Below are 113,856 nucleotides of genomic sequence, written 5' to 3' on the forward strand. Positions count from 1 at the left end.
CGGCTTCGCGAGCTGGAGGGCCACGTTGGTGGCGTAGTCGCCGTGGTCCCTGTTCTTGGGCCGCTCGACCGTCACGTGCGCGGGCACGTCGACGGTCAGCTCGCCGGCCTGGATGGCGGCGCTGACGGCGGCCTGGACTGCCTGGGAGAGTTCTGCGGGTGTCACGGGCCCAAGCCTAGGCGAGAGGGGGCGGTCGACCGCCACTCGGTTTGCCGAGCGGGACGCGCGTCGTGCCCCGCGGCGTGCTTCGTCTCGTCGGACAGCGCCGCAGACCGGCACATCTCACGGGCGTGACTCGTCCGGCGGAACAAGTTCCTGCGCGTGTTCGCCCAGGGCGAAATCTCGCAGGGTTTGAACGACCGGATGGGGCGCGCTGCCGAAGTCGTACGCGAAACGGCGCCCGGCCGCCGCTGCGGCCGGGCGGTCCATCGCCCGCAGTCGGCACACCAGCTCGATCAGGTCCGCCGGATCGAACGGCTTCGCGAGGTAGCCGTCCACCCCCACCGACTCGCCGCGCTCCAGGTCCGCCGGCGTACAGGCGCTCACGATCGCGATCGGCAGGTGCGCGGTCTCCCAGGCGGCGCGCAACCGGGCCGCCGTCCGCAGCCCGTCCAACCGGGGCATCACCACGTCCAGCGTCACCACGTCCGGCGCGACCCGGTGGACCACCTCCAGGCACTCGGCACCGTCGGCGGCGGTCACCACCTCGAAGCCCTCCAGCTCCAGGTTGACCCTGATCAGTCGACGGATCGCCTCGCTGTCGTCCACCACGAGAACCCGCCCCGACGTCGCCGCCACCTCACCGAGGGTAGCCGCGCGCCGCCCCGCCCGTCCGGTCTTTCGGGCACTTGCCGCCCGCCGCTGACGGCCCGTCCGAACCCGCCGCCGGAAACCCGTGCACGGACCACGGAGTTTCCCTGGTAGTGTTTTCCCCGCAAGGCCGGGTGATCGCAGATCGCCCAGGGCCCCCGTAGCTCAGGGGATAGAGCACCGCCCTCCGGAGGCGGGTGCGTAGGTTCGAATCCTACCGGGGGCACTTCGCAGCAAGTGCGTGAACGAGGCTCAAGTCCAAGCGGCTTGGGCCTTTTTCGTTTCCCCCTGACAGCCGCCGCCGGGCACTGCCCGAGCAAGCGGGACCGCGGCGCGGTGTGCTCGGCCGGCCGACCGCGCTGCTCGGCTCCCGGGACGGCTGGGAGGGCAACCACTGGGCGGAGGAGGCCGCGGACCTGCGGCGCGGGACGGCCTCGGGGGAGCTCCATGCGTACGCCCTCGCCGTGGACACCGCCGCCGAGGCCCTCACCGCCGCCGAGCGCGCCCACCTGCGGGCCACCGGCGAAGTCCCGGCCCGCTTCCCGGCCGAGGTCGAGCGGCGGGTGGCCGAGCGCCGCAGGTGGCGCTGACGGACCGTCAGTGCGGCGGGCGGCGGCGGTGGGCGCCGCGCAGGACGAGGGACGGGGTGGCGGGGTCGTAGGCGCCGCAGGCGGTGGTGGACCAGGGGGACCACTGGCGGGGGACGGCGAAGTACGGGACCAGGACGGGGCCCTTGCGGCCGGGGGCGGCCTTGGCGGGGAGCAGCGCGGGCAGCACGTCGGGGGTCTGGCCGGCCAGGATCGCGGCGCGGCAGGAGCGGCAGGCGGGTCGGCGGTCGGCGGCCGCCTCCCGGGTGGTGGTGCGGGCCCGCTGGCGGGTCTTGCGGTTCTTGGGCGGTTCGGCGGCGTTCTCGACCGGGCCGTGCAGCGGGTTGTAGTAGCAGCGGACGGCGAGCGGGCCGGGCCGCTGTCCGGCGTGCAACAGGTGTGCGGCGGCGAGGCGTTCGACCGCCTGTTCGGCGAGCACCACGGCGGCGGCCAGGTCGGGCAGGTCGGTGTCGGGGTGGTCGGCGCGGTCGAGCAGCCGGCCGGCCGCCTCGTACGCCTCCAGCGCCCACTGGTAGGCCCGGCGGGCGGCGGACTCCTCGGTGGGGAGCCGGAGTTCGGCGGCCTGGAAGACCGCGCCGGCGGCGGTGACGCGTTCGGCGGCGAGCTCGCGCAGGCGGTCCCGGAGCGCTTCCCACTCCCCCAGCACCAGCGCCTTGTGCTCGCGGACCTCCCGGCGACTCGGGTGGTGCTCGGTTGTCGGGGCGGGCCTCGCGGCCTTCAGGAACCACCAGCGGCGGAACACCGCGCCTCCCCCTCGTGTGCGTCGTCGCCCCATTGTGGGTGACGCGGGAGGGGAGATTCCAGGGCCGGTCAGCTCGCGCGGGCGACCAGGTCGGCGACGGTGTGGTCGAAGTAGGCGCTGTAGGAGGTGTCCTCGGTGTCGCCGCCCTGCTGGTAGCCGCCGATGACGCCGATCACCTCGCCGGTGGCGGAGTCGATGAACGGGCCCCCGCTGGTGCCGTTGGAGAACGACGGGCAGTCGATGCGCCGCTGGAAGGTGTCCTCGCGGCTGGTGACGTTGGTGCACAGGACGGGCTTCTCGGCGCTGTCGGAGTAGCCGTACAGCCGGGTCTGGACGGTCAGCGCGGCGTTGACGCCGATCGGGTTGCCGCCGACCGCGTCCTCGATCCGCAGGTTGTTGGTGGGCGCGACGGCGAGCACGGCGAAGTCCTCGTCGGGGTCGTCGCCGTTCTGCCAGCCGTCCGCGGTGTACACCTTGGTGACCTGCCAACTGCCGAACGGGGCCGTGCCGTCGTGGTAGCCGGGGACGAAGACGATGCTGCTCACGCCGGACACGCAGTGCGCGGCGGTGAGGATCAGGTTGCGGCCGGGGCTGTCGATGACGCTGGCGGTGCAGAAGTGGTTGCCCGGCGCGACGTCGCCGGTGAACAGCGCGCCGACCCGGACCGACTCGGAGTTGAGCGGGGCGGCGCCGGTGACGCCGAGCTTCACGTCCGGCGGCGCGAAGGGCGGGACCTGCCGGGTGAGGCCGTCGGTGGAGCTGCCGGCCTGCGCGACGTTCTGGGGACCGGGCGGCTCGGCCCCCGTGCTCGCGCTCGGGCTTGCGCTCGGCGTCGCGCTCGGGCTCGGGGCAGCGCTGGTGACGGGGGCGGGCACGGGGGCCGAGCCGACCGCCGCGACGGTGTCCGCGCTGGTCCGCTGCCGCGGGTCGCGCAGGTGGACGGAGAGCACCCCGGCGGCCGTTATCGCGCCGACCACGCCGACGGCGAGCACCGAACTGAGGACGACCGGCCGCAGCGAGCGGCGCTTGCGCTGCTTGGAGTGGCGTCCCATGCTGCCCCGTTCCTCCCGACCGGAGGCCGCGCCGGCGTCCACGTCGTCGCCGACCTGGACACCGGGTGACCCGAGCTGTCTCGAATATGCGTCGCCGAGCTGGAAATGCCGTGATTCCTGGCTGGGAGACTCGTGAGATTTCCGGTGGCGGACAGCAGGGTCTCATGCCGGGGGGCGGACGCGGGGACGGCGGCACCGCGCCGATCGGGTCATGCCACCGCTCTGGCCTCGCTCCGGTCGGCCCGGCCCCTGGCCTCGCCCGGGGCGGGGCGGTGGGTGATCATCACGAACGCGACCACGGCGGCCAGCAGCAGGATGCCCATCGCGACGGCGGTGGCGACCGCGTAGCCGTGCACCGCGCCCTGGGCCTGGACCAGTGGGTCGGTCGGGTTGCGGGTGGCCAGATACGTGGCGGTGACGCTGGCGGCGATGGTGTTGAGCAGCGCGGTGCCGATCGAACCGCCGACCTGCTGGGCGCTGTTGATGATGGCGGAGGCGGCGCCGGTCTCCTCCGGGGCGACGCCGAGGGTGGACAGGTTGATGGCGGGCATGAAGACCAGCCCGAGGCCGATGCCGAGCAGCAGTTCGGCGGGCAGCACCAGGCCGAGGTACGGGCTGTCCACCCGGAGCTGGGTGAGCCAGGCCATGCCGCCCGCGCCGATCAGCAGTCCGGGGACGATCAGGGCGCGGGTGGGGATGCGGGTCATCAGGCGGGAGCCGATGCCGGCCGAGCTGAGGATGATCGCACCGGTCATCGGCAGGAACGAGACGCCGGCCCGGATCGGCGAGTAGCCCTTGACGACCTGCATGTAGTACGTCAGGAACAGGAACAGCCCGTACATGGCGATCACGGCGAGGCCGACCGAGAGCGCGCTGCCGGCCCGGTTGCGGTCGCGGATCAGGTGCATCGGCAGCAGCGCGTGCGGGGTGCGCCGCTCGACCAGGGCGAACACGGCGAGCAGGGCGGCGCCGACGCAGAGCGAGGTGAGCACCAGCCAGTCGCCCCAGCCGCGGTCGACGGCCTCGGAGGTGCCGTAGACGATCAGCAGCAGGCCGCCGCAGCCGAGCACCGCGCCGGGCAGGTCCAGCCGGACCCGGTGGGAGCGGTCGATGTGGTCGCGGCGCAGCAGGTAGTAGGCGGCGAGCGCGGTGGCCGCGGCGATCGGGCCGTTGACGTACAGGCACCAGCGCCAGCTGAGGTACTCGGTGAGCAGGCCGCCGGTGATCAGGCCGATCGCCGCGCCGCCGCCGGCCAGGGCGCCGAAGACGCCGAACGCGGTGGCCCGTTCGCGCACGTCGCGGAAGGTGATCGACAGCAGCGACAGCGCGGACGGGGCGAGCAGCGCACCGAAGCTGCCCTGCAGGGCGCGGGCCGCGAACAGCATGCCGCCGCTGACGGCGAAGCCGCCGAGGCAGGACGCCGCGGCGAAGCCGAGCAGGCCGATGATGAAGGTGCGTTTGCGTCCGAAGAGGTCGCCGATCCGGCCGCCGAGCAGCAGCAGGCCGCCGAAGGCCAGCGTGTAGGCGGTGATCACCCACTGCCGGTTGGCGTTGGAGATGCCCAGGTCGTGCTGCGCGGACGGGAGGGCGATGTTCACGATCGTCGCGTCCAGGACGATCATCAGCTGGGCGATGGCGATGACCGCCAGGGCCCACCAGCGGCGCGGATCGGCCTGCTGGGTGTCGGGGGCGTGCTGGGAGGTCACCGGAGGACCGCCTTCCGCCGAATCGGGAATGGGCCTGGGGCGCGCGCACGGCGCTCTCTCCAGCCAAACGCTCGATCCGATCATCGGCAAGGCGGTCTGTGTTCTTTTGTCACGATTTGGGACGAGGACCCGGGTGCCCGGCCGCATCGGCCACCCGGGACACTCCCTCGGTTACAGCGCGCTCAGCTCCGTCACCAGGTCGTCCAGGCCCAGCGAGCCCTGCGACAGCGCCGCCATGTGCCACGCCTTCAGGTCGAACTCCTCGCCGCGCGCCGCGGCCGCCGCCCGGGCCGCGGACCGGCCGCTCAGCCAGGCCCGCTCGCCGAGCTTGTAGCCGATCGCCTGGCCGGGCAGGCCCAGGTAGCGGACCAGCTCGCTGTCCAGGAACTCGGCGGACAGGCCGCAGTACGCGCCGAAGAACTCGCGGGCGCGCTCCGGCAGCATCGGCTCGCCGGCGGCGAACGGCGAGTCGGCCGGGAACTCCAGCTCGGCGTGCATGCCGATGTCCACGATCACCCGCAGCGCCCGCATCATCTGCGCGTTCAGGTAGCCCAGGCGGTGGCCCGGGTCGGTGAGGTGGCCCAGCTCGTCCATCAGGCGCTCGGCGTACAGCGCCCAGCCCTCCATGTTGGCGCTGACGCCGCCCAGGGTGACCTGGTAGGTGGACAGCCGGTCCGCCATGTACGTCCACTGCGCGAGCTGCAGGTGGTGGCCGGGAACGCCCTCGTGGTACCAGGTGGAGACCAGGTCCCACTCCGGGAACGCCTCCCGGCCCAGGGTGGGCAGCCAGGTCCGGCCGGGACGGGAGAAGTCCAGCGACGGCTGGGTGTAGTACGGGGCGGCGGCGCTGCCGGGCGGGGCGATCCGCGACTCCACCTTCAGCAGCGGGTCGGCCAGGTCGAAGTGCACGCCCTGCAGGTCGTTGATCGCCCGGTCCATCAGGCCCTGCAGGTACTCCTGCACCTCCTGCTCGCCGCGGATCGCCGGACCGTCGGTCTCCAGCCACTTCATCGCCTGCATCGGGGTGGCCCCGGGGCGCACCTTCTCCGCCTCGACCCGCATCTGCGCGTCCAGGTCGTGGAACTGCTCCCACGCCCAGCGGTACGCCTCGTCCAGGTCCAGGTCGGCGCCGGTCCAGTACCGCACCCAGCGGGTGTAGCGCTCGCGGCCCACCGCGTCGGGGGTGCCCTGGGTTGCCGGGCCGTACACGTCGCGCATCCAGTCGCGCAGCTCGGTGAGCGACGCGGTGGCCGCGACCGCGGTGGCGGTCAGCTGCTCCCGCAGGTGCTCGGGCGCGGGGGCGACCAGGTCGCCGAACCAGCCGCCGGGCCGCTCGGACTCGATCCACTCGCCGAACTGGCCGACCACGGTGTCCACCTGGCGCGGCGCCGAGAACAGGCCGCGCCGCAGCCCCTCCTCCAGGGTCTGCCGGTACTGGGCCATCGCCTCCGGGAAGCGGGCCAGCCGGCGCTCCAGCCGCTGCCAGTCCTGGTCGGTGTCGGTGGGCAGCAGGGTGAACATCTCGCGGGTGTTGTGCACCGGCGAGCCCAGGTTGCGGACCGTCCGGAACTCCTCGCCCGCGTCGTGCACCGCGAGCTCCGCGGTCAGCCGCTCGCGCAGCAGTCGGGCGCAGCGGCGCTCCGCCTCGTCCTCGACCGGGCCGGACGCCTCCAGCGCGTCCAGTTCGGCGAGGGTGCGGCGGGCCAGGTCGGCGAGGGCGCCGGTGCCCACCGGGGACAGGTCGGTCAGCCGGTCGTCCTCCGGGTTGAGGCCGAGGTAGACCGCGGTCAGCGGGTCGAGGTCGGCGAGGGCGTGGACATAGGAGTCGGCGATGCGGCGCGGGGTGGGGCCGCCGATGTGACGATCGTTCAGTTCATGAGCCATCCGGCCATCCTGTCGCAGCGCCGGGCGAATTCAACCCCAATCTGGAAGTGACCCCGTCAACTGTGTCCAGCTCGCAACCGGCGCAGCGTGCGCCCCGGGTCCCAGACCGGCCGGCCGCGGGTGATCGGACGGAACGCCAGGCCGATCAGCACCGCGCAGAAGTGCCCCAGATCGGTGAACGTGCGCGAGGTGAACAGCGGCACCAGGTAGAACACCACCAGCCCGCACCCGTACACCCACCGCCAGACGCCCGCCAGGCCCCACGTCAGCACGCCCTCCACACCGGCCAGCGCGTACGACACCCCGACGTCCACGGTGCGCGCCATCCTCATCGGCAGCACCTGGTGGTGCACGCCCCAGGCCACCACCCCCTGGCTGATGTACGTCGCCAGCACGTGCGCGGTCAGCGCCACCGTCAGCCAGCGCCCGGTGCCGAGCCAGCGCTCGGCCGGGACGTGGAAGAGGTGGAACATCACGAAGTAGAACAGGAAGTTCGCCTGTTCGGTCCAGATCAGGCTGGCCAGCAGCGCGTGCACCGGATGCGCGTTCAGCTGGTCGATGTTGGTGGAGCGCTTCTGCAGGAAGAAGTGCAGCGCGGCCGGGTCCTTCCGGGCCACCACGAAGCTGGTGACCGCGAGCAGCAGCAACCACACGTACGTCCCCGGCGACTTCCCGATCCACCGCCCGACCGCCCGTACCCACCGCACCGGCCGCTCCTCGTCGCACTCCGCCGACACCTGGTCACAGTCTGCGGTCGACGACGGCCGTCGCCCGGCAAGGACCCGCCGGACCTGCCCGCAGAGCGCGGACCCGCCCGGCGATTACCCTGACACCCATGGCAGCGACCCCCTCCCCCGCCGCGGCGGAGCGCCCCCGGCGCACCGGCTACCGCCGCCTGCCCGTCCAGCAGCGGCGCGAACAACTGATCGCCGTCGCCCTCGAACTGTTCGCCGCCCGACCGCCCGAGGACGTCTCGCTCGACGACGTCGCGGAGGCCGCCGGCGCGTCCCGTCCGCTCGTCTACCGCTACTTCGCCGGCGGCAAGCAGCAGCTGTACGAGGCCGCCCTGCGCAGCGCCGCCTCCGAGCTCACCACCCGTTTCACGGTCGCCGCCTTCACCGGCACCCCCACCGAACAGCTCGGCGCGGTCCTCCACCGCTACTTCGACTTCGTCGACGAACACGCCGCCGGCTACGGCGCGCTGCTGCGCGGCGGCTCCGTCGTGGAGACCGCCCGCACCTCGGCGATCGTCGACGACGTCCGCCGCGCCGCGATTCGGCGCACCCTGCGCCACCTGGGCGTCCGCGAGGCCGGCCCCCGGCTCACCCTGCTGGTCCGCTCCTGGATCTCCGTGGTGGAGGCCTCCGCGATCAGTTGGCTCGACGAGGGCCGCCAGATCCCGGTCGACTCCCTCTGCGAGTGGCTGGTCGACCAGTTCGTGGTGATGGCCGCGGCGACGGCCGTCCGCGACGACCAGACGGCGGAGGTCCTCCACCGCTGGCTCCAGTTGGAGACGGACGAGAGCCCTGCGGGGGTGCTGGTGTCCCGCCTTCGGGACATAGGCATGTGAGGACGCGCCCCCGGTGGTGCAACTCCTGCGGGTGCTCAGGTCTCCCGCTGGGGGCGGTACTCGTCCTCCTCGACCCCGAACGTCCAGGCCACGCCCGCCCTCGCGGTGCGGATGTGCGGCGGGACGCGCAGGTAGTAGGTGCGGAAGGTGCCGTCCGGTTCGGCGGTGGAGTTGACCACCTCGACCATCACCACCGATTCGTCGTCCGGGAGTTGGATCCGCCACAGGACGCCGGTCGCGTCGCGGTGCAGCGGTTCCGCGCCGCTCTCCGCCAGGTACCTCTCGTAGCCGAAGTGCTCCAGCATGACGCGCCGCAGTTCGGCGTTCTCCTCGGTGCGGATGCGTTCCACGGTGAGGTCGGTCAGCCGGTCGAGGAAGTTCGCGGGGACGGGCATGCCGCGCCAGGCGTACAACGCGAAACCGTCGGCGTAGGCGAGCGCGGGGCCGTCGGCGCGGTCGAGGCGGCCCGCCTCGTCGCGGTGCAGGGCGACGGGGCGTTCGCTGAGCAGCACGGTGTTCTCGAACGGCCACCACCAGCCGGTCTGTCGGGCCACGCCGGCCAGCGCAGCGAGCGTCTCGTCGCCGGTGCCGGCGGTGTCGAAGGCCGCGAACCAGGCGGCGTCGTGCTGGCCGGCGACCGCGTCCAGCACGGTGAGGCGGACCTTGGCGCGGGTCTCGCCGGCGACCCGGCGGAGTTCCTTGTTCGCGGGGAGGCGGGACTCCTCCCAGCCGAGCGGCTCGGGTTCGGGCGCGAAGTGGTCGAGCAGCGCGGCGCGGACGCGTTCGGCGGGCAGTGCGGCGGTGGCGGCGAGTTCGGCGCCGGTCGCGCCCCACAGCTCGGCCCAGCCGATCGGGCCGAGCGCGGTGAACGCGGCGGTGCGGGCCCGCTCCCAGGCGGCGGTGCGCACCTGCTCGCGCACGGACCGGCCGAACTCCTCGCGGTGGTCGAGCAGTTCGGTGACGGCGGCGAGCGGCGAGGGGTACCAGCGGAAGTCGGTGGGCTCGGCCAGCCCGGCGGCCCGGTAGGCGGTTCGGACGGCCTGTTCGGCGGTGGCCCGGTCGGCGGGGCCGGTGGCGGCGGCGACCGCCCGCCAGTGCGCCACCGAGGCGTCGGCCGGACGGCCGGTCAGCTGCGTGCTCATCAGTTCTGTCCTCTGTCTCTTACGGGGCGGCCGGGCTCAGTCCGCGACGATCCGGACCGCGCCGGGCACGTACTCGCGCTGGCGGACCACCCGGAACCAGCCGGTGGGCAGGGCGATCGCCGCGTGCTCCTCGTGCACGACCTTGCCGCCCTCCGGCAGGTGCAGCCAGGCGCGGCCGAACGGGCCGGACTCGCGCAGCAGTTCGCCGGGGCCGACCACCGCGTGGGCGTGGCCGGTGACTTCGCCGAGGGCCAGCACCAGCCGGCCGCGGCCGTCCCGCGGCTGGCGCGGCAGGTGGGCCACCGCGGCCGGGACCGCGCCCTGCTCGACCGGCACGATCAGTACGTCTCCCTGGCGGTACACGGAGTCCTCCCGCGGTCGGGTCCGGCCGGGCGCCGGACGTCCCGACCGGAAACCTAGGCGGCCCCACCGACAACACCACGCCCGAACAATTCCCCGTGCGGGTGAACGTCGGGGGCGGCTGGTAGACAGGGTCCGGCCCCACGACGAGCAGCGAGGAGCGGCGCATGACCATCAATCAGCACATCGAGGAGTTCCACGGCCTTCCGGTCACCGACTTCCTCAAGGCCTCCGAGGAGGGGAAGTTGCCCGCGGCGGCGGCCACCGCCTGGAAGATCTGGGTGGACTGGGACGACGACACCGCCTTCGCCGAGTACTGGGCGAAGTTCCTGGAGACCGTCGCGGTGGAGGAGGTCACCGCGGTGGTGATCGGCCGCTGGTTCTCCGAGGAGCCGGAGTCGCTGTCCGAGGCGCTGCCGGTGGTGCTCGCGTCCGCCGCCCGGTTCCCGGCACTGCGGGCGCTGTTCATCGGCGACATCGTCATGGAGGAGTGCGAGATCTCCTGGATCCAGACCTGCGACATCACGCCGGTCCTGGAGACCTTCCCGCTGCTGGAGGAGCTGGTGATGCGCGGCGCCGGCGAGGACTACGACGGCAACGACCGGCTCTCCCTGAAGCCGCTGCGGCACGAGAAGCTGAAGTCGCTGCGGTTCGAGGCCGGCGGCCTGCCGGGCGTGGTGGTCCGCTCGGTCGCCGCCTGCGACTTCCCCGCGCTGGAGAAGCTGGAGCTGTGGCTCGGCGTCGACAACTACGGCGGCGACTGGACGATGGCGGACCTCGGCCCGTTCCTGTCCGGCGCCAACCTGCCCTCGCTGAAGTACCTGGGCCTGCAGAACGCCGAGCAGCAGGACCGGATCGCCGCCGAGGTCGCCCACGCCCCGGTGGTTCCCCGGCTGACCGGACTGTCGCTGTCCATGGGCGCGCTCACCGACGAGGGCGCGGCGGCGCTGCTGGAGGGCCAGCCGCTCACCCACCTGAAGACGCTGGACCTGCACCACCACTACCTCACCGAGGGCATGCAGAAGCGCCTGCGGGACGCCCTGCCCGGCGTCGAGATCGACCTCTCCGACGCCGAGGACCCGAACGACAACTGGCGCTACGTCGCCGTCTCCGAGTAGCCGGAGGTCCTGCGTTGACGCCGCCACAGCTGGTCGTTCTGGGTTGCCCGGGCCACCGGAGAGTCACCCTGTTCGCCGCCGCGGCCCGCGCCGCGGGGCTGCCGGAGCCCGCCGTGCTGCCCTGGTCCGCGGTGCTGCGCGGGCGGTACGAGCTGCCGCCCGGCGCGGTGGTCCGGGTCGACTCGCCCGGTGAGGACCCGGAGGCCGACCGGCTGCTGCGCGGCGCCGCCCTGGGCGCGGGCTACGCCGCCACCCGGGTCGAGGGCGGCCCGGCCTGGTACGCGGGCGTCACCGCCGCCCTGCGCGAGCTGGCCGCCCGGCCCGGGGTGCGGCTGCTCGGCGACCCGGAGGAGATAGCGGTGATGTTCGACAAGCGCCGCACCCACGCGGCGCTGTCCGCCGCAGGGGTGCCGGTGCCCCGCGCGCTGCCCGGCGAACTCCCGCACTCCTTCGAGGAGTTGCGTGAACGGATGGCCTCCGCCGGGATGCGCCGGGCCTTCCTCAAGCCGGTGCACGGCTCCTCCGCCTCGGGCGTGGTGGCCCTGGAGTTCGGCCCGCGCGGCCGGGTCCAGGCCACCACCTCCGTGGAGGTCACCCCGGACGGCCTGCACAACTCGCTGACCGTCCGGCGCTACCGCGGCGCGACCGAGGTCGCCGCCCTGGTCGACCGGCTCACCCCGGAGGGCCTCCACGTCGAGCAGTGGGTCCCCAAGTCCGGCCAGCACGGCCGCGCCGCGGACCTGCGCGTCCTGGTGGTCGGCGGCCGCGCCACCCACGTGGTGGTCCGCACCAGCCGCCACCCGATGACCAACCTCCACCTCGGCGGCGCCCGCGGCGAGCTCTCCGCCGCCCGCGCCGCCGCCGGCGACACCTGGCCCGCCCTGCTCGCCACCGCGGAAGCCGCCGCCGCCCGCTTCCCGCAGGCCCCCATGGTCGGCGTCGACCTCCTCCCCTCCTCCCACTGGCGCCGCACCCTGGTCGGCGAGGTCAACGCCTTCGGCGACCTGCTCCCCAACCTCCCGGGCCTGCCGGACGGCCCGGCCCCGGGCCTGGACACCTATGCGGCCCAACTGGCTTCACCGAAATACCTGAACGCCCTCCACCGGAGCACAGCGGCAGCCCCCGCCCCGCACCCGCGCGCGGCGCAAGGGCAGCCCCGGCCAGTCGACGCCCCGGCGGCGTAACCCCGAAGGAACCCCCGTGCACCACGACATACCGAACATGAACGAGATCGTCGGCACCCACGATCTCCTCCTCCTCACCCTCGACACCCTCCGCTTCGACGTCGCCGAGGAGCTCCTCGCCGCCGGCCGCCTCCCCCACCTCGCCCGGGTGATCCCGAACGGCGGGTGGGAGCGCCGCCACTCCCCGGGCAGCTTCACGTACGCCGCCCACCAGGCGATCCTGGCCGGGTTCCTGCCCACGCCGGCCTCGCCCGACGGCCCGCACCCGCGCCTGTTCGCGGCGCGTTTCGCCGGCTCCGAGTCGACCGAGTCCCGGACCTGGGTGTTCGACGCGCCGGATCTGCCGACGGCGCTCGCCGCGGCCGGGTACCGCACGGTCTGCATCGGCGGCGTCGGCTTCTTCAACAAGCAGGGCCCGCTGGGCTCCGTCCTGCCCGGACTGTTCCAGGAGAGCCACTGGGCACCGGAGTTGGGCGTCCCGTCCCCGACCTCCTTCGAGTCGCAGGTGGCGGTGGCCGAGCGGGTCGCCGCCGAGCAGCCGTCCGATCAGCCGCTGTTCCTGTTCGTCAACGTCTCGGCGCTGCACCAGCCGAACTGGTTCCACCTGCCGGGCGCGACCCGCGAGGACGGCGACTCCCGGGCCAGCCACGCCGCCGCGCTGGAGTACGTGGACGCGCATCTCGGGCGGCTGTTCGCGGTGATGTCCGCGCGTCGGCCGTGTTTCGCGATCGTCTGCTCGGACCACGGCACGGCGTACGGCGAGGACGGCTACACCGGTCACCGGATCGGCCACGAGGTGGTCTGGACGGTGCCCTACGCGCACTTCACCCTCCCGGCCACCTCCCAGGAACCCCGATGACGACCACCCCCGAGTCCCCGTACCAGTCGTACGTCTACGCGTACCCGCACAAGACGGCGTACCGCCCGCTGCCGGACCGCCCGTCGCTGGCCGAGCTGTGGCGCGACGAGAAGCAGGACGCCCTCTCGCTGTACCTGCACATCCCGTTCTGCGAGGTGCGCTGCGGCTTCTGCAACCTGTTCACCCGGATCGGCAGCCCGGAGGGCCTGACCACGGCGTACCTGGACGCGTTGGAGCGCCAGGCCGGCCAGGTCCGGGACGCGCTCTCCGGCACCGCCGGGTTCGCGCTCGCGGCGTTCGGCGGCGGCACGCCGACCTATCTGACGGCGGCCGAGCTGGAGCGCCTCTGCGACATCGCCGAGCACCGGATGGGCGCGGATCTGCGCGGCATCCCGCTCTCCGTCGAGGCCTCCCCCGACACCGCCACCGCGGACCGCCTCCAGGTCCTGGCCGAGCGCGGCACCACCCGGCTGAGCCTGGGCGTGCAGTCGTTCCTGGACGAGGAGGCGAGGTCGGCGGTCCGGCCGCAGAAGCGGGCCGCGGTGGAGGCGGCGCTGGGCCGGGTCCGGGACGCCGGTTTCCCGGTGCTGAACATCGACCTGATCTACGGGATCGACGGCCAGACGCCCGCCAGCTGGATCACGTCCCTGGACGCGGCGCTGGGTTGGCAGCCCGAGGAGCTGTACCTGTACCCGCTGTACGTCCGCCCGCTGACCGGTCTCGGCCGCCACGCCGACAACGCGGCCTCCCCCGAATGGGACGCGCAGCGCCTCACGCTGTACCGGGCCGGCCGGGACCACCTGCTGGCGCACGGGTACGAGCAGGTGTCGATGCGGATGTTCCGCCGGGCCGGCGCGGCGAGCGCGAGCGCCGGCGAGTACGCCTGCCAGACCGACGGCATGGTGGGCCTGGGCTGCGGGGCCCGCTCGTACACCTCGAAGCTGCACTACTCGTTCGACTACGCGGTGGACGCCCGCGAGGTGCGCCGGATCATCGACGACTACGTCGCCGCCCCGGACTTCTCCCGGGCCGAGCTGGGCTGGGAGATGACGGACGAGGAGACCCGCCGCCGCCACCTGGTGCAGTCGCTGCTGCAGGGCGAGGGCGTCGACCTGGCGGCCTACCGGGGGCGTTTCGGCAGCACGCCCGGGCAGGACTTCCCGGCCGAGCTGGCCGGGTTCGCCGCCAACGGCTGGCTGGCCGAGGACGGGGACCGCCTGCTGCTCACCCCGGAGGGCCTGGCCTGGTCGGACGCGATCGGCCCGCGGCTGTTCTCCGCCGGGGTGCGCGAGCGGATGGCGGGGTACGCGCCGAAATGAGCACCCTGACCGTCCTGTACCGGGGCCCGCTGTCCTCCTGCGACTACGACTGCCCGTACTGCCCGTTCGCCAAGCGGCGGGACACCCCGGAGCTGCTGCGCACCGACCGGGCCGCGCTGGAGCGGTTCACCGCCTGGGCCTCCGGATACGAACACGGCCGCCTGTCCGTGCTGTTCACGCCGTGGGGCGAGGGCCTGGTGCGGTCCTGGTACCGGCGGGCGATGGTGGAGCTGAGCCGGCTGCCGCACCTGGAGCGGGTGGCGATCCAGACCAACGCGAGCTGCCGGACCGGCTGGCTGGCCGAGGCGGACCTGTCGAAGCTGGCGCTCTGGGTGACGTACCACCCGGGCCAGGTGACGGAGCAGCGGTTCCTCGCCAAGTGCGCCGAGCTGACGGCGCTGGGCGTGCGGTTCAGCGTCGGCGTGGTCGGGCAGCCGGAGCACCTGGCGGACGCCCGCCGGCTGCGGGCGGCCCTGCCGCCGTCCGTCTACCTGTGGGTGAACGCGGCGGACGGGCACAGCTACGACGACGCGGAGGCGGCCGACTGGACGGAGCTGGACCCGCTGTTCGGCTACAGCCGCCGCCCGCACCGCAGCGCGGGCCTGCCGTGCCGCACCGGGGAGAGCGTGGTGTCGGTGGACGGGGACGGCACGGTGCGCCGCTGCCACTTCGTCCGGCCGCCGCTGGGCAACCTGTACGACGACTCCTACCGGAGCCAACTGCGGCCCCGGGGCTGCCCGTTGGGCGAGTGCGACTGCCACATCGGCTATGTGCACCTGGAGTCGCTGCCGCTGTACGACGTGTTCGCGGGCGGGGTGCTGGAACGCGTTCCGCACCGGTGGTGACCGCACCCCGCCCGGGCGGTCAGTTCTTCGGCAGGCCGGGCGGGTTGATCTCGGAGCTCTGCACGGCCTCGTTGTCCAGTCCCCAGCGCTTCAGCACCTCGGTGTAGGAGCCGTTCCTGATCAGCTCGTCGATGGCTCCGCCGAGCGCCCTGATCAGGCCGTTGTCCTTCCTGGTGGTGGCGGCGATCTTGCCGAGAACCTGGTCGCCGGCGCCCGAGTAGGTGCCGATGATCTCGGTCTCGCCGCTCTGCGCGGCGTGGAAGGCGCCGGACGGGTTGGGGCCGAGCCAGGCGTCGATCCGGCCGGAGGCGAGGGCCAGGTAGTAGTCGGAGGAGTTCTGGTAGTACTTCACGTCCACCGGCTTGAGCCCGGCCTTGACGTTCTGCTCGTTCCAGTCGAGCAGCAGCTTCTCCTGGTTGGTGCCGGAGGCGACGCCGATGGTGTGCCCGGCGACGTCGGCCGGGCCCTTGACCTTCCAGCCGCCGCCCTTCCTGGCCTCGAAGCCGAGGATGTCGAGCCGGTAGGTGGCGAAGTCGTACTTCTCCTTGCGGGCCTCGGTGACGGTGATGTTGGTGATGCCGACGTCGAACTTGCCGCTGTCCAGGCCGACGAAGACGTTCTCCCAGGAGACCGGCGTGAGTTCGACCTTCAGGCCGAGGACGTTGCCGATCAGGTACGCCAGATCGGGTTCGGCGCCGATGATGGTGCGGTCGTCGGTGGCGTGGAAGTCCAGCGGCGGGACGGTGCCGAGGTTGTCCACCACTTGCAGGGTGCCTCTTCGGCGGATCTCCTCGGGCACCAGTGCGGCGACGGCGTCGACCTTGGGCGTGGTGACGCGGTGCTGCTCCGGCGTCAGGTTGACCTTGACGCCGTTGGGCGCGGTGCCCGCACCGGTCCCGCCCAGGTCGGCGGCGGCGGTGCCGCCGGAGCCGCAGGCGGTGAGCAGCAGGACGGCGGCGAGCGCCAGGGCGGCCGGGGCGGCGGTGCGGCGGATCACGGCGGACATGGGGACGACTCCTTACGAGTGGGCGGTGTTGTTCAGAGGACCTTGGCGAGGAAGGCGCGGGTGCGCTCGTGCTGCGGGGCGTCCAGCACCTGGGCGGGCGGGCCCTGTTCGACGACCACTCCGCCGTCCATGAACACCACCGTGTCGGCCACCTCGCGGGCGAAGCCGATCTCGTGGGTGACCACGATCATGGTGGTGCCGGTGCGGGCCAGGTCCTTGATGACGTCGAGGACCTCGCCGACGAGTTCCGGGTCGAGCGCCGAGGTCGGCTCGTCGAACAGCAGCACCTTGGGTTCCAGGGCGAGCGCCCGGGCGATCGCGACCCGCTGCTGCTGGCCGCCGGAGAGCCGGCGCGGGTACTCGTCCGCCTTGTCGGCGAGGCCGACCCGGGTCAGCAGTTCGCGGGCCCGGGCGCGGGCCTGCTCGCGAGGGACGCCGAGCGCGCCGACGGGTGCCTCGACCAGGTTCTCCAGCACCGTCAGGTGCGGGAACAGGTGGAAGTTCTGGAACACGAAGCCGAGCCGGGTGCGCTGCTTGAGCACCTCGCGTTCGGGCAGTTCGCGCAGCTTGTCGCCGACCCGCCGGTAGCCGATCAGTTCGCCGTCCACCCGGACGTACCCCCGGTCCAGCTTCTCCAGGTGGTTGACCGCCCGCAGCAGGGTGGACTTCCCGGAGCCGGACGGGCCGAGCACCACCGTGACGGTGCCGGGCCGGACGTCGAGGTCGATGCCGCGCAGCACCTCCAGCCGCCCGAACCGCTTGTGGACGCCGCGCACTTCCACCATCGCCGTGCCGCTGCTCATGTCTGCTTCTCCCGGATCTCGGTGACGGCGGCGCGCAGGCGCTGCCAGGGGGTGGGCGGCGGGGTGCGTTCGCTGCCGCGGGCGAAGTACCGCTCGACCCGGTACTGGACGAGGGACAGCACGGTGGTCAGCAGCACGTACCAGGCGGTAGCGACCATCAGCAGCGGCACCACCCGGCCGGTCCGGCCGTAGATCACCTGCGCCTGGTAGAAGAGTTCGCCGATCGCCATCACGTAGACGATCGAGGTGCCCTTGAACAGCGAGATCACCTCGTTGGCGGCGTTCGGCAGGATGCCGCGCATGGCCTGCGGCAGCACGATCCGCCAGGCCTGCCGGAAGCGCGGGATGCCGAGCGCGGCCGCCGCTTCGAGCTGCCCGGCGTCCACTGCGAGCACCCCGCCGCGGATGATCTCGGCGGCGTACGCGGCCTGGTGCAGGGCGAGGCCGAGGACGGCCGCGCCGAGCGCGCCGAGCAGGTCCATGGTGCCGAAGGAGACGAAGCTCGGGCCGAACGGGATGCCGAAGCCGATCCGCTTGTACAGGTAGGCGAGGTTGAACCAGAACACCAGCTGGACGATCAGCGGGATGGAGCGGAACGCCCACACGTACGTCCAGGCGATGGTGCGCAGGATCGGGCTGCCGGACAGCCGCAGCGCGGCGATCACCGCGCCCAGGGCGAAGCCCAGCACCGTGCCGTAGGCGGTGAGTTGGAGGGTGACGCCGACGGCTCGCAGGATGCTGTCGGAGAACACGAAGGCGCGGAAGGTCGGCCAGTCCCAGCCCGGGTTGACGGCCAGCCCGTGCAGGAACTGGGCGACCAGCACCAGCGCGGCCAGGCCGGCCACCAGGCGCCAGGGGCGGCGGTGCGGGACGATCGGCAGCTCGGCCGTCGTGTCGGCGGGTGGTCGGAGGGGCAGTTGGGCGGTGGTGGTGGTCATCGCGGGGCTCCGGGGTCAGGGGTGCTCGGGCGGGTTGATCCGGGATTCGGTGATCGCCGAGTCGGCGGTGCCCCACTTGGCCAGGATCTTCCGGTAACTGCCGTCCTGGATCAGCCGGTTGACGGCGGCCTGGAACGCGGGGGTGAGCGGCGAGCCCTTCTTGAACGCGAAGCCCACGTCGAGGCGGTGGTACTCGCCGAGGAAGCGGACGTGCGAGCCGGGCTGGGCGGCCTGGTAGCGCAGGCCGTTGATGGTGGACATCACCACGTCGAGCCGGCCCTGCTGGAGGCCGGTGGTGACGGCGCCGCTCTCGGAGAACGCCTTCACCTCGTAGGGCTTGCGGCCGGCCTGCGCGCAGACGTCCTTCTTGGCGTTCAGCGTGGCCTCGAAGGTGGTGCCGGCCCCGGTGCCGACGGTCAGTCCGCACAGCTGCGTCAGCTCGGTGACGCCGGTCAGCGCGGTGTTGTCCTCACGCACCGCGAAGCCCTGGCCGTCGTCGATGTAGGTGACGAAGTCGACGGTCTTCAGCCGGGCCTCGGTGACGCCGAAGTTGCCGGTGCCGACGTCGTACTTGCCGCTGCCGAGCGCGGGCAGGATGGTCTCGAACGCGGCGTCCTCGCGCTGCACCGTCAGCCCGAGCACCTTGGCGACGCCGTCGACGATGTCCACGTCCAGCCCGACCGGCCGGTGCTGGGCCGGGTCCGGGTAGTACGCGCCGGGCGGGGTGCCGATCGACCCGCCGAGCTTGATGGCGCCGGCGGCCCGCACCTCGGCGGGCAGCAGGGCGGCCGCCGCGTCGTCCTTCCGCACCTGCCCGAGCACGTCCTGGTCGGGCTGCACGCCGACCGGCGCGGCCGCCGGACCCGTCGTCGGGTCGGAACCGCAGCCGGACAGCACCAGGACGGCGGCGACGGCCGGCCCGAGCAGGAGTCGGCGCTTCGGACGGTTCGGGTGCTGCGGGTGCTTCATCGGAGCTGGGCCTTTCCGGCCGTCGGGGCGGCCAGGTCTTTCTCGAACGGCAGCAGGTGGAACTCCGCCGACTGCTCGGTGACGTCGAACAGGGGCGTGTAGCCGGTCGCCAGGTAGAGGCCCTTGGCCTCCGGCTGGAACGACCCGGTGGTGAGGAAGATCCGCCGGTAGCCCGCCGCCCGGGCGGCGGACTCCAGTTCGGCCACCACCCGGCGGGCGAGGCCCTGGCGGCGGTGCGCGGCAGCCGTCCACATCCGCTTCAGCTCGGCGGTGTGCGCGTCGTAGCGGCGGAAGGCGCCGCCCGCGACGGGCTCGCCGTCGCGCAGCAGCAGCAGGAGCAGGCCGTCCGGCGGGGTGAACTCCTCGGCGGGGTGGCCGGCCATCTCCTCCTGGCCGCCCGCGCCGTAGCGGGCGACGTACTCGTGGGTGAGCTCGCGGATCAGCGGTTCGGTGAGCGGGTCGCCGAGGACGGCCCGCTCGACGGTCAGTGTGCTCACGCGGCCCCGGCCCCCGCGTTCGCGGCCTCCACGGCCTTGGCGGCGTCGCGCTTGGCGACCTCCTCGCGGACCAGCGGGATGACGTACCGGCCGAAGTCGACGGCGTCGTCGACGTGGTCGTAGCCGCGGGCCGAGAGGATCTCCACGCCGAGGTCGTAGTAGTCGAGCAGCGCCTGGGCGACCGTCTCGGGGGTGCCGACCAGCGCGTTGGAGTTGCCCGCGCCGCCGGTGGCGGCCGCGGTCGGGGTCCACAGCGCCCGGTCGTAGCGCTCGCCGGCCTCGGCGATCTCCAGCAGCCGCTGCGAGCCGGTGTTCTCCGGCTGGTGGGCGCCCGTCAGCCGGCGGCGCACCAGGTCGTTGTTCTGCCGCCGGGCCTTGATCGCGCCGACCGTGCGGTGCGCCTTCTCCCAGGCGAGTTCCTCGGTGGGCGCGATGATCGGCCGGAACGCCGCCTGGATGCGCGGGACGTCGGTGCGTCCGGCGGCCCTCGCGGCGGCCCGGACCAGCTCGATCTGCTCGGCGGTGCGGGCCAGCGGCTCGCCCCACAGGCAGTAGATGTCGGCCTCGGCGCCGCCGGCGGCGTAGGCGGCGGGCGAGGAGCCGCCGAAGGAGACCTTCGGGCGGGGCTGCTGGACCGGGAAGACGTCCGAGACGAAGTCGTTGAAGCGGTAGAACTCGCCGTCGTGGTCGAAGGGCTCGTGGCTGGTCCAGGCCCGCTTGACGATCCGGATGTACTCCCGGGTGCGGTCGTAGCGGCGGTCCTTGGGCAGGAAGTCGCCCTCGCGCTGCTGCTCGTGGTCGTTGCCGCCGGTGATGAAGTGCACGGTGATCCGGCCGTCGCTGATCCGGTCCAGGGTGGCGAAGGTCTTGGCGGCGAAGGTCGGGTAGGAGACGTTCGGGCGGTGCGCCAGCAGGATCTGCAGGGTGTCGAGCTTGGCGGCGAGGTACGCGGCGGAGGCGGCGGGCTCCGGGGAGCCGGCGCCGTAGGCGAACAGCACCCGGTCCCAGCCGTGGTCCTCGTGGGCGCGGGCGAGGCGCAGGGTGTAGTCGCGGTCGAAGGCGTGGGTGGTGCGGGCGGTGGTCTCCGAACCGTCGCCGGTGGCGGCGATTCCGAGGAACTCGACGGGCATGGCAGGCCTCTTCGGGTCGGCGCGGTTCCGCGTCCGGGCATGCCGGGGGGACGCCTCGGCGGGCGGGACGGGAACGACGGGTGGGTCGGCGGGTGGGTCGGCGGGGAGTCAGCAGGAAGCCGACCGGAGTCCGGGCGGGCGGGCAGGCGGGTGGGCGGCGCGTGACGGGGCGCCGGTGGGCTCTCGGAGCGAGCGGGGATGCAGGAGAAGGGCGGCAGCGTACGCCTGTCGATCCGTCCGGACGGACGGCTTCCCGGCCCGCGACGGGGCGACCGAGGGAGGACTCCCGGAGGGAGAAGGGCCGGTCAGGCGGCCCGCTGCCGGGTCAGCCGCGACACGCGGCGGACCACACCCGACCGAAGTCGATGTGGCCTCGCGTCACCAGGGCGGGCTGTCCGGCAGTCATGTCGAACAGTTGAGCAGTGCCCCCGATGGTCCGTCAACCATCGTTCACGGGGCGAAACCTGGCCGCTCTTGACAGTGCCGCGCCGCCCGCCCGTACCATCGGGGCGGAGCGAGTACCGCCCGGGCCCGGCCGAACTGCCGCCGGGACCAGCCGCGTTGAGGGACGCGGCGCGCGTGAGTGACGGCATGCGGACACCGCCTGCCCCGCCGCCCGATGGAGCCCTCATGGCCTCGCCCGCCGCCCCGTCCACCGCCCCGCCCGTTCCCCGCGCCACTGCCGCGCCGCCCACCGAGCTGCCGATCGCACCCCGCCGCCGCCCCTGGCGGTACGTGAGCGGCGGCCTGGCGCTGCTCGCCACCGCGCTGCTGCTGCGCTCGCTGGCCGGCAACCCGGCCTTCGAGTGGCCGGTGGTGGGCGCCTACCTGACCTCGTCCGCGATCCTGCGCGGCCTGTGGCTGACGCTCTGGCTGACCGCCGTCGTGATGGTCCTCGGCTTCGCCCTCGGCACCGGCCTGGCGGTGGCCCGGCTGTCCGGCAACCCGGTGCTGCGCACGCTGAGCTGGGGATTCGTCTGGATCTTCCGGGCCACTCCGCTGCTGGTCCAGCTGCTGTTCTGGTTCAACATCGGCGCGCTGTACCCGCGGCTCGCGCTGAGCGTGCCGTTCGCCGGCGAGCTGTTCGCGGTGCGGACCGTCGACCTGCTCGGCCCGGCGCTCACCGCCGTCGTCGGACTCACCCTGCACGAGGCCGCGTTCGCCGCCGAGGTGGTGCGCTCCGGCGTCCTGTCGGTCGACCAGGGCCAGCTGGAGGCGGCCGCCTCGCTCGGCCTCGGGCGCGGCCGGGTGCTGCGCCGGATCGTGCTGCCGCAGGCGATGCGGGCGATCCTGCCGCCCGCCGGGAACATGCTGATCGGCACCCTCAAGGGCACCTCGGTGATCTCCGTGCTGGCCGTCCACGACCTGCTGTTCTCCGCCCAGCTGATCTACAACCGGACGTACCAGGTGATCCCGCTGCTGGTGGTCGCCACGCTCTGGTACGTGGCGGTGACCAGCCTGCTCTCGGCCGGCCAGTACTACCTGGAGCGGCACTTCGCCCGCGGCTCCACCCGCGCCGAGCTGCCGCCCACCCCGTGGCAGCGGGCCCGGGCGGCGCTGCGCCGGGCCGGCGGGCGGTGAGCCGGGTGCCGGTCCTGGTCGTCGTCGGCGCCGGTCCGCGGGGCACCGGCCTGCTGGAGCGGATCGCCGCCAACGCCCCCGAACTGCTCGCCCCCGGGACCGGGTTGGACATCCACCTGGTCGACCCGCACCCGCCCGGCGGCGGCCGGATCTGGCGGCACGCGCAGTCCCCGCTGCTGCGGATGAACTCGATGGCCGAGGACGTCACCATGTTCACCGACGAGCGGTCCACCCTGCTCGGCCCGGTCCGCCCCGGCCCGTCGCTCGCCGAGTGGGCCGCCGAGCCGGCCGCCCACCGGCCGTACCGCCCGGTCGAGGACCCGGACGTGGCCGACGAACTGCGCACCCTCGCCCCCACCGACTTCCCCACCCGGCGCGCCCAGAGCGCCTACCTGGACTGGGTGCTGCGCCGGTCTGCCGCCGAACTCCCGCAGAACGTACGGCTGTTCCTCCACCAGGACACCGCGTGGCGGCTCACCGGCGACCCGGCGGGACCGCAGCACGTCCACCTCGGCCGCGCCGTGCTGCGCGCCGACCGGGTGGTGCTGGCCCTCGGCCACCTCGACTCCGCGCCCGGCCCGGAGACCGCCGCCACCCGCGCCTTCGCCGCCCGGCACGGCCGCACCTACGTGCCGCCCGCGTTCACCGCCGACGCCGACCTGGACGGCCTCGCCCCCGGCGAGCAGGTGGTGGTCCGCGGCCTCGGGCTGGCCTTCGTCGACCTGGTCGCGCTGCTCACCGAGGGCCGCGGCGGCCGCTTCGTCGCACACCCCTGCGGCGGCCTGCGCTACCTCCCGTCCGGCCGCGAACCGGTGCTGCACGTGGGCTCCCGGCGCGGCGTCCCGTACCACGCCAAGACCGACTACCGGCTCCGGGGCCCGCTCCCGCCGCTGCCCCGCTACTTCGGGCCGGACACCGAACTCCCGGACGGGCCACTGGAGTTCCGCCGCGACCTGTGGCCCGCGATGGCCAAGGAGATCGGCTTCGGCTACTACCACGAGCTGTTCCACGGCCACCCCGGACGCACCGCCGTGCCGTGGGACGCGTTCCTCGCCGCCTACCACCCGCTCGACTGGTACAGCCCGCAGCGCGAGGCGCTGGTCGCCGCCGCCGTCCCCGACCCGGACGACCGGCTCGACCTCGAACGGCTCGACCGCCCGCTGGCCGGCCTGCGGGTCGCCGACCCCGCCGGACTCCAGCGCCACCTGCGCAGGTACCTGCGCGCCGACCTGGACCGCCGCTCCGACCCGCGGCACAGCGCCGACCTCGGCGCGTTCCACGCCCTGCTCTCGCTGTACGGCCAGCTGGTCCGGCTGCTGCCCCGGCACCCGCTCACCGCCCGCTCCACCGCCGCCGAACTCGACGGCTGGTGGAACGGCTTCTTCTCCTTCTACGCGTCCGGCCCGCCCGGCTTCCGCCTCGACCAGCTGCTCGCCCTCGCCGACGCCGGACTGCTCCACTTCCTCGGCCCGGACGTGCGGGTGGACCTCGACGAACGGCACGGCGCCTTCCGCGCCTCCTCCCCCGCCCTGCCCGGCCACCACGTCCACGGCACCGCCCTGGTCGACGCCTTCCTGCCCCCGCCCTCCCTCGACCGCACCGCCGACCCGCTGCTGCACCGGCTGCTGGACGAGGGCCGGATCGACGAGGAGCACCTGACCGACCCCGACGGCCACACCTACCGCTCCGGCCTGATCCGCACCGACCCCGACGCCCGGCTGCTCGACCCCGCCCTCGGCGGCCGGCCGCACCCGCGCCGCACCGCCCTCGGCGCCCCCACCACCACCCGCGCCCCCGCCGCCTTCGCCCGGCCCCGCACCGACGCCCCGGCGTTCCGGCAGAACGATGCGGTCGCCCGGCGACTGCTGGCGGAGCTCCAGAAAGAGGCCTGACCGCCCCACGACACCCGCCGCCGCACCGGATACGCTCCAAGCACCCCGAGCCCTCCGGAGAGTCCGCCATGGCCAAGCAGCCCCCGCACCGCGACCCCGCCCAGGACGCGCCGCACGTCGGGCCCCCGGCCCGTGCCGCCGCCGGTCTGCCCGCGATCGGGCACACCCTCCGGATGGCCGCCGACCAGATGTCGCCGGGCCGGGTGCTGGCCACCCTGCGCAAGGTCAACCAGCAGGGCGGCTTCGACTGCCCCGGCTGCGCCTGGCCCGATCCGGACAAGCCGCACCTGGCGGAGTTCTGCGAGAACGGCGCGAAGGCGGTCGCCGAGGAGGCCACCGAGCGCCGAATAACCCCCGAGTTCTTCGCCGCCCACCCGGTCGCCGAACTCGCCGAGCGCTCCGGCTACTGGCTCGGCCAGCAGGGCCGCCTCACCACGCCGATGCTGCTCGACGAGGGCGCCGCCCACTACGCGCCGATCGGCTGGGACGAGGCGTTCGCGCTGATCGCCGCCGAACTCACCGCGCTGGGTTCCCCGGACGAGGCGGCGTTCTACACCTCCGGCCGGACGTCCAACGAGGCGGCCTTCGCCTACCAGCTGTTCGCCCGCCGGCTGGGCACCAACAACCTGCCCGACTGCTCCAACATGTGCCACGAGTCCTCGGGTTCGGCGCTCACCGAGACCCTCGGCGTCGGCAAGGGCAGCGTCTCGCTCAAGGACCTCCACCAGGCCGACCTGATCATCGTCGCCGGCCAGAACCCGGGCACCAACCACCCGCGGATGCTCTCCGCGCTGGAGCGCGCCAAGCGGGCGGGCGCGAAGATCGTCAGCGTCAACCCGCTGCCCGAGGCCGGCCTGGAGCGGTTCAAGAACCCGCAGACCCCGCGCGGCCTGGTCGGCGGCGGCACCAGGCTCACCGACCTGTTCCTGCAGATCCGGCTCGGCGGCGACCTGGCCCTGTTCCGGGCGCTGAACCACCTGCTGCTCACCACCCCCGACGCGGTCGACGAGGCCTTCGTCGCCGAACACTGCGCCGGGTACCGGGAGTTCGCCGCCGAGGCCGCCGACCTCGACCGGCCCGCCACGCTGGCCGCCACCGGACTGCCCTGGGAGCAGATCGAGGAGCTGCACCGGCTGGTGCTCTCCTCACGGAAGATCATCGTCTGCTGGGCGATGGGCCTGACCCAGCACAAGCACTCGGTGCCGACCATCCGCGAGGTCGTCAACTTCCTGCTGCTGCGCGGCAACGTCGGCCGCCCCGGCGCGGGCGTCTGCCCGGTGCGCGGGCACAGCAACGTGCAGGGCGACCGCACCATGGGCATCTTCGAACGCCCCGGCGCCGCGTTCCTGGACGCCCTGGGCAAGGAGTTCGCGTTCGAGCCGCCGCGCGCCCACGGCCACGACACGGTCGACACCATCCGGGCCATGCGCGACGGCCGGGTCAAGGTCTTCTTCGCGATGGGCGGCAACTTCGTCTCCGCGAGCCCCGACACCGACGCCACCGAGGCCGCGATGCGCCGCTGCCGGCTGACCGTGCACGTCTCCACCAAGCTGAACCGCTCGCACGTGATCACCGGCGCCCGCGCGCTGATCCTGCCCACCCTGGGCCGCACCGACCGGGACGTCAGCACCCTCGGCCCGCAGTTCGTCAGCGTCGAGGACTCCATGGGCATGGTGCACTCCTCGCGCGGCGGTCTGCGTCCGCCCGCGCCCGACCTGCTCTCCGAGGTGGCGATCGTCAGCCGGCTGGCCCGCGCCGCGCTCGGCCCGCAGGACCCCACGCCGTGGGAGGACTTCGCCCGCGACTACGACCTGATCCGGGACCGGATCGCCCGCGTGATCCCCGGCTTCGACGACTTCAACGCCAAGGTCCGCCGCCCCGGCGGCTTCGCCCTGCCGCACGCCCCGCGGGACAGCCGCACTTTCCCCACCGCCACCGGCAAGGCCAACTTCACCGTCAACCCGCTCACCGCCCCCGACGTCCCGCCGGGCCGGCTGCTGCTCCAGACGCTGCGCTCGCACGACCAGTACAACACCACCGTGTACGGCCTGGACGACCGCTACCGGGGCATCACCGGCGGCCGCCGGGTGGTCCTGGTCAACCCCGCCGACGCCGCCGAACTCGGCCTCGACGACGGGCGGTTCGTCGACCTGGTGAGCGAGTGGACGGACGGCGTGGAGCGCCGCGCCGCACGCTTCCGGGTGGTGCACTACCCGGTGGCGCGGGGCGGCGCGGCCGCCTACTACCCGGAGACCAACGTGCTGGTGCCGCTGGACTCCACCGCGGACATCAGCAACACCCCGACCTCCAAGGCCGTGGTGGTCCGCCTGGAGCCCACCGCCTGACCGGGCCGGACCCGCCGCTCCCCCGGCCGCGCCGTCAGTCGCCCGACGGCGTGGCCGAGCCCGAGCCATGGGCGCTCGCCGACAGCGACGCCGGACCCGACCCGGAGGCCGGCGCCGAGCCGGAGCCGGAGGCCGAACCGCCCGTCGAACCGCCGGCCGACCCGCTGGGCGAGCCGCTCGAACCGGTGCTCGGCGAGCCGCTGCCGCCGGGCTCCGGCGGGGCCGTGGTGCCGGGGGTGCTGGGCTTCGGGTCCGGCGAGGCCGAACCGCCGGGCGCCGGGGTGGTCGGGGCGGGGGTGGTCGGGGCCGGCACGGGCGGCAGCGTGGACGGCTTGGCGGGCGCGATCTTCGACTCGCCGACCGGCACGTCCGGCACCTTCCACGCGCCGCCCGCGTCGTCCGCCGAGTCCTCCGGGTCGGGCCGGACGGCGCCCAGGATCGGCATCGCGCCGACCTTCGACACCTTCACCACGTCGCCGGTGCGCGGGGCCTGCACGACCAGACCGCCGCCGAGGTACATCCCGATGTGGGTGGCGCCGCCGTAGTACACCACCAGGTCGCCGGGGCGCAGCTGGTTCAGCGGCACGTGCTGGAGCTGCGCCCACTGCTCCTGGCTGGTGCGCGGAATGGCCCGGCCGGCGTGCAGCCAGGCCTGCGAGGTGAGGCCCGAGCAGTCGAACACGTCCGGGCCGGCGCCGCCCCACACGTAGTCCTTGCCGAGCTGCTGGAGCGCCCAGGCCACCGCCTTGCGGCCCATCGCGGATGGCGTGCGCTCGCCCTTGCCGAGCGCGCCGGAGGCCAGGAAGGCCAGCTGCGCCTGGTCGGCCTGCTGCTTCTCGATCGCCTCCAGCTCACTGCGCTGCGCGCCGGTGAGCGAGCCGACCAGGGTCTCCACGTCGGCCAGCTTCCTGGCGACCTCGTTCTTCTGCTGCTCCTGCTGGGCGGCCAGCGTCTGCGCGTCGGCCAGCGCCTGCTGGGCGGCCAGCTGCGCGGCGGCCAGGGTGTCCCGGTCGGCCTTCAGCCGCTCCAGGAACGCCTTCTGCGAGCGCCCGGCGGAGTCCAGCAGTTCGGCGATCACCACCGCCTCGTACGGGTCCTTGGCGAGCAGCATTTCGGCGTACCCGGATATCTGGCTGTTGCGGTACTGCGCGGACGCCAGCTGGGCGGCCAGGTCGCTGCCGGTGTCCACGGCCTCCTGCTGGCGCACCACCCGGGCGTTCAGGTCCTGGACGGCGGCCTGCTGCTCGGCGAGCCGGGCGACCGTGCCGTTGTACTGCTCGGTGGCGGCCTCGGCCTGCTGGTAGAAGGTGTGCAGCTGCTCCAGCAGCGGGCCCAGGGTCTGCTTGGCCTCGGCCAGCGGGTCGGCTCCGGCGGAGACGGTGAGCGTGGCGCCCGGGTCCGGCGCGGCGTACGCGGCGGCGCCGAACGGGAGGGCCAGTGCGGCGACGGCCAGCACCGCCCCGCATCGCAGCGCGGCCCGCACCCACGGCCGCAGTCCGGTCGGTTCCGCGCGCTGCCCTGCCCCCATCGGCCGGCCCTCCCCTGGTTCTCCGTCGGCGATCGAAGCGATCCTGCCATGCGGAGGGGGGTTCCCGGCAGGCCTCCCGGGGGGCGTGAAGTGAATTCTCACCCGCGCCGGAGTGTGACAACCCTCTCATCCGCTGACGCGATCTCCATGGAAAACCGACGCTCCGGCAACTCCCGCGCCATTCAAGGAACCGCAACTCCGCGCCGAGTTAACCTCCCGTTCACCGAGGCTTCCTACCGTCGCCCCGGACAGCAACGTCAGTCCGACCACTTCGACGATTGTTTGGGTATGGAACACATCACGTTCCTGGTGGCCGTTGTGATCATCACGGCGCTCGCCTTCGACTTCACGAACGGCTTCCACGACACCGCCAACGCGATGGCCACCTCCATCGCCACCGGCGCCCTCAAGCCCAAGGTCGCCGTGGCCATCGCCGCGGTGCTGAACTTCGCCGGCGCGTTCCTCTCGGTGAAGGTGGCCACCACCATCTCGGGCGGCATCGTCAACGAAAAGGCCGGACTGCAACCCTCGATCATCTTCGCCGCCCTGGTCGGTGCGATCCTGTGGAACCTGCTGACCTGGCTGAAGGGCCTGCCCTCGTCCTCCTCGCACGCCCTGTACGGCGGCCTGATCGGCGCGACCGTGGTCGGCGCCGGCATCGGCGGCGTCAACTTCAGCGTCGTCGTCTCCAAGATCCTCATCCCGGCGGTGGCCTCCCCGATCATCGCGGGCGTGGCCTCCTGGGGCGCCACCAAGATCGCGTACCTGATCGCCGGCAGCAGCCCGAAGAAGAGCACCGAGAAGGGCTTCCGCCGCGGCCAGATCTTCTCCTCCTCGCTGATCTCGCTGGCGCACGGCACCAACGACGCGCAGAAGACCATGGGCATCATCACGCTGACCCTGATCTCGGCCGGCCAGCTGCACAAGGGCGACGGCCCGCCGACCTGGGTCATCGTCAGCGCCGGTCTGGCGATCGCGCTGGGCACCTACATGGGCGGCTGGCGGATCATCCGCTCGATGGGCTCCGGCCTGGCGGACATCCGGCCGCCGCAGGGCTTCGCCTCGGAGACCGCGGCCGCCACCGTGATCCTGACCTCCTCGCACATGGGCTACGGCCTGTCCACCACCCAGGTCTGCTCCGGCGGCATCATGGGCGCGGGCCTGGGCGGCCCGTCGGGCAAGCTGCGCTGGGGCATGGTCCGCCGCATGGTCTACACCTGGGGCCTGACCCTGCCGGCCGCCGCCGTGGTGTCCGGGCTGGCCGCGCTGGTCGCCGACCAGGGCAACTGGGGCGTGGCCGTGGTCGGCGTCGCGCTGGTGCTCGGCGCCGGCTCGATGTGGCTGATCTCCCGCCGCCAGCCGGTGCACGCCGACAACGTGAACGACGGCGACAGCACCACGGTCGACCTGCCGGTCGCCGGCACCACCACCGGCCAGACCACCATCGCGGCCTGAGAGGACAACGACCATGCACATCAAGTGGGCCGCTCTGGCCGAGACCGCGGGCGTCAGCCTGACCGTCACCCTCGCCGTCGTCACCGTCTTCGCCCTGGGCAACCTGGCACTCTCCCGCCGGGAGGCGGCCGTCGAGGCCGGCACCGGCAGGGGCACCCCGGCCCTGGCGGCCGCGGTCCTGTGCTTCGCCGCCTGCGCGGCGGCGGTGGGCTACGGCATCTCGCTGATCGCCGCCAAGTAGTCCGGAACACGACGAAGGGCCCCGGCTGACCCGGCCGGGGCCCTTCTCGCACTCCCGGCGGCAGCCCGACCACCACCGGACCCGCAACCCTTGCGGCCGGCCCGCCGAGCGCTCTCCACCCCGCACCCCGCCACCGCGGCCGGCCCGCCGGCGGCCCGTCCCACCCGCCGACACGTGACCGGTCGCCCGCCAGGCCCCGACCCCCACGGCCGGGACGGCGCGCAGGCCGCCCGCAACGACCGGCCGTCGGCAGCACCACCGCTCAGCCCACTGCGCTCAGCCCAGCCCCGGCAAGGCCTTGGCGCGCCCCGCACCCTCCGCGGCCGTCCGCGCCGACGCCACACCGATGGCTGCCCGGCGGCCCGCCCGGCCCCCGATCCGACGAAGGGCCCCCGCCACCTCGGCGGGAGCCCTTCTCGCATGTCGACGCGCGGCTCAGTCGGCGACCAGCTCCACCGGCTTCGCGGCGGGCTTCTCGTCGGCGGCGGTGCGCAGCGGCACCTCGCGGATGAACAGCACCAGCAGGAAGCCGACCACGGCGAACGGGGCGGCGACCAGGAACACGGTGCCGACGCCGTGCCCGAACGCGTCGGTGACCAGCGGGACGATCCGTGCGGGCAGCTTGGACAGGTCGGGGATGCCGTCCCCGCCGCCCGCGGCGGCCGGGAGGCCGGCCTTGGCGAGGTTCTCCGCCAAGTAGGAGGCGACCTTGTGCCCGAGCAGCGCGCCCAGCGCGGAGACGCCCATCGCGCCGCCCATGGTGCGGAAGAAGGTGACCACCGAGCTGGCCGCGCCGAGCTCGTGCCGCGGGACGGTGTTCTGCACCGCGAGCACCAGGTTCTGGCTGGTCAGGCCGAGGCCGACGCCGGCGATCGCCATGTAGAGCGCGAGCAGCGCGTAGGAGGTGTCGGCCCGGGCGGTGCCCATCAGGCCGAGGCCGACGGCGAGCAGGACGGTGCCGCCGACCAGGTAGCCCTTCCACTTGCCGTACTTGGTGATGAGCTTGCCGGCCACGGTGGAGGAGACCGCGAGGCCCAGGATCATCGGCAGGGTGAGCAGGCCGGCCTGGGTGGGGGTCTTCTCCTTGGCGAGCTGGAAGTACTGGCCGAGGAAGGTGGTGGTGCCGTACATGCCGACGCCGACGAAGGCGGAGGCCACCGAGGCGAGCGCGACGGTGCGGTGGCGGAACAGGTCGAGCGGGATCAGCGGCTCGGCGGCGCGCTTCTCGACGGCGACGAACAGTCCGGCCAGCGCCAGGCCGCCGAGCACCATCACCGCGGTCTGCCAGGACACCCAGTCGTAGTTCTTGCCGGCCAGCGAGATCCAGATCATCAGCAGGCTGACCGAGGCGGTGATCAGCACCGCGCCCAGGTAGTCGATCTTCGGCTTGCGGACGGTCTGCTCGGGGAGCTTGAGGGTGCGCTGCAGCACCAGGATGGCGAGCAGGGCGAACGGGACGCCGACGTAGAAGCACCAGCGCCAGCCGAGCCAGGAGGTGTCCACGATGACGCCGCCGATCAGCGGGCCGCCGATGGTGGCGAGCGCGAAGACCGCGCCGAAGTAGCCGCTGTAGCGTCCGCGCTCGCGCGGGGAGACCATCGCGGCCAGGCAGATCTGGCCGAGCGCGATCACACCGCCGGCGCCGATGCCCTGCAGCACCCGGCAGAAGATCAGCATGCCGATGCTCTGCGACAGGCCGGCCAGCGCCGAGGAGAGCACGTAGATCACCATGGCGATCTGGACCAGCAGCTTCTTGCTGACCAGGTCGGAGAGCTTGCCCCAGAGCGGGGTGGCGGCGGTGATCGACAGCAGGGCGGCGGTGACCACCCAGGTGTAGGCGGACTCGCCGCCGTGCAGGTCGTTGAGGATCCGCGGAAGCGCGTTGGAGACGACCGTGGAGGACAGTACGGCCACGAACAGGCCGAGCAGCAGGCCCGAGAGGGCTTCGAGCACTTGACGGTGGGACATCTGGGCCTGAGGGGCGGTCGGGTGGGTCGTCGACATGCGCTTCCTTCGACTGAAGATTCGTTGCCTCAAGCAACTATACGTGGATAGTTGACTAAGGCAACTTTCTTCAAGCCCAAGTAAAGAAACCCTCCCGACGCCCCGCTCAGACCCCCTCGGTCAGCTCGTTGAACCGCTCCAACAGCCGCGCGAACTGCTCCAGCTCACCCAGCTCCCACGCCGCCAGCGAGGCCCGGAACCGCGCCATCCGCACCTCCCGGGCCGCCGCGAACCGCCGCTCGCCCTCCTCGGTCAGCGACACCAGCGAGGCCCGCCGGTCCAGCGGATCGGTCTCCCGGTGCAGCAGGCCCAGCTCCTCGATCGCCCGGATCTGCCGGCTGACGGTGGCCTTGCCCACCCCGAAGTGCAGCCCGATGTCGGTCACCCGGGCCCGCCCGGACTCCCTGATGAAGGAGAGCAGGACGTACGCCCCGGCCTCCAGTTCCGGATGCACCAGCCGGGAGACCTCGGAGGCCCGCGCCCGGCTGCGCCGGAACAGCGTCGCCACCTCGCGCTCGACCGCGAGAAATGCCAGTTCGGAGGCGTCCGGCTGCGCCACGGGGTCGTTCATGGCGCTCAGTATCGCGCAGGCGGCGCCTCCCCCGACGGGTAACTGTTTCATGATATGAAGTATCCGTTTTGCGTACTGGCACCGGATTGATAGGGAGATGCCCCGCATGGCAGAGCCTGCAAAGGGATTCGTCAACGACCTCAAGGACGCGGTGACACCACGCGCGTTCCTCCTGGTCGTCGCCGTCCTGCTGCTGCAGCTCGGCTTCATCACCTCGTACGTGGGCGCGCTCCACCAGCCGAAGCCGCACCAGCTGTCCATCGCAGTGGTCGCCCCGCCGGAGGTCGCGCCGAAGCTGACCGCCGCCCTGGAGTCCGTCCCGAACGAGGCGGTGCGCGCCTCCGTCGAGCCCGACGCGGAGACCGCGAAGGCCCGGATCAAGGACCAGAAGATCTACGCGGCCTGGGTGTTCGACCCGGCCGGCACCCAGGACACCCTGCTGGTCGCGGAGGCCCGCGGCCCGGCCGCGTCCGGCGCCGCCGAGCTGATCGTCACCAAGGTCGCGGCCGCCCAGCACCGCACCGTCGAGGTGCAGGACACCATTCCGCTGGCCGCCGGCGACGGCAAGGGCCTGTCGAGCTTCTACCTGGTGGTCGGCTGGTGCGTCGGCGGCTACCTGGTCGCCTCGATCCTCGGCGTCAGCGCCGGCGCCCGCCCCGCCAACACCAACCGGGCCACGGTGCGCCTGGGCACCCTGGCGCTGTACTCGATCGCCGCGGGCCTCGGCGGCACGCTGATCACCGGCCCGATCCTGAACGCGCTGCCCGGCTCGATCCTGGCGCTGACGGCCATCGGCGCACTCGTGGTGTTCTCGGTCGGCGCGGTCACCATGGCGCTGCAGTGCCTGTTCGACATCATCGGCATCGGCGTGGCCGTGCTGATCTTCGTGGTGCTGGGCAACCCCAGCGCGGGCGGCGTCTACCCGCCGCCGCTGCTGCCCACGTTCTGGCGGGCGATCGGCGAGTGGATCCCGAACGGCGCCGGCACCTCGGCCACCCGCTCCATCGCCTACCTGGGCTCCTCCGCGATGGCGCTGCCGCTGACGGTGCTGGCGGTCTGGGCCGTCCTCGGCGTCGCGGTGACCTACGTCGCGGCGGCCCGCCGACCGCTCTTCGGCCGCCCCACCCCGAACGGGGTGTGAGCGGCCGTCACGGACAGGGCGGGGGTCAGACCCGCTCGGGCTCCCGCCCCTGCTCCTGGTCGGTCACCCGGTCGGAAAGCCGGGTGAACACGAAGCGGTTCATCGCCCAGTAGCGGAACACCATCGCCACCAGGGTGCCGATGAGCATGCCGCTGACGAAGTCGGCGACTTCCTGGGTGAACTTGCTGACGTCCGGGTAGCGCAGGTCGAACACGTAGCGCGAGGCCGCCAGCGGAAGGTCGTTCACGCCGACCGCGAGGGCGCTGACCACCATGAACAGCACCGCCTCGCGCTGCTTGCCGGCCGCCCGGAAGGACCACTGGCGGTTCCACACGTACGACACCACGGTGGCGAGCGCGGTCGCGATGGTCAGCGCGATGACCGGCTTCGACTCGAAGACGGTCATCTTCAGAGCGAAGTTGATCACCATGGTGATCAGGAAGCAGGTTCCTCCGACGACGAGGAACTTGACCAACTTGCGGTGCTTGACCAGGAACGGGCGGAACTGCTCCGGGATAGCGGTCAGCGCGCGCTGTGTAGGGGACGGCATGCGGGAAGTCTGCCACGGGCCCGGATCGCCAACCACCAGGGGCCCTCGGAGTGGACACTCCGAGGGCCCCGGCCGTCCTCAGGCCGCCGCGACCAGCACCTCGGCCGGCTCCAGCGCCAGCCGCAGCACCTCCCGCACGTCGGCGACGGCGTGCACCGTGAGCCGCTCCAGCACCTCGGCGGGGACGTCGTCCAGGTCCGCCTCGTTGCGCTTCGGGATGATCACCGTGGTGACCCCGGCCCGGTCCGCGGCCAGCAGCTTCTGCTTGACCCCGCCGATCGGGAGCACCCGCCCGGTCAGCGACACCTCGCCGGTCATCGCCACGTCGGTGCGCACCTTGCGCCCCGACAGCAGCGAGGCCAGCGCCGTGGTCATCGTGATGCCCGCGCTCGGACCGTCCTTCGGCACCGCGCCGGCCGGCACGTGCAGGTGGATGCCCCGCTCGCGCAGGCCCGTCACCGGCAGCTCCAGCTCGGCGCCGCGCGACCGCAGGTAGGAGAGCGCGATGTGCGCCGACTCCTTCATCACGTCGCCCAGCTGCCCGGTCAGCGTCAGCCCGGTCGAACCGGTCTCCGCGTCCGCCAGCGACGCCTCGATGTAGAGGACGTCACCGCCGGCCCCGGTCACCGCCAGCCCGGTCGCCACCCCGGGCACCGCGGTGCGCCGCTCGGCCGGCTCCTGCGCCGCCTCCGGCACGTGGTGCGGCCGGCCCAGCAGCGCCCGCAGGTCGTCCGCGCCGACCGCGGCCGGCAGCTCGCGCTCGCCCAGCTCGGTCTGCGCCGCGACCTTGCGCAGGATCCGCGCGATCGCCCGCTCCAGGTTCCGGACGCCCGCCTCCCGGGTGTACTCGGCGGCGAGCCGGCGCAGCGCCTCCTCGTCCACCGTCAGCTGCTCCGCGGCCAGGCCCGCCTTGGCGAGCTGGCGGGGCAGCAGGTGGTCGCGGGCGATGGCGACCTTCTCGTCCTCGGTGTAGCCGTCCAGCCGGACCACGTCCATCCGGTCCAGCAGCGGCTCCGGGATCGCCTCCATGACGTTGGCGGTGGCCAGGAACACCACGTCCGACAGGTCCAGCTCGACCTCCAGGTAGTGGTCCCGGAAGGTGTGGTTCTGCGCCGGGTCCAGCACCTCCAGCAGCGCCGCCGCCGGGTCGCCCCGGTAGTCCGACCCGACCTTGTCGATCTCGTCCAGCAGCACCACCGGGTTCATCGTCCCGGCCTCCTTGATCGCCCGGACGATCCGGCCGGGGATCGAGCCCACGTACGTCCGCCGGTGGCCGCGGATCTCCGCCTCGTCCCGGACGCCGCCGAGCGCCACCCGCACGAACGACCGGCCCATCGCCCGGGCCACCGACTCGCCCAGCGAGGTCTTGCCGACACCGGGCGGGCCGACCAGCGCCAGCACCGCGCCCCCGCGCCGGCCGCCGATCTGCCCCAGCCCCTGGTCGGCCCGGCGCTTGCGCACCGCCAGGTACTCGACGATCCGGTCCTTCACGTCCGCCAGCCCGTTGTGGTCCGCGTCCAGCACGGCCCGCGCACCGGCCAGGTCGTACGCGTCCTCGGAGCGCTCGTTCCACGGCAGCTCCAGCACCGTGTCCAGCCAGGTGCGGATCCACGAGCCCTCGGGCGACTGCTCACTGGAGCGCTCCAGCTTGTCGACCTCCTTGAGCGCCGCCTCCCGCACCTTCTCCGGCAGCGCCGCGGCCTCCACCCGGGCCCGGTAGTCGTCCTCCTCGGAGTCCGCCTCGCCGTTCAGCTCGGCCAGCTCCTTGCGGACGGCCTCCAGCTGGCGGCGCAGCAGGAACTCCTTCTGCTGCTTGGCGACGCCGTCCTCGACGTCCTTGCGGATGGTGTCGTTGACCTCCTCCTCCGCGAGGTGCTCGCGGAGCAGCCCCAGCGCGTACTCCAGCCGGGCCGGCCGGTCCGCCTCCAGCAGCACCTTCAGCTTCTGCTCGGCGGTGGCGAACGGCGCGTACCCGATGTTGTCCGCGAGCTCGCCGATGTCCTCGATCGCCGCCACCCGGTCGACGATCTGCCACGCCCCGCGCTTGCGCAGCCACTTCGTGGACAGCGCCTTGTACTCCTTGGCCAGCTCGGCCGCCCGGCCCGCCACCGGCAGCCCCGGGTCCGACTCCTTGAACGGCGTGGTCTCCACCCACAGCGCCGCCCCCGGCCCGGTCGTCCCCGTGCCGATCCGCACCCGTCGCACGGCCCGCACCAGCGCCGCCGGATCCCCGTCGGCCAGCCGCCCCACCTGCTCGACCGTCGCCAGCGCACCCACCGCCGCGTACGACCCGTCCAGCCGCGGCACCAGCAGCACCTGCGGCTTCCCCCCGTTGCTCCCCGCCCTGGCCGCCTCCACGGCAGCCCTCACCTCCGGATCCGAGAGCTCCAGCGGAACCACCATGCCGGGGAGCACCACCTCGTCGTCGAGCGGCAGCACAGGCAGAGTGAGTGGAACGGACGTCGATGCCATGATCTCTCCCCAGTCAGTGAAGTTGAGTCGACCTGACTAAGGCTTGGCGCGCATCGATTGTTCCCCTCCGGCTGTTCACCCTGAGCGAAGCGGGCGCCGGCCGGCGCGGCTCAGCTCTCCACGACCGTCGCCGTCTTCCAGGCCCGCACCCGCTCCGGCCCCCGGGGCCCCTTCCCCCGCCGCAGCCACGGCCACATCGCCACGCCCAGCAGCATCGCCGCCGGATGCCCGACCGAGGTCACCAGGTCGGGATCGGTGAGCAGCTGGTGCCCGATCAGCGCCAGCCCCGCCCCGAGCGCGAGCGCCCGCCCGGGCCGCCGCAGCAGTCCGGCCAGCCCGCCCAGCGAGGCCAGCACTCCGTAGCTGACGCCGATGTCCATCGCGTCCAGCACGTCGGGCGCGGTCGCCCCGCCGGCCACCGTCGCCACCACCACTCCCTGCGAGAGCAGCGTCGCGCCGATGTGGCCGGCCCCGAAGACGCCGAGGGCACGGAGTCCGCCGGCCCGTCGTTCCAGGGGGGCGACGGTGAGGAGGAAGGCCCAGAAGTAGGGCATCCAGACCGATCCGGCGACCCACAGCCCGCTGCCGAGGAGGGAGACCACGGGATGGACCGTCAGGTTGTGCGCGTCGGTGGAGGACACCGACTGGAGTCGGTGCACCGTCTCGGGGTCGCCGAACCGGGCGTAGAGCGTGGTGCCGAGCAGCAGGGCGAGGTAACCGAGCGCGAACGGATTCGTCCGGGGGGTGGGGACGGCCCGCAGCCCCGGCCTGATCAGTCGTCGTCGCAGTTCCGCGCTGGTCATGGTGCCTCCCGAACGCCTCGTCGGGCCCACGATACGGGGGGCGGGTGAAAGGTGTCTGGGTAAGTCCTGTGAAGACCACTGCACGTGCATATGCCGCTCGCACACGTACCGTTACAGGTCGCGAGTGCTGCGGGTAAGGTACTGGCCCGTGCCCGTCCGAACGGGGACCTGCCAACCATGACGGTCCGCGGCCGGAATCCTCCGGTCCGCCATACCGGGCGGGGACGGCGTCCGTACGCTGCCAGGAGCAGCACCGGCGGGCGGGGCAACAGCCCACGACGGAACAAGACGACTACGAAGCGGAGCCCGCCGTCCCCACAGGCGGCCGGCCCGCAGCCCTGGGGGCGGTGGCGTGACCGTGACAGAGATTCAGCAAGAGACGATCAGCAGTGGCCCGGTGGGCACCCAGCGACGGGTGCTCGTGGTGGAGGACGAGCCGACCATCGCGGAGTCGATCGCGGCGCGGCTGGGAGCCGAGGGCTTCAAGGTGGCGGTGGCCCACGACGGGCCGGGCGCGGTGGACGGCTTCCACACCTGGCAGCCGGACCTGGTGGTGCTCGACATCATGCTGCCGGGCTTCGACGGCCTGGAGGTGTGCCGCCGGATCCAGGCCCAGCGCCCGGTGCCGGTGCTGATGCTGACCGCGCGGGACGACGAGACGGACCTGCTGGTGGGTCTGGGCGTCGGCGCGGACGACTACATGACCAAGCCGTTCTCGATGCGCGAGCTGGCGGCCCGGGTGAACGTGCTGCTGCGCCGGGTGGAGCGCGCCCAGCAGGCGGCCCGTACGCCGGCGCTCGGCAGCCTGCGCTTCGGCGAGCTGGAGATCGACCACGTGCAGCGCCGGGTCCGGCTGGGTTCGGGCGACGTGCACCTGACGCCGACCGAGTTCGACCTGCTGGCCTGCCTGGCGGCGCAGCCGCGCGCGGTGCTGACCCGCGAGCAACTGCTGGCCGAGGTGTGGGACTGGACCGACGCGTCCGGCACCCGCACGGTCGACAGCCACGTGAAGGCGCTGCGTCGGAAGATCGGCGCCAGCTGGATCCGTACGGTGCACGGCGTGGGGTACGCGCTGGAGGCTCCGCTGTCCTGACCCGGCGCCGCCGGTCCGGGCCTCCGGGGGGCCCGCGCGGCGTTCCGGTCGTGCACGGGGGACGAGTACTGGGGACACCATGACCTTTCCGCAGCAACGCAACGGGGAAGCCGAGCCGACCCCGCAGCCCCCGCTGGCGGTGCGCGCCGCGCGCCGGGTGTGGGCCGACATCCGCCCGTTCGACCCGGTGCGCTCGGTCAAGGGCAAACTGGCGATGCTGGTGGTCGTCTCGGTGGTGCTGGCCACCGGCATGGTGGTGGTGGCGATCCGGTCGGAGACCCAGATCCGGATCATCATGATCTTCTCGCTGATCGCCTCGCTGCTGTTCATGCAGTTCCTGGCGAACGGCCTGACCGCGCCGCTCAGGGACATGACGGCGGCGGCCCGGTCGATGGCCGAGGGCGACTACAGCGCCCGGGTGGACGTGTCCTCGCGGGACGAGATCGGCGAGCTGGCCGACACCTTCAACCGGATGGCGGGCGATCTGGAGGCCGCCGACCGGCACCGCCGCGAGCTGATCGCCAACGTCTCGCACGAGCTGCGCACCCCGATCGCGGCGCTGCGCGGCCTGCTGGAGAACGTGGTGGACGGCGTGGTGAAGCCGGATCCGAAGAACCTGGGCGCCGCGCTGGAGCAGACCGAGCGCCTGGGCCGGCTGGTCACCCACCTGCTGGACCTGTCGAAGCTGGACGACGGCGTGGTCCCGTTGGACTGCCGCCCGTTCCAGGTGCAGGAGTTCCTGGACGGCGTGCTGCGGGGCGTGACGGTGGACGGCGCGACGGCGGGCGGCGCGTACGCCCGGCGCGAGGACGTGCGACTGGCGCTCGACGTGCAGCCGGCCGACCTGTCGGCGGTGGCGGACGCGGAGCGGCTGCACCAGGTGGTGGCCAATCTGGTGGACAACGCCTGCAAGCACTCGCCGGCCGGCGGCACCGTGACGGTGCGGGCCCGGGCGGTGGAGGCCGGCGGGCTGCTGCTGGAGGTCGAGGACCAGGGTCCGGGCATTCCGCCCGCCGACCGGGAGCGGGTGTTCGAGCGGTTCGGCCGCAGCGGTTCGCCGACGGCGCTCGGCCCGGGCAGCGACGGCGGGACCGGTCTGGGCCTCGCGATCGCCCGCTGGGCGGTGGACCTGCACGGCGGCCGGATTCGGGTGGCGGAGGCTCCGGCCGGCTGCCGGATCGAGGTCACCCTGCCGGGTGAGAGCGTCGTCACCGCTTAGTTTGTGGCGGAACCGGTACAAACCATGTTCGAGGCCGGGCCGGGGCGATCAACGAACCGTCCCGGACCGCCAGTTCGTCCGATTTTCACTCGGTATGACAGAGATCGACCCACCCGCCGGTTCCCTGCTTTCCGGCATCTCTAACGCACAGTTCCAGCCAAAATCCGGTCCCACGATGTGATCTGGGCGACGCCTGAGCATCGGGGACTGCGCGATCACTGGTCGGAGGCGTAGCCTTAATCCCCGCTGTCCACCATCCCAAAAGGAAGCGGAAGAGGGCGGTTGCCCCGTGTCGCCACACCAAGAAACCCCCAGCTCGGCAAGCTCCACTGGCTTCGGCCCCAATGAGTGGCTCGTCGACGAGATCTACCAGCAGTACCTCCAGGACCCGGCCTCGGTCGACCGTGCCTGGTGGGACTTTTTCGCCGACTACAAGCCCGGTACCGAGGTGACTCCAGTGACCCAGGCCGCAACTCCGGTCGGCTCCCAGCCGGCCCCCGTTGCCGCTCCCGCTGCCGCTGCTCCGGCCGCGGTCGCCCCCGCCGCTCCGGTCGCCGCCCCGGCGCCCGCGCAGCCGGTGGCCGCCCAGGCCCCGCTGGCCGCCGCTCCCGCCGCCCCGCCCGCGCCGAAGGTCGCGGCCCCGGCCGCCGCCGCCGCCGCGCCGGCGCAGGCCGCCGCCGAAGGCCCGCAGCTGATCCAGCTGCGCGGCCCGGCGAAGGCCGTGGCGTCGAACATGGATGCTTCGCTGGAGGTCCCGACCGCCACCTCGGTGCGCGCCGTGCCCGCCAAGCTGTTGATCGACAACCGCATCGTCATCAACAACCACCTGCAGCGCGCCCGCGGCGGCAAGGTGTCCTTCACCCACCTGATCGGCTACGCGCTGGTTCAGGCCGTGAAGGCCAACCCGGGCATGAACTACAGCTACAAGGTGGAGGACGGCAAGTCCTACCTGGTGAAGCCCGAGCACGTGAACCTGGGCCTCGCCATCGACCTGGTCAAGCCGAACGGCGACCGCCAGCTGGTCGTCGCGGCCATCAAGAAGGCCGAGACGCTCGACTTCTTCGGCTTCTGGCAGGCCTACGAGGACATCGTCCGCCGGGCCCGCGCCAACAAGCTGACCATGGACGACTTCACCGGCGTCACGGTCTCGCTGACCAACCCGGGCGGCATCGGCACCGTGCACTCCGTGCCGCGCCTGATGCAGAACCAGGGCACCATCGTCGGCGTCGGCGCGATGGAGTACCCGGCCGAGTTCCAGGGCTCCTCCCCGGAGACGCTGGCCCGCCTGGGCGTCTCCAAGATCATGACGCTCACCTCGACCTACGACCACCGGGTCATCCAGGGTGCGGCCTCGGGCGAGTTCCTCCGCTCGATCCACCAGCTGCTGCTGGGCGCGAACAACTTCTACGACGAGGTGTTCGAGGCCCTGCGGATCCCGTACGAGCCGGTGCGCTGGGCCACCGACGTGGCGACCACGCACGACGACGAGGTCAACAAGACCGCGCGCGTCATGGAGCTCATCCACTCCTACCGGGTCCGCGGCCACCTGATGGCCGACACCGACCCGCTGGAGTACATGCAGCGCAAGCACCCCGACCTGGACGTCACCACGCACGGCCTCACCCTGTGGGACCTGGAGCGCGAGTTCGCGGTCGGCGGCTTCGGCGGCCAGAAGATGATGAAGCTCCGCGACATCCTCGGCCTGCTGCGCAACACGTACTGCCGCACCGTCGGCATCGAGTACATGCACATCCAGGACCCGGCGCAGCGCAAGTGGATCCAGGAGCGCCTGGAGAAGCCGTACACCAAGCCGGAGCGCGAGGAGCAGCTGCGCGTCCTGCGCCGGCTGAACTCGGCCGAGGCGTTCGAGACCTTCCTGCAGACCAAGTACGTCGGGCAGAAGCGTTTCTCGCTGGAGGGCGGCGAGTCGCTCATCCCGCTGCTGGACGCCACCATCGACGCCGCCGCCGAGCACCGCCTCGACGAGGCCGTCATCGGCATGGCGCACCGCGGCCGCCTGAACGTGCTGGCGAACATCGTCGGCAAGCCGTTCGGCAAGATCTTCGGCGAGTTCGAGGGCAACCTCGACCCGAAGTCGATGCACGGCTCGGGCGACGTGAAGTACCACCTGGGCTCCGAGGGCACCTTCACCGGCCTGGACGGCGAGACCATCAAGGTGTCGCTGGCCGCGAACCCGTCCCACCTGGAGACCGTCGACCCGGTCGTCGAGGGCATCGCCCGCGCCAAGCAGGACATCCTGGACTTCGGCGGCACGACCTTCCCGGTGCTGCCGATCCAGATCCACGGCGACGCGGCCTTCGCGGGCCAGGGCGTGGTCGCGGAGACCCTGAACATGTCGCAGCTGCGCGGCTACCGCACCGGCGGCACCGTGCACATCGTGGTCAACAACCAGGTCGGCTTCACCGCCGCCCCGACCTCCTCGCGCTCGTCGATGTACTGCACCGACGTGGCCCGGATGATCGAGGCGCCGATCTTCCACGTGAACGGCGACGACCCGGAGGCCGTGGTCCGCGTCGCGCGGCTCGCCTTCGAGTTCCGTCAGGCGTTCCACAAGGACGTCGTGATCGACCTCATCTGCTACCGCCGCCGCGGTCACAACGAGGCCGACAACCCGTCGTTCACCCAGCCGCTGATGTACGACCTGATCGACAAGAAGCGTTCGGTGCGCAAGCTGTACACCGAGGCGCTGATCGGTCGCGGCGACATCACCATGGAAGAGGCGGAGCAGGCGCTCCAGGACTTCCAGGGACAGCTGGAGAAGGTGTTCGCGGAGGTCCGCGAGGCCACCGCCGCCCCGGCCCCGGCCGAGACCGGCCGCCCGGTCGCGAACTTCCCGGTGTCCATCCAGACCGGCATCTCCGCCGAGATGATCAAGCGGATCGCCGCCTCGCAGGTCAACCTGCCGGACTGGCTGACCGTCCACCCGCGTCTGCTGCCGCAGCTGCAGCGCCGCGCCGCCTCGGTCGAGGACAACACCATCGACTGGGCCACCGGCGAGGCGCTCGCCATCGGCTCGCTGCTGATGGAGGGCCACCCGGTCCGCCTGGCCGGCCAGGACTCGCGCCGCGGCACCTTCGGCCAGCGCCACGCGGTGCTGATCGACCGGAACACCGGCGAGGACTACACCCCGCTGATGTACCTGACCGAGGACCAGGCCCGTTTCACCGTCTACGACTCGCTGCTCAGCGAGTACGCGGCGATGGGCTTCGAGTACGGCTACTCGCTGACCCGCCCGAACGCGCTGGTCATGTGGGAGGCGCAGTTCGGCGACTTCGTCAACGGCGCGCAGACCATGGTCGACGAGTACATCGCGTCCGCCGAGCAGAAGTGGGGCCAGCACTCCGGCGTCACCCTGCTGCTGCCGCACGGCATGGAGGGCCAGGGCCCGGACCACTCGTCCGCCCGCCCGGAGCGCTTCCTGGCGCTGTGCGCGCAGGACAACATGACGGTCGCCATGCCGACCCTGCCGTCGAACTACTTCCACCTGCTGCGCTGGCAGGCGCACAACCCGCACCACAAGCCGCTGGTCGTCTTCACCCCGAAGTCGATGCTGCGTCTGAAGGCTGCGGCGTCCTCGTCGTCCGAGTTCATGAGCGGCTCGTTCCGCCCGGTGATCGGCGACAGCACGGTGGACCCGGCGCAGGTGCGCAAGGTGGTCATCACCTCCGGCAAGTTCTACTACGACCTGGAGGCGGCCCGGACCGAGCGCGGCGTCACCGACACCGCCATCGTCCGCGTCGAGCGCCTGTACCCGCTGCCGATCGCGGAGCTCCAGGAGGAGCTGGCCCGCTACGGCGAGGGCGTCCAGTTCGTCTGGGCCCAGGAGGAGCCGGCCAACCAGGGTGCCTGGCCGTTCATCGCGATGAACCTGGTCGACCACCTGCAGGTCGTCATCGGCCGCTCCGCCAACAGTGGCGCCCGCCTGCGCCGCGTCGCCCGCACGGCCTCCTCGGCCCCCGCGGTCGGCTCGGCCAAGCGGCACGCCGCCGAGCAGGCGGCCCTGGTCGACGAGGTGTTCGCGCTCTGACGCGCTGACGCCCGCCCGGCCCTGTCGGCCCCCGTCCCCGGTCTCCGGGGGCGGGGGCCGCACCCGTTCCCGGGCGGCGCACTATCCTGGGCGACGGCGTACCAGAACCACCACCGGAGCGAGTAACCGTGTACTTCACCGACCGCGGCATCGAGGAGCTGGAGAGCCGGCGAGGCGAGGAGGAGGTCACTTTCGAGTGGCTGGCCGAGCGCCTGAAGGAGTTCGTCGACCTGAACCCCGACTTCGAGGTGCCGGTGGAACGGCTGGCCACCTGGCTGGCCCGGCTGGACGACGAGGACGAGGACTGACGCACCGTCAGCAACGCGGCCCGGAAGGCGTTTTCCGCCTTCCGGGCCGTCGTCCTTCCGGGCGGCCCCGGGGTCGCGCCTCGGGGGTGGGGTCGGGGTCGGCCGGGGTGCGGTCCGGGTCCGGATCGGGGTCGGAGCGCCTTGACTTCCGCCCGACGCGATATATCGTAAATACCAACGACAACGCGATACATCGCGTATGGGAGGACGGGGAGCCGGACATGTTCCAGCGGACGGTAGACAGCACCGAGACCATCACCTTCGACGAGACCGTGCACATCCTGCACGTGCGGGCCGTCGACGGCACCGTGAACGTGGTCCCCACCGAGGGACCGGCCCGCCTCGAAGTGGCCGCCCTGGAGGGCGAGCCGATCGAGGTCACCCTGGTCGACGGCGAGCTCACCGTCACCTACAAGGACCTCAGCTGGGCCCAGTTCGGCGAGGCCGCGAAGTCCGTGCAGACCGTGAAGTCCTACTTCTCCGGCCTGCGCCGCAAGCGCCGCGTCGAGCTCACGGTGGCCGTCCCGGCCGCCGCCGCGGTCAAGGTCGGCACGGTCTCCGCCCACGCCACCGTCTCCGGCATCGCCGGCGAGGTCGGCGTGCACGGCGCCAGCGGCGACACCACGCTCGCCGGGCTGACCGGCCTGGTCTCCGCCAACACCGTCTCCGGAGACGTGGACGCCGAAGGCCTGTCCGGCGAGCTGAAGGTCAACACGGTCTCCGGCGCGGTCACCCTGGTGGCCGGCAGCGCCACCCGGATCCGCGCCCACTCGGTGTCCGGCGCGGTCACCCTCGACCTGGACGCCGCCACCCCCACCGACATCGGCGTCACCACCGTCTCCGGCCCGGTCGGCGTCCGACTGCCCTCGTTCGCCGACGCCAAGGTCGAGGCCGGCACCACCAGCGGCACCCTCTCCAGCGCGTTCGCCGAGCTCAGCGTCGGTGGCGGCTGGGGCTCCAAGAAGCTCTCCGGCCAGCTCGGCTCCGGCGCCGGCCGCCTCCAGGTGACCACCGTCACCGGCGCGGTCACCGTCCAGCGCCGTCCCGACGCCGAGGAGGACCAGCCGGCCAAGGAACTGACCGCCGGCCCGCTCGACCTGACCAAGGAGGTCTGAGATGACCCCGGTGTTCGGCCACGGCCGGCTCCGCCTGTACCTGTTGAAGCTGCTCGACGAGAGCCCCCGGCACGGGTACGAGGTGATCCGCCTGCTGGAGGAGCGCTTCCACGGCCTGTACGCGCCCTCCGCGGGCACCGTCTACCCCCGGCTCGCCAAGCTGGAGGCCGAAGGCCTGGTCAGCCACACCACCGAGGGCGGCCGCAAGGTCTACCGGCTCACCGACACCGGGCGCGCCGAACTCGCCTCCCGCCAGGCCGAGCTGGAGGCCCTGGAGGCGGAGATCCACGACTCGGTCGGCCAGCTGGCCGGCGCCATCCGGCAGGACGTCCGGGACAGCGCCAAGGACCTGCGCGCCGAGTTCTGGCAGCAGGCCAAGGACACCCCGGCCGCCGCCGGCGACCCGTTCGCCACGCCCTGGCAGAACAAGGAGTCCTGGCAGCGCGCCAAGGAGCAGTTCGCCCAGCTCAAGGCCGAGGCCAAGGAACAGGCCCGCCGCGCCAAGGAGCAGGAGAAGGCGGCCCGCCAGCAGGCCAAGGCCGCCGAGGCCGAGGCCAAGCGGCTGCGCGAGCAGTCCAAGGCCGCCCGCACCGCCGCCCAGCAGGAAGCCCTGCGGCTCAAGCGCCGGATCGAGGAACAGGTCCGCGAGCACACCTCGCACGGCGACTGGTCCACCGGCCTGGCCGAGGGCCTGGCCGAACTCACCCGCGGCCTCGGCTCGCTGGCCGACGCCGCCCGCTGGGGCAGCACCGAGACGCCGGCCGCGGAATCGCCGACCGCCGAATCGCCGACCGCAGCGGAAGCCGTCCGGATCGACCTCGACAAGTCCGACGCCGAGCTGCCGGACTGGGCCCGCACCGACCCGGCCGGCGACCCGGCCCGCGAGCTGGAGCGCCTGCTCGACCGCTTCCGCGACCACGTCCGCGACACCGCCCGCGACCGCGGCGTGGACGCCGCCGGCCTGGCCCGCGCCCAGCAGGCACTGGCCGCCGCGGCCGGCGCCCTGCACCGGCGCCGCTGAGCCCGAAGAGCCCCTGGCCTTCCCCCAACCCCCTCGGGGCCGGGGGAGGGCCAGGGGCTCTTCGCCTGCTCAGGGCGTCAGCACCAGCTTGCCGAACACCTGCCCGCGCTCCAGCTGCTCGAACGCCGCGCGGGCCTCCGCCAGCGGCCGCACCGAGTCGATCACCGGCCGCACCCCGGAATTCGCGCACAGCGCCAGCAGACCGGCCAGCTCCTCCTTGGAGCCCATGGTCGAACCGACCACCTTCAGCTCCAGGAAGAAGATCCGGTTCAGCTCGGCGGCCTTCGGGCTCGGCCCGCTGGTCGCCCCCGAGATCACGATCGTCCCGCCCGGACGGAGCGACTTCACCGAGTGCGACCAGGTCGCCGCGCCCACCGTCTCCATCACCGCGTCCACCCGCTCCGGCAGCCGGGCGCCGCTCTCGAACGCGGCATCCGCGCCCAACTCGACCGCACGGGCCCGCTTGGCCTCGTCCCGGCCCGTCACCCAGACCCGCAGCCCCGCCGCCTTCGCCAGCACCACCAGCGCCGTCGACACCCCGCCGCCGGCCCCCTGCACCAGCACCGTGTCACCCGGCTTCACGCCCGCGTTGGTGAACAGCATCCGGTACGCCGTCAGCCACGCCGTCGGCAGGCACGCCGCCTGCTCGAAGCTCAGCTCCTTCGGCTTCGGCAGCAGGTTCCACGTCGGCACCGCGACGCGCTGCGCGAACGTCCCCTGGTAGCGCTCGGTGAGGATCGACCGCGGCTCGTCCGGGCCCACCCCGTGACCGCTCTGCCCGATCACCGAGTGGATCACCACCTCGTTGCCGTGCTCGTCCACCCCGGCCGCGTCGCACCCGAGGACCATCGGCAACCGCTCGGCCGGCAGCCCCACCCCCCGCAACGACCACAGGTCGTGGTGGTTCAACGTGGCGGCCTTCACCGTCACCACGCTCCACCCCGGCCGCACCTCCGGCTCGGGCACCTCGCCCAGCTCCAGCGCGCTCAACAGATCGTCAGGACTGATACGGGCGGCATAGGCAGCAAACATGCCCGGACCATAGCCCTGCGGCCGCCCGGCTGTTAACCACGACCCACTGTGAGACGACGCATATTGCGCGACGGCAGGAGAAGCGCACAACCGGCGAGCACAACCAAGGGAGCACAACCAGAGGGTGCGAACCCAGGGGCGCGGGGAACTGCGCGAAGCGGAAGGCACCCCGTCCGCAAGATCGCGACGCGGGCAATGACTTGCCGTTGGTCGCGACCTTACGGACCGGTGTGCGCTTGTCGCGCAGTTCTCCCCCCAGCCCCAGCGGACTGGGAGGTGCCCCCACGCGCCCCTGTCTTCGCAACCACCTGCGTTACAGCCGGGCGAGGCCCTCCGCCTTCGCCGCGTCCGCGACCGCCCGCGTGACCGCCGGGGCGACGCGCTCGTCGAAGGGGGACGGGATGACCTTCTGCGGGGTCAGTTCGTCCGCGACGACGCCCGCCAGGGCCTTCGCGGCGGCGAGCTTCATGCCCTCCGAGATCCGGCTGGCCCGGACCGACAGCGCGCCGGCGAAGATGCCCGGGAAGGCCAGCACGTTGTTGATCTGGTTGGGGAAGTCGGAGCGTCCGGTGGCGACGACGGCCGCGTAGCGGTGGGCGACCTCGGGGTGGATCTCCGGGGTGGGGTTGGCCATCGCGAAGATGAAGCAGCCGGGCGCCATGGTGGCGACGGCTTCCTCGGGGACGGTGCCGCCGGAGACGCCGATGAAGACGTCCGCGCCGTTCAGGGCGTCCGCGAGGCTGCCCTTGCGGCCGGTGCGGTTGGTGAGTGCGGCGATCTCGGCCTTGGCGTCGGTCAGGTCGCCGCGGCCCTCGTACACCACGCCGCGGCGGTCGCAGACGGCGACGTCGCCGATGCCGGCCGCGACCAGCATCTTGGCGATGGCGATGCCGGCCGCGCCGGCGCCGGAGATGACGGCCCGCAGGTCGCCGATCTCGCGGCCGGTGACCTTGGCGGCGTTCCAGAGGGCCGCGGTGGTGACGATCGCGGTGCCGTGCTGGTCGTCGTGGAAGACCGGGATGTCGAGCCGCTCCTGGAGCTGCTTCTCGATCTCGAAGCAGCGGGGGGCGGAGATGTCTTCGAGGTTGACGCCGCCGAAGGACGGGGCCAGCCGGACGACCGTCTCGACGATCTCGTCGACCTCGGTGCAGGCCAGCGCGATCGGGACCGCGTCCACGCCGCCGAACTGCTTGAACAGGATGGCCTTGCCCTCCATGACGGGCAGCGAGGCCTCGGGGCCGATGTCGCCGAGGCCGAGCACCGCGGTGCCGTCGGTGACGACGGCGACGGTGTTGGCCTTCCAGGTGTAGTCGTTGACCAGTTCGGGCTTCTCGGCGATGGCGGTGCAGACCCGGGCGACGCCGGGGGTGTACGCGAGGGACAGGTCGTCCGCGTCGCGCACCGGAACGGTGGCCCGGACCTCCATCTTGCCGCCGCGGTGCAGCGCGAAGACGGCGTCGACCGGGTCGTCCGTGCTCTGGGTGTCGGTGATGATCTCCGCTGCCACAATGACCTCTTCGTCATAGGCGAAGGCGCGCCTTCCGACGGACTTCGACCCGCTCGCGCGCCGATGCGCGAAGGACGGGCACGCCGTCGGTGGCGCACCCGTGGCCGGGTCGGGGCGCTGCCGTCGGGCGGGCGCCCTCGGGTGAGGGTTTTCGGTGTTCTGCGCTGTTTCGTCGGGACGCCGGCATCGCACCGTTCCGCCGGGTCCGTCTTGTTCCGCGTGGCCCCCGAAGCGAGGGGTCCGCAGGCACTCGCAGGAGTGAACGCAGACACGCAAGGAAGCTGGTGCCTCGGATACGGAGCCGGTGACGGCTTCCGTTCCTGCGCACCCCGGCCCTGTGGCGAACCGGCGGTCTGAGTTCTGCGTCGGGGGTCACCCGATAGCAGATTCTGACACACCCGCCACCGGAGTCGGCCGGAGGGGATGGCAGTATCCGGTGTTCGACCACCGTTGTCCGGACGTTCCCGCGCCTTTCGGGTCCGCGTCCGGACCGCCCACCGCGCCCGGCCGCGCACAACCCGCGCACGGCGACGGAGGCCCGCACCGCCTCTCCCACAGGAGCACGTCATGTCGTTGGCCACTCATTCCTCCGACTCCCCCGCAAGACAGCGGCTCGCCATCGCCGCGGCGGCCGGCTCGCTGCTGCTGCTGACCGCCTGCGGCAGCTCGTCCTCGGGCGGTCCGGCGCCCGCCGACCTGCACGGGCAGCTGCCCGATCCGGTGCGCAGCTCGGGAGTGCTGCGGATCGGCACCGATCTGAAGTACGCCCCGATCGGTTTCAAGACCGCGGAGGGCAAGCCGGACGGCCTGGACGTCGACCTGGCGAACGCGCTGGGCCAGGCGCTGGGGGTGCGGGTGCAGTTCGCCGAGACGCCGTTCGAGCGGCTGTTCCTGGGGTTGCAGGCGCACGAGTTCGACGTGGTGATGTCGGGGATGACGGACAACCTCCAGCGCCGGGACGGCACCGACGCCAAGGGCATGAAGATGAACTCCGGCGTGGACTTCGTGGACTACTTCGTCACCGGCACCTCGATCGTGGTGGCCAAGGGCAACCCGCAGAAGATCGGCACGCTGGACGACCTGTGCGGGCGGACGGTGGCACTGCAGCGCGGGACCGTGCAGGCGGTGCTGGCGGAGCGTCAGGCCGCGGTGTGCGACAAGGCGCACAAGAAGCTGACGATGCAGCAGACCGACACCGACGACCAGGCGCTGGCGCTGGTGGCGCAGGGCAAGGCGGCCGCGGACCTGAGTGACACGCCTGCTGCGGCGTACGCGGCGCAGCAGGGGCGCGGTGGGGCGCAGTTCCAGGTGGCGGGCGAGCAGATGCAGGCGGGGCCGTACGGGATCGTGCTGTCGAAGGAGGACACCGCGCTGCGGGACGTCCTGGTGAAGGCGCTCGACCGGGTGATCCGCAGCGGTGAGTACGACAAGATCCTGGCGAAGTGGGGGCTGTCCTCCGGGGCGGCGCAGAACGCGGTGGTGAACGGCGGCTTCTAGCCGTCGGTGGGCGGGCCGGGGCCCGGACCGGTGGCGGTTCCGGGCCCCGGCACGCCCATGATGCATACTTATGCGTCATGTGACATGGTCAGGGTAATGGTCCGAATAGCGGACACATGGTGGTCCTGTTATCCGATTTTGATCTGATCCGAGGCCCGATCAGCCCTGCACGGTGGCAGGATTCCCCCACACATCGGATCCACCTGTCACCTCGGCGGAGGGTGGCGAGCACCGACCACGCTGTACCGCACCGCTCCCCCCAGCGGCGCAGGCCCCGTCCGACTCCCCAGGAGGAGATCCCCCTCATGACCGCTCGTACCCCGCGCACCCGGCTGATCGCCGCCGCTGCCGTCCTCGCGACCGGCTCCCTGCTCCTGACCGCGTGCGGCAGCACCACCAGCTCCTCCGGTTCGGCCGGCGCCGCGGGCCCCGCGGCCATACCGACCCAGGCCGTCCCGGCCGCCTCCGCCGACCCTGCGCTGGCCGCGCTGCTCCCGGCCGACATCAAGTCCTCCGGCAAGCTCGTGGTCGCCGCCGACGCGTCCTACGCGCCCAACGAGTTCAAGGACGAGAAGGGCGCCATCGTCGGCATGGACATCGACCTCGCGGTCGCCATCGCCCAGAAGCTGGGCCTGACCGCGGACGTCCAGAACGCCGACTTCACGTCGATCATCCCGGGCATCTCCTCGAACAAGTACCAGCTCGGCATGAGCTCCTTCACCGACACGAAGGAGCGCGAGGCGACCGTCGACATGATCACCTACTTCACCGCGGGCTCCGCCGCCGCCGTGAAGAAGGGCAACCCGGACAAGATCGACCCGAAGGACCTGTGCGGCAAGAAGGTCGCGGTGCAGACCGGCACCACCCAGGCCGACGAGGTCAAGGACACCCGCAACCCGGACTGCGTCAAGGCCGGCAAGCCGACCATCCCGAACGACGGCGACAAGTTCACCCTCCAGACGGACGTCACCCAGTCCCTGATGGCCGGCCGCGACCAGGTGATGCTGGCCGACTCGCCGGTCGTCGACTACGCGCTGAAGCAGACCGGCGGCCAGCTGGAGAAGCTCGGCGACACCTACGACTCCGCCCCGTACGGCGCCATCGTCAACAAGGGCAGCCAGCTGACCAAGGCCGTCCAGGGCGCGATCACCGCGCTGATCGCCGACGGCACCTACAAGACGATCCTCGACAAGTGGGGCGTCTCCGCCGGCGCCGTCACCACGTCCGAGATCAACGCCGCCAAGAGCTGACCCTCCGCCGCCCGAGCCCCTGACGAGGTAATCACGTGAACAAGACCGACCAGGGGTCGGTGACATCGGGACGGTCTGAGGCCATCAAGGCCGTCCCGGTCCGCCACCCCGGACGCTGGGCCGGAGTCGCGGTCATCGCCGTCCTCGCCGCGATGCTGCTGCACGCCCTGATCTACAACCCCGCCTTCATGTGGGACGTGGTCTGGCGGACCATGCAGGACCAGACCGTGCTCCACGGCATCTGGGTGACCATCGAACTGACCGTCCTGTCGATGGTGATCGGCGTGATCGGCGGCGTCCTGCTGGCCGTCATGCGGCTGTCCGGCAACCCGGTGCTGTCCGGCACGGCCTGGTTCTACATCTGGATCTTCCGCGGCACCCCGCTGCTGGTGCAGCTGGTGTTCTGGAACAACATCGGCTTCCTGTGGCCGAAGCTGTCGATCGGCATCCCATTCGGCCCGTCGTTCTTCTCTGAGTCCTCCAACACCCTGGTGCCGGTGTTCACCGCCGCGCTGCTCGGCCTGGCGCTGAACGAGGCCGCCTACATGGCGGAGATCGTCCGGGCCGGCATCCAGTCGGTGGACGAGGGGCAGGCCGAGGCCGCGCACGCGCTCGGCATGTCGAAGGCCGCCACCATGCGCCGGATCGTGCTGCCGCAGGCGATGCGGGTGATCATCCCGCCGACCGGCAACGAGACCATCTCGATGCTGAAGAACACCTCGCTGGTCCAGGTGATCGCGCTGGTCGAGCTGTTCACCGCCGGTCACGACATCTACGCCCGCACGTTCCAGACCGTGCCGGTGCTGATCGCGGTGTCCATCTACTACCTGCTGATGACCTCCGTCATGACGATCGGCCAGTACTACATCGAGCGGCACTACGCCCGGGGCGCCAACCGGACGCTGCCGCCCACCCCGATCCAGCGGATCCGCGCCCTGCTCGGCGGCACGCCCGCCGCCAAGGCCGCCCCGGTGTCGGACGAAGGGAGCCAGGCATGACCGACCTGACCAAGCCGCCGGTGACCGCCGACGCCCGTCCGATGGTCAAGGCCGAGGGCGTGCACAAGTCGTACGGCCAGGTCGAGGTGCTCAAGGGCATCGACCTGGAGGTGAAGCAGAGCGAGGTGTTCTGCCTGGTCGGCCCGTCCGGCTCCGGCAAGTCCACCTTCCTGCGGTGCATCAACCACCTGGAGAAGATCAACGCCGGCCGGCTGTACGTCGACGGCGACCTGGTCGGCTACCAGCAGCGCGGCGACCGGCTCTACGAGCTGAAGGACCGCGAGGTCGCGCTGAAGCGCCAGGACATCGGCATGGTGTTCCAGCGGTTCAACCTGTTCCCGCACATGACCGCGCTGGAGAACGTCATCGAGGCGCCGGTGCAGGTCAAGAAGGAGAACCGGGCGGCCGCCAAGGAGCGGGCGATGGCCCTGCTGGAGCGGGTCGGACTGGCCGACAAGGCCGGCAACTACCCGACCCAGCTCTCCGGCGGCCAGCAGCAGCGGGTGGCGATCGCCCGGGCGCTGGCCATGCAGCCCAAGCTGATGCTGTTCGACGAGCCCACCTCGGCGCTCGACCCCGAACTGGTCGGCGAGGTGCTGGACGTCATGCGCGGCCTGGCCGAGGAGGGCATGACGATGATCGTGGTCACCCACGAGATGGGCTTCGCCCGCGAGGTCGGCGACGCCCTGGTGTTCATGGACGGCGGTGTGGTGGTCGAGTCCGGCCACCCGCGCGAGGTGCTCACCAACCCGCAGCACGAGCGCACCCGGGCGTTCCTGTCCAAGGTGCTCTGACCCGCTTCCGCTCCCCCGGTGCCCGTCGCACGCCCCCGCGTGCGGCGGGCACCGGCGCGTCCACGCCCACCTGTAATACCCTGGAGTCCTTGAGCCCGTTACATCCCGCCTCGGAAGGACCCCCGTGGATCTCGCCTCGTACGCCGACTTCGCCGTTCGGCTGGTCAACAGCGAGGAGCCGGACCGCGGCACCGACACCCTCACCTCGGTGGACACCGTCCGGTCCCTGTTCGGCAGCACCTCCGCCCGGGCGTCCGCACTCGCCGACGAGGCCGACCTGCCCCGGCTGCGCGGCGTCCGCACCCGGCTGCGCGGCGTCTTCGAGGCCGCCGCCGACGGCGAGGACGTCCGGGCCGTCAACCTGCTGAACAGTCTGATGGTGGAGTACCCGGTCAGCCCGCTGGTCTCCGGCCACGACGACCTGGACGACACCGGCCGCCCCAACTGGCACCTGCACCTGGCCGACAACGCGCCCACCGCGGCCGCCAACTACGCCGCCGTCGCCTGCATGGGGCTGGCCATCCACCTCACCGAGCTCGGCGTCGACCGGCTCGGCATCTGCCAGGCCGCGCCCTGCCGCAACGCCTACCTGGACACCTCCACCAACCGCTCCCGCCGCTACTGCTCGGATCGCTGCGCCACCCGCGCCAACGTGGCCGCCTACCGGGCCCGCAAGCGTCAGGAGGCGCAGCGCGCGCTGGCGGAGGCCGGCCAGGACTGAGCCGCCGTCAGAGCTCCGTCTCCACCGGCGCGCTGACGCCCAGCCGCTCGGCCAGCCACGCCGGGCGGCCGCGCAGCACGCGCTCCAGACCGCGCCCCGGGGCCAGCCAGGCCGGCCGGGGCGCCAGCCGCAGCAGCACCCGGCCGAGCACCAACTCGTCCGGCACCGCGCCGTATTCGCGGCTGTCGGTGCGCACCAGCGGGTTGTCGGAGAGCATCCACCAGCCGCCGGGCCGGCGCCCCACCGCCCGCTTCACCACCAGCAGGTCCTGCTGCAGCGGGTGCCGGAACAGCGCGATCGCGCCGGGCCGCAGCGGCGCGCCGTAGCGGACCAGCACCCGGTCGCCGTCGGACAGCAGCCGGCGCATCGACGGTCCGGCGATGTCGGCCACGCCGAGCGGTGTCCCATATCGCACGATTCCCACTCCTTCTTTTGCCCTAGGCCCCCGGGGCGACGGCGAATTCGGCCCGTCGTGAGGGTAATGTCGGGCCCGGGAAGACGATCTAAGGAAGGACCCCCATGTTCTCTCGTCTGTTTGCTCCGCGGGTCACCGCCCACGCGCACTGCGACCTGCCCTGCGGCGTGTACGACCCGGCTCAGGCCCGCATCGAGGCCGAGTCCGTGAAGGCCACTCAGGAGAAGTACCAGGCCAACGAGGACCCGCACTTCCGTGCGCGCGCGATCGTCATCAAGGAGGAGCGCGCCGAGCTGGTCAAGCACCACCTCTCGGTGCTGCACACCGACTACTTCAAGGCCCCGCACTTCGAGGCCTACCCGGGCCTGCACGACCTGTTCAACCGTGCGGGCAAGGCCGCTTCGGCCGCCAAGGCGTCCACCGACCCGGCCACCGGCCAGGCCCTGCTGGACCTGATCGCCGAGATCGACGCCATCTTCTGGGAGACCAAGAAGGCCTGACGCCCCGTCAGCCCTCGCTCCTGCCGGAACCCGGCCGCCACTGCCCCCGCCCCGGGGCCCGGCGGCCGGGTTCCGCGTTTCCCCGGCCCCGGCCGCGGCCCGTCCGGCCCCGGGGTTTTCCCGGCTCCGTCCTGGGCATACAGCAGATTCCCGGGTGGCGGGGCTTTCCGGAAGGAGGGGGGAGATGAGTACGCTCGATCGTATGATCCGCACCGCGACTTCCGCCGACGTCCCCGTCATCCACGCCATGATCCGCGAGCTCGCCGACTACGAGAAGGCCCTGCACGAGGCCCGGGCCACCGAGGAGCAGCTGCACGACGCGCTGTTCGGCGAGCACCCGGCCCTGTTCGGCCTGATCGCCGAGGACGAGTCGGGCGCACCGGCCGGTTTCGCGCTGTGGTTCCGCAACTTCTCGACCTGGCGCGGCACTCATGGCATCTACCTGGAAGACCTGTACGTCTCCCCCGACAAGCGCGGCGGAGGCCACGGCAAGGCGCTGCTCACCGAACTGGCCCGGATCTGCGTGGAGCGCGGCTACCACCGGATGGAGTGGTCGGTGCTGGACTGGAACGAGCCGTCGATCGGTTTCTACAAGTCGCTGGGCGCGGTCCCGATGGACGAGTGGACGGTCTTCCGGCTCACCGACGACGCCCTCGTCGAGCTGGGCTCCACGCCCCGTTGAAGGCAGCCCTGTTCGAACTCTGATCCCTCGTTCCCGTGACGGTGGACGGAGATCACGACAGACCGGCCCCGGGCGCGGTAACGTCTCGGGGCACAAGGCAGTTGAACCGATGCCAGTAGTGGTGCCGCGGGTCTCCGGGCCCCGAGCACCGAGCGTCACCCAGGAGGTGAGGGTGTCCCAGATCGACGGCGAGCCCGGAGTGAAGGACTTCGTTGAGGTCCGCCTGCCCGCGGCGGGCGCCTACCTCTCGGTGCTGCGGACGGCCACGGCCGGCCTCGCGGCACGGTTGGACTTCACCCTGGACGAGATCGAGGATCTCCGCATCGCGGTGGACGAGGCGTGCGCGATCCTGCTCCAACAGGCCGTTCCGGGCTCGATCCTGAGCTGCGAGTTCCGCCTGGTCGGCGACGCGCTGCGGGTCACCGTGTCCGCACCGACGACCGACGGACGCGCCCCGGAACGGGACACCTTCGCCTGGACGGTGCTCTCCGCGCTGGCCGGCGAGGTGGATTCCACGGTGGCCGTGGACAACACCGTCTCCATCAGCCTGCACAAGAAGCGCGGCGGGTCGCCGGGCCAGCCGTAGGTAGTGACGTGTTCTCGGAACGGAACGGGTGATCGCCGTGAGTGATCTGGACCGCACAGTTGCCGTCGTACCTCCGCAGGCCAGCGTTGCCCGCACCGCCACCCCTGACGAAGCCCTCCCGAAGGACCCCAGCCGGATGAGCCAGCCGACCGACCCGAAGCCCGAGCGGCCTGCGGCCGAGCCCGAGGAGGACGGCCCGGCGGCCGCCGCCGAGGCCGTCCGCTCGACCGTCCCGGCGCAGCACGGGCACCGCAGTGGCGCGCCCGACCGCGAGGCGGCCCGGGCGCTGTTCGTGCGGCTGTCCGAACTGCCGGAGGGATCGGCGGAGCGGGTGGAGATCCGCAACCAGCTGGTCCGGATGCACATCCCGCTGGTCGAGCACCTGGCCCGCCGGTTCCGCAACCGCGGCGAGCCGCTGGACGACCTGACCCAGGTCGCCACCATCGGCCTGATCAAGTCGGTGGACCGCTTCGACCACGAGCGGGGCGTGGAGTTCTCCACCTACGCGACGCCCACCATCGTCGGCGAGATCAAGCGGCACTTCCGCGACAAGGGCTGGGCGGTTCGGGTGCCGCGCCGGCTGCAGGAGCTGCGGCTGTCGCTGACCACGGCGACCAGCGAGCTGTCCCAGCGGCACGGCCGCTCCCCCACGGTGCACGAGCTGGCCGAGCACCTGGGCATCTCCGAGGAGGACGTGCTGGAGGGCCTGGAGTCCGCCAACGCGTACTCCACGCTGTCCCTGGACGTGCCGGACAGCGACGACGAGTCCCCGGCCGTGGCGGACACCCTGGGCGCCACCGACGAGGCGCTGGAGGGCGTCGAGTACCGCGAGTCGCTGAAGCCGCTGTTGGCCCAACTCCCGCCCCGGGAGCAGAAGATCCTGGTGCTCCGGTTCTTCCGGAACATGACGCAGTCGCAGATCGCCGCCGAGGTCGGCATCTCCCAGATGCACGTCTCCCGGCTGCTGGCCCGCACCCTGGCCCAGCTCCGCGAGAAGCTGCTGGTCGAGGAGTGACCGGCCCGTAAACGCGCCGCAGGGCCCGTCCCCGTACCCGGGGGCGGGCCCTGCGTCCGTCGGCGTCCGGGGCGGCTACTGCTCGCCGTACAGCACCGCGGTGACCTTCGGGTTGAGCAGCGAGACGATGCCGGCCAGGCCGAGCACCGCGATCGCGGCGCCGCCGGCGACCATGCCGCCGCCGGACTGCCACATGTAGTACGCGACCGGCAGGCAGATGGAGTTGGTGAGCACGGCGGGGCTGCGGCCCCACTTCTGCCGGCGCAGCAGGGCGCGGCCGGCCAGCAGCGGCAGCAGGCCCATCAGCAGCAGCACGATGCCGCCCATCTCGGTGCGGCCGAAGGCGGCGTCCGAGCCGAGGAAGCCGGAGATCAGGTCGTAGACCCCCCAGCCCGCCATCGCCGCGCCCTCCAGCGCGGTGATGCCCGCGCCGACGAGCAGCGGGACGGGCCGGTCGGGCACGGTGGCGGTGGCGGGAGCGGATTCAGCGGTCACCGGGCCAGGGTAACGGTCGTCCTGCCCGGGACGGGTCGTAGGCTGATCGCCATGCGCGCTCTCCTGGTCGTGAACCCGAAGGCGACCACCACCAGTGGCCGGACCCGGGACGTCCTGATCCATGCCCTGCGCAGTGACCTGAAGCTGGACGTCGCGGAGACCCAGTACCGGGGGCACGCGGGCGATCTGGCCCGGCAGGCGGCCGAGGACGGCACGGTGGACCTGGTGGTGGCGCTGGGCGGCGACGGCACCGTGAACGAGACCGTGAACGGCCTGCTGGCGCACGGGCCGGGCGAGCGGGTGCCGCGGCTGGCGGTGGTGCCGGGCGGGTCGACCAATGTGTTCGCCCGCGCGCTGGGGCTCCCGAACGACCCGGTGGAGGCCACCGGCGCACTCCTGGACGCGTTGGAGCACCGGAGGGAGCGCGCGATCGGCCTGGGCAAGGCGCTGACCGCCGGCGAGCCGGACCGCTGGTTCACCTTCACCGCCGGACTGGGGTTCGACGCCGGCGTGGTCGGCCGAGTGGAGCGCCAGCGCCGGGCGGGGCGCAAATCCACCCACGCGCTCTATGTCATGGAGGCGCTGCGGCACTACGTCACCGAGCGTGAACACCGCCGTTCGGGTCCGATCACGCTGGAGATCAACGGCCGCGAGCCGGTTCCGGGCATGGTGATGGCCATAGTCTCCAACACCTCTCCGTGGACGTTCCTGGGCTCCCGTCCGGTCTTTCCGTCCCCCTCGGCCTCCTTCGAAACCGATCTGGACATCTTCGGCATCACTCGAATGACGGCGTTCCGCACCGCCCGAACGGTCCGTCAGATCCTGCGCCCACAACCCTCGGCGGAGGACGGCACACGCCCCGCCGGCCCGGCCGGAAAGCACGTCGTCTCCTATCACGACGTCAGGCACTTCACCTTGGTTTCACAGGAACCGGTGCCGTTTCAGGTCGACGGGGACCACCTTGGAGACAGGAGTCGCGTCAGTTTCACAGGCGTACGGCGTGCACTGCGTGTGATTGTGTGACCAGAAGGGGGTCTCTGCCTTGCACTCGAACGTGCGAGCCCCTTCACTCCATAGAAGTACCGCCTGTGAGGTAGGCGACACCGAAGAATCAAAAATTTCTTGCCGAAGGGGGTTGTATCCGGCTTCGAGGTTTGCGAACCTCTACATGGCGATCGGGACACACCGCAGACGACATCGCGGCAGAGTCCCTCGAATCGCCGAACCCCACTCAGCAAAGACCTCCCGGGCCCGGTGGGCCTTTGGTCCCTTTTGCTGTTGCGGGATTCGTGAAAGCGTTCACATTCACAAACCACACGAGTGAGTCGCGGGCCACCGCCCGTGACCGGAGGAGTTGGACGACCATGGACTGGCGCCACCGCGCTGTCTGCCGCGAAGAGGACCCGGAGCTGTTCTTCCCGATCGGGAACACCGGTCCTGCTCTGCTGCAGATCGAGGAAGCCAAGGCCGTGTGCCGCCGTTGCCCCGTCATGGAGCAGTGCCTGCAGTGGGCGCTCGAGACCGGCCAGGACGCCGGCGTCTGGGGCGGCATGAGCGAGGACGAGCGTCGTGCGATGAAGCGCCGCGCCGCCCGCAACCGCGCCCGCACCGCCTGACGCACCATCACCAGCAGTACGGATCGACCCACGATCAAGGGTTCGGCCGCATTCGGCCGGCCGAGCCTTCCCGAACGGGCCCCGCTCCAGTTGCGGGGCCGACGACGCGAGCCGCCCAGGCACTTGATACTGTTCACTTAGAGCAATATTGTGGACCTGTGGCGCTCACCGTGTGCAACACACGGGGCGAGCGTCGCGCCATCACAGAGCCCCCGTTCCGGCCGACTCCCCCCGACGGCCGGACCGGGTTGAGAGGCCCTGCCGACCCACCCCCCCCCGGTCGGCAGGGCCTCGTTTCTGTTCCCCCGTCAGTTCCCGCTAGCGGACGGGGATCTCCAGCACAACCTTGGTGCCACCGCCCGGCGCGGCCACCATGTCGAAGGTGCCGCCGAGCTCACCGGTGGCCAGGGTGCGGACGATCTGCAAGCCGAGGTTTCCGGCCTGCTGCGGGTCGAAGCCCTCGGGCATGCCGCGGCCGTCGTCCTGCACGGTGATCAGCAGGTACTCCTCCGGCCGCGCCCCGCCGTTCCAGCTGTCCGACCAGCCCTTGCCGCCGACCGGGGCCCGCCCGCGCAGCGCGCTCACCTCCAGGTTGCCGGAGGCGGACGGGCCGAACGCGTGCTCCAGCGCGTTCTGCGCCAACTCGGTGAGGATCATCGCCAGCGGCGTCGCCACCTCGGCCGACAGGATGCCGAACGAGCCGCTGCGGCGGGTCGCCACCCGGCCGTCCTGGGACAGCTCCATGACCATCGCCAGCACCCGGTCGGCGATGTCGTCGAACGCCACCTGCTCGTCCAGCGCCTGCGAGAGCGTCTCGTGCACGATCGCGATCGAACCGACCCGGCGCACCGCCTCGTCCAGCGCGGCCCGACCGGCGTCGGAGTCCATCCGGCGGGACTGCAACCGCAGCAGCGCGGCGACCGTCTGCAGGTTGTTCTTCACCCGGTGGTGGATCTCCCGGATGGTGGCGTCCTTCGTCATCAACTCGCGGTCACGACGCCGCAGTTCGGTGACGTCACGGCAGAGCACCAGCGAACCGGTGGGCGTTCCCTTCGGCTTCAGCGGAATGGTCCGCAGGGTCACCACCCCGCCCTGCGCCTCCACCTCGGTCTGCCGGGGCGCCCAGCCGCTGGCCATCTTCACCATCGACTCGTGCACCTTGCCGCGGTTCGGCGGCACCAACTCGGCGGTGGCCCGGCCGAGATGACTGCCCACCAGGTCCGTGGTCAGCCCCAGCCGGTGGTACGCCGACAGCGCGTTCGGACTGGCGTACGTCACCACGCCCTCCGCGTCCAACCGGATCAGGCCGTCGCCGACCCGCGGCGCCGCGTCCATGTCGGTCTGCTCGGCGCCCGGGAACGGGAACGTGCCGGCGGCGATCATCTGCGCCAGGTCGGAGGCGCTCTGCAGGTAGGTGAGCTCCAGCCGGCTCGGGGTGCGCACCGTCAGCAGGTTGGTGTTCCGGGCGATCACGCCCAGCACCTTGCCGTCCCGTCGCACCGGGATGGACTCCACCCGCACGGGCACCTCCTCCCGCCACTCCGGATCACCCTCCCGGACGATCCGCCCCTCGTCGTACGCGGCGTCCAGCAACGGCCGCCGGCCGCGCGGCACCAGGTGGCCGACCATGTCGTCCTGGTACGAGGTCGGGCCGGTGTTGGGCCGCATCTGGGCCACCGAGACGTAGCGGATGCCGTCCCAGGTGGGGATCCACAGCACCAGGTCGGCGAAGGACAGGTCGGAGAGCAGCTGCCACTCCGAGACCAGCAGATGCAGCCACTCCACGTCGGCACCGGTGAGGGTGGTGTGGCGGCGGACGAGTTCGTTCAGCGAGGGCACACCGTGAGCGTATCGCCGACCACTCCGGGGCACGTTGTCCAGACCAATCGGGGTGGGGCTCTGGACAACGCGGATTGGTCTAGTCCACAATGAAAGTGCACCAAGGAGAGGCCCCCCGCGCAACTGCCCTGACCGCGCGAGGCCGCTCCGAGGTCGGAGGCGTCGTTCGAGGGTCCCGCACAACTCTCGGCCGGTCCCCGTCTCCGACATACAGCTCCGGGCTACGGTGCCGCACAGGTTGAGGGTCCTGTGTCGGCGCCGTGGCCCGTAGTGTTTTCCGGCGGCCGCCCTTCGCCCCCGACGGTGCGTCCCCCGCCCAACCGAAAGGCCGCCCCCACCCGACAGGGTGGGGGCGGCCTTCGGCGTTGTCTCAGTGGGTCTCGGTGACCTTCGCGAGCGCGCGGGGCGCGTCCGGGTCCTGGCCGCGGGCGATGGTGACCTCGTAGGCGAGGAGCTGGAGCGGGAGGATCTCCAGGATCGGCTGGACCTCCTCGGGCACGCCGCCGGGCAGGGCGAAGCCGGCGCTCGCGGCGTCGACCTGGTCCTGCTGACCGATCACGACGAGGTCGGCGCCCCGGCCGCGCAGGCGGTCCAGGACGGGCTGCAGGGCCTCGCCGCCGCGGCCGTCCGGGACGATCGCGATGACCGGCGAGACGTTGTCGACCATGGCCAGCGGGCCGTGCAGCAGGTCGGCGCCGGAGAACGGGGAGGCCGGGATGTAGGTGGTCTCCATCAGCTTCAGCGCCGCCTCGCGGGCGGTCGGGTAGCCGTAGCCGCGCGAGGTGATGACCAGGCGCTGGGCGAACCGGTACCGCTCGGCGAGCGCCTTGACCTCGGCCTGGCGGGCCAGGATCCCGGCGGCCAGCTCCGGCAGGACCTTCGCCGAGGAGCCGTCGTTGCCGCGCAGGCCCTCGACGAAGAGGTACAGCGCGAGCAGCTCGGCGGTGTAGGTCTTGGTGGCGGGCAGCGCCTTCTCGGGGCCGGCCAGCACGTCGATGTGGAACTCGGAGACCTCGGCGAGCGGCGAACCGGCGTTGTTGGTGACCGCCAGGGTGATCGCGCCGGCCTCGCGGGCGGCCTTGGTGGAGGCCACCAGGTCGGGCGAGCCGCCGGACTGGCTGACGGTGATGACCAGGCAGTCGGTCAGGTCCGGCTTGGCGCCGTACGCGGTGGTGGTGGACATCGAGGTGAGGCCGGCGGGCTTGCCGAGCAGGACCTCGATCAGGTACTTGGCGTAGAGCGCGGCGTTGTCGGAGGTGCCGCGGGCGGTGAGCAGGACGAACCGCGGGTTGCGGGCGGCGATCTGCGCGGCGATCTCACGGATCGCCGGCGCACCCTCGTCGAGGATGCGCTGCAGGACGGCCGGCTGCTCGGCCATCTCCGCCGACATGATCCTGCCGGGTACGGAAACAGTCTGCGGGTCGGACATCGGGGTGTGCCTCCGTGGAGAGATGGTTCTACCCCGTGGGGCGGGACGCCCGACGGGGACCTCTGGAACGGCGGCGAGTCCGCACCCTCGCTGCGTGGAACTGTGCTGTGCCGATCCTACGTGGACCGGGCCCCGCCGCACACGTCGTGACGGTGCGTCGGCGCCCGGCCCGCGGGAATCAGGACGGGTTGTTGATCAGCTGGTCGATCTGCGCGTCGGCTTCCTTGGTGGCGTCCTCGACGCTCTTGCCCTTGAAGATCGCGTCCAGCATGTTCACCAGGACGTTCTGCTTCTCGACCGCGCCCCAGCCGGGGGCGGCGGGGGTGAACCAGGCGTCCTGGACGGCGTTGGCGGCCGCGGCGGTGGCGGGCTTGTTCTTCAGCGGCGCCAGCTGGGTCAGGTTGTTGGGGAGGGTGTCCTTGTCGGCGAGCACCTGCTCGGACTTGGTGCTGGTGAACATCCGGACCCAGTCGGTGGCGACCGCGGCGTTCTGCGACTTCGCGGTGACGGCGAGGTCGGAGCCGCCGATGAAGGAGGGCAGCGGCTTGCCGTTCGGGCCGGGCATGGTGACGATCTTCAGCGAGTCCTTGAGCGCCGGGGTGCCGGTGATCGGGGCGATCGCGTCGCTCAGCTCCCAGCCGTTGGCGTAGATCAGCGCGGCCTTCTCGTGGCCGAGCACGCCGGCCTGCTTGGCCTCGTTGACCTTCAGGTCGCCCTTGTTGTACGTCCGCACCAGGTTGACGAAGTGCTGGAGGCCGGCCTGCGACTTGGGGTCGTGCAGGGTGCCGTGCCAGACGCCGCTGGAGTCGAACTTGGCGATCGAGCCGCCGTACGCGGTGACGTAGGACATCGCGGCGTACCAGTACGGGCCGGGCAGGTAGAGCGCGGAGAAACCGGCGCTGTTCTTGTTCCGCTGGGCGACCTTGTCGAGGGCGGCGGTGAGCTCGTCCTCGTTCTGCGGGAGGTCCGCGGAGCCGGTGGCGTCCTGGAACATCTTCGCGTTGTAGACGCCGACCCGGGCGCCCGCGTAATAGGGGACGCAGAAAAGCTTCTGGTTGTACGTGCAGGTGTCGGCGAGACCCTTGATCCAATTGTCGGAGTTGTCGAAAGCGGTCCGGTCGAGGCCCGCCAGCGAGCCGTTCACCATGTACTTGGTGGTCTCGGTGTTGCCGAGCTCGACCACGTCGGGCGCCTGGTTGGCGGCGATCGCGGCGTCCAGCTCGGCGATCTTGTTCTTCCAGGTGTGGTAGCTGAGCTTCAGCTCCACCTTGGGGTACTTGGCCGCGAACTGGTCGTTGACCTGCTGCACCAGCTCCGGCCAGCTCTTCTGGGCATCGTCCATCAGCCACACGGTGACGGTGCCGGTCACGTTCTTCGGGTCGACGGCGGCCGCCGGCGCGGCCGGGCCGCCGCCGGACGAGCAGCCTGCGGTGGTGGCCAGCAGGGCAGCGGTGCCGAGCGTGGCCAGAACCTGACGCTTCACGCGAATCCTCCGAATCAGGTGCGGGAGGTCTGCGCGGGTGGTACAGACCAGCTTTTCGGATCCTGGCCTAGACCATTTGCAGCGTCAACGCGCGTGATGATTACAAGTCCCGCTTGTTGTCGATCCGTTGCTCATTCTGGCCCGATCACGTCAATACCTGGGCGGGTATGCCGGTTAAGGCTCACTTAAGGTGCCCTTCAGGCCACGTTGAGCAACCGGAGCCGCTCGTTCCGATGCGGTCGATTCGTCCCGCCATATCCGGATCCGCCCCCGACTTGGTCCAGTCCAACACGGCCGAGTCAAGCGTTGATAACGGCTTGTGCAGACGCTCTTCGATCCCTTGACGCTCGTCATTGGTCCATGCCAATCTCCAGGCGTTGGTCTAAACCAATGGTCTACTCCACCTCGCGGACCGGCCCGCCTGCCCCGGCAGTTCGTGTCCGTGTCATCCGGTGACGTTCCCCCCTACGGCACGACGCAGCTTCAGGGCCCCTGGCCCGGCAGCCCGGTGCCCTACCTTGCTCATCCCTCTGGAGGATGGTTTGAACCGCAAGATCGCAGCCGTGGCCGCTATCGCCACTGTGCTCGTCGCCTCGGCTTGCTCCTCGTCTTCGTCCAGCTCCGGCGGTGACAAGGCCACCCTGAGCAAGGACGGCAAGGGCAAGAAGGTCACCGTCTGGCTGATGCAGGACGCCCAGAAGGGCTGGCCCGAGGTCGTCGAGGCCGCGAAGAAGGAGTTCACCGAGCAGACCGGTGCCGAGGTCGACGTCCAGTGGCAGACCTGGACCAACTACACCACCAAGCTCGACACCGCCCTGCTCTCCGGCAACGCCCCCGACGCGCTGGAGATCGGCAACACCCAGGCCGCCAAGTACATCGAGGCCGGCTCCTTCGTCGACCTGACCTCGGTCAAGAGCCAGTTCGACAACTCGGACAAGTGGCTGGACTCGGTCGCCGCCTCCGGCCAGTCGGCCGACGGCTCCAAGACCTACGCCGTCCCGTACTACGCCGGCGCCCGCGTCCTGATCTACCGCAAGGACCTGTTCGACGCCGCCGGTGTCACCCAGGCCCCGACCACCATCGACGAGCTGAAGGCCGCCCTGACCAAGGTCAAGGCCGCCAACGCCAACGTCCCGAACTTCTCGGCGCTGTACATGCCGGGCCAGAACTGGTATTCCGCCGTCTCCTTCGGCGCCGGCCAGTTCGGCGTCAAGGGCATCATCGCCAAGAAGGACGGCGACAAGTGGACCGGTAACCTGACCGACCCGAAGTTCATCGAGGGCGTCAAGACCTGGAACGACCTGCAGAAGGAGTACTCGGTCGGCGGCACCACCACCGACGAGGCCACCCAGGACGCCCAGATGTCCAAGGGCAACATCGCCGCCATCATCGGCAACGGCTGGGAGGTCAGCGCGGTCGCCGACCCGAAGACCGGCGACCCGGCGCTGAAGGACAAGCTCGCCACCATCGCCCTCCCGGGCCTGGCGGCCGGCACCCCGACCCCGGCGTTCCTCGGCGGCTCCGACCTGGCCGTCCCGTCCAAGGCCGCCAACCCGGGCCTGGGCGCGACCTTCCTGCAGATCTACACCAACACCGCGCAGCAGACCGCGCTCGCCAAGCACGCCATCCCGAACGCCAAGAACCTGGTCGCCGCCTACAAGCAGGCCGACCCGGCGAACAAGGCGACCGGTGAGGCGGCCGAGGGCCTGACCTGGTTCATCCCGAACTCGCCGCTGTGGTCCGGCGCCGACGAGACCGCGCTGAAGAACGCCTTCGGTGCGATCGCCGCCGGTGGCGACCCGGCCACCGAGCTCAAGAAGGCCCAGGAGACCCTCGTCAAGGACCTGAACGGCTGACCCAGCTGATCCGCGGTCGGCCCGGGAGTCCGCTCCCGGGCGGACCACCGCACTGAGCGCCAGTTAGGGGGTGGGCAGTCCGCAATCACGCGGACTGCCCACCCGTGCGCCAGGACCGACCAGAATCGCGGGCCCGGGAAGGACCCTGATGAGTGTGACCACCAACGAGACCGTGAACCGGTCCGAAAAGTCGGGGCCTGCCCCGGCGGGGAAGCCGCAGCGCCGCGGATTCTTCGCGGCCGGCCAGTACATCCCCTACGCCCTCCTGCTGCCTGCCATCGTCGTGCTGGTGGGCGTTCTGGCGTACCCGCTGTTCAGACTGTTCGACCTGGCGTTCCAGAACGTCAACCGGTACGCGTACCTGGTGAACCCGTCGCTGTCGAAGTACATCGGCTTCGAGGGCTTCAGCAAGATCCTCGGCGACCACCAGTTCTGGGAGGTCGTGCTCCGCTCGATCTACTTCACCGCCGAGCTGGTCATCCTCTCGATGGTGCTGAGCATGCTGATCGCGCTGCTCCTCAACCGGGTGTCCAACTGGGCCCGGGTCACCGTCATCACCGTGATGATGTTCGTCTGGGCGATCCCGGCGCTGGTCAACGGCCAGGTGTTCCGCTGGCTGTTCTCCCCCAACGGCGGCGTCGTCGACTACCTGGCCTTCCTGGTCACCGGCGACGAGAGCTGGAAGCACTACGACTGGTTCGCCGACCCGAACGTCGGCCTGTACGTGGTCGGCGCCTCCGTCATCATCTGGGGCGCGCTGCCGTTCCTGGTCCTCGGCCTGTACGCCGCGCTGACCCAGGTCCCGGCCGAGCTGACCGAGGCCGCCCGGCTGGACGGCGCCAACGCCTTCCAGGTCTTCCGGCACGTGACCATCCCGGTCATCCGCCCGTTCCTGATGATCTCCGCCGCGCTCAGCTTCATCTGGGACTTCCAGGTCTTCGCGCAGATCTTCTCGCTGCGCAACACCTCGCCCGAGCCCGGCTACTGGACCATCGGCACCTACCTGTACATGAACGGCATCGTCCGCTCCCGCTACAGCGAGAGCTCGGTGATCTCGATCGTGATGATCCTCATGATGCTGGCGGTGCTCGTGTTCTACATCCGCCAGATGCTCAAGATCGGAGCCAACGAGCGATGACCGCGACGACCACGCACCCGTCCGGGCCGCCGGTGGCGCCCGAGGCCCCCAAGCCGAAGAAGAAGGTCAAGGTCCGCACCACGGGCCAGAAGCCGGTGGTGACCGGGATCTGGAACACCCTCGCCATCGGCGTCGCCCTGGTGATGGCCTTCCCGATCTACTGGATGATCCTCACCACGTTCAAGACGAACAAGGACCTGATCGCCCAGGACCCGACCTTCTGGCCGTCGTCCTTCTCGTTCGACAGCTACAAGACGATCTTCGACGACGCCGACTTCCTGCCGTCGCTGCAGAACACCCTGATCCTCACCCTCGGCGCGGTGGTGCTCGGCCTGGTGGTCGGCTTCCTCGCCGCCGTGGCGGTGGCCCGGTTCAACTTCCGCGGCCGGAGCTTCTTCATCGTCTCCATGCTGGTGGTCCAGATGGTGCCGCTGCTGGCGATCATCATTCCGCTGTTCGTGGTGATGAACAAGGCCGGCCTGACCGGCTCGCTGCTCGGTGTGATCCTCGCGTACCTGGTCTTCACCGTGCCGTACGTGGTCTGGACGCTGCGTTCCTTCATCGTGAACATCCCGGCGGAGCTGGACGAGGCCGCCATGGTCGACGGCTGCACCCAGTGGGGCGCGTTCTTCCGCGTCATCCTGCCGCTCACCCTGCCCGGCCTGATCACCACCGGCGTCTACAGCTGGATCCAGGCGTGGAACGAGTTCATCGTCGCCAACACCCTGATCAGCAGCGGCGGCGACGGCTCCAAGACCTCGATGATCTGGCTGACCTTCTACTCCACCACCCCCACCCGGGGTGCGGACTACGGCTCGCAGATGGCCGGCGGTCTGCTGGTCTCGCTGCCCGTGATCATCCTGTTCGTGTTCTTCCAGAAGAAGGTGTCGGCGGGTCTCACCGCCGGTGCGGTCAAGGGCTGAGTCCCCTTCCACACCCCAATCGCACCTGAAGCACCTCCACCCCCAGGGAAGGAACCATGGCGATGCCCGGTACGGAAAGCGCCCTACTCATGCGCGACGCCGGAGCGGTCCTGCAGCCCGGCTTCGCCGGCCTGACCGCGCCCGAGTGGCTGCGCCGCAGACTGGGCGACGGCGAGCTCGGCGGCGTCGCCCTGTTCGGCCGCAACATCCGCACCCCGCAGCAGGTCGCCGCGCTGACCGGTGAGATGTACGCGCTCAACGGCGACGTGCTGATCGCCATCGACGAGGAGGGCGGCGACGTCACCCGCCTCGAAGTGACCAGCGGGTCCTCCTACCCGGGGAACCTGGCGCTCGGTGAGGTCGACGACACCGACCTCACCGAGCGGGTCGCCCGCTCCATCGGGTTCGACCTGGCCGCCGTCGGCGTGAACCTCAACTACGCGCCCGACGCGGACGTCAACTCCAACCCGGACAACCCGGTGATCGGCGTCCGGTCCTTCGGCGGCGACGGCGACCTCGCCGCCCGGCACACCGCCGCGTACGTCCGCGGCCTGCAGTCCGCGGGCGTCGCGGCCTGCGCCAAGCACTTCCCCGGCCACGGCGACACGGCCGGCGACTCGCACCTCGGGCTGCCCCGGATCGACCTCGCCGTCGAACAGTTCGGCCAGCACCTGCTGCCCTTCCGGGCCGCCATCGCGGCCGGCGCGAAGAGCATCATGACCGCGCACATTCTGTTCGACGCCTACGACGCCCAGCTGCCCGCGACCATGTCGCAGCGCATCCTGACCGGCCTGCTCCGCGAGGAACTGGGCTTCGACGGGCTGATCGTCACCGACGGCATCGAGATGGGCGCCATCTCCGGCACCCACGGCGTCGCGGCCGGCTCGGTGCGGGCCGTCGCGGCCGGCGCCGACACCATCTGCGTCGGCGGCGGCCTGCACGACGAGGACGCCTTCGTGTACCTGCGCGACGCGCTGGTCTGGGCGGTCCGCGAGGGCCGACTCTCCGCCGAACGGCTGCACGAGGCGGCCGAGCGCAACCGGGCGGTGGCCCGCTGGTCCGCCGCCGTGCGGGCCTCGCTGGTCGGCCAGCAGGGCGAGGTCGGCGTCGGCCTGGCCGCCGCCCGCCGGGCGCTGCGGATCACCGGCGAGCTGCGCCCGCTGGCCGGGGTGCCGCACGTGGTCGAGTTCTCCCCCGGCGCGAACATCGCGGCCGGCGAGGACACCCCGTGGGGCGTGGCCGGCCCGCTGGGCGAGCTGGTCCCCGGCACCACCTCCAGCCGGGTCTCGCCGCCGGCCACCGTCACCGAGGGCTCCGGCCTGCTGCACGTGGCGGTCGCCGCCGAGGACGCCGAGATCGACGTCGCCCCGCTGCTCGGCGCGGCGGTGGGCCGTCCGCTGGTGCTGGTGGTGCGCGACGTGCACCGCCACGCCTGGATGCGCCGGGCCGCGCTCGCCCTGGTGGAGCACCGCCCGGACGCCGTGGTGGTGGAGATCGGCACCGCCCACGGGCTGGCCGGACTGTTCGCCCCGCTCGGCGTCACCACCCTTGCCACGTACGGCGGTTCGCGGGTCTGCGCGATCGCCGCGGCGGAGGCGCTGGCCGGACTCGCGGTGACCGCGGCCGCCGCCGGCTGAGACACTCGGGTACGGGCCCGGAACGGGCGCCAGGCGCTCCGTTCCGGGCCCGTCGCATGCCGGTTTGCCCGCAGGCGCTCCCGCTTGCTTCCCCGTGCGTGCAAACATGTGCTGTTACATAGGACTTAGGGGTCCGTTAAGGACCCATCTCCAACGAGGAGTGAGAGCTGCCATGAGTGGCGACAGGGATTCGGCGGCGCTCGCCGAGGGCTCCACGGTGCCGACCCAGACCGGCCCTGCCACCGCCACGGCCCGGGTGCCGAAGTACTACGGCCTGAAGCGGCACCTGCTGCAGCTGACCGAGACCCAGCCGGCTGGCACCCCGGTGCCCCCGGAGCGGGCGCTGGCCGCCCAGTTCGACACCTCCCGCACCACCGTCCGGCAGGCACTGCAGGAATTGGTGGTCGAGGGCCGGCTGGAGCGCATCCAGGGCAAGGGCACCTTCGTCGCCAAGCCGAAGGTCGCACAGGCCCTGCAGCTGACCTCGTACACCGAGGACATGCGCGCCCAGGGCATGGAGCCGACCTCCCGGCTGGTCGAGGTCGCGTACATCTCCGCGGACGAGCGGCTCGCCCCGCTGCTGGACATCAAGCCCGGCGGGCGCGTCCTGCGGATCGAGCGCCTGCGGCTCGCGAACGGCGACCCGATGGCGATCGAGGTGGCGCACCTGTCGGCCAAGCGCTTCCCCGCGCTCCGACGCAACCTCGCCAAGCACAACTCGCTGTACACCGCGCTGCGCGAGGTCTACGGCGTGACGGTCGCGGAGGCCGAGGAGACCATCGAGACCACCCTGGCCAACCCGCGCGAGGCCGGCCTGCTCGGCTCCGACCTGGGCCTGCCGATGCTCCAGCTGTCCCGGCACTCCTTCGACGCGGACGGCGCGCCGGTGGAGTGGGTGCGGTCGATCTACCGCGGGGACCGGTACAAGTTCACCACCAGGCTGCAGCGGCCCGCGTAGGCAGCCTCCGAGCGGCCCGCGCAGGCGGCCCGAACAGCCGTCGCGGAACGATCGGTTGACAGGGTAGTGACACAAGTCACTCCCCTGCCCTACTCTCGCGGAGACCTTTCGATCACCGAAGGTACTGCTCGGCGGACGTACAGCGATGTGCGGTGCGGTGCCAGTGAGGTGACTCCTCGTCATCCCGGGAGCCGCTCGTGTCGTCGTCTCAATCGCCATCCGCGGGCGCACTGCCCGTGGTCTCCCCCGCCCGGGTACTGGCCGGCCTGTGCCTGCTGGTGCCGATCGTGGTGGTGCTGTGGGTGCCGTCGTACAGCAAGACCGAACCGGCGCTCGGCGGCATGCCGTTCTTCTACTGGTACCAGCTGATGTGGGTGCCGCTGTCGGCGGTGTTCACCACCTCCGCGTACCTGCTGCTGCGCCGGGACGAGGCGGCCCGCAAGGCCGTCCCGTCCGTCGCGGTGCAGGTTCCGTCCCAGCCGGACGGGGGTGAGCAGTCGTGAAGCACGTGGACTGGACCGCGATGACGGTCTTCCTGCTGTTCTTCGCCGCGGTCACCGTGATGGGCTTCCTGGCGTCGCGCTGGCGCCGGGCGGACGACGCCCAGCACCTGCACGAGTGGGGTCTGGGCGGCCGCAGCTTCGGCACCTGGATCACCTGGTTCCTGCTGGGCGGCGACCTGTACACCGCGTACACGTTCATCGCGGTGCCGGCGCTGGTCTACGGGGCGGGCGCGGCGGGCTTCTTCGCGGTGCCGTACACGATCATCGCGTACCCGCTGGTGTTCCTGATCCTGCCGCGGCTGTGGTCGGTGTCGCGGGTGCACGGCTACGTGACGACGGCGGACTTCGTGCGCGGCCGGTACGGGTCGCGCGGGCTGTCGGTGGCGGTGGCGCTGACCGGCATCCTGGCGACCATGCCGTACGTGGCGCTGCAGCTGGTGGGCATCCAGGCGGTGCTGGACGTGCTGGGCGTCGGCGGCTCCGGGAACTGGTTCCTGCAGGACCTGCCGCTGTTCCTGGCGTTCGGCGTGCTGGCGGCGTACACGTACTCCTCGGGCCTGCGGGCGCCGGCGCTGATCGCCTTCGTCAAGGACACCCTGGTGTACGTGGTGATCCTGGTCGCGGTGATCTACATCCCGATGCGGCTGGGCGGCTACGGGCACATCTTCGACGCGGCGGCGCACAAGTTCACTCCGGACCCGGTGACCCACAAGGCGCCGGGTTCGCTGGTCACCGGGCCGGCCGCGCAGTGGTCGTACGCGACGCTGGCGTTCGGGTCGGCGCTGGCGCTGTTCATGTACCCGCACTCGGTGACGGGCGTGCTGGCGGCGAAGTCCCGCAACACGGTGCGCCGCAACATGGCGATCCTGCCGACGTACTCGCTGATGCTGGGCCTGCTGGCGCTGCTGGGCTTCATGGCGATCGCGGCCGGGGTGGGCAAGGGCGACAAGAAGTTCAACGCGCAGCTGGCGGTGCCGCAGCTGTTCGCGGACATGTTCCCGAGCTGGTTCACCGGGGTGGCGTTCGCGGCGATCGGGGTGGGCGCGCTGGTGCCCGCCGCGATCATGTCGATCGCGGCGGCGAACCTGTTCACCCGCAACGTCTACAAGGAGTTCCTGAGGCCGGACGCCACGCCGGCCGACGAGACCCGGGTGGCGAAGATCGCCTCGCTGCTGGTGAAGGTCGGCGCGCTGGCGTTCGTACTGGTGATGGACAAGCAGGCGGCGATCAACATGCAGCTGCTGGGCGGCGTGTGGATCCTGCAGACCGCGGTGGCGCTGGTGGCGGGCCTGTTCACCCGCTGGTTCCACCGCTGGGCGCTGCTGGCCGGCTGGGCGGTCGGCATGCTGTACGGCACCTGGAAGGCGTACGGCATCGCGTCGCCGGCCACCAAGCACTTCGGCGGCTCGGCCGCGAAGATCCCGGTGATCGGGGAGGTCGGCTACATCGGCCTGACCGGGTTCGTGCTGAACCTGCTCGTCGCGGTGGTGCTGACGCTGGTGCTGCGGGCCCTGAAGGCCCCGGAGGGGGCCGACGAGACCGCCAGCGCCGACTATTCCGCGGAGGCCGGTGACGAGGCCGTGGAGCGGGCCCCGCAGCCCACGCTGGCGCACTGACGCGTGCAGGGGCGCAACGCGCCTCCGAATGCGCCCTTGGGTCGCGCCGTTGCCTCGATCGACACTGGGGTGACGGCGCGATCATCTGTTATGACAGCCCTTTTCGGGAGAGACCGGGGAGAGACGAGCACCACCGACGCAGCACCGACAACGGGGAGCCACCGCCAATGACCGACCTCACCACGGTACGCACCGGGCACCGCACCCAGACCGACGGCGGGCGGCGGCTGCCGTCGGTCCTGATCGCCACCCGGCACGGCGAGTCCACGGCCAACGTGGAGTTCCGGCACGCGGACTCCAGCGGCGCCCTGACCGTCCCGATCACCTGCCGGGACGCCGACATCCCGCTCTCCATGCGCGGCCAGGCCCAGGCCCACGACCTGGGCCGGTGGTGGGCCGCCCGGCCGCCCGCCGACCGGCCCCGCTCGGTGTGGTGCTCCCCGTACGTGCGCACCGCGGAGACCGCGAGAATCGCCCTCGCCCAGGCGTCGGGGCTGGGCGCCGTCCCGGTCGGCCTGCCGATCCGCTACGACGAGCGGCTGCGCGACCGCGAGCTGGGCGTGCTGGAGATGCTCACCAAGGCCGCCATCGAGCGCGACCACCCCGCCGAGGCCGAGCGCCGCCGGCGGATGGGCGAGCTGTACTACCGGCCGCCCGGCGGCGAGTCCTGGCTGGACGTGGCGCTGCGGGTGCGCGGCCTGCTGCGCGACCTGGGCGAGGAGGAGGCCGGGCGGCCGGTGCTGCTGGTCGCGCACGACTGCACGGTGCTGATGCTGCGTCACGTGCTGGACCGGCTGGGCGAGGAGGAGCTGCTGGCGCTGCCGCCGGTCGCCAACTGCTCGACCAGCGTGTGGCGGGCCCGCGAGGGCCGGCTGCGGCCGTCCGGCTGGAACGAGACCGCGCACCTGTCCTGAGCGCCCGTCAGACGGACCGGAGCCCGGCGGACCGGAGCCCGGCGGTCCGCACCGGGACGCCGTGGCCGCCGAAGGCCCGCCGGTAGGCCTGCGGGGTGGTGCCGAGGCGGCGGCCGAAGTGGTGCCGCAGGGTGGCGGCGTTGCCGAAGCCGCAGCGGGCGGCGACCGCGTCCACGCTCTCGTCGGTGGACTCCAGCAGGCGCTGCGCGAACAGCACCCGCTGGCCGGTCAGCCAGCGGTGCGGGGTGGTGCCGGTCTCCTGCTGGAAGCGCCGGGCGAAGGTGCGCGGGGACATGTGGGCGTGCCGGGCGAGGTCGTCCACGCTGGTCTCCCGGTCGAGGTGGCGGCGCATCCACTCCAGCGTGCCGGCCAGCGAGTCGCCGTCGCCCTCGGGCAGCGGGCGGCTGATGAACTGGGCCTGCCCGCCGTCCCGGTGCGGGGCGACCACCATCCGGCGGGCGATCTCCCGGGCCACCTCGGCGCCCTGCACCTTGCGGACCAGGTGCAGGCAGGCGTCGATGCCGGCGGCGGTGCCGGCCGAGGTGATCACCGGGTCGTCGTCCACGTACAGCACGTCGGGCTCGACGGTGGTCAGCGGGAAGCGCTCGGCCAGCACGTCGACGTACCGCCAGTGGGTGGTGCTGCGGCGGCCGTCGAGCAGGCCGGCGGCGCCGAGCAGGAAGCTGCCGGAGCAGATCGACAGCAGGTACGCGCCGCGCGCGTGGGCGGCCCGCAGCGCCTCGCACAGCGCCTCGGGGTAGTGCTCGCGGATGCCGGTGGCGGTGGCGATCACCAGGTCCGCCTCGGCGAGCCGCTCCGGGCCGCACGGGACGTGGACGTCGAATCCGGCGTGGGTGCGCATCGGGCCGGGCCGGTCGGCGACCAGGCCGAACTCGTACACCGGCAGGCCGGTGTCGCTGCGGTCCAGGCCGAACACCTCGCAGGCCACCCCCAGCTCGAAGGGGTGGACCTCCTCCATCACGATCACCGCGACGTTCTTCAGCATCCGCCCAGCATGGCAGTGGCAGGATTTCGCGGCAATGGTGCGTTCCTGCCACTCGTGGCGGGCGGCCGGCGCGCGGAGAGTGGGGCCATGACCTCCACGCTCGCCCTGCTGGGCCTCCTCGCCGGCTTCGGACTCCTCGGCGTCCTGGTCGGCCGGGACCTGGACCGCAACGCCCGGCACGGCCGGGACGACCGGCACCGGCCGACCGGCTGGCCCTTCGACCCGGACCTGGCCGACCCGCGCCGGACGCGGTCCGGCACACTGTCCGGATGCACTCCCCGATCGTCCGCCGCGCCCTCGACCACGACCTCGCCGGAGCCGGGGAGGTCAGCGTCGAAGCCTTCGTCGGCGACGGCCACACCCGTCCCGACTCCGGCTACGTCGAGCTCCTCCGGGACACCGGGCGCCGCAACCGGGAGGCCGAGCTGCTGGTCGCCGTCGACGGCGACGGGACGGTCCTCGGCTGCGTGACGTTCGCCGCAGGCGGCACCCCCTGGGCGGACATCGCGCTCCCGGACGAGGGCGAGATCCGGATGCTGGCGGTCGGCGCGGCCGCCCGCGGGCGCGGCGTCGGACGGGCGCTGGTGGGCGCGGCGATCGACCGCAGCCGGGAACTCGGACTGGCCGGGATGGCGTTCTCCACCCGGCCGGAGATGACCGCGGCGCACCGGATCTACGATGCTCTGGGCTTCCTCCGCACCCCCGAACGGGACTGGGAGGCGGCCCCCGGCATGGATCTGATGGTCTACACGATGCGGTTCTGAGGCCCCTCGGGCGCGGTTTCCGTTGTCTACGCGCGGCACCACGACGCGACACGCGCTACTACATCTGGTGCCGCCAGCTCCAGCCGCCACAACATGTATGCTCGACCTCGCTGTCGAAGCAGGGGAACCCGGTGAAAGTCCGGGACTGCCCCGCAACGGTGAGCGGGCTGTAGCGACGCCCGCGCAGTCCGAGGACCTGCCGACGGTGTGCGACACGGCATCCCCGCAGACGCCATGCAGCACTGTTTTGCCGTCCGGCCTCGCGGGCGGGCCGGGGGTGGGTCTTTCGCGCGCCGTTCGATCGTTGTCGGCGTGCCGTCCTCCCCTGCCGCACGCGTGCCGTCGGACACCTCGATCCACGTCCGTCGCCGCCACAGGAGAGAGTGCGCCTTGACCGTCGCCGCCTCAGTCACCCTGCCGTCCCAGGGATCCGCCGACGCCTTCACCGACCCCGGTGCGGCGCTGCTTCGGCTGCTCACCGACCGCAGCACCGACCTCCCCCAGGTGGACCCCGGCCACGTCGCCGCCGCCGCGCTGCGCGGCCGCCACGCCGGCTCGGACTTCGCCGAGCTGCGCGGGCTGGCCGTGGAGGCCGCCGCGTCGATGATCGCCGAGGACCCGCAGTACTCGAAGCTGGCCGCCCGCCTGCTGGCCATGGAGATCGCCGACGAGGCCGCCACCCAGGGCGTCACCTCGTTCTCCGCCTCGATCGCCGTCGGCCACGCCGAGGGCCTGATCGGCGACGCCACCGCCGAGTTCGTGGCCGCGCACACCGCGCTGTTCGACTCGCTGATCGACGCCGCCGGCGACGACCGCTTCGAGTACTTCGGCCTGCGCACCGTGCAGTCCCGCTACCTGCTGCGCCACCCGATCACCCGCAAGGTGGTCGAGACCCCGCAGCACTTCCTGCTGCGCGTGGCGGCGGGCCTGGCGGTCGGCACCTCCGAGCAGTCGGTGCTGGAGGTGGCCGAGCTGTACAAGCTGATGAGCCGCCTGGAGTACCTGACCAGCTCCCCGACGCTGTTCAACTCCGGCACCCGGCACCCGCAGATGTCCTCCTGCTACCTGCTGGACTCGCCGCTGGACAACCTGGACTCGATCTACAACCGGTACGCGCAGATCGCCCGGCTGTCCAAGCACGCCGGCGGCATCGGCCTGTCCTACTCGCGGATCCGCTCCCGCGGCTCGCTGATCCGCGGCACCAACGGCAAGTCGAACGGCATCGTCCCGTTCCTGCGCACCCTGGACTCCTCCGTGGCGGCGGTCAACCAGGGCGGACGGCGCAAGGGCGCGGCCTGCGTGTACCTGGAGACCTGGCACGCCGACATCGAGGAGTTCCTGGAGCTCCGCGACAACACCGGCGAAGAGGCCCGGCGCACCCACAACCTGAACCTGGCGCACTGGATCCCGGACGAGTTCATGCGCCGCGTGAACGCCGACCAGGACTGGTCGCTGTTCTCCCCGGCGGACGTGCCCGAGCTGGTCGACCTGTGGGGCGCCGACTTCGACGAGGCCTACCGCAAGGCCGAGCTGGCCGGCAAGGCCGTGCGCACCATCCCCGCGCAGACCCTGTACGCCCGGATGATGCGCACCCTGGCGCAGACCGGCAACGGCTGGATGACCTTCAAGGACGCCTCCAACCGGGCCGCCAACCAGACCGCGCTGCCGGGCCGCACGGTGCACTCCTCGAACCTGTGCACCGAGATCCTGGAGGTCACCGACGACTCCGAGACCGCGGTCTGCAACCTGGGCTCGGTCAACCTGGGCGCGCACGTCGCCCCGGGCGCCACGGCCGACGACCTGATCAACGCCATGGACTGGGACCGCCTGGACGCCACCGTGCGCACCGCGGTGACCTTCCTCGACCGCGTGATCGACATCAACTTCTACCCGACCACCGAGGCCGGGACGTCCAACTCCCGCTGGCGCCCGGTCGGCCTCGGCGTGATGGGCCTGCAGGACGTCTTCTTCAAGCTGCGGCTGGACTTCGACTCCGCCGAGGCGAAGCAGCTGTCCACGCTGATCTCCGAGCGCATCATGCTCACCGCGTACGAGCGCTCCGCGGACCTGGCCGAGCAGTTCGGCCGCCACGAGGCGTACGGCGAGACCCGCGCGGCCCGCGGCCAGCTGCACATCGACCATTTCTTCAAGGACCAGCACAGCGGGGCGGCCGCCCCGCAGTGGACCGAGCGCTGGGACGCGCTGCGGGTCCGGATCGCCGAGACCGGCCTGCGCAACTCGCTGCTGCTGGCGATCGCCCCGACCGCGACCATCGCGTCCATCGCCGGCGTCTACGAGTGCATCGAGCCGCAGGTGTCCAACCTGTTCAAGCGCGAGACGCTGTCCGGCGAGTTCCTCCAGGTCAACCCGTACCTGGTGCGCGAGCTGAAGGAGCTCGGCGTCTGGGACCAGCAGACCCGGGACGAGCTGCGCGAGGCCAACGGCTCCGTGCAGGACTTCAAGTGGCTGCCGGAGAACGTCCGTTCGCTGTACCGCACGGCGTGGGAGCTGCCGCAGCGTGCGCTGATCGACCTGGCCGCCGCCCGGCAGCCGTACATCGACCAGAGCCAGTCGCTGAACCTGTTCATGGCGGCGCCGACCATCGGCAAGCTGTCCTCGATGTACGCGTACGCGTGGAAGGTCGGTCTGAAGACCACCTACTACCTGCGTTCCCGTCCCGCGACCCGGATCGCCCAGGCCGCGTCGGGCGCCGCCCGCACCGCCGCCCCCGTGCCGGTGCAGACCCCGACCCTCAGCCAGGCCGAGCAGGACGCCATCGCCTGCTCCCTGGAGAACCCCGAGTCCTGCGAGGCGTGCCAGTAATGAGCTCCGAAGACCAGAAGAAGATGCTGCTCGACCCGGGCTTCGAGCTGACGCTGCGTCCGATGCGCTACCCGTCGTTCTACGACCGGTACCGGGACGCGATCAAGAACACCTGGACGGTCGAGGAGGTGGACCTGCACTCCGACGTCGCCGACCTCGCCAAGCTCTCCGAGGGCGAGCGGCACATGATCGGCCGGCTGGTCGCGTTCTTCGCCACCGGTGACTCGATCGTGTCGAACAACGTGGTGCTGAGCCTCTACAAGCACATCAACTCGCCGGAGGCGCGGCTCTACCTGTCGCGGCAGCTGTTCGAGGAGGCCGTGCACGTCCAGTTCTACCTGACGCTGCTGGACACCTACCTGCCCGACCCGGAGGACCGGAACGCGGCCTTCGCCGCGGTGGAGAACATCCCCTCCATCGCGCAGAAGGCGCAGTTCTGCTTCAAGTACATGAACGCGGTCGACCACATCGACTCGCTGCAGAGCAAGGAGGACCGGCGGGCCTTCCTGCTGAACCTGATCTGCTTCGCGGCGTGCGTCGAGGGCCTGTTCTTCTACGGCGCGTTCGCCTACGTGTACTGGTTCCGCAGCCGCGGCCTGCTGCACGGCCTGGCGACCGGCACCAACTGGGTGTTCCGCGACGAGTCGATGCACATGGACTTCGCGTTCTCGGTGGTCGACACCGTCCGTGAGGAGGAGCCCGACCTCTTCGACGACAAGATGGCCCAGCAGGTCACCGAGATGCTGGAGGAGGCCGTCGAGGCCGAGCTCCAGTTCGCCCGCGACCTGTGCGGCGAGGGCCTGCCCGGCATGAACACCGAGTCGATGCGCCAGTACCTGGAGGCCGTCGCCGACCAGCGCCTGGCCCGGCTCGGCATGCCGATCCGCTACGGCTCCACCAACCCGTTCGGGTTCATGGAGCTGCAGAACGTCCAGGAGCTGACCAACTTCTTCGAGCGCCGGGTCTCCGCGTACCAGGTCGCCGTGGAGGGCTCGGTCTCCTTCGACGACGACTTCTAGGAGACGCCCGCCCGAGGCGTCGCCGGCGGCGAAGGGCCGCACCCCGGTTGCCGGGGTGCGGCCCTTCGCCGTTCGCGGGGCTGCTCAGCCGCTGTGCACCGAGGTGCCGGTCGCCCACGCGACGCCGCCGGTGGCCGGGCCGCCGCCGCGCCGGTACAGCACGAAGTTGCCGTCGTCCTGAAGCACCGCGTACGCGCCCGGGCTGTTCCAGGTGCCGGTGGACCACAGGGCGGCGCCCGCCCAGGGGCCGCCGTCGCGGACGTCGTAGACCACCAGGTTGCCGTCGTCCTGCTGCACCGCGTACGCGCCCGGGTGGCCGCCGGTCCGCGACGACCACAGCAGCCGGCCGCCGTCGCGCTGGCGCAGCGTCAGGTCGCCGTCCCCCTGCATGGTGAGCGTCACCGTGCGGCTGCCGATGCTCCGCCCGGGGTCGAGCCGCCGGCCCGCGGACAGCCGGCCGTCGACGGCGGGCGAGGTGGCGTCCACGTAGGAGGCGTCGACGACCATCCGGCTGCCGCCGTACTCCTCGGCGGTGTCGCCCGAGTACTGGTGGGCGCGCCGGCCGCCGGTGAAGTCGCCGGCGCCCTCGGGCAGGCCCATGCCGACGTCGGTCGCGTCGTGGTGGGAGTTCCAGGCGGCGGCCCACAGCACGTCGGGCTGCGGGTAGGAGGCGTCGTCCCAGCGGGCGGCGAGGTCCTGCACGCCGCTGGAGGCGCCGGTGTAGACGCCGGAGCGGTAGCCGTGGGCGTGCAGTTGCTCGGTCCAGCCGGCCAGGTGGGCGAGGACCCGGTCGCGGTACCGGTCGCGGTCGTAGTCCTCCATGTCGTTGTAGAGCACCGCGCCGGGCCGGAAGCCCAGGTCCTCGGCCTTGCGCACGGCGTCGTCGGCGGCGTCCGCGCCCTGCCGGCGGGCGGTGTCCGGGTCGGCGTCGACCAGCAGGTTGGCGCGGGCCGCCTGGCGTCCGACGTAGATCGGCAGGAACGCCCAGCCCTCGGCGGCCCGGGCGTCCACCCAGTCCCGGCCCGGGGCGGCGCAGGCCTGCGCGGGCCCGCCGATGTACACCCCGACCGCCTGGTACGGGGAGGACGCCGCCCAGGTCTGCATCACGCCGTCCGACGGTGCGGCGCACCGGTCGAAGGCCAGGCCGGCGACGTCGGTGCGCGGGCCCTCGTCGGGGGCGCCGCCCTGGCCGTCCGCCTGCTCGTCGACGGCCTCGGGCGCCTCCCGGGCGTCGGTGGCGGCGGTCTCCGGGATCGGCCGCACCTGCTCCGGCCCGGCGGCCCCGAGCGCCGTCGCCGCCGGCGCTGCGCCGGCCGGCCGGGCCCGCAGCCGGCGCCCGGCGGCCTCCCGCGCCAGCTGCGACGGGACCGGCAGGCCCGGCTGCGCGGCCGCCCGGACCGGCCCCGCGTCCACCGCCGGCCGCTGGGCGGCCCCCGCCGTCCGTCCTCCGCCGGTGCCCGCCACCGCCAGGAGGACCAGTCCGACGCGTGCCGCCGTCCGCCACAGCCTGCCCATCCGCCAGCCCCTTGCCCGAGTTCCGTCCCGTGCTCGCGGACACTAATGGGCACTCCCCGCCGCCCGGACCCGACACACCAGCCGGAGCGGGACATGCCGGAGGGGGCCACACCTTCGGGCGCGACCCCCTCCGCGAACAGTCGACGATCCGTCAGTCGTTGGGCACCGTGGCGTACTTGGGGGTGCCTTCGGCCATCTGCCGCAGGGCGCTCTTGCGGTCGCGCTTGGAGAGCCGGTCGATGTACAGGTAGCCGTACAGGTGGTCGGTCTCGTGCTGGAGGCAGCGGGCGAAGAAGCCGGTGCCCTCGACCCGGACCGGGTTGCCGTGCTTGTCCTGGCCGGTGACGGCGGCGTAGTCGGGGCGGGCCAGCTCCTGGTAGGCGGTGGGCACCGACAGGCAGCCCTCCTGGCTGTCGTCCAGGGTGCGGCGGCCCGCGGGGAGCTCCTCCAGCACCGGGTTGACGACGTGTCCGACGTGGCGGACGCCCTCGTCGTCGGGGCAGTCGTAGACGAAGACCTTCAGGTCGACGCCGATCTGGTTGGCGGCCAGGCCGACGCCCTCGGCGGCGTACATCGACTGGAACATGTCGTCGACGAGGGCCGCGAGGTCGTCGTCGAAGGCGGTGACGGTCTGCGTCTCGCGGTGCAGCACCGGGTTGCCGACCACGGTGATCGGGCGGGCGGTGCCCTTGCCCGGGTCGGGCAGTTCGCCGACCACCCGCTGGACGTCGCCGTCCTGGTGCTCGTGGTCGTGCTCGTGGTCGTGGTGCTCGGCCATCGCTTGCTTCCGCTCCGTCCGCGTCCGGCTGGTGTACCGGTCCAGGGTACGGGGCGCGGCGGCGCACGGGGGTACCTCCCGGCCCCCTTACGGCCCGGGGAGGGTCAGCACACCTCTTCGAGGTCCCGGTAGGCGCGGGTGGCCGGGGACGCGGCGGCCCAACGTTCCAGCAGGGTGCGGACCAGCCCGGCGGGCGCGGCGATGCCGCATTCGCGTTCGATCTGCCAGGGGCCGCCGGCCGAGCCCTGGCTGAGGTGGCTGAGGTGGCCGGGGTGCAGCGGGTCGCCGTCGTCGTGCGGGTCGTGGTGCGCGGTGTGGCCGTCGTCGATGGCCATCCGGCTCTCCGAGCAGGTCCGGCACAGCAGCCGCACCGAGGACGTCCAGTCCTCCGCGGCGTACCCGGCGTCGGCGACGGTCTTCTCCAGCGCGTCCCGGTCGGCGGCGGTGGCGGCCTGCAGCAGCACCACCCAGGTCGGCACCGGCGAGGGCGCCCACAGCTCGATCTCGTCGAACACCGGGTAGGCGACGCCGTCGGCGACCCGCTCGCCGTGCGGCGCGCCGTCGTGCAGCACCACTTCGCCCCAGCGGCGGCCGGAGGACGGCAGCGGGATGGACAGCACCTCGATCCGCGCCGGGTCGAGCCGGCGGCCCCACACCACCTCGGACTCGCCGTCCGGGGACAGCCGCACCGGCGTGGTGCCGAGGTCGAGCTCGATCGGCCCGTCCGTGCCCGGCCCGCCGGGCAGCCGCAGCCCGTACGCCTGCCAGGCGCGGCGGGCCAGCGGCCAGTCCTGCAGGGCGGTGGCGGTGATGCCGAGGTTCCACCAGTCCGGCGCGCCGTGCTGGCGGTCGAGCAGCGCGACGGCGCGCAGGCCGGCGCTGCGGGCCTGCTCCCAGTCGCGGCGGAACTTGTGCAGCAGCGCCAGGTTGAACCAGGAGTCCGACAGCCACGGTTCCAGGTCGGCCGCCATCACCAGCAGCGCCCCGGCGTCCTCGTAGCGGCCGTCGCCGATCAGCGTGAACGCACGGTCGGTGGTCTGCCGCCAGGTCGCCGACGGACGGTGCCGTGCGCGGTGGAAGATCCTCACGTTGGTCCCTTGCCGTCGGTCGTCACCGGGTCGCCCCGCCTCCGGGTCTTCCCGCCACGACCGCATCCAACCACGCCCGCCGCGGGCTGCGCGCCCCGCGCGGCCATTCAGGCCGCGGGCCGCGGGGCTCATCGGGCCGCGAACCGGCAGCGGGCCGCGCGGTGGCCGCGGCGGCCGAGCCGGGCGAGCGCGTCCAGCACCACCGGGTCGTAGCCGCGGCCGGCGTCCAGCCGCAGGTGGTCGAGCGGGTCCAGGGCGCCGGCCCGGGGGCGGTCGGCGGCGGCGGTGCGCAGGTCGTCGTGCGCGTTGGCGACCCGGATGATCCGGGAGGCCAGCGGCAGGGTCGGGTCGTGCCGGCCGTCGTCGAGCCGGCACGGATCGGCGAGCCGGGCGACCTGCTGCCACACCTGCCGGGGCACGCCGGTGCGCCGGATCACCTCGCTGCCGAGCCGGGCGATCCGCTGCTGCTCGTCGTCGGGCAGCAGCGCGGTCGCCCCGCCGGGCACCGGCTCGACCAGCGACAGCTGGCCGATGTCGTGCATCAGCGCGGCATATTCCAGCAGCGTCAACTCACGGCTTCCGAGCCCGAGTTCGCGCCCCAGCGCGCACGCGGTGTCGGCCACCCGGCGGGCGTGCCCGGGCGTGGTGTAGCCGGCGATCTCGGTGGCCCGGGCGAGCGTCTCGATGGTCTGCCCGGTGGTGGCCCGCACCTCCACGGCCCGCCGGAACGAGGCCTGCGCGAGCAGCAGCGGCACGCAGAACACCGGGAGCGCCCACAGTCCGGCCTCGCCCGCCAGCAGGCTGAGCAGCAGCCCGGTGGCGACCTGCGCGGAGCCGATGCCGAGCAGCGCGTGCAGCTGGTCGTCCAGCGCGGCGCTGTACCGCAGCCCGGTGCGGGCCCGCTGCTGCCCGGCCGCCAGCACGGCGTCGCCGAGCGCGGCCAGCGCGGCGACGGCCGCCAGCAGCGCCCCGTACGCGGGGCCGGGCAGCCGGTCGGTGGCGCCGGACTCGTACAGCGGTTGGAACAGCAGTGCGGCGAAGGTGACGGTGACCAGCCGGCGGGCGGCGGCGTCCAGCCCGCCCAGCGGGCTGCGCGGCCGGCGCCGGACGGCGGCCAGCGCGGCCCGCCCGGCCAGCTGCACGACGAGCCCGGCGGCGGTGCCGACCGCGGTGACGACGGTGGCCTGCAGCACCCCGTGCCCGGTGGGCAGTCCGTGCAGCGGCCCGAGCAGCGCGTACGCGAGGGCGACGGCGGTGGCCACCGGCGCCGGCTCGCGGTCGCCGGGCAGCGCGGGCCCGGCGCACTGGCCGAGCGCGATCAGCGCGGCGAACGCCAGCGCCACCCGGGCCTGGTTGGTGCCGACGGCGAGGGTGTGCGCCAGCGCGCAGCCGCCGAGCAGGACGGCCGCGCCGTGCAGCAGGTCGGCCGGGCCCGGCCGCCGGACGGTCATGTCGTCCCGCCGGCCGGCAGGCCCTGGCCGGACTGCTGCGGCATCCGGGCCGGCTCGGGCACGCCGAGCGGAATGTCCGGCACCTCGCCGTCCCAGCCGCCGGGCGGCGGCGGCTCGGGCTGCCAGCCGTGTTCGGCGACGGCCTCCACCAGGGCCCGCACCATCACCGGGTCGAACTGGCTGCCGGCGCACCGCTCCAGTTCGGTGACGGCCTCCTGGACGGGACGGCCGCGCCGGTAGGAGCGGGTGGAGGTCATCGAGTCGAAGGCGTCGGCGACCGAGATGATCCGGGCGAACTCCGGGATCCGGTCGCCGGACAGGCCGTGCGGGTAGCCGCGGCCGTCGATCCGCTCGTGGTGGTGCAGGATGCCGTCGCGCCCCTCGCCGAGGAAGTCCAGCTGCCGCACCAGCTCGTGCCCGAAGACCGGGTGCACCTCGACGGCCCGCCGCTCCGCCACCGTCAACGGCCCGTTGCGGCGCAGCAGTTCGGTGGCCACCGCGAGCTTGCCGACGTCGTGCAGGGTGCCGGCGAAGTGCAGGGTGCGGATCCGGTCCTCGGCGAGGCCCAGCTGGCGGGCGATCAGCACCGAGGCCCGGCCGACCCGTTCGCTGTGGCCGCGGGTGTAGGCGTCCTTGATCTCCACGGCCTGCACCAGCGCCTGCACGGTGGCCCGGTGCGCGGACCGCTCGCGGTGGCCCTGCGCGGACAGCCAGGCGGTGATGGTCAGCGGCAGCAGTCCGAGCACCGCCGCGAACGCCCCGTACGGGCCCTGCCACAGCACCGCGACCATCAGCCCGCCCGCGCCGTGCAGCAGTGCCGCGGGCGCCGCCCGGTGCAGCTTGCGGATCACGCCGTGGCCGGCCGAACCGCAGGTCAGCCGCACCATGCCGGCCACCAGTACGCCGTTGACCAGGCAGAACGTCAGGATCGCGGCGAGCGCGCCGAGGGCCGCGCCGGGGAAGCGGGTGCCCAGCAGCAGCCGGGAGCCGCCGAGCAGCCGGAACACCTCGGCGGAGCAGGCGGCGGCCAGCGCCAGTTGGGCGGCGTTCCACACCCGGCGCAGGGCGCGCGGCTGCTGGGCCGGGCCGAGCAGCGCCCCGGGCAGCGCGACCAGGGCCGCGGCGGCGGGGGGGAGCATCAGCACGCCGGCGAACAGCACCGGGAAGAAGCCGCTGCCGCGCGGGTCCGCCGGGCTCTCCGGCCCGGGCCGGCCGCGCAGCCACCGCCACACCCGGGCGCACGGCGTGCGGGCGCCCTGGGCGAGCGATTCCAGACAGAGGTGGAGCAGCGACAGCAGCGCGACCCGGGGCCAGGCGAGTCCGGGCCCGATCGCCGACAGCGGCAGCAGCGCGGCGAGCGCCGCCGTCACCACGGCGGCCAGGTAGACCATGGCCCGCCCCGGCAGGGCGATGCGCTCGCGTTCGCTGGCGATCTCGGCCTCCCCAGCCCGTACCGGGCCCTCCGACGTGAGGACTCGTCAGAGAATAGGGCCCGGCCACCCGGACGGGGCGCACGATCGCGGATTGCCGCAGCCGGAGCAGCGACAGCTCACTCGATCGAGTGAGTAATCACTCCGCAGTGGCGACGGCGGAGCCGTGACCGGCCGCGCCTTCGACCGTCATCTCCACGCCGACCGAGGACACCTCGACGGTCGGACCCTCGCCGGGGCGCTGGCTCGCGCGGATCGAGTCGATCCGGGCCAGCACCTTCGCCCGGAGGTCGGTGGGCGTGTCGTCGCAGCCGCACGAGCGCTTGATCAGCGCCTTGATCGCCTGTTCGAGGCCGTACTTCTCCAGGCACGGCGAGCACTCGTCGAAGTGCACGCGCAGCTTGGCGCAGTCGCCCTCGGGCATCTCGTTGTCGAGGAATTCGTAGAGGTGGTCGAGCACCTCTCCGCACTCGGTCTCGTGCGGATCGCCGCAGCTCATGAGCCCGCGCCCTTCGCTTCGTGCCCTGCACCGGTACCGGCCGGGACCAGCCCCCGCTCGCGGGCGTAGTCCTCCAGCATGCCGCGCAACTGGCGGCGACCACGGTGCAGTCGGGACATCACCGTACCGATGGGTGTACCCATGATGTCCGCGATCTCCTTGTACGCAAAGCCCTCGACGTCCGCGAGATACACCGCGATCCGGAATTCCTCCGGGATCGCCTGCAGGGCGTCCTTCACGTCGCTGTCCGGCAGGTGGTCGAGCGCCTGCGCCTCGGCGGAGCGCAGCCCCGTCGACATGTGCGACTCGGCGCGCGCGAGCTGCCAGTCCTCGATCTCCTCGGCCGCGGTGCGCTGCGGTTCACGCTGCTTCTTGCGGTACGAGTTGATGAACGTGTTGGTGAGGATGCGGTAGAGCCAGGCCTTGAGGTTGGTGCCCTCGCGGAACTGGTGGAACGACGCGTACGCCTTGGCGAACGCCTCCTGGAGCAGGTCCTCCGCGTCGGCCGGGTTGCGGGTCATCCGCAGGGCCGCCGAGTACATCGGGTCCAGGAAACCCAGCGCGTCGCGCTCGAAGCGCGCGCGCCTGGCCGTCTCGCTCTCGCTCTCGGACACCCGGAAGGTGTCCTCGCCGATCGCCTCGGCCAGTTCGTCGCCGGTGAGCTGTTCGCCCTCCGGACGGCCCTGGTCGGTGCCTGAAGCACCAGACACGGCCGCGTCATCGGTCCCGACGACCGGACCCACCTCCTCGGTCAGCTGCACTCGGCCCACCACGGGCCGACCCGGAAGCGAGGATATCGGGCTGACCGGCTTCTCGCCCGCGGCAACCCACTGCGACCAGTCCGGTACGAGCGAAGCCCGCTCCTCGGACCGCTCGGGGCACGCGATCGAACCCATGAACCCTGCCTTTCCACCGGCGCATGTTCTGACGACTCGTGCAACCGCTCACGGCGACGAGACATTCCCGCACTCCGGACCGGGGTTCAGAGCCAGCCGGCCACCGCCCCGGTGATCAGCGCCAGTGCCTCGTCCTGGCCGAGCGGCGCCTTCTTCGGCACCTTGAACGCGTGCGAGCCGTAGGGCACTTCGACCAGGCGGTGGGTGTCCGGCAGGGCGGGGAACTCCTCCGGGGCGCCGAAGGTGTCCGCGCCGCCCTGCACCACCAGGGTGGGCAGGCCGGTCTCCAGCAGTTCCCCGGCGCGGCTCTTCTCCGGCCGGCCCGGCGGGTGCAGCGGGAAGGCCAGCGCCAGCACGCCCGCCGCGCCGAGCCCGGCGGAGGTGCGGCAGGCCACCCGGGCCCCCGCGCTGCGGCCGCCCGCGAACACCGGCAGCCCCTCCTCGGCCGCGGCGGCGAACTGCGCGGGCCAGCCGGCGTCGAGGGTCTTCGGGGCGGGCGCGAGCTTGCGGCCGGCCACCCGCCAGGGCTGCTCGGCCAGCACCACGGTGACGCCCGCCGCCGGGAGCGCCGCGGCGAGCGCCTGCAGGTCGGGCGCTTCGATGCCGCCGCCCGCACCGTGCCCGAGCAGCAGGACGGCGCGCGGGGCCTCGGCCCGGAACCAGTGGAGCCGGGCGTCGCCGGCGGGGGTCTCGATGATCCGCTGCATGGCGCCGAGCGTATAGAGAGGACGCGCTCAGAACAGCGTGGTGCGGTCGTCCTCGGTGAGTCGCCTGGTCAGGCCGGGGTGGTTGTTGCGGATCGAGCCGACCTCGTCGGGCACGGCGTGGATGCGCAGCTCGCCGGGCAGCGGCGGGGTGAGGTCGGCGGTCTCGGCGTGGGGGTCGAGCCAGGCGTCCCAGCGGTCGGGGCCGAGGTACAGCGGCATCCGTTCGTGGACGGGGGCGAGCAGCGGTTCGGCGGCGGTGGTGACCACGGTGCAGGTGACCAGCCAGGCGTCGGGGTGGTCGCCGGGCACGGCCCGGTTGCGCCAGAACTCGTACAGTCCGGCCAGCGCCAGCGGGGCGCCGTCGGCGCGGGAGACGAAGTACGGGCGGCGCGGCGGCCGGGCGAGGTCGCCGGTGGGCGCGGTCTGCCATTCGTAGTACCCGTCGACGGGTATCAGGCAGCGCCGCGAGGCGAACGCCTGCCGGTAGGCGGGCTTCTCGTGGACGGTCTCCGCCCGGGCGTTGATCATCTTCACGGCGGTGTCCGGGCTGCTCGCCCAGGCCGGCACCAACCCCCAGCGCAGCACCCGCAGTTGACGCACCGGCCGGCGCTCGCCGCGGGGCGTGCGGTCGAGCACGACGAAGGCGGACGCGGTCGGGGCGACGTTCCAGCTCGGGGCCAGCGTCTCGGTGGGATCCCACTGCCGGACGCCGAAGTGCCGGACCAGCTCGGCGGGGTCGGTGGAGGAGGCGAAGCGGCCGCACATGCCGTTCAGCTTGCCAGAGCAGAACCGGTCGCTGGTCGCCGCCCGTCCTTCCGTGAAACGCTGCCGGACCGAACGACGGTGATCGGAGGCCCACCGGAATGGACTTCGCACAACTCTGGGACCGGGTGACGGCCGTACAGCCCGCCCTGCCGAACTGGCTGGTGTGGGGCACCGCGGCGGCGGCGCTGCTGGCGGTGGCGATGCGCCCGGTGTGGCGGCTGAGCCGCACCGTGGTGACCATCGCGCACGAGGGCGGGCACGGCGTGATGGCGCTGCTGACCCGCCGCCGGCTCTCCGGCATCCGGTTGCACTCGGACACCTCCGGGCTGACGGTGACCTCCGGGCGGCGGACCGGCCCCGGCCTGATGCTGACCTTCGCGGCCGGCTACCCGGCGCCGTCGCTGCTCGGCCTGGGCGGCGCCGCCCTGCTGGGGGCGGGCCTGACCACCGCGCTGCTGTGGATCGGCATCGCCCTGCTGGCGGCGATGCTGCTCACCCTGCGGAACGTGTTCGGCGTGCTGGCCGTGCTGGTCACCGGCGGCGCGATCGTCGCGGTGTGCCGGTACGGGAGCGCCGAGTGGCAGGGCGCGTTCGCCCACCTGGGCGTCTGGTTCCTCCTGCTGGCGGGGGCGCGCCCGGTGGTCGAGCTGTTCTCCACCCGGCGCCGCGGCGGCGCGTCCGGCTCGGACGCCGACCAGTTGGCCGGGCTGACGGGCGTGCCGGCGACGGCCTGGATGGCGCTGTTCCTGGTGGTGGCGCTGGCCTGCCTGGGGCTCGGGGCGGCCTGGCTGCTTCCCCGGTAGCGGGGCCGGGCCTCATAGACTGGGCGGCATGACCGACTCCCTGTGGCCCGCTCCCGTCGCCACCGCCGCCGTGGACGCCACCGTGACGATCCCCGGCTCGAAGTCCGCGACCAACCGCGCCCTGGTGCTGGCCGCCCTCGCCGACGGCCCGGGCTGGGTGCGCCGCCCGCTGCGCAGCCGCGACTCGCAGCTGATGGCGGACGGCCTGCGGGCACTGGGCGTGACGGTCGAGGAGACGGTGAACGAGGCGTCCGGCGGCACCGGCGGCGGCGAGGCCTGGCGGGTCATCCCGGCCGAGCGGCTGCGCGGCCCGGCGCAGGTGGACGTCGGCAACGCCGGCACCGTTATGCGCTTCCTGCCGCCGCTGGCCACCCTCGCGGACGGCCCGGTGCACTTCGACGGCGACCCGCGCAGCCACGAGCGCCCGCAGCACGGCGTGATCGACGCGCTGCGCGCGCTCGGCGCCCGGATCGACGACGGCGGCCGCGGCGGCTTCCCGCTGACCGTGCACGGCGCGGGCGCGCTGGACGGCGGCCCGGTGGAGGTCGACGCCTCGTCCTCCTCGCAGTTCATCTCGGCGCTGCTGCTGTCCGGCGCCCGCTTCAACAACGGCGTGGAGATCCGCAACGTGGGCGCGACGGTGCCCTCGCTGCCGCACATCCGGATGACCGTCGACATGATCCGCAAGGCCGGCGGCCAGGTGGACGCCCCCGAGGACGGCGGCGAGAAGGACGTCTGGCGGGTCACCCCGGGCGCGCTGATCGGCCGCGACCTGGTGGTCGAGCCGGACCTGTCCAACGCCGCCCCGTTCTTCGCCGCGGCGCTCGCCACCGGCGGCCGGGTCGTCGTCCGGGACTGGCCCGAGCACACCTACCAGCCCGGCGACCAGCTCCGCGACATCTTCAGTGCGATGGGCGGCAGCTGCCGGTTTGTCAATAGGCACAGCACCGACGAGGGGCTGGAGTTCACCGGCACCGGCAAGATCCACGGGATCGAGGTGGACCTGCACGACGTGGGCGAGCTGACCCCGGTGATCGCTGCGGTCGCGGCCCTCGCCGACTCCGAGTCCCACCTGTACGGCATCTCCCACCTGCGGCTGCACGAGACCGACCGGCTCGCCGCGCTCGCCAAGGAGATCAACGACCTCGGCGGCGACGTCTCGGAGACCGAGGACGGCCTGCGGATCCGCCCCCGCCCGCTGCACGGCGGCGTCTTCCACACCTACGAGGACCACCGGCTGGCCACCGCCGCCGCCGTCCTCGGCCTGGTGGTGGACGGCGTCCTGGTGGAGAACGTGGCGACCACGGCGAAGACCCTGCCGGACTTCCCGCAGATGTGGGCCGACCTCCTCGGCCAGGGCTGACGGGGATCACGAACATGCGCCGCTACGGCAAGGACGCCGACGAGGACGACATCCGCAGCCGCCCGGGCCGCCGGGGCTCCCGCCCCCGCACCCGCATCCGGCCCAAGCACGAGGACGCCGCCGAGGCGATGATCCTCACCGTGGACCGGGGCCGGATGACCTGCCTGGTCGACGGCGGAACCAAGGACGAACGCCTGGTCACCGCCATGAAGGCCCGCGAACTCGGCCGCAAGGGCGTGGTCGTCGGCGACATCGTCAACCTGGTCGGCGACCTCTCCGGGGCCCCCGACAGCCTGGCCCGGATCGTCCGGGTCGAGGAACGCACCTCGGTGCTGCGCCGCACCGCGGACGACGACGACCCGTACGAGCGGATCGTGGTCGCCAACGCCGAGCAGCTGGCCATCGTCACCGCGCTCGCCAACCCGGAGCCCCGCCCCCGGCTGATCGACCGCTGCCTGGTCGCCGCGTACGACGCCGGGATGGAGCCGCTGCTGGTGCTCACCAAGTCCGACCTGGCGCCGGCCGACGAACTGCTGGAGTCGTACGCGCCGCTCGGCATCGACTACGTGGTGACCCGGCACGACGAGCTGGCCACCACCGGCGCGGAGGCCGTCCGCGAGCACCTGCGCGGGAAGACCACCGTGTTCATCGGGCACTCCGGCGTCGGCAAGACCACCCTGGTCAACGCGCTCGTCCCGGACCAGCAGCGGACCACGGGCCGCGTCAACGCCGTCACCGGCCGCGGCCGGCACACCACCGTCTCCGCGCTCGCCCTCCGGCTGCCCCCGCCGCCCGGCGTGAAGCCCGGCTCCCGCAAGGCCCTCGACCCGGGCTGGGTGATCGACACCCCCGGCTTCCGGTCCTTCGGCCTCTCCCACATCGACCCGTCCCGGGTCATTCTCGCCTTCCCCGACCTGGAGCCCGGCACCGAGGGCTGCCCGCGCGCCTGCTCGCACGACGAACCGGACTGCGCCCTGGACGCCTGGGTCGCCGACGGCCACGCCGACCCGGCCCGGCTGTACTCGCTGCGCCGTCTGCTCGCCACCAAGGAGGCCCACGAGGACGACTGAGAGTTCACGCAGCCGACGAGTCGCCCGGCCCTGTCCACTGGGTAACGATAGGAAGGTCACACCGTCCTATCTGACAGGGAGTCAACCCGATGGCATGGGCCATGGTGATCCTCGCCGGTCTGCTGGAAACGGGATTCGCGGTCAACCTCAAGCTCAGCCACGGCTTCACCAGGCTCTGGCCCACCATCAGCTTCTGCCTCTTCGCCCTCGGCTCGTTCGGCCTGCTCACCCTCTCCCTGAAAACCCTCCCGGTGGGCAGCGCCTACGCGGTGTGGACGGGCATCGGCGCGGCCGGCACCGCGCTGTACGGAATCGTCTTCCTCGGGGAGTCCTCCTCCACCCTCAAGCTGGTCTCGATCAGCCTGGTCATCGCCGGTGTGATCGGTCTTCAGCTCAGCGGCTCGGGACACTGAGTCCGCTAGGGTTCGGGCATGGCCGACTACCACGACGATCTCCGACTCGCCCACGTCCTCGCCGACTCGGCCGACTCGGTCACCATGGAGCGCTTCAAGGCGCTCGACCTGAAGGTCGAGACCAAGCCCGACCTGACACCGGTCAGCGACGCCGACAAGGCCGCCGAGGAACTCGTCCGCTCCGTCCTGCAACGCGCACGGCCCCGCGACGCCGTGATGGGCGAGGAGTACGGCCTGCAGGGCTCCGGCCCGCGCCGCTGGGTGATCGACCCGATCGACGGCACCAAGAACTACGTCCGCGGCGTCCCGGTCTGGGCCACCCTGGTCGCCCTCCTCGAGGAGCAGCCCGACGGCGAGTACGCCCCGGTGGTCGGCATCGTCTCCGCCCCCGCGCTCGGCCGCCGCTGGTGGGCCGCCAAGGGACTCGGCGCGTTCGCCGGCCGCAGCCTCGCCAAGGCCCAGCGCATCCACGTCTCCAAGGTCTCCCGCCTGGCCGACGCCTCGCTCTCCTTCTCCTCGCTCAGCGGCTGGGAGGAGCGCGCCCGCCTCGACGCCTTCCTCGACCTCACCCGCAAGTGCTGGCGCACCCGGGCCTTCGGCGACTTCTGGTCCTACATGATGGTCGCCGAGGGCGCCGTCGACATCGCCGCCGAACCCGAACTCTCCCTCTGGGACATGGCTGCCCCCTGCATCGTCGTCCAGGAGGCCGGCGGCCGCTTCACCGGCCTCGACGGCATCGACGGCCCCTCCGGCGCGGACGCGGTCGCGACCAACGGGATCCTCCACGAAGCAGCGCTGCGCTCACTGTCGCTCTGACGGGTGCGGAAACAGGGGCGCCGGGGGCACCGCCCGGCCCGCTGGGGCTGGGGGCGGAACTGCGCGAAGCGGGAGGCGCCCACCAGCAAGATCGCGACGCAGGACAATGACCTGCACGTGATCGCGACCTTGCGGACGGGCTTTGCGCTTGTCGCGCAGTTCCGCCCCCTCGGCTTCGCCCGGGGGGCACCTCCCGGCGCCCCCGGTGGTGCATCCCCTGCTCGCGTCTACGCGCTGAGCTCCGCGTTCAACGCCCCCAGCAGCCGTCCCGCCCGCTCCGCGACCTCCGCCGGTCCGTACTCCGCCGCCCGCTTGCACCAGTTCTCGGCCTGGACGGCCTCCCCCCGTCGCAGCGCGAGCAGCGCGAGCCGCAGGGCCGCGCGCCCGTGCCCGGCGTCCGCGGCGCGGGTGTACCAGAGCATCGCCTCGGCCTCGGAGTCCTGCCGGGCCAGCAGCAGGCCGAGGTTGAAGGCGGCGCTGCGGCTGCCGCCCTCCGCGGCGCGCCGGTACCAGCTCTCGGCGATCTGCAGCGCGCCGCGCTCCGCGGCCCGGACGCCCATCCGGACCTGCGCCCGCAGGTGCCCGGCGTCCGCCGCGACCGCGTACCAGTGTTCGGCGTCCGCGTCGGCGTCGCCGCGGCGGTCGAGCAGGGAGGCGAGCCGGAACGCGCCCTCCGCGGAGCCGCCCTCCGCGGCCTGCCGGTAGCGGTCGAGCGCCCCGGTGAGGTTGCCGCGCTGTTCCTGGACGACGGCGAGTTGGAGGGCGGCTTCGCCGTGCCCCTCGGCGGCGGCGCGGGCGTACCACTCCTGGGCCTGCCGGGTCTCGCCGCGGCCGGCGTGCAGCACGCCGAGGTTGAACGCGCCGTCGACGGAGCCGGCTTCGGCGGCCTTGGAGAACCAGGGCTCGGCGCCGGATTCGTCGCCGCGCTGGAGCAGCATGACGGCGAGCGCGTTGCAGGCTTCGCGGTGGCCGGCGTACGCGGCGCGGCGGTACCACTGTTCGGCCTGGGTGTCGCGGCCGACGCCGGCGCACAGCAGGCCGAGGTTGAAGGCGCCGTTGTGGTCGCCGGCGTCGAGCGCGGCGCGGTACCAGCGTTCGGCGACGGCGTCCTCGCCGCGGCCGGCGTGCAGTGCGCCGAGTGCGTTGGCCGCCGCGGCGTCGCCGGCTTCGGCGGCCTCCTGCCACCATTCGGCGGCGGCGGTGGGGTCGCCGGCGTCGCGGAGCAGGAAGCCGAGCGCGCAGGCGGCGCGGGCTTCGCCGTTCTGTGCGGACTGCCGGTACCAGCGGGCGGCTTCGTCGAGGTCGCCGCGGGCTTCGAGGAGCACGCCGAGGCGCAGCGCGGCGCGGGGGTGGCTGCGGGCGGCGGCGGTGCGGTACCAGGTCTCGGCGGTGTCCTTGTCGCCGGCGGCTTCGCGCATCCGGGCGAGGCGGTAGGCGGCTTCGCGGTGGCCGGAGTCGGCGGCGGCCTTGAACCAGCGTTCGGCACGGACGTCGCGGCGGTGTTCCATCAGGTCGCCGAGGGCGTACGCGCCGAGCGGGTGGCCCTGTTCGGCGGCGAAGTGCAGCCAGTACTCGGCGGCCTCCTCCTCGCCCTGGTCGCGCAGTTGCAGGCCGAGGGCGTGGGCGGCGGGGGCGGAGCCGGCGACGGCGGCCTGCCGCCACCACTGGCCGGCTTCGGCGCGGTGGCCCTGCTGGTGGAGCAGGACGCCGAGGTTGTTGGCGGCGGCGCGCAGGCCCGCGGCGGCGGCGGTGCGCAGGTACGGTTCGGCGTCCTGGAGGTCGCCGCGGCGCAGCAGGAGGGCGCCGAGCTGGCTGGCGGCGCCGGGGTCGCCGGCGTCGGCGGAGCCGCGGTGACGGGCTTCGAGGGCGGCCTGTTCGCGGGCGGCGAGGGCAGTTTCGAAGCTGTCGGAGCCGTCGTCGCTCTCCAGCAGGTCACGGGCGGAGGCGGTGGCGACGACCTGGTCGGCGGTCAGGTGGACGAGGCTGTCGGGACCGTAGCCGGATGCGGCGAGGCCGCGGCCGGCGGTGTGGCGCTGTGCGGGCAGGCTGCCGCCCGGCCGGCGGGCGGGTCGGGCACCGGTGCCGGTGTCCGTGCTGCTGCTGGCCGTCGGTGGTTCTCCCGTTCCGTTCCTTCCGATGAGTTTCATGCCGACTCCAGCTCCCCCCGAGTGTCGCGGCATTCGCCCCCGGCCGTCGGCCCGGGACGGGTCCCCCAGGGGTCACGCCGGATCGGACGGCCCGTCAACGGCCGCGCCGCGTCCCCCTCGTGGTCCATCGTCGCATCACCCAGCAACCCTCGTACACCTGCTCCGTCCGTTTTGGCGGAGCGGGGCCGAAGCCCGGCGAGATTGCTTCAGCGCTTTGTCGATTTCCCGACACTGAGCCCCACAAACCCCGGCCACGCATCGTACCGGAGTCGATCAACACTCGATGCACACAAGGCCGAAGGCCCGGAGGGCGATTCCCTCCGGGCCTTCGTTCAAAGGATGGTGACGACAGGTCAGCCGACGGTGAAGTCGTCCGCCTGGTAGGCGCCCTGTCCGTACCAGCCGTGCACCCAGATGGTCACCGAGGTGACCGAGGCGCCGGTGGTGAACTTGGTGGACAGCTGCCCCCACGCGCTCCCGCCGGGCGTCCAGGTCGAACTGTCCGCCCCCGAGCCGGTGACGCCCAGGTAGGTGTAGTTGCCCTTCACCCACGCGGACAGCGTGTACGTGGTGTTCGGCTTGACCGTGACGGTCTGCTGGCACTGCGCGGTGTCACCGGCGCTGGTGTTGCCCTGCAGCGCGTACGAGCCGGTGTGGCCGCCGCTGACCACGGCGCCGCCGCTGCCCGCGCAGGTCCACGGGCTGAGCGCGCCGGACTCCAGGCCGGGGTTGGCGACGATCCCGCCGCCGGGCCCGCTCGGCGAGGAGGACGGGCTGCCCGACGGGCTGCCGGACGGCGAGCCGCTCGGCGACGAGGACGGCGAGCCGCTCGCGGAGGTGGAGGGCGACGGGCTGGTGCCGCCACTGCTGCTCGCGCTCGGCGACGGCGAGGTCGGCGGCGCGGGGCAGTTGGCGGCCGAGCCGTTGGTCGCCGTCACCAGCGGGTTCAGCAGCACCGCGTTCGGGTCGTCGTACAGCGAGAACACGAAGGAGCCGCCGAGCCCGTTGCAGTGCGCGTAGTCCATCTTGGCCTGGATGGACCTGGCGTTCTCGCCGGACCAGAAGTTGGTGCCGTCGTAGAAGTACGAGGCCTGCGAGGCCGGGTCCCAGTACGTGTAGTTCGCGTTGTCGACGACACCCAGCAGTTCCTTGTACATCCGCACGCCGGCGACGTTGCCGGAGTTCGGCGCACCCTGCGCGGGCCCGCTGGCCGGCTGGAACAGCCCGTGGTTGGCGCCGGCCGCCACGCCCGTCCAGCCGCGGTAGTACAGCGGGACGCCCATGTTCAGCTTGTTGGCCGGGAAGCCGCCGGGGATGCCGTACGAGGGGTCGCCGACCGTGTACGCCTTGATCGCCTCGTCGATGGAGTACTTGGCGTTGCCCGGCGGGATGTTGTTCGACGGGTCGTTCGGGTTCTGGTAGATCCCCGTCTGGTGGTTGGTCGGGCCCTGCGCCTCCCAGCCGCCGTGCATGTCGTACGTCATCGGGTCGGCGAAGGTCAGGTACTGGGCGATCTTGTCGGTCTCGACGTACTGGATCTTGTCCTGGCCGGCCGGCAGCGCGGCGCTCAGCGCGTAGCTCTTGCCGTCGGCGGTGCCCTGGGCGTTGAGCTGGCTGCGGAACTCGGCGAGCAGCGCGGTGAAGTTCTGCTTGTCGTTCGGCGAGGAGTGGTTGCCGGTGTGGCCGCCGCCGCCCGGGTACTCCCAGTCGATGTCGAAGCCGTCGAAGATGCCCTTGCCGGTGCCGGGGCCGCCGTAGCCGCCCTGGGCGGGCAGGTTGCCCTTGATGAACATGTCGACGCAGGAGGAGACGAACTTCTTGCGGGAGGCGTCGGTGGCGGCCGCGTCCGAGAAGTACTTGGAGTACGTCCAGCCGCCGATCGACATCAGCACCTTCAGCTTCGGGTACTTGGCCTTCAGCTCCTGGAGCTGGTGGAAGTTGCCGGCCAGCGGCTGGTTCCAGGTGTCGGTGGAGTTGTCGACGCTGTTGCCGTTGGCGAAGGTCTTCGCGTAGTCGGCGTAGTAGTCGCCCGCGCCGTCGCCGGCGTTCGGGTTGTTCTCGTCCTGGGAGGCCGCCGAGTTGGCCTCGAAGCAGGTCAGGTTGGCGGGGTCGATGTTGGCGAAGTCGTACAGCAGGTAGTCGAGCTTCCCGGCCATGCCGTTGGTGTCGACGTTCTTCAGGTAGTAGGCGTTCTGGTAGATCGACCACTGGTCGAAGTAGGCGACCTTCATCCCGCCGCTGGTGGCGGGGGCGCCGGTGGTGTTGGCCGGTCCGGCGGTCGCGTCGGGGGCTCCCAGCAGCGACATCGCCCCGGCGAGCAGGGTGGCGGCCGCCGCTGTGACGGCCCAGACCCTTCGGTTGTTGCGGTGCATGCGGATGTGCCTCTCCTGTCACGTGGGGATGCAGGAAACGCCGTCCGACACCCCGGTCGGGGAGAGCGGCAGACGGAAGCAGAACACGAACGATTCCCGTTGCGGGCATACGCGTTGCAGCACCACGAGGCGGGCGGTGGGGGCCGCCCGTCATGGGCATGACCCAGATTGGACTGGACCAGTGGGGGTGTCAATCGGGTCTGCACCAAGGAATGGCAAAGGCCCGGAGGCTGATGCCTCCGGGCCTTTCGCTACTGAGTAGCGGGGACAGGATTTGAACCTGCGACCTCTGGGTTATGAGCCCAGCGAGCTACCGAGCTGCTCCACCCCGCGTCGGTGAGATCACTCTAGCACGATCACGGGGTGCCGATGCGCCACCCCCGAGCAGCAATGACGAAGGCCCGGAGGCTGATGCCTCCGGGCCTTCGGCTACTGAGTAGCGGGGACAGGATTTGAACCTGCGACCTCTGGGTTATGAGCCCAGCGAGCTACCGAGCTGCTCCACCCCGCGTCGGTGAAACCACAGTAGCACGGTCGCGGAGTGGAACAGCAAATCGGTTCTCGCAGCTCAGCCGGTGGGCGACGGCGAACCGGACGGCGCCGGCGAGGCGCCGCCCGAGCCGGCCTTCGACTCCGCCGCCACCGCGGCGTCCAGCGCCTTCTGCAGCGCCTGCTGGGCCTGCCCGTACGCCGCCCAGTCGCCGCTCTTCAGCGCGGCCTGGCCGTCGGTGAACGCCTTCTGGGCGTCCGCCAGGGCCTTGTCCAGCGCCGGGTTGACGCCCGGCGCGGGCGTGGTCGGCGTGGTCGGGGCGGGCGGCGTGGTGCTGCCCGGGTCGACGGGGGCGGTCGGGGTGGTGGCCCCGCCGGCCGCCGCGCCCAGCACCTTCGCCAGCGCCTTGTCCAGGGTGTCCTCCAGCGCCACGTTGCGGTCGCCGTACACCGCCAGCACCTTCTTCAGCACCGGCACCTTCGCACCGCGGGCCACCAGGTACACCGGCTCCACGTTGAGGATGCCGCCGCCGACCGGCAGCGTGAGCAGGTTGCCGTACACCAGGTCCGAGTCGCTGCCGCTGCGCAGCAGCGTCAGCTGGCGGGCCACCTCGGTGTCGGAGTTGAACTTCGCCTGGGTCAGCGCCGGGCCGAGCGCACCCGACTCGGACGTCATCCGCAGGATCCGCAGCTTGCCGTAGTCCTCCCCCGGATCGGCGTCCGCGGTCATGAACGCCGCCAGGTTCTTCCGGCCCGAGGGCACGAACGAGGTGGTCAGCGAGAAGTTGGCCTTCTTCGCGTCCGGCATCCGCAGCGTCAGGTAGTACGGCGGCTGCACCTCGTCGGCGTTGACGGTCGGGTCGACCGGCACCTCCCAGATGTCGGTGCCGTTGAAGAACGCCGTGGCGTCCGTCATGTGGTACATCCCGAGCAGGTCGCGCTGCACCTTGAACATGTCCTGCGGGTAGCGCAGGTGCGGCAGCAGCGTGTCCGGGATGTCCGCCTTCGGCTGGACCGTGCCCGGGAACGCCTTCATCCAGGTCTTCAGCACCGGGTCGGACTCGTCCCACTGGTACAGCGTCACCTCACCGGTGTACGCGTCGACCGTGGCCTTCACCGAGTTCCGGATGTAGTTGACCTCGTTGACGGCGCTCAAGGTGCGGCCTCGCTGGTCGGTCAGCGAGTCCTTGGTGGCGTCGCCGAGCACCGTCTTGGACGAGAACGGGAAGCCGTCGGAGGTGGTGTAGCCGTCCAGCACCCAGACCAGCCGGCCGTTCTCCACCACCGGGTACGGGTCGGCGTCGATCGACAGCCACGGCGCGACCTTCTCCACCCGCTCCTTCGGGGTGCGGTCGTAGAGGATCTTCGCGCCGTCCTTGATCGCCCCCGAGTAGAGGAGCTGCGGCTCGGCGAACTTCACCGCGTACGCGGCCCGGGTCAGCGGGTTGTCCAGCGAGACGCCGCTGCCGCCGGTGTACTGGTACGTCCGGTCGGGGTCGGAGTCCCGGGTGTAGTCGATCTCGTCCATGCCCGGTCCGACGACCGAGTACGTGCTGGACTTCTCGCCGTAATAGACCCGCTGCTGGTAGTCGCCCATCGCCCCGGTGGTCGGCAGCGACTGCTCGGTGTAGACCGGGTTGCCGTTGCCGTCCACCTGGTTGCCCTTGGCGGCGACCACGCCGTACCCGTGGGTGTACTTGAAGTGGTCGTTGATGAAGTTGTGCTGCTGAACGCCCGTCAGGTCCAGCTCGCGCACGCCCAGCACGGTGTCCTGGTCGCCGTACCGGTCCACGTCCAGGGTCTTCGGGAACGCGTAGTACTGCCGCAGCGCCTGGTTCTGCTGGAACGTCGGCGACACCACGTTCGGGTCCAGCAGCCGGATGTCCGCCACGGTCTGCGCGTCCAGCTTCAGCTTGTCCGAGTCCGGCGTGTCCTTCGGCGAGTACGGATCCACCTGCACGTCGGCGATCCCGTAGGCCTGCCGGGTCGCGTCGATGTTCTTCTGGATGTACGGCGTCTCCTTGGCCTGCTCGTTCGGCTTGACCTGGAACTGCTGCACGATCGCCGGGTACAGCCCGCCGACCAGCACCGCCGACAGCGCCATCAGCCCGAAGCCGATCAGCGCCGGCGCCCAGGTCCGCCGCACCGGCGTCAGGAAGAACAGCACCGCGCAGATGATCGCCACGAAGAACAGGATCGTCTTGGCCGGCAGGAACGCGTTCGCGTCCACGTACCGCAGACCGGTCCAGCCCCCGACGCCCTTGTACGACTCGCTCTTCACCGCCAGCGCGTACCGGTCCAGCCAGTACGCCACCGCCTTCAGCAGCACGAACACGCCCAGCAGCACGGCCAGATGACCCTGCGCCCCGGCACTCGCCCGACGGCCCGGCCCCTGCAGCCGAAGGCCGCCGTACAGGTAGTGCACCGCGGTCGCCGCCAGCAGCGACACGATCACCGCGCTGAACGCGAAGCCCAGCAGGAACTCGTACCACGGCAGTTCGAACGCGTAGAACGAGACGTCCAGGTGGAACTGGCTGTCCTTCTGCCCGAACGGCGTGCCGTTGATCCACAGCATCCAGGTCCGCCACTGCCCGCTCGCGGCCGCCCCGGCCGCCAGGCCGACCAGCAGCGACAGGCCGATCAGCAGCCACTTGCGGAACGGCGCCACGCCCATCCGGTAGCGGTCCAGGCTCTGCTGCTCCACCGACATCGCCGCCAGCGGCGGCCGCAGCCGGTACGCCAGCCACAGGTTGAACCCGACCACCAGCGCCATCAGCAGCCCGAACACCGCGAACAGGCCGATCTTCACGCCCAGTTGCGAGGTGAAGACGGAGCTGTACTTGACCGACCTGAACCACAGCCAGTCGGTCCACAGCCCGGCGAACATGACGAACAGCAGGAACAGCACCGCCAGCACGCCGACCGTCAGCAGCAGCACCTTCGCCCGGCGCGGGGGCGGCCCGACTCTCGCTCGGAAACCCGGATCGGACCGATCCGGCATCTGGAAGGTCAAGACGCCACCTCAGCTGTTGTTGTCGTTGGGGATGACAGTGCCGCGCCGTGGACGGGCGGAGACACCGGACTCCAGTGCAACTTAAACAGTCTTTACCGGAGTTCCCGGACACTGCGTCGGAGTTGGAGACGGCCCCCCCGAACATGTGAGGATGGCCCCATGTCCGACTCCCCTGACCTGACCAACGCCGCCTCCGGCATGCCCGCCGCCACCCCCCTCACCCGGGCCGCGCTGGAGATCGACGAGCACGCCGCGACCCTCGGCTGGGACAACCCCGCCCGCCTGTTCGCCCTGGTCGACAACGCCCAGATGCGCAAGGCCAACCCGCGGCTCGCCACGCAGCTCGGCCTGGACGAGAACCCGACCGGCCTCACCCCGGTCGAACAGGAGGAGATCCCCGCGGGCACCGAGCTCGACCGCTTCCTCGGCACCATCGCCTGGCCCGACGGCGTGGTCGGCTGCGCCCTGGTCGTCGAACGCCTGATGCTCCCGCCCGGCGCCGAGTCCTCCCGCCCGAAGAACGCCACCGAGCAGGAGATCAACGACTGGGTGGCCACCCACCCCCAGCGCCAGGAGGTCCGCATCACCGCCGCGGTCCTGCGCGACGGCGCCCGCGAGGTCGCCCTGCGCCTGCGCGAGAAGGACATCGCCCGCGAGGTCCTCACCGGCCCGGACCTGGTCCCCAACCTCACCCAGGCGCTGCTCGCGACGTTCCAGTAGGCGAAGGCCGGCGGGCGCGAAACCAGGGAGCGCACAGACGCTGTTCGCTGTCCGTGCTTCGCGCCTACCTGTTGCAGCTGGGCAGCGCCGCCTTGTCCCCGCTCCGGATGGAGTCGAGGGCCTTGACCGCCCCCGCCAGGTTGTCGACCTTGACCAGGGTCAGGCCCGAGGGCGTGCCCTTCGTCGCCTCCGAGCAGTTGTCGGCGGGGGTGAAGAAGTATTCGGCGCCCTTGTCGCGGGCGGCGATCAGCTTCATCTGGATGCCGCCGATCGGCCCGACCGTGCCGTCGTCGTCGATGGTGCCGGTGCCCGCCACGAACTTGCCGCCGGTGAGGTCGGTGGGGGTGAGCTTGTCGACGATGCCGAGCGCGAACATCAGGCCGGCGCTCGGGCCGCCGACGTCCTGCAGGCCGATGTCGATCTTGAACGGGTAGACGTGGTCGACGCCGGGCGTGATGCCGACGATGGCCCGGTCCTCGTCCGGGGCCTTGGCCGTGGTGATGGACACCTGCTCCTCGTCCGCCGGGTTCGGCGTCTGGCCGGCCTTGGCGTGCGGGACGACGGTGAAGACGGTCGTCTCGCCGGGCTTGTGCTTCGTCACCTGCTCGGCGACCTGGGTGCGGGTGGTGATCGGCACCCCGTCCACCGCGACGATCCGGTCGCCGGCGTGCAGCTTGCCCTCGGAGGGGGCCCCCGCGGTCACCGAGGAGACGATGATCTGCGTGGTGACCGGGATGTCCAGCTGCTTGAGGGCGGCGGTCTTCGCGCTGTCCTCGGAGGAGGCGAACTCCTCCGCGTTCTGCTGCTGGGCCTCCTGGTCGGTCTGGCCCTTCGGGTAGACGTTGTCGTGCGGCACCACCAGCACGTCGCCCCGCATCCAGCCGACGATCGCCGAGATCAGGCTTGGCTGGTAGTTCGCCCCGGTGACCTGGACCGTGGTCATGTTGAGGTGACCGCTGGTCGGGTAGGTCTCGCGCCCGGTGATGGTGATCACCGGGGTGCCGGTCTTGTCCTGCACGCCGAGGGTGTTGTACGTCGGCCCCGGGCTCATCTCGGTGAACGGCACCTTCATCAGGACCGAGGCACAGAGCAGGCCTATCAGCAGCAGGGTGGCGGCGAGCATCGTCGCCGATCGGCGTGGCATGGCACGACAGTACGGGAAGTCCGGGCCGCGATGCATCGCTCCGCGGCCCGCCGATGCGCCCCGCCGCCGCCTCCCACCGGGCTACTTGCCGCCGGTGCGTCCGTTGCCGGTGCTGCGTTCCATCGCGGCACGGAAGCGTTCGTGCTCGGCGAGCGAGGACGGGTCGGTGATGGAGCGCGGCGGTCGTGCCGCCCACCCCGCCCACACCGAGGCCAGCAGTCCGGCCACCAAAGGAATGATCAACCAGGCAAGCGCAGCCATCTTCGAACTCCCCACAGGCTCGTCATGCGTATCAGCAGATTAACCGCCTACCGGGGGAACGGCGCGTGCGGTGTCCGAGTTACGGGACGGCGTGGCGCACGCACCGTTCCGAGATACCCCCGAACGGGGAACGAGCGGGGCACGGAGCGGACACGGGCGGTCAGCAGGAGCCCGCACCGACCCATTCCTCCTCGCCGTCCGCGAAAACCTGGTGCTTCCAGATGGGCACCTCGTGTTTGAGGTCGTCGATCAGCCGCCGCGAGGCCGCGAACGCCTCGCCGCGGTGCGGGCAGGCGACCGCGACGATCACCGCGACGTCGCCGATCTCCAGCCGACCGGTGCGGTGCACCGCCGCCAGCGCCCGGACCGGGAAGTCCGCGCAGATCTTCTCCGCGATCCGGCGCAGCTCCCGCACGGCGGTCGGATGGGCGCTGTACTCCAGCGCCGTGACCGCCTTCCCGCCGTCGTGGTCGCGCACCGTGCCGACGAACAGCGTGGTGCCGCCCGCCGCGTCGTCGCCGACCGCGGCGTGCACCTCGTCCAGGGAGAGCGGCGTCCCGCGGACGTCGAGCAGCCGGATCGGGTCGTGGTTCTCGGACATGGCCCCCATCATCGCGCACCCGACGGCGGCGGCTGCCGAGATCCTCGCCCCGCAGGACCGACGGTCCGCGGGGCGAAGGGCGGCGGTCAGATCCGGCGGTGCTTGCGGGCCCGGCGGACCAGCGCCGCCGTGCCGATCAGCGCCACCGTGGCGCCGGCCGCGCCCAGGCTGGTGGCGGCCTCCTTGCCGCCCAGCCGGCGGCCGGCCACCGCGTGCTTGCCGGACACCTGGGCGAGCAGCTCGGCCAGCACCTCCTCGTTGGTGTGCTCGGGCCGCCAGCCCGCCTCGTGCAGCCGGCTGCCGGAGACCACCCACGGGTACATGGTGTAGGCGAGGTCGCCGGCCGGGGCCGGGGTCAGGCCGAGGCGGTGCAGGCGGGCGGCGGTGCCCAGGGCCAGTGCGGCGGGCAGTTCCATCCGGCGGATCCCGGACAGCTCCTCCACGTCCTCCTGCTCCAGCCAGCCGTCGCAGCCGACCGTCACCTCGCCCTCGACCAGGCCGAGCGCCGCGTACTCCAGCGCCGAGGTCAGGTCGTCCAGGTGGCAGAACTGCCAGCACGGACGGGAGCCGGCCACCACCAGCAGGCGCGGGGCCTCGAAGTGGCGGGTCAGCACGGTGTCGATGCCCGGGCCGACCACCACGGCCGGGCGCAGCACGGTGATCTGCAGCCCGGGGTGGGCGCGCGGGGCGCGGCGGGCCAGGCGTTCGATCTCCAGCAGGTCGCCGACCAGCGAGGCCTCCTCGGTGGCCCGCAGCTCGGAGTCCTCGGCGAGCGGGACCTCGTTGTCGGCCAGTGCCCCGTAGACCATCGCGGAGGTGCACAGCACCACCCGGTGCACGCCGGCCGCCGCGGCGGCGGTCAGCACGGTCTGCGCGCCGCGCACGTTGTAGGCGCTGCGGGTGCGCGGGTCGGACTCCATGCCGAGGTCCATCGCGAGGTGCACCACCACGTCCACGCCGGCCAGCCGTTCGGCCACCGCCGGGTCGCGGACGTCCAGCACCCGCCAGTGCACGCCGGGGACCTCGCCGCGGCGGTCGTCCACGGCGAGCACCCGGCGCACGTGCGGGGACGCCACCAGGCGTTGGGCGACGCGTTCGCCGAGCACCCCCGCCGCGCCGGTGACGGCCACGGTGAGGGGCTTGCCGCCGTAGGCTGGAGACGGCGAACCGGCGTCGGCCGGCGCGTCCTCGCCCTCGGTCAGCCCAGAGCGAACGTCCGAAGGCGGGGAACTCACCGGCCATCCTCCACGGTTAGCTTAAGTGCGTACGTACGAGTGTCACGCACTGTCCATCCTGCCCGAGGCTCAGCCCCCGCGGTGCACCCGGCGCGGTCGGCCGCGAGACCATTGAAACCGCCCGGAGCCTCCGGGCAGCAGAATTTCCCGCCACACCACCCGCGTGACGGCCGATCAGATCGAGGACCCCGTGAGCGACCTCCCCTTCGGATTCGGCGTTCCCCCCGAGGAGCCCGAGGACGGCAAGAACAAGGGCAAGAAGGACGGCGAGCAGGGCGACTCGACCCCGCAGCAGCCGTTCGGCTTCGGCAACGGAAACCCGTTCGGGGCGCTGTTCGGCATGGGCGGCGCCGGCGGGGCGGGCGGCGACAACCCGTTCGCCGCGATGATGGGCGGCTTCAACCCCAACGACCTGGGCGCGGCGTTCCAGCAGCTCGGGCAGATGCTCTCGTTCGAGGGCGGCCCGGTGAACTGGGAGCTGGCCAAGAACATCGCCCGGCAGACCGTGGTCGCCGAGCAGCCCGAGGGGAAGACCAAGGACCGCTCGGTGGGCGCCGCCGAGCGCACCGCCGTCGTCGAGGCGGTCCGGCTGGCCGACCTGTGGCTGGACTCGGCGACCGAGTTCCCGTCCACCTCCTCCACGGCGGTGGCGTGGAGCCGCGCCGAGTGGATCGAGGCCACCCTGCCGGTCTGGAAGGACCTGGCGGACCCGGTCGCGGAGCGGGTCGGCAACGCCATGGGCGGCGTGCTGCCCGAGGAGATGCAGGCCATGGCCGGGCCGCTGATGGGCATGATGCGCTCCATGGGCGGCGCCATGTTCGGCACCCAGATCGGACAGGCGCTCGGCGCGCTGGCCGCCGAGGTGCTCGGCTCCACCGACGTCGGCCTGCCGCTCGCCCCCGCCGGGAAGGCCGCGCTGCTGCCGCAGAACATCGCCGAGTTCGGCGAGGGGCTGAACGTGCCCGCCGAGGAGGTCCGGCTCTACCTGGCCCTGCGCGAGGCCGCCCACCAGCGGCTGTTCGCCCACGTGCCGTGGCTGCGGGCGCACCTGTTCGGCGCGGTCGAGGCGTACGCGCGCGGCATCAAGGTCGACACCTCGCGGATGGAGGAGCTGGTCGGCCAGCTCGACCCGAGCAACCCCGAGGCCCTCCAGGACGCGCTGGCCGGCGGCCTGCTGCAGCCCGAGGACACCCCCGAGCAGAAGGCCGCGCTGGCCCGGCTGGAGACCGCGCTGGCCCTGGTCGAGGGCTGGGTCGACGCCGTGGTGCACGCCGCCGCCACCCCGCACCTGCCGCACGCCGCCGCGCTGCGCGAGACGCTCCGCCGCCGCCGCGCCACCGGCGGCCCCGCCGAGCAGACCTTCGCCACCCTGGTCGGCCTGGAGCTGCGCCCCCGCCGCCTGCGCGACGCCTCCCGCCTGTGGGCCTCGCTCGCCGACGCCCGCGGCGTCGAGGGCCGCGACGCGCTGTGGAGCCACCCCGACATGCTGCCCACCGCCGCCGACCTGGACGACCCGGACGGCTTCGTGCACCGCGACACCACCGCCGAGACCGAGGGCGGCTTCGACTTCGACGCGCTGAACAAGCTGCTCGGCGAGGCCGCCGGCGGCGGCACCGGCACCGGCACCGGGAAGCCCGACCTGACCAAGGACGACACCGGTTCCGCCCCCGGCGAGGACGCCCCCGGCAAGGACGGCTCCGAGGACGGCCGGGAGGGCGACGCCAAGTGACGTCGCTGCACACCGACGCCGTCCGCGCACTGACCGACTGGCAGCCCGACGGGAACGGCCAGCAGGAGCTGCGCCGCGACTACCTGGCGCACCTGGCGGCCCACCCCGACGGCCTGTGGCGGGCCTGCCTGCCCGGCCACATCACCGCCAGCGCGCTGGTGGTCGACCCGGCCGAGGGGCGGGTGCTGCTGACGCTCCACCCCAAGGTCGGGATGTGGCTGCAGATGGGCGGCCACTGCGAACCCGGCGACGAGACGCTGGCCGCGGCGGCGCTGCGCGAGGCGGTCGAGGAGTCCGGCATCGCCGGGCTGGAGCTGCTCGCGGTCGACGGCCGCACCGCGCCGGTGAAGCTGGACCGCCACCACGTGCGCTGCCTGGGCAAGGACAAGCCGGAGAACATCCACCTGGACGTGCAGTACGTCGCCGTCGCCCCGGCCGGGGCGCGCGAGTTGATCAGCGAGGAGTCGCTGGACCTGCGCTGGTTCGGCTGGGAGCAGCTGCCCGCCGACACCGACCACTCGGTGCGCGACCTGGTGGCGCGGGCCCGGGCGCTGGTCTGAGACCACGCGCTCCCGACCCCTGCGGGGCCCGACGGGCCCGGCAGGGGTCGTCGCGCGTCCGGCGGGGGTCTTCGCGTCCGGCCGGAGTCGACGTCCGGCGGCGGTCAGGTGTTCCGGGCGCCGGGGATGTGCGGCAGTCGGGCGGCGGAGGCGACGCCCTCCAGGTAGCCGCGGGCCCGCTCGGTGCGCGGGTAGGCGTCCAGCAGCGCCCAGAACCGGGGGCCGTGGTCGGGCACAAGCAGGTGCGCGAGCTCGTGCAGCAGCACGTAGTCCACCACGTACTCGGGCATGCCCTGCAGGCGGTGGGAGAGCCGGATGGTGCGCTCGCTGGGGGTGCACGAGCCCCAGCGGGAGTTCTGGTTGGTCACCCAGCGGACCTGCTCGGGCTCGGCGCGGCCGCCCAGGTACAGCCGGGACAGTTCGGCGGCCCGGGCCTGCAGGGCCTCGTCGCCGAGCACCCGGCGCTTCTCCTGCGCGGCCAGTTTGTCGAGCATCTGCGCCACCCAGCGCTGCTCCTCGGCGTGCGACATCCGGGCCGGGATCAGCACCACCGTGCGGTCGCCCTCGCGGTAGGCGGAGACGGTGCGGCTGCGGCGGGCGCTGCGGCGGACCTCGACCTTGCTGCGGTCGAGGCCCCGCTCGGGGCCCCGGGCCCGTTCGGCCTCGGTGCTGGCATGCGCGCCGGGCGCCGCGACCGTGGATCCGGAGGCGGCCCGGGCACGCCGACGCGACGCCGACCGATGGGAGTCCCGTTCGGCTGCCATGGCACAGGACGTTACCCCGTCGCCACGACAGAAGTCCGGCACCGAAGCGGCGCGGCCCCCGGTACCACCCGGGTGCGTTATCCACAGGCTGTGCACGGTGATGACCCGATAGTCGGCCCGGGCCTGTGGACAACGCGCTTCCCGGTAGGGGAAGTCGGGGGCAAGCTGCGGTCACCAGTTGATCCGACGCCCCGACCGGAGCCTTCGACCGGGACGCCGGAGACCGACGCTTGGAGGACCGACATGCGCCCCGTGATCAAGCCCGCCCTGTCCCGGCTCTGGCGGGAGAAGCAGACCCTGCAGTTCGGCACCGTCCGACGGCACGCCCGGCTGATCGAGGGCGTCGACCGCAGGCTCGCCCTGTTCCTGGAGCTCATCGACGGCACCCGGGACGGCCCCTCGGTGGTCACCGCCGGGCAGCGGCTCGGCCTGAGCGCCGAGTACTGCCAGGGCATGCTCGACTCGCTCGCCCACAGCGAGCTGCTGGACGACGCCAAGGCCCTGCACGACGTGCTGGAGCTGTACCCGGCGGCCCGCGGCGAGCTGCTCGGCCCCGAGCTCTCCTCGCTGTCCCTGGTGCACCCCGCGCCCGGCGAGGCCGCCGCCGTGCTGCGCGGCCGGGCCCGGGCCCGGGTCGAGGTGCGCGGCGCCGGGCGGGTCGGCGCGGCCGTCGGCACCGCGCTGGCCGCCGGCGGCATCGGCGAGGTCGCGGTGCTCGACCGCGGCAGGGTCGCCGCCCGGGACTGCGCACCCGGCGGCTTCCCGCCCTCCGACATCGGGCGCCTGCGCGCCACCGCCGCCCGCGAGTTGGTGCACCGCGCCACCGGCGCCCCGGTCGGCGAGCGGTACCGGCGGCCGCCCGCCACGCCCCCGCTGCCCACCCTGGTGGTGCTCGCCCCGAGGGACGGCTCCGCCGCGTACACCGGTGCCGCCGTCGACGCCCAGGAGCTGATGCGGGCCGGCATCCCGCACCTGTACACCGGGGTGCTCGAACACCTCGGCGTGGTCGGCCCGTTGGTCGTCCCGGGCGCCTCCGCCTGCGGCAGCTGCGCCACGCTGGCCCGGCGGGACCAGGACGAGGCCTGGCCCCGGCTGCTCGCCCAGCTGATCGACGAGGGCCCCGGCCGGCCCCGCGCCCCGGCCTGCGACGGCGCGGTCGCGGCCTCGGTCGCCGGGCTCGCCGCGCTGCACGTCCAGCTGTACCTGGACGGGGTTCTGCCGCCGAGTGTGGACGGCTGGTGCGAACTGTCCGCCGCCGACGGCATGGTGCGCCGGCTGCGGCTGCGCAGCCACCCCGACTGCGGTTGCCTGTGGCAGTCCGGCACGCCCCGCCAAACGGGCACAATGGCCTAGGACATGCCTTCGGGTCCGTCCGGCGAAACCCCGCCGATCCATCCGCACGCCCTGCCCGGTGCACCGCCTCCGGAGCGCGCGGGTCCCGGCGGGGAAGGGCGCCGGGCGGCCCCCGGGAGTCCGCGCACCACCGCCGGCGGGGGCCGCCGGTCGGTCCGGCTGATCTGGAGGTCCGGTGAGCGATCTACCGCGCAAGGCAGTGACCGGCACGGCGCGACCGGTCGCCCGCCCGCGCCCGACCGCGGCCTCGCGGCGTGCGACGACGGCGGGTCGGGCAACGGCCGGCCGGGCAACGGCCGGCCGGGCAACGGCGGCCGACGCCGCCGTCCGCTCGGCCCGGACGGAGGTGGCCGATGTCTGAGATGCCGCGCAAGGCGGTCTCCCGGACGGCCCGACTGGCCGCCCTGCCGCTGAGCTTCGCCGGTCGCGCCACGCTGGGCCTGGGCAAGCGGCTCGGCGGACGGCCGGCGGAGGAGGTCGCGGCCGAGCTGCAGGCCCAGACCGCCGAGCAACTCTTCGCCACGCTCGGCAAGTTGAAGGGAGGGGCGATGAAGTTCGGGCAGGCCATGTCGGTCTTCGAATCGGCCCTCCCGGAGGACGTGGCGGGCCCCTACCGGGCCGCGCTGACCAAGCTCCAGGACTCCGCCCCGGCGATGCCGACCCGCACCGTGCACTCCGTGCTGGCGTCCGACCTGGGCGACGACTGGGCGGCCAACTTCCGCTCCTTCTCCGACCAGCCGTCCGCCGCCGCCTCCATCGGCCAGGTGCACCGCGCCGTCTGGCAGGACGGCCGGGACGTCGCGGTCAAGATCCAGTACCCGGGCGCGGGCGAGGCCCTGCTCAGCGACCTCGGCCAACTCGCCCGGCTGGCCAGGATGCTGGGCCCGCTGATCCCCGGGGTGGACATCAAGCCGCTGATCGCCGAGCTCCGCGAGCGGGTCACCGAGGAGCTCGACTACCGGCTGGAGGCCGAGTCGCAGCAGCTGCACGCCCAGGAGTTCGCCGACGACGCCGACATCCGGGTGCCCCGGGTGGTCTCCCAGTCCGGGCGGGTACTGGTCACCGAGTGGCTGGACGGCAAGCCGCTCTCCCAGGTCATCTCCGACGGCACCCGGACGGAGCGCGACCGGGCCGGGCAGCTGCTCGCCCGCTTCCTGTTCGCCGGCCCGGCCCGCACCGGCCTGCTGCACGCGGACCCGCACCCCGGCAACTTCCGACTCGTCAAGACCGGCCGGGCCGCCTCCAGTTGGCAGCTCGGCGTGCTCGACTTCGGCACCGTCGACCGCCTCCCCGGCGGCCTGCCCCGCCCGATCGGCACCTCCCTGCGGCTCGCCCTGGCGGGCGACGCCGGCGCCGTCTACGAGCTGCTCAAGCAGGAGGGCTTCGTCCGCCCCACCATCTCGCTCGACCCGGACGCGGTGCTCGACTACCTGGTGCCGATCATCGAACCCACCCGCGCCGAGCAGTTCACCTTCAGCCGCGAGTGGATGCGCACCCAGGCCGCCCGGATCGCCGACCCGCGCTCCCCCGCCTACAACCTCGGCAAGCAGCTCAACCTCCCGCCCTCCTACCTGCTGATCCACCGGGTCACCCTCTCCACCATCGGCGTGCTCTGCCAGCTCGGCGCGACCGTCCGTCTGCACGACGAGCTCCTCCGCTGGCTGCCCGGCTTCGCCGAGGACGAGGGCGCCCGGTGAGCTACTGAAGGGGGCGGTGCGGGTGACGCGGGGCGTCCGCACCGGGAACAGCCGTTCCCGGTGCGGTTCCTGGTGGTCAGGGAGGGTGAGGCCGGCCGCCGGTCAGGGGCGTTCGCTCGGCAGCGGCCCCGCGGTGGGCCAGGCGGTGCGGGCGCGGGTAGCGAGGGTCGCGCAGAACCGGCCGAAGACCGGGAGGGCGGTGTCCGCGTCGGCGAGCGCGGCCACGGCCCGGAGGCGGTGCAGCACGCGGCGGCGGGCGGTGGCGTTGCCCCAGGTCCAGTCCGCGTGCTGCATGCGGGCGAGCTGGTCGGCGGTGCCCCGTTGGGCCTTCGGGACGAGGGCGTCGCCGCGCAGCAGCCAGCCCACGCAGGCGTCGGCGAGGTCGGCGGGGGTGGGGGCGGCGGTGCCGGTGGCGGCACGCCAGGCGGCCCGGTAGGCCGCCTCGGCGTCGGCCAGCACGGCGGCAGGCGCGGCGGTGGAGCACCAGCAGGTGGGGAAGCCGATCCGCAGGTAGGCGAATTCGGCCGCGCCCGGGCCGAGCGAGGACTGCTCGAAGTCGACGAACCGGACGCCGTCCGCGGTGTGCAGGTCGTTGCCGGGGCAGGGGTCGCCGTGCAGCAGGGCGTGCCGGACGGGGACGGCCGACAGCCGGGCGAGCAGCGCCTCGGCCTCGGCGCGGGCGCCGGGCGGGGCGGGGACGTCGAGGGTGCGGGCCAGCGCCAGGAAGCAGCCGAGGTCGCGCCCGGTCGGGCCGGTCCAGGCGGGTATGTCGGTGGCGGGCGCCGTCCCGGCGAGGTCGTCGAGGTCGGCGGGGGCGCTCGCGTGCAGCCCGGCCAGCGCGGTGGCGTAGTCGACCTGCCAGTCCGGGCCGGGGGTGCGGTCCGCCACGCGTTCCAGCACCAGCATGCGGGCCGCCGGGTCGGCGCCGAGCAGCGCGGGCACCACGGGGCGGCCGGTGCGGCCGGCCCTCCTGGCGGCGAGGCCCAGCGCGGCCGCCTCGCGGGCGAAGCGGTCGTCGGCCCCGGGCGAGTCGACCAGTTGCTTCACCACCACCTGGGTGCCGGAGAGTTCGGCCCGCCAGACCCGGGAGCGCGGGCTGCTGACCAGGCGGCGGACCTTGCGCGGCCGGCCGAGTTCGGCGCGCAGCCGCTCGCCGAGCGGGAGAGAGGACCACATGCGGGTCATCCTTCCACGACCCGTTCGACCCTCGAACGCCAGTGCCGACCCCCGAAGTTGGGCGGCATGGATCCGCCGGGAGCGGGCAGGCGTGGCCCGGGGCCGGAAGCCCGGTCCGGCGGCGGCCGGACCGGAACGCGCCGATGGCCGGCTCCCCGGCGGGGAGTCGGCCATCGGCGTTCAGGGGTGTGTCACCGGCGTGGGCGCGGGGCCGGCCGGCGGGGGTGGAGCATCCGTCACATCAGGGCGACGGCAAGGGCCTTGCGGGCGCGCAGGGAGGCCTGCTCGGCCTTGCGACGCAGTCGCGTCGCGCGCATCACCCGCAGGCCGAGGCGTTGTTCCTCGGCCTCGTGGAGGCGTTCCTGCATATGCGCACGGGCCAGGGATTCTTGGAGGAGATTCATCTCGAGGGTCCTGTTCTGGATCTGAAGTTCGGTGGTCTGCTCGGAGCGGACGGTCGGATCGATGCCGGCGGGGTTCATGTGGTGGTCCTGCTCGTGGTGCGTAGTCGGGAAGGGACGGGAGAGTTCGGCGTCGGCCTTGGCGGCCGCGAGGCGTACCGAGTCGCGCAGGGCGGTGTCCAGCGGGGGCTGCTCTCCCCGGCGGACGGCTGCGCCTTCGGTGCGATTCCTGGCTGCGGGGTTCACGCCATGACCTCGGTCTTGCGCGGGCGGCCACGGGGACGCTTGCGGGCGACGACGACGCCCTGGACGAAGAGCTCGCCACCCCAGACGCCCCAGGGCTCGCGGCGCTCCAGCGCACCGGTGAGACAGGCGGCCTTGACGGGGCAGGTGCCACACAGCGACTTGGCGTACTCGACGTCGGCGGGCGTCTCCGCGAAGAAGACCTCCGGGTCGAAGGCCCGGCACGGAATGGGGAGCCCGAGCGAGTCAGCCTCGTCGATGGCGGTGAGCTGCATGAGTGTTACCTCCGGGGGGTCGGCCTGGTCGGCCTTGATGGTCTTGTCGGGTACGGACGGGAGGGGCGGCGGCGTGATGACCGTGGACACTGTGGTCTTCCTCGTCTTCTTGGTGGATCCGGCCGACTCGTTGTGCGAGTTCGGCCGGAGGCCCCGTGGGGCCTGGGTGGGTCGTGCGTACCGGACAAAACAGAAGGGCCGCGGAACCCGGTTGCTGGGTTTCCGCGGCCCTGGAGGCACCGCCCTGACGGGTTGCGTCAGGGTCGTTCGCTCCAGGGTCCAGGCCCGCGGAAAGCCTGCTTCCGGACGGCTGCGGCGCCGTCAACGGCGGCCGCGGCCAGAATGATCTGCTGCTCCTGCTCGACTCCGGCACCGACGACGGCCGCATAGCGCCCATGGGCTGCTTCTGCTGCTACTGCCTTCGGTGCCTTGGTCGGTCGCTCATCGGACAGCGAGACGCCGTCGACGAACATCGCCCAGTCACGGGACGTACCCGCCTCGACACGGGTGCCCTCAGCATTGCCACGACCACTGACAAGGCAGTGCTCGGCAACCAGCAGGACTCCGGCGTTGCCGCCGGCCACGTCGAGACCCAGACCCGGCACGAGGACGCGCGTGGGCATGGCGAGGGTGGACATCGGGTCGGTCATTTTGGTGATCGTCTTCGTCGACACTGAACTCGCCTCCTCTCGGCGTCTCGCGGTGCCCAGTCCCCCGGGCTCCGATATCTGGTTGATGGTCAGCGCACGCAGAAACAAGCCCTCTGCGAGCGTTGCGGTCTCGTCCCCTTGACCGCTCCGGCAGGCTATTGCGCCGTACATGCGGCGCGCAAACTATTTTTCCGGCGAGTTCTCCGGTGAGTTCTCGGCCTGCTCGGCGGCCTCGTCCCCGGGTGAGTCCTGCGCCTGCTCCCCGTCGGGCTCCCCCACGAGCTCCGGACTCTCCCCCGCACACAACAAGAGCACGTCCGCGCCGTACTTGTCCAGCTTCATGGCGCCCACTCCGGAGATCCGGGAGAGCTCCGCGACGCTGCTCGGCACGTCCTCCGCGATGGCCGTCAGGGTGGCGTCGGTGAACACCACGTAGGCCGGGACGCTCTGCTCCTTGGCGCGGGCCGAGCGCCACTCGCGCAGCCGC

Annotated in this window: 102 protein-coding genes, 3 tRNA genes and 1 riboswitch (2 of these 106 cut by a window edge); of the genes, 52 read left to right on the top strand and 53 right to left on the bottom strand. The window is 72.4% G+C overall.

The genetic code is table 11. The annotated features are described in order from the left end of the window. A protein-coding gene (gene argS, locus CG736_RS22620; protein WP_100588018.1) for an arginine--tRNA ligase crosses the window boundary here: on the bottom strand, positions 1–165 show its beginning. Its footprint begins 1,491 nt before the window's first position; the window shows 165 of its 1,656 coding nt (coding positions 1–165); its start codon is at positions 163–165; the stop codon falls past the left edge of the window. A 117-nt stretch (positions 166–282) separates the two neighbouring features. Next, positions 283–798 carry a response regulator gene (locus CG736_RS22625; protein WP_100588019.1) on the bottom strand — a complete coding sequence of 172 codons (516 nt, stop codon included), beginning with the start codon at positions 796–798 and terminating at the stop codon, positions 283–285. A gap of 166 nt (positions 799–964) precedes the next feature. Here CG736_RS22625 and CG736_RS22630 point away from each other — a divergent pair. Together CG736_RS22630 and CG736_RS22635 are read left to right on the top strand one after the other, a co-directional pair. Further along, positions 965–1,036, top strand: a tRNA-Arg gene (locus CG736_RS22630). A gap of 112 nt (positions 1,037–1,148) precedes the next feature. After that, positions 1,149–1,400: a hypothetical protein gene (locus tag CG736_RS22635; RefSeq protein WP_100588020.1), complete on the top strand. Its 252-nt coding sequence runs from the start codon at positions 1,149–1,151 to the stop codon at positions 1,398–1,400. A gap of 7 nt (positions 1,401–1,407) precedes the next feature. Here the strand turns inward: CG736_RS22635 and CG736_RS22640 are convergent, their stop codons facing one another. The 5 genes from CG736_RS22640 to CG736_RS22660 all read right to left on the bottom strand — a co-directional run bounded on the left by CG736_RS22640 (position 1,408) and on the right by CG736_RS22660 (position 7,509). Then, the gene (locus CG736_RS22640) at positions 1,408–2,160 is read right to left on the bottom strand and encodes a hypothetical protein (RefSeq protein WP_100588021.1); all 753 of its coding nucleotides are present in this window, start codon (positions 2,158–2,160) and stop codon (positions 1,408–1,410) included. Between the two features lie 68 nt (positions 2,161–2,228). Beyond that, entirely contained in the window at positions 2,229–3,212 is a 984-nt protein-coding gene (locus tag CG736_RS22645; RefSeq protein ID WP_100588022.1) for a trypsin-like peptidase domain-containing protein, read from the bottom strand. 209 nt (positions 3,213–3,421) lie between these two features. Beyond that, a complete protein-coding gene (locus CG736_RS22650) occupies positions 3,422–5,002 on the bottom strand; it encodes an MFS transporter (protein ID WP_100588023.1) in 1,581 nt (526 codons plus the stop codon). An 87-nt stretch (positions 5,003–5,089) separates the two neighbouring features. Continuing rightward, positions 5,090–6,802, bottom strand: coding sequence for a DUF885 domain-containing protein (locus CG736_RS22655; RefSeq protein ID WP_100588024.1), 1,713 nt, complete (start codon positions 6,800–6,802; stop codon positions 5,090–5,092). A 56-nt stretch (positions 6,803–6,858) separates the two neighbouring features. Beyond that, the gene (locus tag CG736_RS22660; RefSeq protein WP_100588025.1) at positions 6,859–7,509 is read right to left on the bottom strand and encodes a rhomboid-like protein; all 651 of its coding nucleotides are present in this window, start codon (positions 7,507–7,509) and stop codon (positions 6,859–6,861) included. 128 nt (positions 7,510–7,637) lie between these two features. Between CG736_RS22660 and CG736_RS22665 the strand changes: the two genes are divergently transcribed. Next, positions 7,638–8,372: a TetR/AcrR family transcriptional regulator gene (locus CG736_RS22665; protein ID WP_100588026.1), complete on the top strand. Its 735-nt coding sequence runs from the start codon at positions 7,638–7,640 to the stop codon at positions 8,370–8,372. Positions 8,373–8,407: 35 nt separating this feature from the next. Here CG736_RS22665 and CG736_RS22670 read toward each other — a convergent pair whose 3' ends face one another. After that, entirely contained in the window at positions 8,408–9,514 is a 1,107-nt protein-coding gene (locus tag CG736_RS22670) for a DUF6745 domain-containing protein (RefSeq protein ID WP_100588027.1), read from the bottom strand. Between the two features lie 36 nt (positions 9,515–9,550). Continuing rightward, positions 9,551–9,877 (bottom strand): hypothetical protein, encoded by a 327-nt coding sequence (locus CG736_RS22675; RefSeq protein WP_100588028.1) that lies wholly within the window; start codon positions 9,875–9,877, stop codon positions 9,551–9,553. Positions 9,878–10,041: 164 nt separating this feature from the next. Between CG736_RS22675 and CG736_RS22680 the strand changes: the two genes are divergently transcribed. The 5 genes from CG736_RS22680 to CG736_RS22700 are packed head-to-tail and all read left to right on the top strand — an operon-like array spanning position 10,042 to position 15,199. Then, positions 10,042–10,992: an STM4015 family protein gene (locus CG736_RS22680; RefSeq protein WP_100588029.1), complete on the top strand. Its 951-nt coding sequence runs from the start codon at positions 10,042–10,044 to the stop codon at positions 10,990–10,992. A gap of 14 nt (positions 10,993–11,006) precedes the next feature. Continuing rightward, positions 11,007–12,176: an STM4014 family protein gene (locus CG736_RS22685; protein ID WP_100588030.1), complete on the top strand. Its 1,170-nt coding sequence runs from the start codon at positions 11,007–11,009 to the stop codon at positions 12,174–12,176. Positions 12,177–12,213: 37 nt separating this feature from the next. After that, entirely contained in the window at positions 12,214–13,035 is an 822-nt protein-coding gene (locus CG736_RS22690; RefSeq protein ID WP_100588117.1) for an STM4013/SEN3800 family hydrolase, read from the top strand. After that, complete coding sequence (locus CG736_RS22695) at positions 13,032–14,354, top strand: STM4012 family radical SAM protein (RefSeq protein ID WP_100588031.1); 1,323 nt, start codon at positions 13,032–13,034, stop codon at positions 14,352–14,354. The genes CG736_RS22690 and CG736_RS22695 overlap by 4 nt, the downstream gene beginning before the upstream one ends. Next, positions 14,351–15,199, top strand: coding sequence for an STM4011 family radical SAM protein (locus tag CG736_RS22700; protein WP_100588032.1), 849 nt, complete (start codon positions 14,351–14,353; stop codon positions 15,197–15,199). Before CG736_RS22695 ends, CG736_RS22700 begins: the two co-directional genes overlap by 4 nt. A 19-nt stretch (positions 15,200–15,218) precedes the next feature. Here the strand turns inward: CG736_RS22700 and CG736_RS22705 are convergent, their stop codons facing one another. The 6 genes from CG736_RS22705 to CG736_RS22730 are packed head-to-tail and all read right to left on the bottom strand — an operon-like array spanning position 15,219 to position 20,542. Next, the gene (locus tag CG736_RS22705) at positions 15,219–16,205 is read right to left on the bottom strand and encodes an ABC transporter substrate-binding protein (protein ID WP_100588033.1); all 987 of its coding nucleotides are present in this window, start codon (positions 16,203–16,205) and stop codon (positions 15,219–15,221) included. Between the two features lie 32 nt (positions 16,206–16,237). Further along, entirely contained in the window at positions 16,238–17,008 is a 771-nt protein-coding gene (locus tag CG736_RS22710) for an amino acid ABC transporter ATP-binding protein (protein WP_083462656.1), read from the bottom strand. Beyond that, positions 17,005–17,946, bottom strand: coding sequence for an amino acid ABC transporter permease (locus CG736_RS22715; protein ID WP_100588034.1), 942 nt, complete (start codon positions 17,944–17,946; stop codon positions 17,005–17,007). Before CG736_RS22715 ends, CG736_RS22710 begins: the two co-directional genes overlap by 4 nt. A 15-nt stretch (positions 17,947–17,961) precedes the next feature. Beyond that, the gene (locus CG736_RS22720) at positions 17,962–18,915 is read right to left on the bottom strand and encodes an ABC transporter substrate-binding protein (protein WP_100588035.1); all 954 of its coding nucleotides are present in this window, start codon (positions 18,913–18,915) and stop codon (positions 17,962–17,964) included. After that, positions 18,912–19,412: a GNAT family N-acetyltransferase gene (locus tag CG736_RS22725; RefSeq protein WP_100588036.1), complete on the bottom strand. Its 501-nt coding sequence runs from the start codon at positions 19,410–19,412 to the stop codon at positions 18,912–18,914. The genes CG736_RS22720 and CG736_RS22725 overlap by 4 nt, the downstream gene beginning before the upstream one ends. Next, complete coding sequence (locus CG736_RS22730) at positions 19,409–20,542, bottom strand: LLM class flavin-dependent oxidoreductase (RefSeq protein WP_100588037.1); 1,134 nt, start codon at positions 20,540–20,542, stop codon at positions 19,409–19,411. The genes CG736_RS22725 and CG736_RS22730 overlap by 4 nt, the downstream gene beginning before the upstream one ends. Before the next feature lie 630 nt (positions 20,543–21,172). On the opposite strand from CG736_RS22730, the gene CG736_RS22735 reads away from it, so the two are divergent. The 3 genes from CG736_RS22735 to CG736_RS22745 all read left to right on the top strand — a co-directional run bounded on the left by CG736_RS22735 (position 21,173) and on the right by CG736_RS22745 (position 26,360). Continuing rightward, on the top strand, positions 21,173–22,123 hold the full coding sequence (locus tag CG736_RS22735; RefSeq protein WP_100588038.1) for an amino acid ABC transporter permease: 951 nt from the start codon (positions 21,173–21,175) through the stop codon (positions 22,121–22,123). After that, a complete protein-coding gene (locus CG736_RS22740) occupies positions 22,120–24,015 on the top strand; it encodes an FAD/NAD(P)-binding domain-containing protein (protein WP_100588118.1) in 1,896 nt (631 codons plus the stop codon). Before CG736_RS22735 ends, CG736_RS22740 begins: the two co-directional genes overlap by 4 nt. 68 nt (positions 24,016–24,083) lie before the next feature. Then, complete coding sequence (locus tag CG736_RS22745) at positions 24,084–26,360, top strand: FdhF/YdeP family oxidoreductase (protein WP_100588039.1); 2,277 nt, start codon at positions 24,084–24,086, stop codon at positions 26,358–26,360. A gap of 34 nt (positions 26,361–26,394) precedes the next feature. On the opposite strand, the gene CG736_RS22750 is transcribed toward CG736_RS22745, so the two are convergent. Further along, entirely contained in the window at positions 26,395–27,888 is a 1,494-nt protein-coding gene (locus CG736_RS22750; protein ID WP_157815693.1) for an NlpC/P60 family protein, read from the bottom strand. 288 nt (positions 27,889–28,176) lie between these two features. Here CG736_RS22750 and CG736_RS22755 point away from each other — a divergent pair, with 288 nt between their 5' ends. Both CG736_RS22755 and CG736_RS22760 read left to right on the top strand, forming a co-directional pair. Continuing rightward, on the top strand, positions 28,177–29,343 hold the full coding sequence (locus tag CG736_RS22755) for an inorganic phosphate transporter (RefSeq protein WP_232734114.1): 1,167 nt from the start codon (positions 28,177–28,179) through the stop codon (positions 29,341–29,343). Between the two features lie 13 nt (positions 29,344–29,356). Then, a complete protein-coding gene (locus tag CG736_RS22760; protein ID WP_100588040.1) occupies positions 29,357–29,584 on the top strand; it encodes a hypothetical protein in 228 nt (75 codons plus the stop codon). A 435-nt stretch (positions 29,585–30,019) separates the two neighbouring features. Here the strand turns inward: CG736_RS22760 and CG736_RS22765 are convergent, their stop codons facing one another. Next, a complete protein-coding gene (locus CG736_RS22765; RefSeq protein WP_232734115.1) occupies positions 30,020–31,588 on the bottom strand; it encodes an MDR family MFS transporter in 1,569 nt (522 codons plus the stop codon). Between the two features lie 106 nt (positions 31,589–31,694). Beyond that, a complete protein-coding gene (locus CG736_RS38670; protein WP_043915996.1) occupies positions 31,695–32,159 on the bottom strand; it encodes a MarR family winged helix-turn-helix transcriptional regulator in 465 nt (154 codons plus the stop codon). A gap of 106 nt (positions 32,160–32,265) precedes the next feature. Between CG736_RS38670 and CG736_RS22775 the strand changes: the two genes are divergently transcribed. Beyond that, entirely contained in the window at positions 32,266–33,300 is a 1,035-nt protein-coding gene (locus tag CG736_RS22775) for a DUF3533 domain-containing protein (protein ID WP_232734116.1), read from the top strand. Positions 33,301–33,325: 25 nt separating this feature from the next. Here CG736_RS22775 and CG736_RS22780 read toward each other — a convergent pair whose 3' ends face one another. From CG736_RS22780 to CG736_RS22790, 3 genes are all read right to left on the bottom strand, one after another. Further along, on the bottom strand, positions 33,326–33,850 hold the full coding sequence (locus CG736_RS22780) for a GtrA family protein (protein WP_100588044.1): 525 nt from the start codon (positions 33,848–33,850) through the stop codon (positions 33,326–33,328). A gap of 78 nt (positions 33,851–33,928) precedes the next feature. Next, complete coding sequence (gene lon, locus CG736_RS22785; RefSeq protein ID WP_100588045.1) at positions 33,929–36,322, bottom strand: endopeptidase La; 2,394 nt, start codon at positions 36,320–36,322, stop codon at positions 33,929–33,931. A gap of 110 nt (positions 36,323–36,432) precedes the next feature. Next, positions 36,433–37,125: a rhomboid-like protein gene (locus CG736_RS22790; protein WP_100588046.1), complete on the bottom strand. Its 693-nt coding sequence runs from the start codon at positions 37,123–37,125 to the stop codon at positions 36,433–36,435. Positions 37,126–37,483: 358 nt separating this feature from the next. On the opposite strand from CG736_RS22790, the gene CG736_RS22795 reads away from it, so the two are divergent. The 6 genes from CG736_RS22795 to CG736_RS22820 all read left to right on the top strand — a co-directional run bounded on the left by CG736_RS22795 (position 37,484) and on the right by CG736_RS22820 (position 45,929). Continuing rightward, positions 37,484–38,218, top strand: coding sequence for a response regulator transcription factor (locus CG736_RS22795; protein ID WP_014138042.1), 735 nt, complete (start codon positions 37,484–37,486; stop codon positions 38,216–38,218). A 79-nt stretch (positions 38,219–38,297) separates the two neighbouring features. Continuing rightward, complete coding sequence (locus tag CG736_RS22800) at positions 38,298–39,437, top strand: ATP-binding protein (protein ID WP_100588047.1); 1,140 nt, start codon at positions 38,298–38,300, stop codon at positions 39,435–39,437. A gap of 289 nt (positions 39,438–39,726) precedes the next feature. Then, positions 39,727–43,485, top strand: coding sequence for a multifunctional oxoglutarate decarboxylase/oxoglutarate dehydrogenase thiamine pyrophosphate-binding subunit/dihydrolipoyllysine-residue succinyltransferase subunit (locus CG736_RS22805; protein ID WP_100588048.1), 3,759 nt, complete (start codon positions 39,727–39,729; stop codon positions 43,483–43,485). A 128-nt stretch (positions 43,486–43,613) separates the two neighbouring features. After that, positions 43,614–43,793, top strand: coding sequence for a DUF6104 family protein (locus CG736_RS22810; protein ID WP_043915988.1), 180 nt, complete (start codon positions 43,614–43,616; stop codon positions 43,791–43,793). Positions 43,794–44,014: 221 nt separating this feature from the next. Beyond that, the gene (locus CG736_RS22815; protein WP_100588049.1) at positions 44,015–44,908 is read left to right on the top strand and encodes a DUF4097 family beta strand repeat-containing protein; all 894 of its coding nucleotides are present in this window, start codon (positions 44,015–44,017) and stop codon (positions 44,906–44,908) included. Position 44,909: 1 nt separating this feature from the next. Continuing rightward, complete coding sequence (locus CG736_RS22820; RefSeq protein ID WP_100588050.1) at positions 44,910–45,929, top strand: PadR family transcriptional regulator; 1,020 nt, start codon at positions 44,910–44,912, stop codon at positions 45,927–45,929. Between the two features lie 69 nt (positions 45,930–45,998). Here CG736_RS22820 and CG736_RS22825 read toward each other — a convergent pair whose 3' ends face one another. Both CG736_RS22825 and CG736_RS22830 read right to left on the bottom strand, forming a co-directional pair. Next, a complete protein-coding gene (locus CG736_RS22825; protein ID WP_100588051.1) occupies positions 45,999–46,961 on the bottom strand; it encodes a zinc-binding dehydrogenase in 963 nt (320 codons plus the stop codon). 313 nt (positions 46,962–47,274) lie between these two features. After that, complete coding sequence (locus CG736_RS22830) at positions 47,275–48,468, bottom strand: NADP-dependent malic enzyme (RefSeq protein WP_100588052.1); 1,194 nt, start codon at positions 48,466–48,468, stop codon at positions 47,275–47,277. A 567-nt stretch (positions 48,469–49,035) separates the two neighbouring features. On the opposite strand from CG736_RS22830, the gene CG736_RS22835 reads away from it, so the two are divergent. The 5 genes from CG736_RS22835 (at position 49,036) to CG736_RS22855 (ending at position 53,728) form a co-directional block, all read left to right on the top strand. Then, positions 49,036–49,965, top strand: a complete 930-nt coding sequence (locus CG736_RS22835) for an ABC transporter substrate-binding protein (protein ID WP_100588053.1) — start codon at positions 49,036–49,038, stop codon at positions 49,963–49,965. Between the two features lie 305 nt (positions 49,966–50,270). Beyond that, the gene (locus CG736_RS22840) at positions 50,271–51,215 is read left to right on the top strand and encodes an ABC transporter substrate-binding protein (RefSeq protein ID WP_100588054.1); all 945 of its coding nucleotides are present in this window, start codon (positions 50,271–50,273) and stop codon (positions 51,213–51,215) included. 35 nt (positions 51,216–51,250) lie between these two features. Then, on the top strand, positions 51,251–52,213 hold the full coding sequence (locus CG736_RS22845; RefSeq protein WP_198520581.1) for an amino acid ABC transporter permease: 963 nt from the start codon (positions 51,251–51,253) through the stop codon (positions 52,211–52,213). A gap of 41 nt (positions 52,214–52,254) precedes the next feature. Beyond that, positions 52,255–53,007, top strand: a complete 753-nt coding sequence (locus CG736_RS22850; RefSeq protein WP_043916818.1) for an amino acid ABC transporter ATP-binding protein — start codon at positions 52,255–52,257, stop codon at positions 53,005–53,007. Positions 53,008–53,131: 124 nt separating this feature from the next. Then, positions 53,132–53,728, top strand: coding sequence for a CGNR zinc finger domain-containing protein (locus tag CG736_RS22855; RefSeq protein ID WP_100588055.1), 597 nt, complete (start codon positions 53,132–53,134; stop codon positions 53,726–53,728). Positions 53,729–53,735: 7 nt separating this feature from the next. Here CG736_RS22855 and sodX read toward each other — a convergent pair whose 3' ends face one another. Next, positions 53,736–54,143 (bottom strand): nickel-type superoxide dismutase maturation protease, encoded by a 408-nt coding sequence (gene sodX / locus CG736_RS22860; RefSeq protein WP_255419026.1) that lies wholly within the window; start codon positions 54,141–54,143, stop codon positions 53,736–53,738. 104 nt (positions 54,144–54,247) lie between these two features. Between sodX and sodN the strand changes: the two genes are divergently transcribed. From sodN to CG736_RS22880, 4 genes are all read left to right on the top strand, one after another. Further along, entirely contained in the window at positions 54,248–54,643 is a 396-nt protein-coding gene (sodN, locus tag CG736_RS22865; RefSeq protein WP_043915979.1) for a superoxide dismutase, Ni, read from the top strand. A gap of 202 nt (positions 54,644–54,845) precedes the next feature. Further along, complete coding sequence (locus CG736_RS22870) at positions 54,846–55,325, top strand: GNAT family N-acetyltransferase (RefSeq protein WP_100588056.1); 480 nt, start codon at positions 54,846–54,848, stop codon at positions 55,323–55,325. Between the two features lie 172 nt (positions 55,326–55,497). Beyond that, entirely contained in the window at positions 55,498–55,911 is a 414-nt protein-coding gene (locus CG736_RS22875) for an anti-sigma regulatory factor (protein ID WP_100588057.1), read from the top strand. A 136-nt stretch (positions 55,912–56,047) separates the two neighbouring features. Beyond that, on the top strand, positions 56,048–56,926 hold the full coding sequence (locus tag CG736_RS22880; RefSeq protein ID WP_369880299.1) for an RNA polymerase sigma factor SigF: 879 nt from the start codon (positions 56,048–56,050) through the stop codon (positions 56,924–56,926). A gap of 75 nt (positions 56,927–57,001) precedes the next feature. Here the strand turns inward: CG736_RS22880 and CG736_RS22885 are convergent, their stop codons facing one another. Beyond that, the gene (locus tag CG736_RS22885; RefSeq protein ID WP_100588058.1) at positions 57,002–57,421 is read right to left on the bottom strand and encodes a hypothetical protein; all 420 of its coding nucleotides are present in this window, start codon (positions 57,419–57,421) and stop codon (positions 57,002–57,004) included. A 51-nt stretch (positions 57,422–57,472) separates the two neighbouring features. Between CG736_RS22885 and CG736_RS22890 the strand changes: the two genes are divergently transcribed. Together CG736_RS22890 and CG736_RS22895 are read left to right on the top strand one after the other, a co-directional pair. After that, positions 57,473–58,444 carry a diacylglycerol kinase family protein gene (locus tag CG736_RS22890; protein WP_100588059.1) on the top strand — a complete coding sequence of 324 codons (972 nt, stop codon included), beginning with the start codon at positions 57,473–57,475 and terminating at the stop codon, positions 58,442–58,444. Between the two features lie 341 nt (positions 58,445–58,785). Beyond that, positions 58,786–59,037 (top strand): WhiB family transcriptional regulator, encoded by a 252-nt coding sequence (locus CG736_RS22895; protein ID WP_014138019.1) that lies wholly within the window; start codon positions 58,786–58,788, stop codon positions 59,035–59,037. Between the two features lie 318 nt (positions 59,038–59,355). On the opposite strand, the gene CG736_RS22900 is transcribed toward CG736_RS22895, so the two are convergent. The 3 genes from CG736_RS22900 to CG736_RS22910 form a co-directional block, all read right to left on the bottom strand. Continuing rightward, positions 59,356–60,876, bottom strand: coding sequence for a sensor histidine kinase (locus CG736_RS22900; protein WP_100588060.1), 1,521 nt, complete (start codon positions 60,874–60,876; stop codon positions 59,356–59,358). A 370-nt stretch (positions 60,877–61,246) separates the two neighbouring features. Continuing rightward, entirely contained in the window at positions 61,247–62,305 is a 1,059-nt protein-coding gene (locus tag CG736_RS22905) for an SIS domain-containing protein (RefSeq protein ID WP_100588061.1), read from the bottom strand. A 178-nt stretch (positions 62,306–62,483) separates the two neighbouring features. Next, a complete protein-coding gene (locus CG736_RS22910) occupies positions 62,484–63,788 on the bottom strand; it encodes a sugar transporter (protein ID WP_100588062.1) in 1,305 nt (434 codons plus the stop codon). 563 nt (positions 63,789–64,351) lie between these two features. Here CG736_RS22910 and CG736_RS22915 point away from each other — a divergent pair. The 8 genes from CG736_RS22915 to CG736_RS22950 all read left to right on the top strand — a co-directional run bounded on the left by CG736_RS22915 (position 64,352) and on the right by CG736_RS22950 (position 73,333). Then, positions 64,352–65,644 carry an extracellular solute-binding protein gene (locus CG736_RS22915; protein ID WP_232734117.1) on the top strand — a complete coding sequence of 431 codons (1,293 nt, stop codon included), beginning with the start codon at positions 64,352–64,354 and terminating at the stop codon, positions 65,642–65,644. A 148-nt stretch (positions 65,645–65,792) separates the two neighbouring features. Further along, positions 65,793–66,782, top strand: coding sequence for a carbohydrate ABC transporter permease (locus CG736_RS22920; protein ID WP_229847257.1), 990 nt, complete (start codon positions 65,793–65,795; stop codon positions 66,780–66,782). Beyond that, positions 66,779–67,705, top strand: coding sequence for a carbohydrate ABC transporter permease (locus tag CG736_RS22925; RefSeq protein WP_100588063.1), 927 nt, complete (start codon positions 66,779–66,781; stop codon positions 67,703–67,705). The genes CG736_RS22920 and CG736_RS22925 overlap by 4 nt, the downstream gene beginning before the upstream one ends. 62 nt (positions 67,706–67,767) lie before the next feature. Beyond that, complete coding sequence (locus tag CG736_RS22930) at positions 67,768–69,342, top strand: glycoside hydrolase family 3 protein (protein ID WP_100588064.1); 1,575 nt, start codon at positions 67,768–67,770, stop codon at positions 69,340–69,342. A gap of 172 nt (positions 69,343–69,514) precedes the next feature. Continuing rightward, entirely contained in the window at positions 69,515–70,300 is a 786-nt protein-coding gene (locus tag CG736_RS22935) for a GntR family transcriptional regulator (protein ID WP_100588065.1), read from the top strand. A gap of 197 nt (positions 70,301–70,497) precedes the next feature. After that, positions 70,498–70,803: a DUF3311 domain-containing protein gene (locus CG736_RS22940; RefSeq protein WP_369880304.1), complete on the top strand. Its 306-nt coding sequence runs from the start codon at positions 70,498–70,500 to the stop codon at positions 70,801–70,803. A 20-nt stretch (positions 70,804–70,823) separates the two neighbouring features. Continuing rightward, positions 70,824–72,419 (top strand): monocarboxylate uptake permease MctP, encoded by a 1,596-nt coding sequence (mctP, locus tag CG736_RS22945; protein ID WP_100588123.1) that lies wholly within the window; start codon positions 70,824–70,826, stop codon positions 72,417–72,419. 167 nt (positions 72,420–72,586) lie between these two features. After that, entirely contained in the window at positions 72,587–73,333 is a 747-nt protein-coding gene (locus CG736_RS22950) for a histidine phosphatase family protein (protein WP_100588067.1), read from the top strand. Positions 73,334–73,340: 7 nt separating this feature from the next. Here the strand turns inward: CG736_RS22950 and CG736_RS22955 are convergent, their stop codons facing one another. Further along, the gene (locus CG736_RS22955) at positions 73,341–74,339 is read right to left on the bottom strand and encodes a helix-turn-helix domain-containing protein (protein ID WP_100588068.1); all 999 of its coding nucleotides are present in this window, start codon (positions 74,337–74,339) and stop codon (positions 73,341–73,343) included. Between the two features lie 269 nt (positions 74,340–74,608). On the opposite strand from CG736_RS22955, the gene CG736_RS22960 reads away from it, so the two are divergent. The 3 genes from CG736_RS22960 (at position 74,609) to CG736_RS22970 (ending at position 78,945) form a co-directional block, all read left to right on the top strand. Then, positions 74,609–75,103: a GNAT family N-acetyltransferase gene (locus CG736_RS22960; protein WP_100588069.1), complete on the top strand. Its 495-nt coding sequence runs from the start codon at positions 74,609–74,611 to the stop codon at positions 75,101–75,103. Between the two features lie 80 nt (positions 75,104–75,183). After that, a riboswitch (cobalamin riboswitch) is annotated at positions 75,184–75,322 on the top strand. Positions 75,323–75,493: 171 nt separating this feature from the next. Beyond that, entirely contained in the window at positions 75,494–77,926 is a 2,433-nt protein-coding gene (locus CG736_RS22965) for a ribonucleoside-diphosphate reductase subunit alpha (RefSeq protein WP_100588070.1), read from the top strand. Continuing rightward, positions 77,926–78,945, top strand: coding sequence for a ribonucleotide-diphosphate reductase subunit beta (locus tag CG736_RS22970; RefSeq protein WP_100588071.1), 1,020 nt, complete (start codon positions 77,926–77,928; stop codon positions 78,943–78,945). The genes CG736_RS22965 and CG736_RS22970 overlap by 1 nt, the downstream gene beginning before the upstream one ends. An 84-nt stretch (positions 78,946–79,029) precedes the next feature. On the opposite strand, the gene CG736_RS22975 is transcribed toward CG736_RS22970, so the two are convergent. From CG736_RS22975 to CG736_RS23015, 9 genes are all read right to left on the bottom strand, one after another. Continuing rightward, positions 79,030–80,460 carry a glycoside hydrolase domain-containing protein gene (locus CG736_RS22975; protein WP_100588072.1) on the bottom strand — a complete coding sequence of 477 codons (1,431 nt, stop codon included), beginning with the start codon at positions 80,458–80,460 and terminating at the stop codon, positions 79,030–79,032. Positions 80,461–80,611: 151 nt separating this feature from the next. Continuing rightward, positions 80,612–81,238 (bottom strand): peptide deformylase, encoded by a 627-nt coding sequence (gene def / locus CG736_RS22980; protein WP_100588073.1) that lies wholly within the window; start codon positions 81,236–81,238, stop codon positions 80,612–80,614. Between the two features lie 104 nt (positions 81,239–81,342). Beyond that, positions 81,343–82,326 (bottom strand): tetratricopeptide repeat domain-containing protein, encoded by a 984-nt coding sequence (locus CG736_RS22985; protein WP_043915960.1) that lies wholly within the window; start codon positions 82,324–82,326, stop codon positions 81,343–81,345. A gap of 128 nt (positions 82,327–82,454) precedes the next feature. Then, positions 82,455–83,777: an HD-GYP domain-containing protein gene (locus tag CG736_RS22990; RefSeq protein WP_100588074.1), complete on the bottom strand. Its 1,323-nt coding sequence runs from the start codon at positions 83,775–83,777 to the stop codon at positions 82,455–82,457. Continuing rightward, positions 83,774–85,168, bottom strand: a complete 1,395-nt coding sequence (locus tag CG736_RS22995) for an HD-GYP domain-containing protein (protein WP_100588075.1) — start codon at positions 85,166–85,168, stop codon at positions 83,774–83,776. The genes CG736_RS22990 and CG736_RS22995 overlap by 4 nt, the downstream gene beginning before the upstream one ends. Positions 85,169–85,346: 178 nt before the next feature. After that, complete coding sequence (gene rsrA, locus CG736_RS23000; RefSeq protein WP_043915957.1) at positions 85,347–85,706, bottom strand: mycothiol system anti-sigma-R factor; 360 nt, start codon at positions 85,704–85,706, stop codon at positions 85,347–85,349. Continuing rightward, on the bottom strand, positions 85,703–86,449 hold the full coding sequence (locus tag CG736_RS23005) for a sigma-70 family RNA polymerase sigma factor (RefSeq protein WP_043916813.1): 747 nt from the start codon (positions 86,447–86,449) through the stop codon (positions 85,703–85,705). The genes rsrA and CG736_RS23005 overlap by 4 nt, the downstream gene beginning before the upstream one ends. A gap of 239 nt (positions 86,450–86,688) precedes the next feature. Continuing rightward, a complete protein-coding gene (locus CG736_RS23010) occupies positions 86,689–87,309 on the bottom strand; it encodes an alpha/beta family hydrolase (RefSeq protein WP_100588076.1) in 621 nt (206 codons plus the stop codon). 27 nt (positions 87,310–87,336) lie between these two features. Next, the gene (locus tag CG736_RS23015; RefSeq protein WP_100588077.1) at positions 87,337–88,074 is read right to left on the bottom strand and encodes an SOS response-associated peptidase; all 738 of its coding nucleotides are present in this window, start codon (positions 88,072–88,074) and stop codon (positions 87,337–87,339) included. A gap of 98 nt (positions 88,075–88,172) precedes the next feature. Between CG736_RS23015 and CG736_RS23020 the strand changes: the two genes are divergently transcribed. The 5 genes from CG736_RS23020 to hisN all read left to right on the top strand — a co-directional run bounded on the left by CG736_RS23020 (position 88,173) and on the right by hisN (position 92,539). Next, positions 88,173–88,877 (top strand): M50 family metallopeptidase, encoded by a 705-nt coding sequence (locus CG736_RS23020; protein WP_100588078.1) that lies wholly within the window; start codon positions 88,173–88,175, stop codon positions 88,875–88,877. Positions 88,878–88,905: 28 nt separating this feature from the next. Then, on the top strand, positions 88,906–90,240 hold the full coding sequence (aroA, locus tag CG736_RS23025) for a 3-phosphoshikimate 1-carboxyvinyltransferase (protein ID WP_100588079.1): 1,335 nt from the start codon (positions 88,906–88,908) through the stop codon (positions 90,238–90,240). 14 nt (positions 90,241–90,254) lie between these two features. Continuing rightward, positions 90,255–91,310 carry a ribosome small subunit-dependent GTPase A gene (gene rsgA, locus CG736_RS23030; RefSeq protein ID WP_100588080.1) on the top strand — a complete coding sequence of 352 codons (1,056 nt, stop codon included), beginning with the start codon at positions 90,255–90,257 and terminating at the stop codon, positions 91,308–91,310. An 89-nt stretch (positions 91,311–91,399) separates the two neighbouring features. Beyond that, on the top strand, positions 91,400–91,723 hold the full coding sequence (locus CG736_RS23035) for a multidrug efflux SMR transporter (RefSeq protein WP_100588081.1): 324 nt from the start codon (positions 91,400–91,402) through the stop codon (positions 91,721–91,723). Positions 91,724–91,741: 18 nt separating this feature from the next. Then, a complete protein-coding gene (hisN, locus tag CG736_RS23040; RefSeq protein WP_100588082.1) occupies positions 91,742–92,539 on the top strand; it encodes a histidinol-phosphatase in 798 nt (265 codons plus the stop codon). A 227-nt stretch (positions 92,540–92,766) separates the two neighbouring features. On the opposite strand, the gene CG736_RS23045 is transcribed toward hisN, so the two are convergent. The 5 genes from CG736_RS23045 to CG736_RS23065 all read right to left on the bottom strand — a co-directional run bounded on the left by CG736_RS23045 (position 92,767) and on the right by CG736_RS23065 (position 100,548). Then, complete coding sequence (locus CG736_RS23045; protein WP_232734118.1) at positions 92,767–94,686, bottom strand: tetratricopeptide repeat protein; 1,920 nt, start codon at positions 94,684–94,686, stop codon at positions 92,767–92,769. Positions 94,687–95,039: 353 nt separating this feature from the next. Then, positions 95,040–97,058, bottom strand: coding sequence for a glycosyl hydrolase family 18 protein (locus tag CG736_RS23050; protein WP_100588083.1), 2,019 nt, complete (start codon positions 97,056–97,058; stop codon positions 95,040–95,042). 259 nt (positions 97,059–97,317) lie between these two features. Then, positions 97,318–97,391 (bottom strand) — tRNA-Met (locus tag CG736_RS23055). 104 nt (positions 97,392–97,495) lie between these two features. Continuing rightward, positions 97,496–97,569, bottom strand: a tRNA-Met gene (locus CG736_RS23060). Positions 97,570–97,626: 57 nt separating this feature from the next. Next, positions 97,627–100,548 (bottom strand): UPF0182 family protein, encoded by a 2,922-nt coding sequence (locus CG736_RS23065; RefSeq protein ID WP_100588125.1) that lies wholly within the window; start codon positions 100,546–100,548, stop codon positions 97,627–97,629. A 171-nt stretch (positions 100,549–100,719) separates the two neighbouring features. Here CG736_RS23065 and CG736_RS23070 point away from each other — a divergent pair, with 171 nt between their 5' ends. After that, entirely contained in the window at positions 100,720–101,280 is a 561-nt protein-coding gene (locus tag CG736_RS23070; protein WP_189271028.1) for a PPA1309 family protein, read from the top strand. Between the two features lie 64 nt (positions 101,281–101,344). On the opposite strand, the gene CG736_RS23075 is transcribed toward CG736_RS23070, so the two are convergent. The 4 genes from CG736_RS23075 to CG736_RS23090 all read right to left on the bottom strand — a co-directional run bounded on the left by CG736_RS23075 (position 101,345) and on the right by CG736_RS23090 (position 104,521). After that, a complete protein-coding gene (locus CG736_RS23075) occupies positions 101,345–102,424 on the bottom strand; it encodes a PDZ domain-containing protein (RefSeq protein WP_100588084.1) in 1,080 nt (359 codons plus the stop codon). Between the two features lie 81 nt (positions 102,425–102,505). Next, the gene (locus tag CG736_RS23080) at positions 102,506–102,685 is read right to left on the bottom strand and encodes a hypothetical protein (protein WP_043915947.1); all 180 of its coding nucleotides are present in this window, start codon (positions 102,683–102,685) and stop codon (positions 102,506–102,508) included. 160 nt (positions 102,686–102,845) lie between these two features. Then, positions 102,846–103,286 (bottom strand): molybdenum cofactor biosynthesis protein MoaE, encoded by a 441-nt coding sequence (locus tag CG736_RS23085; protein WP_369880312.1) that lies wholly within the window; start codon positions 103,284–103,286, stop codon positions 102,846–102,848. Positions 103,287–103,372: 86 nt separating this feature from the next. Further along, positions 103,373–104,521, bottom strand: coding sequence for an NAD-dependent epimerase/dehydratase family protein (locus tag CG736_RS23090; protein WP_100588086.1), 1,149 nt, complete (start codon positions 104,519–104,521; stop codon positions 103,373–103,375). Positions 104,522–104,711: 190 nt separating this feature from the next. Here CG736_RS23090 and CG736_RS23095 point away from each other — a divergent pair, with 190 nt between their 5' ends. Beyond that, positions 104,712–106,250, top strand: coding sequence for a zinc-dependent metalloprotease (locus CG736_RS23095; protein ID WP_100588127.1), 1,539 nt, complete (start codon positions 104,712–104,714; stop codon positions 106,248–106,250). Next, a complete protein-coding gene (locus tag CG736_RS23100; protein WP_100588087.1) occupies positions 106,247–106,810 on the top strand; it encodes an NUDIX hydrolase in 564 nt (187 codons plus the stop codon). The genes CG736_RS23095 and CG736_RS23100 overlap by 4 nt, the downstream gene beginning before the upstream one ends. 104 nt (positions 106,811–106,914) lie before the next feature. Here CG736_RS23100 and CG736_RS23105 read toward each other — a convergent pair whose 3' ends face one another. Next, a complete protein-coding gene (locus CG736_RS23105) occupies positions 106,915–107,574 on the bottom strand; it encodes a M48 family metallopeptidase (protein WP_100588088.1) in 660 nt (219 codons plus the stop codon). A 243-nt stretch (positions 107,575–107,817) separates the two neighbouring features. Between CG736_RS23105 and CG736_RS23110 the strand changes: the two genes are divergently transcribed. Both CG736_RS23110 and CG736_RS23115 read left to right on the top strand, forming a co-directional pair. Further along, complete coding sequence (locus CG736_RS23110) at positions 107,818–108,927, top strand: ThiF family adenylyltransferase (protein ID WP_100588089.1); 1,110 nt, start codon at positions 107,818–107,820, stop codon at positions 108,925–108,927. A gap of 353 nt (positions 108,928–109,280) precedes the next feature. Further along, positions 109,281–110,624 (top strand): AarF/ABC1/UbiB kinase family protein, encoded by a 1,344-nt coding sequence (locus CG736_RS23115; protein WP_100588090.1) that lies wholly within the window; start codon positions 109,281–109,283, stop codon positions 110,622–110,624. 102 nt (positions 110,625–110,726) lie between these two features. Here CG736_RS23115 and CG736_RS23120 read toward each other — a convergent pair whose 3' ends face one another. The 5 genes from CG736_RS23120 to CG736_RS23140 form a co-directional block, all read right to left on the bottom strand. Further along, the gene (locus CG736_RS23120) at positions 110,727–111,800 is read right to left on the bottom strand and encodes a phosphotransferase (RefSeq protein WP_100588091.1); all 1,074 of its coding nucleotides are present in this window, start codon (positions 111,798–111,800) and stop codon (positions 110,727–110,729) included. Between the two features lie 236 nt (positions 111,801–112,036). Continuing rightward, positions 112,037–112,447, bottom strand: coding sequence for a hypothetical protein (locus CG736_RS39000; RefSeq protein WP_100588092.1), 411 nt, complete (start codon positions 112,445–112,447; stop codon positions 112,037–112,039). Beyond that, positions 112,444–112,809 (bottom strand): WhiB family transcriptional regulator, encoded by a 366-nt coding sequence (locus CG736_RS23130; RefSeq protein WP_369880316.1) that lies wholly within the window; start codon positions 112,807–112,809, stop codon positions 112,444–112,446. Before CG736_RS23130 ends, CG736_RS39000 begins: the two co-directional genes overlap by 4 nt. Positions 112,810–112,976: 167 nt before the next feature. Continuing rightward, positions 112,977–113,393: a hypothetical protein gene (locus tag CG736_RS23135; protein WP_100588093.1), complete on the bottom strand. Its 417-nt coding sequence runs from the start codon at positions 113,391–113,393 to the stop codon at positions 112,977–112,979. 159 nt (positions 113,394–113,552) lie between these two features. Beyond that, positions 113,553–113,856: the final stretch of an ATP-dependent DNA helicase UvrD2 gene (locus CG736_RS23140; RefSeq protein ID WP_369880317.1), read on the bottom strand. It continues 1,994 nt past the right edge of the window; 304 of the gene's 2,298 nt are visible here — the last part of the coding sequence; the start codon falls outside the window, past its right edge — the gene reads right to left on this strand; it ends in the stop codon at positions 113,553–113,555.

It is taken from the genome of Kitasatospora sp. CB02891 (genome assembly GCF_002803145.1).
Lineage (GTDB): Bacteria > Actinomycetota > Actinomycetes > Streptomycetales > Streptomycetaceae > Kitasatospora > Kitasatospora griseola.

Coding starts and splice junctions, on each gene's coding strand:
- CG736_RS22645 (WP_100588022.1), bottom strand. CDS start 3,212: ATGGGACGCCACTCCAAGCAGCGCAAGCGCCGCTCGCTGCGGCCGGTC.
- CG736_RS22650 (WP_100588023.1), bottom strand. CDS start 5,002: ATGATCGGATCGAGCGTTTGGCTGGAGAGAGCGCCGTGCGCGCGCCCC.
- CG736_RS22655 (WP_100588024.1), bottom strand. CDS start 6,802: ATGGCTCATGAACTGAACGATCGTCACATCGGCGGCCCCACCCCGCGC.
- CG736_RS22665 (WP_100588026.1), top strand. CDS start 7,638: ATGGCAGCGACCCCCTCCCCCGCCGCGGCGGAGCGCCCCCGGCGCACC.
- CG736_RS22670 (WP_100588027.1), bottom strand. CDS start 9,514: ATGAGCACGCAGCTGACCGGCCGTCCGGCCGACGCCTCGGTGGCGCAC.
- CG736_RS22680 (WP_100588029.1), top strand. CDS start 10,042: ATGACCATCAATCAGCACATCGAGGAGTTCCACGGCCTTCCGGTCACC.
- CG736_RS22690 (WP_100588117.1), top strand. CDS start 12,214: ATGAACGAGATCGTCGGCACCCACGATCTCCTCCTCCTCACCCTCGAC.
- CG736_RS22695 (WP_100588031.1), top strand. CDS start 13,032: ATGACGACCACCCCCGAGTCCCCGTACCAGTCGTACGTCTACGCGTAC.
- CG736_RS22700 (WP_100588032.1), top strand. CDS start 14,351: ATGAGCACCCTGACCGTCCTGTACCGGGGCCCGCTGTCCTCCTGCGAC.
- CG736_RS22705 (WP_100588033.1), bottom strand. CDS start 16,205: ATGTCCGCCGTGATCCGCCGCACCGCCGCCCCGGCCGCCCTGGCGCTC.
- CG736_RS22710 (WP_083462656.1), bottom strand. CDS start 17,008: ATGAGCAGCGGCACGGCGATGGTGGAAGTGCGCGGCGTCCACAAGCGG.
- CG736_RS22715 (WP_100588034.1), bottom strand. CDS start 17,946: ATGACCACCACCACCGCCCAACTGCCCCTCCGACCACCCGCCGACACG.
- CG736_RS22720 (WP_100588035.1), bottom strand. CDS start 18,915: ATGAAGCACCCGCAGCACCCGAACCGTCCGAAGCGCCGACTCCTGCTC.
- CG736_RS22730 (WP_100588037.1), bottom strand. CDS start 20,542: ATGCCCGTCGAGTTCCTCGGAATCGCCGCCACCGGCGACGGTTCGGAG.
- CG736_RS22735 (WP_100588038.1), top strand. CDS start 21,173: ATGGCCTCGCCCGCCGCCCCGTCCACCGCCCCGCCCGTTCCCCGCGCC.
- CG736_RS22745 (WP_100588039.1), top strand. CDS start 24,084: ATGGCCAAGCAGCCCCCGCACCGCGACCCCGCCCAGGACGCGCCGCAC.
- CG736_RS22750 (WP_157815693.1), bottom strand. CDS start 27,888: ATGGGGGCAGGGCAGCGCGCGGAACCGACCGGACTGCGGCCGTGGGTG.
- CG736_RS22755 (WP_232734114.1), top strand. CDS start 28,177: ATGGAACACATCACGTTCCTGGTGGCCGTTGTGATCATCACGGCGCTC.
- CG736_RS22760 (WP_100588040.1), top strand. CDS start 29,357: ATGCACATCAAGTGGGCCGCTCTGGCCGAGACCGCGGGCGTCAGCCTG.
- CG736_RS22765 (WP_232734115.1), bottom strand. CDS start 31,588: ATGTCGACGACCCACCCGACCGCCCCTCAGGCCCAGATGTCCCACCGT.
- CG736_RS38670 (WP_043915996.1), bottom strand. CDS start 32,159: ATGAACGACCCCGTGGCGCAGCCGGACGCCTCCGAACTGGCATTTCTC.
- CG736_RS22775 (WP_232734116.1), top strand. CDS start 32,266: ATGGCAGAGCCTGCAAAGGGATTCGTCAACGACCTCAAGGACGCGGTG.
- CG736_RS22780 (WP_100588044.1), bottom strand. CDS start 33,850: ATGCCGTCCCCTACACAGCGCGCGCTGACCGCTATCCCGGAGCAGTTC.
- lon (WP_100588045.1), bottom strand. CDS start 36,322: ATGGCATCGACGTCCGTTCCACTCACTCTGCCTGTGCTGCCGCTCGAC.
- CG736_RS22790 (WP_100588046.1), bottom strand. CDS start 37,125: ATGACCAGCGCGGAACTGCGACGACGACTGATCAGGCCGGGGCTGCGG.
- CG736_RS22800 (WP_100588047.1), top strand. CDS start 38,298: ATGACCTTTCCGCAGCAACGCAACGGGGAAGCCGAGCCGACCCCGCAG.
- CG736_RS22815 (WP_100588049.1), top strand. CDS start 44,015: ATGTTCCAGCGGACGGTAGACAGCACCGAGACCATCACCTTCGACGAG.
- CG736_RS22820 (WP_100588050.1), top strand. CDS start 44,910: ATGACCCCGGTGTTCGGCCACGGCCGGCTCCGCCTGTACCTGTTGAAG.
- CG736_RS22825 (WP_100588051.1), bottom strand. CDS start 46,961: ATGTTTGCTGCCTATGCCGCCCGTATCAGTCCTGACGATCTGTTGAGC.
- CG736_RS22835 (WP_100588053.1), top strand. CDS start 49,036: ATGTCGTTGGCCACTCATTCCTCCGACTCCCCCGCAAGACAGCGGCTC.
- CG736_RS22840 (WP_100588054.1), top strand. CDS start 50,271: ATGACCGCTCGTACCCCGCGCACCCGGCTGATCGCCGCCGCTGCCGTC.
- CG736_RS22850 (WP_043916818.1), top strand. CDS start 52,255: ATGGTCAAGGCCGAGGGCGTGCACAAGTCGTACGGCCAGGTCGAGGTG.
- sodN (WP_043915979.1), top strand. CDS start 54,248: ATGTTCTCTCGTCTGTTTGCTCCGCGGGTCACCGCCCACGCGCACTGC.
- CG736_RS22870 (WP_100588056.1), top strand. CDS start 54,846: ATGATCCGCACCGCGACTTCCGCCGACGTCCCCGTCATCCACGCCATG.
- CG736_RS22880 (WP_369880299.1), top strand. CDS start 56,048: ATGAGCCAGCCGACCGACCCGAAGCCCGAGCGGCCTGCGGCCGAGCCC.
- CG736_RS22890 (WP_100588059.1), top strand. CDS start 57,473: ATGCGCGCTCTCCTGGTCGTGAACCCGAAGGCGACCACCACCAGTGGC.
- CG736_RS22895 (WP_014138019.1), top strand. CDS start 58,786: ATGGACTGGCGCCACCGCGCTGTCTGCCGCGAAGAGGACCCGGAGCTG.
- CG736_RS22905 (WP_100588061.1), bottom strand. CDS start 62,305: ATGTCCGACCCGCAGACTGTTTCCGTACCCGGCAGGATCATGTCGGCG.
- CG736_RS22920 (WP_229847257.1), top strand. CDS start 65,793: ATGAGTGTGACCACCAACGAGACCGTGAACCGGTCCGAAAAGTCGGGG.
- CG736_RS22925 (WP_100588063.1), top strand. CDS start 66,779: ATGACCGCGACGACCACGCACCCGTCCGGGCCGCCGGTGGCGCCCGAG.
- CG736_RS22930 (WP_100588064.1), top strand. CDS start 67,768: ATGCCCGGTACGGAAAGCGCCCTACTCATGCGCGACGCCGGAGCGGTC.
- CG736_RS22935 (WP_100588065.1), top strand. CDS start 69,515: ATGAGTGGCGACAGGGATTCGGCGGCGCTCGCCGAGGGCTCCACGGTG.
- mctP (WP_100588123.1), top strand. CDS start 70,824: ATGACGGTCTTCCTGCTGTTCTTCGCCGCGGTCACCGTGATGGGCTTC.
- CG736_RS22950 (WP_100588067.1), top strand. CDS start 72,587: ATGACCGACCTCACCACGGTACGCACCGGGCACCGCACCCAGACCGAC.
- CG736_RS22955 (WP_100588068.1), bottom strand. CDS start 74,339: ATGCTGAAGAACGTCGCGGTGATCGTGATGGAGGAGGTCCACCCCTTC.
- CG736_RS22960 (WP_100588069.1), top strand. CDS start 74,609: ATGCACTCCCCGATCGTCCGCCGCGCCCTCGACCACGACCTCGCCGGA.
- CG736_RS22970 (WP_100588071.1), top strand. CDS start 77,926: ATGAGCTCCGAAGACCAGAAGAAGATGCTGCTCGACCCGGGCTTCGAG.
- CG736_RS22975 (WP_100588072.1), bottom strand. CDS start 80,460: ATGGGCAGGCTGTGGCGGACGGCGGCACGCGTCGGACTGGTCCTCCTG.
- def (WP_100588073.1), bottom strand. CDS start 81,238: ATGGCCGAGCACCACGACCACGAGCACGACCACGAGCACCAGGACGGC.
- CG736_RS22990 (WP_100588074.1), bottom strand. CDS start 83,777: ATGACCGTCCGGCGGCCGGGCCCGGCCGACCTGCTGCACGGCGCGGCC.
- CG736_RS22995 (WP_100588075.1), bottom strand. CDS start 85,168: ATGGTCTACCTGGCCGCCGTGGTGACGGCGGCGCTCGCCGCGCTGCTG.
- rsrA (WP_043915957.1), bottom strand. CDS start 85,706: ATGAGCTGCGGCGATCCGCACGAGACCGAGTGCGGAGAGGTGCTCGAC.
- CG736_RS23010 (WP_100588076.1), bottom strand. CDS start 87,309: ATGCAGCGGATCATCGAGACCCCCGCCGGCGACGCCCGGCTCCACTGG.
- CG736_RS23015 (WP_100588077.1), bottom strand. CDS start 88,074: ATGTGCGGCCGCTTCGCCTCCTCCACCGACCCCGCCGAGCTGGTCCGG.
- CG736_RS23020 (WP_100588078.1), top strand. CDS start 88,173: ATGGACTTCGCACAACTCTGGGACCGGGTGACGGCCGTACAGCCCGCC.
- aroA (WP_100588079.1), top strand. CDS start 88,906: ATGACCGACTCCCTGTGGCCCGCTCCCGTCGCCACCGCCGCCGTGGAC.
- rsgA (WP_100588080.1), top strand. CDS start 90,255: ATGCGCCGCTACGGCAAGGACGCCGACGAGGACGACATCCGCAGCCGC.
- CG736_RS23035 (WP_100588081.1), top strand. CDS start 91,400: ATGGCATGGGCCATGGTGATCCTCGCCGGTCTGCTGGAAACGGGATTC.
- hisN (WP_100588082.1), top strand. CDS start 91,742: ATGGCCGACTACCACGACGATCTCCGACTCGCCCACGTCCTCGCCGAC.
- CG736_RS23045 (WP_232734118.1), bottom strand. CDS start 94,686: ATGAAACTCATCGGAAGGAACGGAACGGGAGAACCACCGACGGCCAGC.
- CG736_RS23050 (WP_100588083.1), bottom strand. CDS start 97,058: ATGCACCGCAACAACCGAAGGGTCTGGGCCGTCACAGCGGCGGCCGCC.
- CG736_RS23065 (WP_100588125.1), bottom strand. CDS start 100,548: ATGCCGGATCGGTCCGATCCGGGTTTCCGAGCGAGAGTCGGGCCGCCC.
- CG736_RS23070 (WP_189271028.1), top strand. CDS start 100,720: ATGTCCGACTCCCCTGACCTGACCAACGCCGCCTCCGGCATGCCCGCC.
- CG736_RS23075 (WP_100588084.1), bottom strand. CDS start 102,424: ATGCCACGCCGATCGGCGACGATGCTCGCCGCCACCCTGCTGCTGATA.
- CG736_RS23080 (WP_043915947.1), bottom strand. CDS start 102,685: ATGGCTGCGCTTGCCTGGTTGATCATTCCTTTGGTGGCCGGACTGCTG.
- CG736_RS23085 (WP_369880312.1), bottom strand. CDS start 103,286: ATGTCCGAGAACCACGACCCGATCCGGCTGCTCGACGTCCGCGGGACG.
- CG736_RS23105 (WP_100588088.1), bottom strand. CDS start 107,574: ATGGCAGCCGAACGGGACTCCCATCGGTCGGCGTCGCGTCGGCGTGCC.
- CG736_RS23110 (WP_100588089.1), top strand. CDS start 107,818: ATGCGCCCCGTGATCAAGCCCGCCCTGTCCCGGCTCTGGCGGGAGAAG.
- CG736_RS23115 (WP_100588090.1), top strand. CDS start 109,281: ATGTCTGAGATGCCGCGCAAGGCGGTCTCCCGGACGGCCCGACTGGCC.
- CG736_RS23120 (WP_100588091.1), bottom strand. CDS start 111,800: ATGTGGTCCTCTCTCCCGCTCGGCGAGCGGCTGCGCGCCGAACTCGGC.